This is a genomic window from Limnobacter parvus (assembly GCF_024623725.1).
Classification (GTDB): Bacteria; Pseudomonadota; Gammaproteobacteria; order Burkholderiales; family Burkholderiaceae_B; genus Limnobacter; species Limnobacter parvus.
Genome location: NZ_JANKHG010000017.1, coordinates 1 through 115343, shown reverse-complemented (window position 1 = coordinate 115343; position 115343 = coordinate 1). Strand labels below are relative to the sequence as shown.

At 51.7% G+C, this 115343-nt stretch carries 102 protein-coding genes and 1 tRNA gene (1 of these 103 running past the window's edge); 45 read left to right on the top strand and 58 right to left on the bottom strand.

Annotated elements, in window-relative coordinates:
• On the top strand, nucleotides 1-164 hold the end of the coding sequence (locus NSP04_RS07640; RefSeq protein ID WP_257511751.1) for an FKBP-type peptidyl-prolyl cis-trans isomerase. Its footprint begins 253 nt before the window's first position; only the last 164 of its 417 coding nucleotides appear in the window; the start codon falls outside the window, past its left edge; it ends in the stop codon at nucleotides 162-164.
• Nucleotides 165-264: 100 nt separating this feature from the next.
• Here NSP04_RS07640 and NSP04_RS07635 read toward each other — a convergent pair.
• Together NSP04_RS07635 and NSP04_RS07630 are read right to left on the bottom strand one after the other, a co-directional pair.
• Nucleotides 265-340, bottom strand: a tRNA-Asn gene (locus tag NSP04_RS07635).
• A 121-nt stretch (nucleotides 341-461) separates the two neighbouring features.
• Nucleotides 462-1649, bottom strand: coding sequence for a pyridoxal phosphate-dependent aminotransferase (locus NSP04_RS07630; protein WP_257511750.1), 1188 nt, complete (start codon nucleotides 1647-1649; stop codon nucleotides 462-464).
• A 235-nt stretch (nucleotides 1650-1884) separates the two neighbouring features.
• Here NSP04_RS07630 and uvrB point away from each other — a divergent pair, with 235 nt between their 5' ends.
• The gene (uvrB, locus tag NSP04_RS07625; RefSeq protein ID WP_257511749.1) at nucleotides 1885-3948 is read left to right on the top strand and encodes an excinuclease ABC subunit UvrB; all 2064 of its coding nucleotides are present in this window, start codon (nucleotides 1885-1887) and stop codon (nucleotides 3946-3948) included.
• Between the two features lie 72 nt (nucleotides 3949-4020).
• Entirely contained in the window at nucleotides 4021-4512 is a 492-nt protein-coding gene (locus NSP04_RS07620) for a low molecular weight protein-tyrosine-phosphatase (protein WP_257511748.1), read from the top strand.
• Between the two features lie 83 nt (nucleotides 4513-4595).
• Here NSP04_RS07620 and fliB read toward each other — a convergent pair whose 3' ends face one another.
• Entirely contained in the window at nucleotides 4596-5813 is a 1218-nt protein-coding gene (fliB, locus tag NSP04_RS07615) for a flagellin lysine-N-methylase (RefSeq protein WP_257512264.1), read from the bottom strand.
• A 214-nt stretch (nucleotides 5814-6027) separates the two neighbouring features.
• On the opposite strand from fliB, the gene iscR reads away from it, so the two are divergent.
• The 8 genes from iscR to iscX are packed head-to-tail and all read left to right on the top strand — an operon-like array spanning nucleotide 6028 to nucleotide 11520.
• Nucleotides 6028-6516, top strand: coding sequence for a Fe-S cluster assembly transcriptional regulator IscR (gene iscR / locus NSP04_RS07610; RefSeq protein ID WP_257511747.1), 489 nt, complete (start codon nucleotides 6028-6030; stop codon nucleotides 6514-6516).
• A gap of 27 nt (nucleotides 6517-6543) precedes the next feature.
• Nucleotides 6544-7755, top strand: a complete 1212-nt coding sequence (locus NSP04_RS07605; RefSeq protein WP_257511746.1) for an IscS subfamily cysteine desulfurase — start codon at nucleotides 6544-6546, stop codon at nucleotides 7753-7755.
• A gap of 27 nt (nucleotides 7756-7782) precedes the next feature.
• A complete protein-coding gene (iscU, locus tag NSP04_RS07600; RefSeq protein ID WP_257511745.1) occupies nucleotides 7783-8163 on the top strand; it encodes a Fe-S cluster assembly scaffold IscU in 381 nt (126 codons plus the stop codon).
• A gap of 16 nt (nucleotides 8164-8179) precedes the next feature.
• Nucleotides 8180-8503 carry an iron-sulfur cluster assembly protein IscA gene (iscA, locus tag NSP04_RS07595; protein WP_257511744.1) on the top strand — a complete coding sequence of 108 codons (324 nt, stop codon included), beginning with the start codon at nucleotides 8180-8182 and terminating at the stop codon, nucleotides 8501-8503.
• Nucleotides 8503-9051 carry a Fe-S protein assembly co-chaperone HscB gene (hscB, locus tag NSP04_RS07590; RefSeq protein WP_257511743.1) on the top strand — a complete coding sequence of 183 codons (549 nt, stop codon included), beginning with the start codon at nucleotides 8503-8505 and terminating at the stop codon, nucleotides 9049-9051. Before iscA ends, hscB begins: the two co-directional genes overlap by 1 nt.
• On the top strand, nucleotides 9051-10937 hold the full coding sequence (gene hscA / locus NSP04_RS07585) for a Fe-S protein assembly chaperone HscA (protein WP_257511742.1): 1887 nt from the start codon (nucleotides 9051-9053) through the stop codon (nucleotides 10935-10937). Before hscB ends, hscA begins: the two co-directional genes overlap by 1 nt.
• A gap of 32 nt (nucleotides 10938-10969) precedes the next feature.
• Nucleotides 10970-11308, top strand: a complete 339-nt coding sequence (gene fdx / locus NSP04_RS07580) for an ISC system 2Fe-2S type ferredoxin (RefSeq protein WP_257511741.1) — start codon at nucleotides 10970-10972, stop codon at nucleotides 11306-11308.
• Nucleotides 11309-11325: 17 nt separating this feature from the next.
• Complete coding sequence (gene iscX, locus NSP04_RS07575; protein ID WP_257511740.1) at nucleotides 11326-11520, top strand: Fe-S cluster assembly protein IscX; 195 nt, start codon at nucleotides 11326-11328, stop codon at nucleotides 11518-11520.
• A gap of 19 nt (nucleotides 11521-11539) precedes the next feature.
• Here iscX and NSP04_RS07570 read toward each other — a convergent pair whose 3' ends face one another.
• From NSP04_RS07570 to NSP04_RS07555, 4 genes are all read right to left on the bottom strand, one after another.
• Nucleotides 11540-13090, bottom strand: a complete 1551-nt coding sequence (locus NSP04_RS07570) for a phospholipase D family protein (RefSeq protein WP_257511739.1) — start codon at nucleotides 13088-13090, stop codon at nucleotides 11540-11542.
• Between the two features lie 41 nt (nucleotides 13091-13131).
• Complete coding sequence (locus NSP04_RS07565) at nucleotides 13132-13527, bottom strand: hypothetical protein (RefSeq protein ID WP_257511738.1); 396 nt, start codon at nucleotides 13525-13527, stop codon at nucleotides 13132-13134.
• Nucleotides 13528-13541: 14 nt separating this feature from the next.
• Complete coding sequence (gene yghU / locus NSP04_RS07560; RefSeq protein WP_257511737.1) at nucleotides 13542-14393, bottom strand: glutathione-dependent disulfide-bond oxidoreductase; 852 nt, start codon at nucleotides 14391-14393, stop codon at nucleotides 13542-13544.
• 249 nt (nucleotides 14394-14642) lie between these two features.
• Nucleotides 14643-15188, bottom strand: a complete 546-nt coding sequence (locus NSP04_RS07555; protein WP_257511736.1) for a pyridoxamine 5'-phosphate oxidase family protein — start codon at nucleotides 15186-15188, stop codon at nucleotides 14643-14645.
• A gap of 59 nt (nucleotides 15189-15247) precedes the next feature.
• Between NSP04_RS07555 and NSP04_RS07550 the strand changes: the two genes are divergently transcribed.
• Genes NSP04_RS07550 through NSP04_RS07540 form a run of 3 tightly spaced genes read left to right on the top strand, consistent with a single transcriptional unit; the run spans nucleotide 15248 to nucleotide 22050 of the window.
• Entirely contained in the window at nucleotides 15248-18523 is a 3276-nt protein-coding gene (locus tag NSP04_RS07550; RefSeq protein ID WP_257511735.1) for a transglutaminase family protein, read from the top strand.
• 40 nt (nucleotides 18524-18563) lie between these two features.
• On the top strand, nucleotides 18564-21128 hold the full coding sequence (locus tag NSP04_RS07545) for a circularly permuted type 2 ATP-grasp protein (RefSeq protein ID WP_257511734.1): 2565 nt from the start codon (nucleotides 18564-18566) through the stop codon (nucleotides 21126-21128).
• A gap of 28 nt (nucleotides 21129-21156) precedes the next feature.
• Entirely contained in the window at nucleotides 21157-22050 is an 894-nt protein-coding gene (locus tag NSP04_RS07540; RefSeq protein ID WP_257511733.1) for a transglutaminase family protein, read from the top strand.
• Between the two features lie 86 nt (nucleotides 22051-22136).
• Here NSP04_RS07540 and NSP04_RS07535 read toward each other — a convergent pair whose 3' ends face one another.
• The 6 genes from NSP04_RS07535 to NSP04_RS07510 form a co-directional block, all read right to left on the bottom strand.
• Nucleotides 22137-22565, bottom strand: a complete 429-nt coding sequence (locus tag NSP04_RS07535; protein WP_257511732.1) for a hypothetical protein — start codon at nucleotides 22563-22565, stop codon at nucleotides 22137-22139.
• Nucleotides 22566-22722: 157 nt separating this feature from the next.
• Nucleotides 22723-23013 carry a hypothetical protein gene (locus NSP04_RS07530; protein WP_257511731.1) on the bottom strand — a complete coding sequence of 97 codons (291 nt, stop codon included), beginning with the start codon at nucleotides 23011-23013 and terminating at the stop codon, nucleotides 22723-22725.
• Between the two features lie 310 nt (nucleotides 23014-23323).
• Nucleotides 23324-24856: a lysine--tRNA ligase gene (gene lysS, locus NSP04_RS07525; RefSeq protein ID WP_257511730.1), complete on the bottom strand. Its 1533-nt coding sequence runs from the start codon at nucleotides 24854-24856 to the stop codon at nucleotides 23324-23326.
• 3 nt (nucleotides 24857-24859) lie between these two features.
• Nucleotides 24860-25964, bottom strand: a protein-coding gene (prfB, locus tag NSP04_RS07520; protein WP_257511729.1) for a peptide chain release factor 2 whose coding sequence is annotated in 2 segments (ribosomal slippage) — nucleotides 24860-25882 and nucleotides 25884-25964 — 1104 coding nt in all. Because the reading frame shifts where the segments join, the coding sequence is not laid out codon by codon here.
• A gap of 52 nt (nucleotides 25965-26016) precedes the next feature.
• Nucleotides 26017-27765 (bottom strand): single-stranded-DNA-specific exonuclease RecJ, encoded by a 1749-nt coding sequence (recJ, locus tag NSP04_RS07515; RefSeq protein ID WP_371825007.1) that lies wholly within the window; start codon nucleotides 27763-27765, stop codon nucleotides 26017-26019.
• A complete protein-coding gene (locus NSP04_RS07510) occupies nucleotides 27765-28946 on the bottom strand; it encodes a hypothetical protein (protein WP_257511728.1) in 1182 nt (393 codons plus the stop codon). The genes recJ and NSP04_RS07510 overlap by 1 nt, the downstream gene beginning before the upstream one ends.
• A gap of 74 nt (nucleotides 28947-29020) precedes the next feature.
• On the opposite strand from NSP04_RS07510, the gene NSP04_RS07505 reads away from it, so the two are divergent.
• Together NSP04_RS07505 and NSP04_RS07500 are read left to right on the top strand one after the other, a co-directional pair.
• Complete coding sequence (locus NSP04_RS07505; protein ID WP_257512262.1) at nucleotides 29021-30274, top strand: lipoprotein-releasing ABC transporter permease subunit; 1254 nt, start codon at nucleotides 29021-29023, stop codon at nucleotides 30272-30274.
• Nucleotides 30267-30956, top strand: coding sequence for an ABC transporter ATP-binding protein (locus tag NSP04_RS07500; protein WP_257511727.1), 690 nt, complete (start codon nucleotides 30267-30269; stop codon nucleotides 30954-30956). Before NSP04_RS07505 ends, NSP04_RS07500 begins: the two co-directional genes overlap by 8 nt.
• Before the next feature lie 8 nt (nucleotides 30957-30964).
• On the opposite strand, the gene NSP04_RS07495 is transcribed toward NSP04_RS07500, so the two are convergent.
• On the bottom strand, nucleotides 30965-31522 hold the full coding sequence (locus NSP04_RS07495) for a DUF2062 domain-containing protein (protein WP_257511726.1): 558 nt from the start codon (nucleotides 31520-31522) through the stop codon (nucleotides 30965-30967).
• A gap of 15 nt (nucleotides 31523-31537) precedes the next feature.
• On the opposite strand from NSP04_RS07495, the gene NSP04_RS07490 reads away from it, so the two are divergent.
• The 5 genes from NSP04_RS07490 to NSP04_RS07470 all read left to right on the top strand — a co-directional run bounded on the left by NSP04_RS07490 (nucleotide 31538) and on the right by NSP04_RS07470 (nucleotide 38153).
• Entirely contained in the window at nucleotides 31538-32332 is a 795-nt protein-coding gene (locus tag NSP04_RS07490; protein WP_257511725.1) for a TatD family hydrolase, read from the top strand.
• Between the two features lie 270 nt (nucleotides 32333-32602).
• Nucleotides 32603-34867: a DNA internalization-related competence protein ComEC/Rec2 gene (locus NSP04_RS07485; protein WP_257511724.1), complete on the top strand. Its 2265-nt coding sequence runs from the start codon at nucleotides 32603-32605 to the stop codon at nucleotides 34865-34867.
• A gap of 99 nt (nucleotides 34868-34966) precedes the next feature.
• The gene (locus NSP04_RS07480) at nucleotides 34967-36382 is read left to right on the top strand and encodes a circularly permuted type 2 ATP-grasp protein (RefSeq protein ID WP_257511723.1); all 1416 of its coding nucleotides are present in this window, start codon (nucleotides 34967-34969) and stop codon (nucleotides 36380-36382) included.
• An 11-nt stretch (nucleotides 36383-36393) separates the two neighbouring features.
• Entirely contained in the window at nucleotides 36394-37353 is a 960-nt protein-coding gene (locus NSP04_RS07475; protein ID WP_257511722.1) for an alpha-E domain-containing protein, read from the top strand.
• Entirely contained in the window at nucleotides 37350-38153 is an 804-nt protein-coding gene (locus tag NSP04_RS07470; RefSeq protein WP_257511721.1) for a transglutaminase family protein, read from the top strand. Before NSP04_RS07475 ends, NSP04_RS07470 begins: the two co-directional genes overlap by 4 nt.
• Nucleotides 38154-38525: 372 nt before the next feature.
• Here NSP04_RS07470 and NSP04_RS07465 read toward each other — a convergent pair whose 3' ends face one another.
• Nucleotides 38526-39293: a 3-hydroxybutyrate dehydrogenase gene (locus NSP04_RS07465; protein WP_257511720.1), complete on the bottom strand. Its 768-nt coding sequence runs from the start codon at nucleotides 39291-39293 to the stop codon at nucleotides 38526-38528.
• A gap of 86 nt (nucleotides 39294-39379) precedes the next feature.
• Here NSP04_RS07465 and NSP04_RS07460 point away from each other — a divergent pair, with 86 nt between their 5' ends.
• Nucleotides 39380-40240 carry an alpha/beta fold hydrolase gene (locus tag NSP04_RS07460; RefSeq protein WP_257511719.1) on the top strand — a complete coding sequence of 287 codons (861 nt, stop codon included), beginning with the start codon at nucleotides 39380-39382 and terminating at the stop codon, nucleotides 40238-40240.
• A 30-nt stretch (nucleotides 40241-40270) separates the two neighbouring features.
• Nucleotides 40271-42565 (top strand): RelA/SpoT family protein, encoded by a 2295-nt coding sequence (locus NSP04_RS07455; protein ID WP_257511718.1) that lies wholly within the window; start codon nucleotides 40271-40273, stop codon nucleotides 42563-42565.
• A gap of 39 nt (nucleotides 42566-42604) precedes the next feature.
• On the opposite strand, the gene ppk1 is transcribed toward NSP04_RS07455, so the two are convergent.
• The gene (gene ppk1, locus NSP04_RS07450; protein ID WP_257511717.1) at nucleotides 42605-44752 is read right to left on the bottom strand and encodes a polyphosphate kinase 1; all 2148 of its coding nucleotides are present in this window, start codon (nucleotides 44750-44752) and stop codon (nucleotides 42605-42607) included.
• Nucleotides 44753-44896: 144 nt separating this feature from the next.
• Between ppk1 and ppx the strand changes: the two genes are divergently transcribed.
• Nucleotides 44897-46396, top strand: coding sequence for an exopolyphosphatase (gene ppx / locus NSP04_RS07445; RefSeq protein ID WP_257511716.1), 1500 nt, complete (start codon nucleotides 44897-44899; stop codon nucleotides 46394-46396).
• Between the two features lie 172 nt (nucleotides 46397-46568).
• Here ppx and NSP04_RS07440 read toward each other — a convergent pair whose 3' ends face one another.
• On the bottom strand, nucleotides 46569-47357 hold the full coding sequence (locus tag NSP04_RS07440) for a GNAT family N-acetyltransferase (RefSeq protein WP_257511715.1): 789 nt from the start codon (nucleotides 47355-47357) through the stop codon (nucleotides 46569-46571).
• 267 nt (nucleotides 47358-47624) lie between these two features.
• Between NSP04_RS07440 and NSP04_RS07435 the strand changes: the two genes are divergently transcribed.
• Complete coding sequence (locus NSP04_RS07435; RefSeq protein ID WP_008251850.1) at nucleotides 47625-47834, top strand: cold-shock protein; 210 nt, start codon at nucleotides 47625-47627, stop codon at nucleotides 47832-47834.
• Between the two features lie 70 nt (nucleotides 47835-47904).
• On the opposite strand, the gene NSP04_RS07430 is transcribed toward NSP04_RS07435, so the two are convergent.
• Nucleotides 47905-49827 (bottom strand): hypothetical protein, encoded by a 1923-nt coding sequence (locus tag NSP04_RS07430; protein WP_257511714.1) that lies wholly within the window; start codon nucleotides 49825-49827, stop codon nucleotides 47905-47907.
• 215 nt (nucleotides 49828-50042) lie between these two features.
• Between NSP04_RS07430 and NSP04_RS07425 the strand changes: the two genes are divergently transcribed.
• The 3 genes from NSP04_RS07425 to NSP04_RS07415 all read left to right on the top strand — a co-directional run bounded on the left by NSP04_RS07425 (nucleotide 50043) and on the right by NSP04_RS07415 (nucleotide 56198).
• Entirely contained in the window at nucleotides 50043-50942 is a 900-nt protein-coding gene (locus NSP04_RS07425) for a LysR family transcriptional regulator (protein WP_257511713.1), read from the top strand.
• A 136-nt stretch (nucleotides 50943-51078) separates the two neighbouring features.
• Complete coding sequence (locus tag NSP04_RS07420) at nucleotides 51079-54411, top strand: PAS domain S-box protein (protein ID WP_257511712.1); 3333 nt, start codon at nucleotides 51079-51081, stop codon at nucleotides 54409-54411.
• A gap of 107 nt (nucleotides 54412-54518) precedes the next feature.
• Complete coding sequence (locus NSP04_RS07415; protein ID WP_257511711.1) at nucleotides 54519-56198, top strand: cation:proton antiporter domain-containing protein; 1680 nt, start codon at nucleotides 54519-54521, stop codon at nucleotides 56196-56198.
• Nucleotides 56199-56408: 210 nt separating this feature from the next.
• Here NSP04_RS07415 and aceA read toward each other — a convergent pair whose 3' ends face one another.
• The 3 genes from aceA to NSP04_RS07400 form a co-directional block, all read right to left on the bottom strand.
• Nucleotides 56409-57725: an isocitrate lyase gene (gene aceA, locus NSP04_RS07410; RefSeq protein ID WP_212746500.1), complete on the bottom strand. Its 1317-nt coding sequence runs from the start codon at nucleotides 57723-57725 to the stop codon at nucleotides 56409-56411.
• A 360-nt stretch (nucleotides 57726-58085) separates the two neighbouring features.
• A complete protein-coding gene (rraA, locus tag NSP04_RS07405) occupies nucleotides 58086-58580 on the bottom strand; it encodes a ribonuclease E activity regulator RraA (protein ID WP_257511710.1) in 495 nt (164 codons plus the stop codon).
• 77 nt (nucleotides 58581-58657) lie between these two features.
• Nucleotides 58658-59719 (bottom strand): AraC family transcriptional regulator, encoded by a 1062-nt coding sequence (locus NSP04_RS07400; protein ID WP_257511709.1) that lies wholly within the window; start codon nucleotides 59717-59719, stop codon nucleotides 58658-58660.
• A gap of 67 nt (nucleotides 59720-59786) precedes the next feature.
• Between NSP04_RS07400 and NSP04_RS07395 the strand changes: the two genes are divergently transcribed.
• Both NSP04_RS07395 and NSP04_RS07390 read left to right on the top strand, forming a co-directional pair.
• Nucleotides 59787-60665: a metal-dependent hydrolase gene (locus NSP04_RS07395; protein ID WP_257511708.1), complete on the top strand. Its 879-nt coding sequence runs from the start codon at nucleotides 59787-59789 to the stop codon at nucleotides 60663-60665.
• Between the two features lie 285 nt (nucleotides 60666-60950).
• Nucleotides 60951-61256, top strand: coding sequence for a hypothetical protein (locus NSP04_RS07390; RefSeq protein WP_257511707.1), 306 nt, complete (start codon nucleotides 60951-60953; stop codon nucleotides 61254-61256).
• A 50-nt stretch (nucleotides 61257-61306) separates the two neighbouring features.
• Here NSP04_RS07390 and clpB read toward each other — a convergent pair whose 3' ends face one another.
• Entirely contained in the window at nucleotides 61307-63895 is a 2589-nt protein-coding gene (gene clpB / locus NSP04_RS07385) for an ATP-dependent chaperone ClpB (protein ID WP_257511706.1), read from the bottom strand.
• Between the two features lie 122 nt (nucleotides 63896-64017).
• On the opposite strand from clpB, the gene NSP04_RS07380 reads away from it, so the two are divergent.
• Nucleotides 64018-64542: a hypothetical protein gene (locus tag NSP04_RS07380; RefSeq protein ID WP_257511705.1), complete on the top strand. Its 525-nt coding sequence runs from the start codon at nucleotides 64018-64020 to the stop codon at nucleotides 64540-64542.
• Nucleotides 64543-65516: 974 nt separating this feature from the next.
• Here the strand turns inward: NSP04_RS07380 and hemW are convergent.
• The 4 genes from hemW to dinB are packed head-to-tail and all read right to left on the bottom strand — an operon-like array spanning nucleotide 65517 to nucleotide 69501.
• Complete coding sequence (hemW, locus tag NSP04_RS07375; protein ID WP_371825012.1) at nucleotides 65517-66806, bottom strand: radical SAM family heme chaperone HemW; 1290 nt, start codon at nucleotides 66804-66806, stop codon at nucleotides 65517-65519.
• A 33-nt stretch (nucleotides 66807-66839) separates the two neighbouring features.
• Nucleotides 66840-67469: an RdgB/HAM1 family non-canonical purine NTP pyrophosphatase gene (rdgB, locus tag NSP04_RS07370; RefSeq protein WP_257511703.1), complete on the bottom strand. Its 630-nt coding sequence runs from the start codon at nucleotides 67467-67469 to the stop codon at nucleotides 66840-66842.
• A 24-nt stretch (nucleotides 67470-67493) separates the two neighbouring features.
• Nucleotides 67494-68237, bottom strand: a complete 744-nt coding sequence (rph, locus tag NSP04_RS07365; RefSeq protein WP_257511702.1) for a ribonuclease PH — start codon at nucleotides 68235-68237, stop codon at nucleotides 67494-67496.
• A gap of 40 nt (nucleotides 68238-68277) precedes the next feature.
• Nucleotides 68278-69501: a DNA polymerase IV gene (dinB, locus tag NSP04_RS07360; RefSeq protein WP_257511701.1), complete on the bottom strand. Its 1224-nt coding sequence runs from the start codon at nucleotides 69499-69501 to the stop codon at nucleotides 68278-68280.
• Between the two features lie 56 nt (nucleotides 69502-69557).
• On the opposite strand from dinB, the gene NSP04_RS07355 reads away from it, so the two are divergent.
• Nucleotides 69558-70487, top strand: coding sequence for a YicC/YloC family endoribonuclease (locus NSP04_RS07355; RefSeq protein ID WP_257511700.1), 930 nt, complete (start codon nucleotides 69558-69560; stop codon nucleotides 70485-70487).
• 7 nt (nucleotides 70488-70494) lie between these two features.
• Here NSP04_RS07355 and NSP04_RS07350 read toward each other — a convergent pair whose 3' ends face one another.
• Nucleotides 70495-71286 carry a hypothetical protein gene (locus tag NSP04_RS07350; protein ID WP_257511699.1) on the bottom strand — a complete coding sequence of 264 codons (792 nt, stop codon included), beginning with the start codon at nucleotides 71284-71286 and terminating at the stop codon, nucleotides 70495-70497.
• 166 nt (nucleotides 71287-71452) lie between these two features.
• Here NSP04_RS07350 and gmk point away from each other — a divergent pair, with 166 nt between their 5' ends.
• From gmk to NSP04_RS07320, 6 genes are all read left to right on the top strand, one after another.
• Complete coding sequence (gmk, locus tag NSP04_RS07345; RefSeq protein ID WP_257511698.1) at nucleotides 71453-72100, top strand: guanylate kinase; 648 nt, start codon at nucleotides 71453-71455, stop codon at nucleotides 72098-72100.
• A gap of 9 nt (nucleotides 72101-72109) precedes the next feature.
• Nucleotides 72110-72316: a DNA-directed RNA polymerase subunit omega gene (gene rpoZ, locus NSP04_RS07340; RefSeq protein WP_008251793.1), complete on the top strand. Its 207-nt coding sequence runs from the start codon at nucleotides 72110-72112 to the stop codon at nucleotides 72314-72316.
• Between the two features lie 101 nt (nucleotides 72317-72417).
• Nucleotides 72418-73248 (top strand): septum site-determining protein MinC, encoded by an 831-nt coding sequence (gene minC, locus NSP04_RS07335; RefSeq protein WP_257511697.1) that lies wholly within the window; start codon nucleotides 72418-72420, stop codon nucleotides 73246-73248.
• A 10-nt stretch (nucleotides 73249-73258) separates the two neighbouring features.
• Complete coding sequence (minD, locus tag NSP04_RS07330) at nucleotides 73259-74071, top strand: septum site-determining protein MinD (protein WP_257511696.1); 813 nt, start codon at nucleotides 73259-73261, stop codon at nucleotides 74069-74071.
• Between the two features lie 4 nt (nucleotides 74072-74075).
• Complete coding sequence (gene minE / locus NSP04_RS07325) at nucleotides 74076-74330, top strand: cell division topological specificity factor MinE (RefSeq protein WP_159571646.1); 255 nt, start codon at nucleotides 74076-74078, stop codon at nucleotides 74328-74330.
• A 59-nt stretch (nucleotides 74331-74389) separates the two neighbouring features.
• Nucleotides 74390-76618, top strand: a complete 2229-nt coding sequence (locus tag NSP04_RS07320) for a RelA/SpoT family protein (RefSeq protein ID WP_257511695.1) — start codon at nucleotides 74390-74392, stop codon at nucleotides 76616-76618.
• A gap of 91 nt (nucleotides 76619-76709) precedes the next feature.
• On the opposite strand, the gene greB is transcribed toward NSP04_RS07320, so the two are convergent.
• The gene (gene greB / locus NSP04_RS07315) at nucleotides 76710-77267 is read right to left on the bottom strand and encodes a transcription elongation factor GreB (protein ID WP_257511694.1); all 558 of its coding nucleotides are present in this window, start codon (nucleotides 77265-77267) and stop codon (nucleotides 76710-76712) included.
• Between the two features lie 102 nt (nucleotides 77268-77369).
• Between greB and NSP04_RS07310 the strand changes: the two genes are divergently transcribed.
• On the top strand, nucleotides 77370-79109 hold the full coding sequence (locus tag NSP04_RS07310) for a GGDEF/EAL-containing response regulator (RefSeq protein ID WP_257511693.1): 1740 nt from the start codon (nucleotides 77370-77372) through the stop codon (nucleotides 79107-79109).
• Here NSP04_RS07310 and NSP04_RS07305 read toward each other — a convergent pair.
• The 3 genes from NSP04_RS07305 to NSP04_RS07295 are packed head-to-tail and all read right to left on the bottom strand — an operon-like array spanning nucleotide 79106 to nucleotide 81850.
• Nucleotides 79106-80251 (bottom strand): protein-glutamate methylesterase/protein-glutamine glutaminase, encoded by a 1146-nt coding sequence (locus NSP04_RS07305; protein ID WP_257511692.1) that lies wholly within the window; start codon nucleotides 80249-80251, stop codon nucleotides 79106-79108. The two genes, NSP04_RS07310 and NSP04_RS07305, sit on opposite strands and share 4 nt — an antisense overlap.
• Before the next feature lie 10 nt (nucleotides 80252-80261).
• Nucleotides 80262-80861, bottom strand: a complete 600-nt coding sequence (locus NSP04_RS07300) for a chemoreceptor glutamine deamidase CheD (RefSeq protein ID WP_257511691.1) — start codon at nucleotides 80859-80861, stop codon at nucleotides 80262-80264.
• Nucleotides 80858-81850, bottom strand: coding sequence for a CheR family methyltransferase (locus NSP04_RS07295; protein WP_257511690.1), 993 nt, complete (start codon nucleotides 81848-81850; stop codon nucleotides 80858-80860). Before NSP04_RS07295 ends, NSP04_RS07300 begins: the two co-directional genes overlap by 4 nt.
• A gap of 181 nt (nucleotides 81851-82031) precedes the next feature.
• Here NSP04_RS07295 and NSP04_RS07290 point away from each other — a divergent pair, with 181 nt between their 5' ends.
• Nucleotides 82032-83570, top strand: coding sequence for a hybrid sensor histidine kinase/response regulator (locus NSP04_RS07290; RefSeq protein ID WP_257511689.1), 1539 nt, complete (start codon nucleotides 82032-82034; stop codon nucleotides 83568-83570).
• The gene (locus NSP04_RS07285; protein ID WP_257511688.1) at nucleotides 83563-84192 is read left to right on the top strand and encodes a response regulator; all 630 of its coding nucleotides are present in this window, start codon (nucleotides 83563-83565) and stop codon (nucleotides 84190-84192) included. The genes NSP04_RS07290 and NSP04_RS07285 overlap by 8 nt, the downstream gene beginning before the upstream one ends.
• Nucleotides 84193-84768: 576 nt before the next feature.
• Here the strand turns inward: NSP04_RS07285 and flgL are convergent.
• The 11 genes from flgL to flgB are packed head-to-tail and all read right to left on the bottom strand — an operon-like array spanning nucleotide 84769 to nucleotide 94305.
• On the bottom strand, nucleotides 84769-85746 hold the full coding sequence (gene flgL, locus NSP04_RS07280) for a flagellar hook-associated protein FlgL (RefSeq protein ID WP_257511687.1): 978 nt from the start codon (nucleotides 85744-85746) through the stop codon (nucleotides 84769-84771).
• A gap of 20 nt (nucleotides 85747-85766) precedes the next feature.
• On the bottom strand, nucleotides 85767-87500 hold the full coding sequence (flgK, locus tag NSP04_RS07275) for a flagellar hook-associated protein FlgK (protein ID WP_257511686.1): 1734 nt from the start codon (nucleotides 87498-87500) through the stop codon (nucleotides 85767-85769).
• 30 nt (nucleotides 87501-87530) lie between these two features.
• Nucleotides 87531-87944, bottom strand: a complete 414-nt coding sequence (locus NSP04_RS07270; RefSeq protein WP_257511685.1) for a rod-binding protein — start codon at nucleotides 87942-87944, stop codon at nucleotides 87531-87533.
• A 2-nt stretch (nucleotides 87945-87946) separates the two neighbouring features.
• The gene (locus NSP04_RS07265) at nucleotides 87947-89092 is read right to left on the bottom strand and encodes a flagellar basal body P-ring protein FlgI (protein WP_257511684.1); all 1146 of its coding nucleotides are present in this window, start codon (nucleotides 89090-89092) and stop codon (nucleotides 87947-87949) included.
• Nucleotides 89093-89104: 12 nt separating this feature from the next.
• Nucleotides 89105-89794 (bottom strand): flagellar basal body L-ring protein FlgH, encoded by a 690-nt coding sequence (locus NSP04_RS07260; RefSeq protein WP_257511683.1) that lies wholly within the window; start codon nucleotides 89792-89794, stop codon nucleotides 89105-89107.
• Nucleotides 89795-89842: 48 nt separating this feature from the next.
• Nucleotides 89843-90625 (bottom strand): flagellar basal-body rod protein FlgG, encoded by a 783-nt coding sequence (gene flgG / locus NSP04_RS07255; RefSeq protein ID WP_257511682.1) that lies wholly within the window; start codon nucleotides 90623-90625, stop codon nucleotides 89843-89845.
• A 14-nt stretch (nucleotides 90626-90639) separates the two neighbouring features.
• Entirely contained in the window at nucleotides 90640-91377 is a 738-nt protein-coding gene (gene flgF / locus NSP04_RS07250) for a flagellar basal-body rod protein FlgF (RefSeq protein WP_257511681.1), read from the bottom strand.
• Between the two features lie 11 nt (nucleotides 91378-91388).
• Nucleotides 91389-92702 carry a flagellar hook protein FlgE gene (flgE, locus tag NSP04_RS07245; RefSeq protein WP_257511680.1) on the bottom strand — a complete coding sequence of 438 codons (1314 nt, stop codon included), beginning with the start codon at nucleotides 92700-92702 and terminating at the stop codon, nucleotides 91389-91391.
• A 26-nt stretch (nucleotides 92703-92728) separates the two neighbouring features.
• Nucleotides 92729-93400 (bottom strand): flagellar hook assembly protein FlgD, encoded by a 672-nt coding sequence (locus NSP04_RS07240; RefSeq protein WP_257511679.1) that lies wholly within the window; start codon nucleotides 93398-93400, stop codon nucleotides 92729-92731.
• Between the two features lie 13 nt (nucleotides 93401-93413).
• Entirely contained in the window at nucleotides 93414-93836 is a 423-nt protein-coding gene (gene flgC / locus NSP04_RS07235) for a flagellar basal body rod protein FlgC (protein WP_257511678.1), read from the bottom strand.
• Nucleotides 93837-93852: 16 nt separating this feature from the next.
• Complete coding sequence (flgB, locus tag NSP04_RS07230; RefSeq protein ID WP_257511677.1) at nucleotides 93853-94305, bottom strand: flagellar basal body rod protein FlgB; 453 nt, start codon at nucleotides 94303-94305, stop codon at nucleotides 93853-93855.
• A gap of 193 nt (nucleotides 94306-94498) precedes the next feature.
• On the opposite strand from flgB, the gene flgA reads away from it, so the two are divergent.
• From flgA to flgN, 3 genes are all read left to right on the top strand, one after another.
• The gene (gene flgA, locus NSP04_RS07225) at nucleotides 94499-95227 is read left to right on the top strand and encodes a flagellar basal body P-ring formation chaperone FlgA (protein WP_257511676.1); all 729 of its coding nucleotides are present in this window, start codon (nucleotides 94499-94501) and stop codon (nucleotides 95225-95227) included.
• A gap of 114 nt (nucleotides 95228-95341) precedes the next feature.
• Entirely contained in the window at nucleotides 95342-95632 is a 291-nt protein-coding gene (flgM, locus tag NSP04_RS07220; protein WP_257511675.1) for a flagellar biosynthesis anti-sigma factor FlgM, read from the top strand.
• Nucleotides 95633-95673: 41 nt separating this feature from the next.
• Complete coding sequence (gene flgN, locus NSP04_RS07215) at nucleotides 95674-96189, top strand: flagellar protein FlgN (RefSeq protein ID WP_257511674.1); 516 nt, start codon at nucleotides 95674-95676, stop codon at nucleotides 96187-96189.
• Here the strand turns inward: flgN and NSP04_RS07210 are convergent.
• The 7 genes from NSP04_RS07210 to flhB form a co-directional block, all read right to left on the bottom strand.
• On the bottom strand, nucleotides 96164-96604 hold the full coding sequence (locus NSP04_RS07210; RefSeq protein ID WP_257511673.1) for a response regulator: 441 nt from the start codon (nucleotides 96602-96604) through the stop codon (nucleotides 96164-96166). The two genes, flgN and NSP04_RS07210, sit on opposite strands and share 26 nt — an antisense overlap.
• A 12-nt stretch (nucleotides 96605-96616) precedes the next feature.
• Nucleotides 96617-98515: a PAS domain-containing sensor histidine kinase gene (locus NSP04_RS07205; protein WP_257511672.1), complete on the bottom strand. Its 1899-nt coding sequence runs from the start codon at nucleotides 98513-98515 to the stop codon at nucleotides 96617-96619.
• 6 nt (nucleotides 98516-98521) lie between these two features.
• Nucleotides 98522-99238 carry an RNA polymerase sigma factor FliA gene (locus tag NSP04_RS07200; RefSeq protein ID WP_257511671.1) on the bottom strand — a complete coding sequence of 239 codons (717 nt, stop codon included), beginning with the start codon at nucleotides 99236-99238 and terminating at the stop codon, nucleotides 98522-98524.
• A gap of 25 nt (nucleotides 99239-99263) precedes the next feature.
• The gene (locus NSP04_RS07195; RefSeq protein ID WP_257511670.1) at nucleotides 99264-100022 is read right to left on the bottom strand and encodes a P-loop NTPase family protein; all 759 of its coding nucleotides are present in this window, start codon (nucleotides 100020-100022) and stop codon (nucleotides 99264-99266) included.
• A 23-nt stretch (nucleotides 100023-100045) separates the two neighbouring features.
• Nucleotides 100046-101401 carry a flagellar biosynthesis GTPase FlhF gene (gene flhF, locus NSP04_RS07190; protein ID WP_257511669.1) on the bottom strand — a complete coding sequence of 452 codons (1356 nt, stop codon included), beginning with the start codon at nucleotides 101399-101401 and terminating at the stop codon, nucleotides 100046-100048.
• Nucleotides 101398-103506, bottom strand: a complete 2109-nt coding sequence (flhA, locus tag NSP04_RS07185) for a flagellar biosynthesis protein FlhA (protein WP_371825006.1) — start codon at nucleotides 103504-103506, stop codon at nucleotides 101398-101400. The genes flhF and flhA overlap by 4 nt, the downstream gene beginning before the upstream one ends.
• Before the next feature lie 468 nt (nucleotides 103507-103974).
• Nucleotides 103975-105105: a flagellar biosynthesis protein FlhB gene (flhB, locus tag NSP04_RS07180; protein WP_257511668.1), complete on the bottom strand. Its 1131-nt coding sequence runs from the start codon at nucleotides 105103-105105 to the stop codon at nucleotides 103975-103977.
• Nucleotides 105106-105212: 107 nt separating this feature from the next.
• Here flhB and NSP04_RS07175 point away from each other — a divergent pair, with 107 nt between their 5' ends.
• Nucleotides 105213-105563 carry an Hpt domain-containing protein gene (locus tag NSP04_RS07175; RefSeq protein WP_257511667.1) on the top strand — a complete coding sequence of 117 codons (351 nt, stop codon included), beginning with the start codon at nucleotides 105213-105215 and terminating at the stop codon, nucleotides 105561-105563.
• Nucleotides 105564-105628: 65 nt separating this feature from the next.
• Here NSP04_RS07175 and NSP04_RS07170 read toward each other — a convergent pair whose 3' ends face one another.
• From NSP04_RS07170 to flhD, 9 genes are all read right to left on the bottom strand, one after another.
• Nucleotides 105629-107374: a methyl-accepting chemotaxis protein gene (locus tag NSP04_RS07170; RefSeq protein WP_257511666.1), complete on the bottom strand. Its 1746-nt coding sequence runs from the start codon at nucleotides 107372-107374 to the stop codon at nucleotides 105629-105631.
• A 201-nt stretch (nucleotides 107375-107575) separates the two neighbouring features.
• Nucleotides 107576-109432, bottom strand: a complete 1857-nt coding sequence (locus NSP04_RS07165; RefSeq protein ID WP_257511665.1) for a chemotaxis protein CheA — start codon at nucleotides 109430-109432, stop codon at nucleotides 107576-107578.
• A 36-nt stretch (nucleotides 109433-109468) separates the two neighbouring features.
• Nucleotides 109469-110242 carry a protein phosphatase CheZ gene (locus tag NSP04_RS07160; protein ID WP_257511664.1) on the bottom strand — a complete coding sequence of 258 codons (774 nt, stop codon included), beginning with the start codon at nucleotides 110240-110242 and terminating at the stop codon, nucleotides 109469-109471.
• A gap of 33 nt (nucleotides 110243-110275) precedes the next feature.
• On the bottom strand, nucleotides 110276-110665 hold the full coding sequence (gene cheY / locus NSP04_RS07155) for a chemotaxis response regulator CheY (protein ID WP_257511663.1): 390 nt from the start codon (nucleotides 110663-110665) through the stop codon (nucleotides 110276-110278).
• A gap of 9 nt (nucleotides 110666-110674) precedes the next feature.
• The gene (locus NSP04_RS07150; protein WP_257511662.1) at nucleotides 110675-111604 is read right to left on the bottom strand and encodes a chemotaxis protein; all 930 of its coding nucleotides are present in this window, start codon (nucleotides 111602-111604) and stop codon (nucleotides 110675-110677) included.
• Nucleotides 111605-111635: 31 nt separating this feature from the next.
• The gene (gene motB, locus NSP04_RS07145; protein ID WP_257511661.1) at nucleotides 111636-112604 is read right to left on the bottom strand and encodes a flagellar motor protein MotB; all 969 of its coding nucleotides are present in this window, start codon (nucleotides 112602-112604) and stop codon (nucleotides 111636-111638) included.
• A 15-nt stretch (nucleotides 112605-112619) separates the two neighbouring features.
• Nucleotides 112620-113483 (bottom strand): flagellar motor stator protein MotA, encoded by an 864-nt coding sequence (motA, locus tag NSP04_RS07140; protein ID WP_257511660.1) that lies wholly within the window; start codon nucleotides 113481-113483, stop codon nucleotides 112620-112622.
• Between the two features lie 336 nt (nucleotides 113484-113819).
• On the bottom strand, nucleotides 113820-114383 hold the full coding sequence (flhC, locus tag NSP04_RS07135) for a flagellar transcriptional regulator FlhC (protein WP_257511659.1): 564 nt from the start codon (nucleotides 114381-114383) through the stop codon (nucleotides 113820-113822).
• Nucleotides 114384-114461: 78 nt separating this feature from the next.
• A complete protein-coding gene (gene flhD / locus NSP04_RS07130) occupies nucleotides 114462-114773 on the bottom strand; it encodes a flagellar transcriptional regulator FlhD (protein ID WP_257512260.1) in 312 nt (103 codons plus the stop codon).
• Nucleotides 114774-115343 lie beyond the last annotated feature (570 nt).

Sequence of the window (115343 nt, the reverse complement as noted above, 5' to 3'; positions counted from 1 at the left end):
TAATACCGTGCTGGACGCAAGGCGTAAGCAAGATGTCTGTGGGTGACAAAGCAACGCTGACTTGTCCAGCCGATACGGCTTACGGCGCACGGGGTATAGCTGGCGTCATTCCTCCCAACTCAGTGTTGAAGTTCAAGGTGGAGCTGCTGGAGATTAAACGTTGAACGACCAGGGCCATTTGTGGCGAATCATTAATTGCGGAACTATTCGGGTTTTGCGGAACTAAAAGCAAAAGGCCCACATTGCTGTGGGCCTTCTGGTATTTGGCTCCCCGACCTGGACTCGAACCAGGGACCTGCGGATTAACAGTCCGTCGCTCTACCGACTGAGCTATCGGGGAAAGAGCCGAGATTATAGCAGCGAAAATTTTTTGCGCAACCCTTATTGACCCAATTAACACCCAATTGGGCAAATGAATGACAAAAACGTTTCCGCCTGCTTAATCCTTAGGCAACTTGTGTTCAACCCAGCGATTTCGCAATGCGCTCGCATGCTTTTTCAAGGTTGCCCATGCTGGTCGCGAATGAAATGCGGAAGTAACCTTCAGCGCCAAAAGCAGAACCAGGCACCACCGCAACGCCCGCTTCCAGCAGGTAAGCAGTCAATTCCAAATCATTGGCCGCCTTGATCTTGCCTTCAGCCGCCAGCTTTTCAATCGCTTTGCGTGCATCAACAAATGCGTAAAAAGCACCTTCGGCTTTCAAGCACTGAATGGTGGGCACGGCATTCAAGGCTTTGGTCACAAACTCGTTGCGCTCACGAAACGCTGCCACCATAGGCTTCAAGCAATCTTGGTCGCCATTCAGGGCAGCTTCCGCGGCCACTTGTGAAATCGAAGTGGGGTTGGAAGTGGACTGGCTTTGCAAGTTAGTCATCACATCAATCAGCTTGGCTGGGCCTGCTGCAAAACCAATTCGCCAGCCGGTCATGCTGTAGGCCTTGGAAACACCGTTCAACACAATGGTGCGATCTTTCAAAGCGGGGCAGGCGTTCACAATGTTCACAAACGGTGTACCGGTCAGGTTGATGTGTTCGTACATGTCATCGGTGGCCACCAAAATATTGGGGTGCTTCAACAGCACTTCGCCCAATGCAGCCAGTTCAGCCTTGGTGTAAACAGCGCCAGTGGGGTTGCTGGGGCTGTTGATCATGAACATTTTTGTTTTGGGGGTAATGGCCGCTTCCAGTTGGGCAGCGGTCATCTTGAAGCCCTGCTCAATGCCAGCAAACACCAGCTTGGGCACACCACCGGCAATTTCAACAATGTCGGCGTAGCTCACCCAGTAAGGTGCAGGAATAACCACCTCGTCACCATCGTTGATGGTCGCCAAAATCATGTTGAAAATACATTGCTTACCACCCACACCCACCACCACTTCGTTGGCCTTGTACTCCAGGCCGTTGTCGCGCTTCAGTTTGGCGATTACGGCGTTTTTCAGGCCAACGGTACCGCCCACGGCGGTGTATTTGGTAAAACCGGCATCAATTGCCTTTTTGGCGGCTTCTTTGATGTGGTCGGGAGTATCGAAGTCGGGTTCACCAGCGCCCAAGCCGATAATGTCTTTACCCTCGGCTTTCAGTTGGGCCGCCTTGGCTGTCACGGCAAGTGTAGGGGAAGGTTTGATCGTAAGTGCGCGATTTGAAAGCATGATTCCGTTTTGTGGGAGTGAAAAAAGAAAAAGTCAAGTCTGGAAATAAAACCAATTTCCAACGATAATGCAAGATTGGCTTAACACAAAACGCTGCGAAGTTTCTGCAGCCATCAGCCCAATGATGCAATCCGTAATTCTACGGCATTGGCCAGAAGGTTCAACCCGTTAGGGTGATCATCGGCCAAAACCACCGTGCTTTGTGGTTGCATTGCATCACGACTTGCAGTTTAACATGGCCCCAGGATTCATCAGTTACCCCAACAGTCCGTTCGAGTTGTACCAGCCCTACTCACCGGCAGGCGACCAACCGACCGCGATTGAAAAACTGGTTGAGGGCGTGAACGACGGCGAAGTGTTTCAAACTCTGCTAGGTGTCACTGGTTCAGGTAAAACCTTCACCATGGCGAATGTGATCGCACAAACCGGGCGCCCTGCCCTTGTGCTTGCCCCCAACAAAACCCTGGCTGCGCAGTTGTATGCAGAAATGCGCGAATTTTTCCCCAAAAATGCGGTGGAATACTTCGTGAGCTACTACGACTACTACCAGCCTGAAGCCTATGTACCCAGCCGCGACCTGTTCATTGAGAAAGACAGCTCAATCAACGAGCACATTGAGCAAATGCGGCTTTCTGCCACAAAAAGCCTGCTGGAACGGCGCGACACTATCATTGTAGGCACGGTCAGCTGTATTTACGGCATTGGCGATCCATCCGATTACCACGCCATGATTCTCAGCATTCGCCATGGCGACAAGCTCAGCCAACGCGACATTCTGAAGCGCTTGATCGCCATGCAGTACAAGCGAAACGACCTGGATTTCACTCGCGGTACATTCCGGGTTCGGGGCGACACCATCGATGTGTACCCCGCCGAGCATTCTGAATTGGCCGTGCGCATTGACCTGTTCGACGATGAAATAGATGGTATTCAGCTGTTCGACCCCCTAACGGGCAAAATTCGCCAAAAGCTGCCGCGGTTCACGATTTACCCCAGCAGCCACTATGTAACACCCCGCGCCACCGTGCTGCGCGCCATCGAAACCATTAAAGATGAATTGCGGCAACAGCTTGATTTCTTTGTGAAAACCGGGAAACTGGTTGAGGCGCAGCGGCTGGAACAGCGCACCCGATTCGATCTGGAAATGCTGGCCGAGCTCGGTTTTTGTAAGGGTATTGAAAACTACAGCCGCCACATGTCGGGCGCAGCGCCAGGCGAGCCGCCACCCACACTGATCGACTACCTGCCCAAAGACGGCTTGATGATTATTGACGAAAGCCACGTCACCATTGGGCAACTGGGTGGTATGTACCGCGGAGACCGTTCCCGCAAGGAAACTTTGGTTAACTTCGGCTTTCGCCTGCCATCTGCCATGGACAATCGCCCCTTGCGTTTCGAGGAATTCGAGTCCAAAATGCGGCAAACAGTGTTTGTTTCAGCCACGCCTTCGCATTACGAGAAAGAACATTCTGGCCAAGTGGTTGAACAAGTGGTGCGCCCCACAGGTCTTATCGACCCCGTGATTGAGGTGCGCCCTGCCACCACCCAGGTCGATGACCTGCTCAGCGAGATTCACGAAAGAACTCGCGCTGGCGATCGAGTATTGGTTACAACGTTAACCAAGCGCATGGCAGAAGACCTCACTGACTACCTCAGCGACAACGGTGTTCGGGTGCGCTATTTGCACTCCGACATCGACACAGTAGAACGCGTTGAAATTATCCGCGACCTGCGTTTGGGCGAATTTGATGTGTTGGTGGGAATTAATTTATTGCGCGAGGGCTTGGATATTCCGGAAGTGTCCCTAGTTGCAATATTGGACGCCGACAAAGAAGGCTTTTTGCGCAGTGAACGCAGTTTAATTCAAACCATTGGCCGCGCTGCCCGAAATTTGAACGGCAAAGCCATTTTGTATGCAGACCGTGTCACCAATTCCATGGAATTGGCGATTGGCGAAACCAGCCGCCGCAGAAACAAGCAAATCGAGTTCAACACAGAAAACGGCATTACCCCGCGAGGCGTGAACAAGCAGATCAAGGAACTTATTGATGGCGTGTTCGATCCAAACGCTTCCAAGCAACGAAAGGCCGACAAGGCCATGGAAGTTGCCCCGCTGGGTGAAAAGCAGTTGGCAAAAGAAATCAAGCGGCTCGAAAAAGCCATGCTGGACCACGCGAAGAACCTGGAGTTTGAAAAAGCCGCCCAGGCACGCGACCAGTTGGGCTTGTTGAAAGAACAGTTGTTTGGCAGCAAAGGCGATTCGAATGTGACATCGCTTGACGCCAAACGAAGCGCCTAGGTAATGTATTGCCGGGCGGCACAGATTTTAAGCGTTTTTACTTTAATGGGTTCAGGACAATAGGAAGCCAATATGAAAAGCAAAGTTTTGTTTGTGTGCATGGGAAACATCTGCCGCTCACCAACAGCGGAAGGCGTTTTCAGGCAGATGGTAAGCGAAGCAGGCCTTGACCATGAAATTTCCGTTGAGTCAGCCGGTACGCACGCCTACCACCTTGACAAAACACCCGACCCCCGCGCTGTGGCTGCTGCTGGCAAGCGTGGCTACGACATTTCTGCCCTGATTTCTCGCCAGGTTTCTGCCGATGATTTCCGCGACAGTGACATGATTCTGGCCATGGACTGGGACAACATGAGCCTGTTGCAACAGCAGTGCCCACGCCAGTATGCGCACAAAATTCAGTTGATGATGCGTTATGCCACTGAACATGACGAAGCCACCGTGCCCGACCCCTACTACGGCGGCCCCGACGGCTTTGACACGGTATTGAACTACATTGAAGACAGCTGCACCGGCTTGTTGGAAGTGTTGCGCAAGCGCGTGTTCCAGTTCGCTGCTGCTTAAACAGAATTAACCCGCTTCTTTTGCGGGTATTGAATACAAAAACCGCTGGTGATTGATCAAAATCGCCGGCGGTTTTGTCATTATCAGGCTTTTAATATCGGGATTGCCTTGTCGAGTGTAGACCACCCTGCCTTGCTCAGCGATTCATGCAGGGCATTGGCAAAGGCCGGGTTGTGCCGAAACTTGCGGTAAAACTGCTGGGCTGACTGCACCAGGTCGTCCAGGGTCGCCTTGTCACCCAACTCAAAACACACATTGGCCAATATCCAGCGCAAAAACCCAAACCGCGTGACCAATTTCAGGAAGTTGTGCATGGGCTCTGCACCGCTGAATGGAAACAGGTCTTGAAGCATGTCGTTCAGCACAGCATGTTCAAGCAAAGGGTGGCTGTTTTCCAGCACAGCATCCAAGGCTTTTAACCCGGCAATGTAATGGTGGGTATGTGCTTCGGTATTCGCAGCGCGATCAACCGTGTTTTGTAAGGCGAGCTGATAGGCATTTGCATGCGGATTGCGCCCCAGCAGCCACAGCGACCTGAAAAAGTCAGCCTGAATTCCATGCGCCGCTTCAAATGGCTGGGTTAGCTCGCTGACCTGGCCACTGCAAATCAGCTCCTCAATGCCCACAAGAACGGAATCGACCCCATCGAAGTTGTTCGCTTTGAAATAGCCTCCCAGGTTTTCACAAAGCAAGCCCAGGCACACCAGCCTTTCCCACAATTTAAGATCGGTGGTTCGCACCACCTGCAATGCAAAGGTGTGAATAGACTGCATTTGCTCAACGCTTAAGGCCCATGGGCTGACGACTTCGTGAATATCCTGCTGACGAATGTGCAAAACAGGGGCCTGAAAATCAAATGCATCCCGGTCTGTCAAAGCCAAGCGGGCCGCTTCAGGGCAAGACAATGACATCGATTGAAACTGGGTGTCGCCCAACCTCACGTTCAGCCTGGGGAAGCTTGAGCAAGTGTTGCTAAGCCAGTCTTCTCCCAAGGTGCTTTGTATGCTGCACCAGCCATCGCTTAAGAAATGACAATCCCCGGTGGTTTCGTCCCGAGTAATTGTGGATGCTGCGCGTTCTGTTGGCGCCGTGTGAACCTGAATGTATTTTTTTAATTTCGGTGACAAATCAGTGTGATCGCATTGCACATAAGCATCGTGCGTGGCGCGGTCCACAGCAACATTCCACCCCGAACAACAAGTGTCGGGGCACGCAGCGCCAGTGCATTGAAATCGCGTGACATATTTGGGCACCAAAACGGGTTCATTACTGTGTGGGTGTAACAGTTTGTTCTGCGTCATCATCAATGCCAACTCGGTTCATACCAGTTTATTGTGCCGTGAAACTCTAGTATAAAACTCCCCCGCATCAATCAGCCCACCCCGCTCGTTTTAGCTGGCAAACCAAGGTTTTCCCTATCGCCGCCATTGGTTTGAATACTTGAGTAAAACAGTCAACTTTGCTATACTTGAGTGAATTAGTAGGAATTAACCTGAAGGTTGAAAAGGGAGTGCCATGCGCTTAACCACGAAAGGCCGATTTGCAGTAACCGCCATGATTGATCTTGCCTTGCAGCAAGACACTGGGCCGGTGTCACTTGCCGGTATTAGCCAGCGCCAAAGCATTTCCTTGTCGTACCTGGAACAATTATTTTCCAAATTGCGACGCCATGAATTGGTAGAAAGTGTCCGTGGCCCCGGCGGCGGTTATCATATCGCCCGATCCCTCAAAGAAGTGAGTGTGGCCGACGTCATTTTGGCGGTTGACGAACCTTTGGACGCCACGCAGTGCGGCGGCAAGGAAAACTGCACCGAGGAAGGCCAGTGCATGACGCACGACCTGTGGAGCAGCCTGAACACAAAAATGCTTGAGTATTTGGGGTCCGTAACCCTTCAATGTCTGGTTGAAAAACACAAGCAGAAAGAAAAAGACGCGGAACGAACCATTCAGTTTCGTGACAGGCCAACGGCTACAAAAGCCGTGGCTACACAACACACACATTAATTTGCAGTTGATTGGAGCACACACATTATGAAGATGCCGATTTATCTCGATTACAGCGCCACCACCCCAGTGGACCCGCGCGTAGCCGACGCCATGATCCCTTTCCTGCGCGAAAGCTTTGGCAACCCGGCATCGCGTAGCCACGCCTACGGCTGGACTGCTGAAGAAGCTGTTGAAAAAGCCCGTGAAGATGTCGCGGCCTTGGTCAACGCCGATCCACGTGAAATCGTGTGGACTTCTGGTGCCACTGAATCAAACAACCTGGCCATCAAAGGCGCAGCGCTGTTCTATGGCGAAACCAAAGGCAAGCACATCATTACCGTGAAAACTGAGCACAAGGCAGTGCTGGACACTTTCCGTGACCTTGAACGCCATGGCTTCGAAGCCACTTACCTGGACGTTCAGGAAAACGGCCTGGTGAGCATGGACGCGCTGAAAGCGGCCATTCGCCCAGACACCGTGCTGATTTCAATCATGTACGTGAACAATGAAATTGGTGTGATTCAAGACATTCCCGCCATTGGCGAGATGTGCCGCGAAAAAGGCATCATTTTTCATGTGGATGCAGCCCAGGCCACTGGCAAGGTTGAAATTGACCTGCAAAAACTGAAAGTGGATTTGATGAGCTTTTGTGCACACAAAACCTACGGCCCCAAGGGTGTTGGTGCCCTGTACGTGCGCCGCAAGCCCCGTATTCGCATTGATGCCCAAATTCACGGTGGCGGCCACGAACGCGGCATGCGTTCTGGCACTTTGGCCACGCATCAAATTGTGGGCATGGGCGAATCATTCCGCATTGCCAAAGAAGAAATGGCCAGCGAATTGCCCCGCATGCGCGCACTGCGTGACCGTCTGCTGAATGGTTTGAAAGCCATCGACGAAATTTATGTGAACGGCGATTTAGAGCAGCGCATTCCACACAACTTGAACGTGAGTTTCAACTTTGTGGAAGGCGAGTCATTGATCATGGCGGTAAAAGACATTGCGGTGTCATCGGGCTCGGCCTGTACATCCGCCTCGCTGGAACCATCGTACGTGCTACGCGCTCTGGGTCGTAGCGATGAACTGGCCCACAGCTCGATTCGTTTTTCAATCGGCCGCTTCACCACCGAGGCCGATGTTGATTTCACGATTGAATTGATGAAAGAAAAAGTTGCGAAGTTGCGCGAATTGTCGCCACTTTGGGAAATGCACCTGGACGGCGTCGACCTAAGCACCGTGCAGTGGGCAGAGCACTAAACCAATTAAAGATTGAGGAGAAGTACCATGGCATACAGCGAAAAAGTTCTAGACCATTATGAAAACCCCCGCAACGTTGGCTCGTTTGAAAAGGGCGACGACGAAGTGGGCACAGGCATGGTGGGGGCACCTGCTTGCGGCGACGTCATGAAGCTGCAAATCAAGGTCGGGGCCGATGGCTTGATCACCGACGCGAAATTCAAAACCTACGGTTGTGGTTCAGCCATTGCATCGTCTTCATTGGTAACTGAGTGGGTCAAGGGCAAAACCCTGGACCAGGCTTTGGAAATCAAGAACACCGCGATTGCCGAAGAACTGGCACTGCCACCTGTAAAAGTTCACTGCTCCATTTTGGCCGAAGACGCCATCAAGGCCGCAGTGGAAGATTACAAAAAGAAGCACGCTTAAAAAGGAAGTTGACACCATGGCGATTACATTGACAGAACGCGCCGCCGACCACATTAGCAAGTTCCTGACCAAACGTGGCAAGGGAATTGGCCTGCGCATTGGCGTGCGCACAACCGGGTGTTCCGGCATGGCGTACAAGCTCGAGTTTGTTGATGCGGTGACCGATGAAGACAATGTGTTCGAAGCCCATGGCGTGAAGCTGTTCGTAGACCCGAAAAGCATGCCCTACCTAGAAGGAATCGAGCTTGATTTCGCTCGAGAGGGTTTGAACGAAGGCTTCAAATTCAACAACCCCAACGAAAAGGCGCGCTGCGGCTGTGGTGAAAGCTTCACTGTGTAATGGCTAATTCAGCAACTAAGTTAGCAATTAAGTTAAGCGACAGTGATTTCGACATATTTGGGTTGCCCTGCCAGTTTGAACTGGACAGTGCAGCCCTTTCTGCTTCTTATTTGCGGCTTCAAAGCCAAACCCACCCCGACCGGTTCGCGAATTCTAGCGCGCAGGAAAAGCGGCTGGCCGTGCAATGGGCCACGCGTGTGAACGAGGCCTACAAACGCTTGCAAAACCCGATGGAACGCGCCATTTACTGGTGTGAACTGAACGGTGAAAGCCCGCGTGGGCAACAAAGCAATTTGCCCCCCGCCCTGTTAATGCAGCAAATGGAATGGCGTGAAGCACTTGAAGAAATTGAAGGTGTGGAGGCGGTCGAAGACTTGCTGGATGAAGTGGGCGCTGAGAAAAAACGGTGCTTAACGCTGATCGCACAACAAATTGACGGTGAGAAGAATGCGCAGGCGGCCAACGGCACCGCGCAGGCCTTGCTGTTTATCGACAAATTCATGATTGAGTTGACCAAGAAATTGGAGCAACTGGAGGACGCCAGCTAATGGCTTTGTTACAAATTGCCGAACCCGGCATGTCGACTGCGCCCCACGAGCATAGGCTTGCTGTGGGCATCGACTTGGGCACCACGCATTCGCTGGTGGCCAGCGTGCGCAGTGGCAGTGCTGAATGTTTGCCCGATGCATCGGGCCGGGTTATTTTGCCCAGCGTGGTGCGCTACGGTGAAAACGGTGTAAAAAACATGGGTGAAGATGCCTTGGCGTGTGCCGACACTGACCCCTTCAACACCGTGTTCTCGGTGAAGCGCCTGATGGGCCGTGGCTATGCAGACGTGCAGGGTTTGAACCTGCCCTACACCGTCAAAGATTCTGGCGGCATGGTTGAAATTGAGACCGATTACGGCACCAAAAGCCCTGTTGAAGTATCTGCCGATATTTTACGTGCCTTGCGCAAACGTGCTGAAGCCACCTTGGGCGGCGAACTGGTGGGTGCGGTCATTACCGTACCAGCTTATTTTGACGACGCACAGCGCCAGGCCACCAAAGATGCAGCCCAACTTGCGGGCTTGAATGTGCTGCGCTTGATTAACGAGCCCACCGCCGCTGCAGTGGCGTACGGTCTTGATCAAAAAGCCCAAGGCCAGTTTGTTGTGTTCGATTTGGGTGGTGGCACATTCGATGTGTCCATCCTTCGCTTGCAAGCAGGCGTATTCGAAGTGTTGGCCACTGGCGGTGATTCTGCTTTGGGTGGCGACGACTTCGACCGTGCCATGGCCGATCACTTCATTGGCAACCACGGCTTTGAAGAATTGAACCCGCAACAACGTTCACGCCTGGTGATGGCGTGCCGTCGTGTGAAAGAACAAATTTCCCACGAGCACACTGCCTTTCTAAGTGTTGAATTCAAAAGCGGTGAAACCATTGCTGAAACAGTAACCGCCGAACAGTTTGAAACCATCGTAGAACCTTTGGTCAAGCGCACCATTCAAGCCGCCCGCAAAACATTGCGAGATGCCGGCTTAACTATTGATGACATTGATGGCGTGGTGATGGTGGGTGGCTCTACCCGCATGCCAGTGATCCGCAAGGCGGTAAAAGCCTTTTTTGGCAAAGACCCTTTGGTGAACTTGAACCCCGATGAAGTGGTGGCGATTGGCGCATCCATCCAGGCGGATACACTCGCTGGCAACCGGAACGACGATGAATTGCTTTTGCTGGATGTTATACCGCTAAGCTTGGGCCTGGAAACCATGGGCGGGCTGACTGAACGCGTTATCAACCGCAACAGCACCATTCCGGTGGCGCGTGCGCAAGAATTCACCACATTCAAAGACGGCCAAACCGCCATGGCCATTCATGTGCTGCAAGGCGAGCGCGAGCTGGTTTCAGAAAACCGTTCGCTGGCCCGATTCGAGCTGCGCGGTATTCCACCCATGGTGGCTGGTGCTGCACGCATTCGCGTGACTTTCCAGGTGGATGCGGATGGCTTGCTCGCAGTGAATGCCATGGAAACCGGATCAGGCGTTTCTGCCAACATCACGGTGAAGCCTTCCTACGGACTGGACGACGATCAAATTGCCGGCATGCTGAAAAACAGCTTTGAGTTTGCTGAATCAGACATGAATGCGCGCCAGCTGCGCGAGCAGCAAGTGGAAGCACTGCGTTTGGTGGAATCGGTTGAAGCAGCCATCGCCAAAGACAGTGAATTGCTGACAAGCGATGAACGTTCCGGTATTGAAAGCAGCATTGAAGCCCTGCGTGCCCTGGCGGAAAGCAGCGAACTGCGCGCCATTGAAAAAGGTATTGAAGACCTAAGCCACCTTACCGAAGACTTTGCTGCGCGCCGCATGGATGCGGGTATTCGCAAAGCATTGACCGGAAAGACCATCGACACCGTCAGCACCACGCTGGGCGGTGCTTCTTCAAAATAGAAGCAAATTAACTGAATACGAGAGATTGTTACATGCCCATTATTAAAATTTTGCCCCATGAAAGCTTGTGCCCGGAAGGCAAAACCATTGAAGCACCAACGGGTGCACAACTGTGTGAAACCATTTTGGCCAATGGAATTGCTTTGGAACATGCCTGTGAAATGAGTTGCGCCTGCACCACTTGCCACGTGGTAATTAAAGAAGGTTTCAACAGCCTGACCGAAAGTGACGACGACGAAGATGACTTGCTGGACATGGCCTGGGGCTTGACCCCGCAAAGCCGTTTGTCGTGCCAGGTGAAACTGGCCGACAAGGATTTGGTGGTTGAACTGCCCAAATACACCATCAACCACGCCCGCGAAAACCATTAATAGTAGGAACTTGCACCATGAAATGGACTGACACGCTGGACATTGCGCTTGAACTGATCGACGCCCACCCGGATGTAGACCCTCAGTACATTCGCTTCACTGATTTGCACAGTTGGGTTTGCGCCCTGCCCGGCTTTGAAGACGACCCGGAAAAATCAAATGAAAAAATTCTGGAAGCCATCCAGATGACGTGGATTGAAGAACAAGACTAAGCCTTGAATATTCCTGCTGCTACAACAAATCATTGATGGGCAGCAGGGAATAAAAAAACACCACTGCTTTACGCCACATGGTGGCCTTGGGCTCCAGGTTGTGCACAACCTCCTTCCCTCCCTGTCTTTCTATCCACACCAGCGACTCATTTTCATCCAGCCGAACTTCATACGCTGTGGCGGGCAATGCCTGAAAGCCCAGATCTATTTGGGTGGCCAAACCTGGACTATCAATCAGAAATCCCATTTCAGTGTTCAAATTCACTGAGCGTGGGTCGAAATTAAACGACCCCACAAACACCCGTGTGCCGTCGACCGAGAATGTTTTGGTGTGCAAGCTAGAACCGGAGTTGCCCAACATCAAGTTTCGCTTGGCGCGACTGGGTGCCGACACGCCAGGAGTACTTTTCAACTCGAACAGTTTCACACCAGCCTTCAACAATTCCTGTCGGGTCTTGGCATAGCCGGAATGTACCGCTGCCACATCGGTGGCCTCCAGTGAATTGGTAAGAACCTGAACATTTACACCGGCCTTGGCCAACCTTGAAAAAAATTCAATGCCTTTTTCTGAAGGAACAAAATAAGGAGACACCACACTCAAACTGAACTTGGGCTCTCCGATGAAATCACGCAATTCAGCCACCAGGTAGTCTTCGCGGCTGGCTTCGTCCAAACCTTTCGCCGGGTCATCGCTGACCATGCGCACAGAAGTCCACTGAAAAGGCAAAATACCATTCAGGAAATCTCGAAGAAACACAGAATCTTGTACCTTAAGTGTGTACTTCGCGGCTCGGTCTGCATCAAAGGCACCCAACTCTTCTGAATCGAGTTTGTCAAGAAGGTCTGGGTCTGACGGGATCAGGATCTTGTTCGATGGGTAGGAAGAATCACTGTGCCAGTAAGCATCAAAATCGCGAGAAACCACCCGAACTACGTTGCCTACACACAATACATCGAGGTCGTTGAACAAGGCCACATTGGTAGCTCCGAAATATTCGTCGCCGATGTTGCGCCCACCTGAAATGGTCACCACGTTGTCCACGGTGAACGACTTGTTGTGCATGCGACGATTCACCCGCGGAAAATCAGTGATGTAACCCAACCACTTTGGGTTGCGGATCACAAAAGGATTAAATAAACGGACCTCGGCGTTGGGGTGCCGATCAAGCGCATTGAGCTTGTTGTCAAGCCCTGTCATGCCGTGGTCGTCCAGAAGCAGACGGACTCGCACGCCTCGATCTGCGGCGCGCCGAAGCTCGTTCAACAACAAGGTACCGGTGGTGTCATCGCGCCAAATGTAGGATTGAATGTCGATGGTGCGTTCGGCCGTTCTGGCAAGGGCAACTCGGCTGGCCAATGCCTCTGTCGGATCCTGAATTGGGTAAATTCCATCCTTGCCTTTGTTGTTGTGCTCTCGCGGAGCCAAAGCCTGCCCCAAGCGGGTTTCTCTGGCAAGTTGTTCACCCAGGGCAGCTGATGTAGTTCTTTCGTTGAGATGTGGCAGGGCGCACCCCTGCAACAGCCCCAACAGCAACGCCGCCACTGAAAGCGATTTGAAATGATTAATCATCTTTGTCCTGCTGACCCACACTTGGTCAAAAACGCATGCAATTATCGAATTAGTGAATCTTTGTTCACGCGTTGCTGCACTTCGCTTTCGCTCAATGTGCTTGAATCACACTGGGCATAGCCTGTTCGTTCGGTCACCATGTAGCGCACCCCTGTGCTTGTTTGCAGGCCGGTGTCGCGCTCACTTTCGTTGATTGCCAACTCATCGTACGCACCCGAGCCACAGGCTTTTTCAGCACCATTGCGCCAGGTAACACGTGCTGCTTCATAGTTGGCCCATGGCGCATGATTTGAACGAGCATAAATCGAAAAGAGACCTGGACCCAATTCTTCTTGTTTGTAGCCACCACCCAGCATATTGGAACCACTGGATAAATCGTGACTGGAAGCGCAACCGGCCAAGCCTGCCAGCAAGCCAATACAAATAACTTTGTGCAATTCAATTACTCCGGTTAAACGGCTTTGCCGTCAAAGTCGCTGACACTGTGCCGTTCGGGTACTTGCTCGTTGGCGTCGCCCCAGCCACGATTCACCATGCGACCGCGAACCACCGCAGGGCGTGCAGCAATTTCATGCGTCCAGCGCAAAACATGGGTGTAGGTATTCGCTTCCAAAAATTCGGCAGCTTCATAGACTTTGTTGGTGACCAAAGCCCCGTACCAAGGCCAAATGGCCATGTCGGCAATGGTGTACTCATTGCCTGAAATGAACTGGTTCTTGGCCAGTTGACGATCAAGAACATCAAGTTGACGCTTTACTTCCATGGCATACCGGTTAATCGGGTATTCATACTTTTCAGGGGCATAGGCATAGAAATGGCCAAAGCCGCCACCCAGCATGGGCGCGCTGCCCATTTGCCAGAATAACCAAGACAAGGCTTCAGTACGCTTTGATGCATCGGTGGGCAGGAATGCCTTGAATTTTTCAGCAAGGTACAAAAGAATGGCACCGGACTCGAATACGCGAGTAGCTGGCGTGGTGCTGCGATCTAGCAAAGCGGGAATTTTACTGTTGGGGTTTACTTCAACAAAACCGCTGCTGAACTGATCGCCATTGGAGATGTTGATCAGCCATGCATCGTATTCAGCGCCTGAATGACCTAGCGCCAATAATTCTTCAAGCATTACTGTTACTTTCACACCGTTGGGTGTGGCCAGCGAATACAACTGCAAGGGATGCTCGCCAACAGGTAGTTCTTTGTCATGCGTCGGCCCGGCGATTGGGCGATTGATGTTTGCAAACTTACCACCATTTTCTTTGTCCCAGACCCAAACTTTGGGTGGTGTGTATTGGTCATTGCTCACTGGAATTTCCCTTCATTTCACGGTTACTGACATGCCCTTTGGTAAGGATAGCAAACCGGACTGGGAATTTAGTAAGGCTTCAACCCACTTGGTACACAAAGCTCTCTATCAGGGCAATTGCAGCATCGCTGCCTAGCTACAACCCGAAACCGGTTCGATCGACATACTGCCTTCCAATGAATGGAATGCAGGTGCATACCTGCACCTGCTATTCATTGCGTAGACGAAGAAATAGATTGGTTCAATTTTTTAGGGAATCAGTTCCGTCTGAATCCATTCATTCATCTCATTCAACGCAAATGCAATTCGTACATGGCCATCTCGGTCAAGGCGCAACATTTCCATGTATTCCACCATCACATTCAGAACCACAAAATTTTCCCTGGCATTTTCAAGTGCTATGCCCGATGGGGATGTTTCAATTACAGAACCCGGCGCACTTAAGGTGGCGTAGTCCTTGCGCGCGTAGTCGGGAATACGCAACCAAAGACTATTCACAATCAATTCACTGGCCTGCTGCCCAGCTATGCCACATACTCGCAGTTGGGTATTGTTTCTGGCATTCCAGAACAACAATGCCACGCGCGGGTCGTTTTCTATGTCGCTGATTTTCTGGCTGCGCTTGTCGGTGTAAAACACCAACTGGCGTTCTTCTGGATTGGCGCCACGCAAAATAACGGAACGCACCTGCGGGCCATGCTGGCCTGCTGTGCCAAAGCCCACCACGCGCCAGGGGTGCTTTTTGTCAACAGTGGCGCGCACCAAAGTTTTCCATATTTCTTCGGCATGGTTCATGCTTGCCTCCACGCCGTAAACTGGTTTTGTTTGTTCGGCTTCATTTTTGGGATTACAAAGTGTCTATTCACGTTGCTCTGCGCCATATTACACGCTACCGCTACGACCGCCTTATCAACCTTGGCCCCCAAGTGGTGCGTCTACGCCCTGCCCCCCACTGCCGTACGCGCATTTTAAGCTACAGCATGAAGGTGCTGCCGCAGACCCACTTCATTAACTGGCAACAAGACCCACAAAGCAATTACCTAGGGCGCCTGACATTCCCGGAACGCACCCAAACGCTGGAAATCGCGATCGACTTGGTTGCGGAAATGTCAGTGTTGAATCCTTTTGATTTCTTTCTGGAAGAATCCGCAGAGTATTTCCCCTTCAAATACGATGAAGCACTAGACCAGGAGTTGGCCCCCTACCTGGTTGCCTGCCACACCGGCAAGGCATTCAATGCCTACATGGCCGAAATGAACTTAAGCCGGGTGAAAACCATTGATTTTTTGGTTGCCCTGAATCAGGACCTGGCCAATCGAATCAAGTACTTGATCCGCATGGAACCAGGTGTTCAAACCCCGGATGAAACCCTGAACAATGGCTCGGGCTCTTGCCGCGACACTGCCTGGCTGATGGTGCAGATATTCCGACGACTGGGCATGGCTGCGCGATTCGCTTCAGGTTACCTGATCCAACTCACCAGCGACGTAAAAGCCATAGACGGCCCGGATGGTCCTGAAAAAGACTTCACTGACCTGCATGCTTGGTGCGAGGTTTATTTGCCTGGTGCTGGCTGGATTGGGCTAGACCCCACTTCCGGCTTGCTGGCTGGCGAAGGCCACATTCCTTTGGCATGTACGCCTGAACCCGGCAGTGCCGCGCCTATCACTGGCGCACTTGATGAGTGTGAAGTTGAGTTTGAACATGAAATGAGTGTGCAGCGGGTCTACGAGTCGCCTCGCACTAGCAAACCCTACACTGAGGAACAATGGAAAGGCATTGAGGCACTTGGGTTTGAAGTGGACAAAGCGCTGGAGGCATTGGATGTGCGCCTGACCATGGGTGGAGAGCCCACCTTCGTGGCCAATACTGATCGCGGTGCTGCCGAGTGGAATATTGATGCCTTGGGGCCTACCAAACGCGATTACGGCATCAAAATGCTGAATAAGCTGGCGAAGTACTATGGCAAAGGTGGTTTCTATCATTTCGGGCAAGGCAAGTGGTACCCAGGTGAACAACTGCCGCGTTGGGCACTTTCGCTGTACTGGCTGAAAAGTGGGGAAGCGATCTGGAAAAATCCGGCACTGCTAAGCCACGAACCAAAAGGTGGTAAAGCCACCAATGCCAGCGCCAAGGCATTCATGGAAGGCCTGTGCGGCCGTTTGGGTTTGCACACCCGCTATGTGATGGCAGGGTTTGAAGATGCCTGGTACTACATGTGGCGCGAACGCAAATTGCCGGTGAATGTGGATCCGTTCGATTCCCGCCTGGATGACCCACTGGAACGAAAGCGCCTAAACAAGGTGTTTACCCAAGGTTTGACGGAAGAAGTCGGCTATTGCGTGCCCATTCAAGCCAAAAACGGTCAGTGGCGCAGCGGTCAATGGTTTCTTCGCGATGAACGCATGTACCTGGTGCCCGGTGATTCACCCATGGGTTACCGCCTGCCACTTGATTCCCAACCCTGGGTGGCTAAAAAAGATTACCCGTACACCATTCCTGCAGACCCATTCGCGCCCAAACCAATTGCGCGCAATGCCCTGCAAAAGCCTGTGGCCAAATCAGTAGAAGCCGACGACACACAGCCTGCCAACAAGGAATCGGCCACGCACATTGTGCGAACTGCCATGTGCGTGCAGGTGCGCGACGGACAGTTGTATGTATTCATGCCACCGCTTGAAGAATTGGACGACTACCTGGACCTGGTTTCACGAATTGAAGACACCGCGCAGGCCTTGAACCAGCCCGTGGTGATGGAGGGTTATGGCCCACCACGCGACAAACGCATGACCATGTTGCAGGTAACCCCCGACCCCGGCGTGCTCGAGGTGAATGTACAGCCCAGCAAAACCTGGGGGGAGTTGCTGCACCTGACCACCAATCTGTATGAAGAAGCCAGGCTGATTGGCCTTTCAAGCGAAAAATTCATGCTGGATGGGCGACACAGCGGCACAGGTGGCGGCAATCATTTCGTGATGGGCGGTGAAAGCCCAGAGCACAGCCCATTCCTGCGACGCCCGGATTTGCTGGGTAGCCTGCTGCGTTACTGGCACAACCACCCCGGGTTGTCATACCTGTTTTCAGGTCTTTTTGTGGGCCCAACCTGCCAGGCACCACGCGTGGATGAAGCACGCACCGACCAAGTTCATGAACTGGAATTGGCGTTGAATGAGCTGAATAATCAAATGCAGAAATATGGTGGGTCGCCCCCGCCATGGATCATTGACCGCTTACTGCGCAATATTTTGATTGATGCCACCGGCAACACTCACCGCAGTGAGTTTTGTATCGACAAACTTTACAGCCCCGACACTTCGACGGGCCGCCTTGGCCTGCTGGAACTGCGCGCTTTCGAAATGCCACCGAACGCGCAAATGAGCCTGGCCCAACAACTGCTGCTGCGCTCACTGATTGCAAAGTTCTGGAAAACACCCTACACCGCACGATTGGTCAAGTGGGGTACAAGGCTTCATGACCAGTTCATGCTGTCTACTTTTGTTAAAAACGACATTGCCGATGTAGTGGCCGACTTGCAGGCGGCAGGATTCCCATTTCAGCTCGACTGGTTCGACCCGCACTTCGCCTTCCGATTTCCAAAAATGGGGGATTTCTCCAGCCGTGGTGTGGAAGTGGAAATTTTCAGTGCGCTGGAACCTTGGCATGTACTGGGCGAAGAAGGTGCGCCGGGCGGCACGGTGCGATATGTTGATTCCTCACTGGAACGCGTTGAAGTAAAAGTGAAGAATTTTGTGGATGAGCGGTATGTTTTAACCTGCAACGGCACCATTGTGCCGATGCACAGCACAGGCACCGAAGGTGAATATGTGGCCGGTGTACGTTACCGAGCATGGCAGGCACCGAATGCGCTACACCCCACCATTGGTGTGCACGCCCCTTTGGTATTCGATTTGATTGACACTTGGAACAACCGCAGCGTGGGGGGTTGCCAATACCATGTGGCCCACCCAGGCGGCCGAAATTATGACATTTTCCCTGTAAATGCCTTCGAAGCGGAAAGCCGCCGACTAACCCGCTTCTTCCGCATGGGCCATACGCAAGGCACTGTTAGTACAAAAAGCCCAAGTGGAAGGCCCGAGTTCCCCATGACTCTCGACCTAAGGTGGTGTTAGACAATTACAATAGGGCACCGAATCTTAGGCAGTGACCGCTTTGAGCGCGAACCCGAACACCACCCTTGCGAACGTTGAGGTGCCTTGGCAACAAAGCATTCTCCAAGGCACCAGCGCCTATTACAGCGAATTGGCGGCTGATGGGGTGCTGCGCCCGGCTTGGGCTGATTTTGTTAACCGCTTGCCCTCAACCGGTTTAAGCGAACACCTGGACGGCAAGCTGAACGCGCTGGCCAAACAAATTCGCGACAACGGCATCACCTACAATGTGTATGCAGACCACGCCCAAGGCGCTTCGCGCCCTTGGTCGCTTGACCTACTGCCATTCATCATCGACCAAGCCGACTGGGCCGTGCTGCAAGCAGGCGTGGCACAACGCGCACGGCTTCTAAATGCAATGATGTGCGATGTATATGGCAAGCGGGAATTGCTGACCAAAGGGCTTCTACCCGCCGACCTGGTGTATGGGCATTCCGGTTACCTGCCACAGATGCAAGACATTGAGCCGGTGAACAAGGTATGGCTGCACATGGTGGCCTTTGACTTGGGCCGCAGCCCTGACGGCAAGTGGTGGGTTATTACTCACCGCATTCAGGCGCCCTCGGGTCTTGGCTATGCTCTTGAAAATCGATTAAGCATTTCACGCAGCTTCACGCGTGGATTTCGCGAAATGCAAATTCAGCATTTGGCTGGTTTTTACCGCGACTACATTGACTGCATTCGCAAGCTTTCACCCAAAGGCGACAATGCGCGCATCGCGCTGATGACGCCCGGCCCCTACAATGAAACGTATTTCGAGCACACCTACTTGGCGCGCTACTTGGGCATTTCATTGGTTGAAGGCAGCGACCTGACGGTACGGAACAACAACGTGTTTCTGAAAACAGTCAATGGTCTGGAGCCGATTGATGGCCTGATCCGCCGAACCGATGATCCATGGCTGGACCCACTCGAGCTGCGGGAAGAGTCGCAACTTGGCGTACCTGGTTTGCTGCAAGCAATTCGTACTGGCGGCGTAGTAGTGGCCAATATGCCCGGCGCTGGTTGGCTGGAAAGCCCTGCCATTCATGGCTTCATGCCCGGCTTGGGCCAACATTATCTGAACGAAGACCTGTTGTTACCCAGCGTACCCAGCTGGTGGTGTGGCGAATCGCCCGCATGGGCCAAGGCCAGTGAGCGCTTGAATAATTTGGTGATTAAATCCACTGGACCCAACCGCCGTGGTCGAACCATGGACTCAATCATGGGATCGGAACTGGATGAAATTGAAAAACGGGCCTGGTTATCGAAAATCAGCCAGAGGCCATCGCAATACACATTGCAAGAATTGATTCCACTGTCTCGTGTGCCAATCTGGACTGGTTCTGGCGGCATTGAAGAACGTGCCATGATGCTTCGGCTGTTTGCGGTAACTGATGGGCAAGGCAACTACACCGTGATGCCTGGCGGCCTGACCCGCGTTGCTGGCGATCAGCACGGTATCGTCAGCATGCAGAAAGGTGGCACCAGCCTGGACACTTGGGTGCGCAGTGGAGAACCCGTTGAACGCAGCACCAATCTAAAAGAAAAGCTGCAGGCCAAAGACCTGCAAGCATTGCGCCGCCCGGTTTCCAGCCGCGCGGCAGAGCATCTTTTCTGGTTGGGACGTTACACCGAGCGCGCAAGCTTTTCATTGCGGTTGTTGATGCGCGCGCAACTGTTGCTGAATGAAGAAGAAGTATTGGACCGAACCACACTGGGCTTGCTACATGAACTTTGCGGCAAACAGGGTTTGAGCGAAGAATTGGACCCCGCAGAACCCAAAACGCAAGACGAACTGGAAGCCAATATTCTTGAACGCCTGTGGTACAAAACCGGCTTTGACGAGCCCCCAGCCGAGGGCTTGGCTGGGCAACTCAACGGCTTGGCCCACGTAGCGGGTCAGTTGCGCGAAAGATTGAGCAGCGGGCACTGGCGCCTGCTGAACGATTGTGCAAAGGTCCTGATCGAACCCGATGCGGCCCGATTTCAACGTGTTCTGCCCACAGCCTCGCTAGAGCAAGTACAGTTGTACCTATTGGCAATGCATGGTGAACAAAGCGACCACATGACACGCGACAACGGCTGGCGTTTTTTGCAGCTTGGTCGCCAGCTTGAACGGCTGTGTGGTGCTTGTGATTGTTTGTTGTCGCTGACCAGCATGCCTGGGCGCGCTGGGGAACACGGTCTGGCTTTGGCGATTGCCTTGGCAGATAGCACAATTACTTACAGATCGCGCTACCAGCACCGGTTTGAATGGTTGCCAACGCTTGATTTGCTAATTTTCGATGAAGATGCGCCGTACGCTATTCGACGAATTCTTTACAAGCTGGACATTGTAATTGACCGTCTGCCAGGTGATACCAGCCAGATCAGGCAACTGTTCGACAGCGTTTATCGCAAAGGCAACATGCCTGCGGGTCTCAATCTGGAAGGACTTCAACCTCCCTTTCCAGCAGAAACAGGGCGCAAGTTACGCGCCTGGTTGCAGGAATTACTCGACACCGCCTACAAGGTTTCAGATCTTGTGGGTGCCCAATATTTCAGACTGGCAGAGTTACCCGACCAAGTTATTCAGGGAAGATAATTTAATGAGCTTCTCGGAAAGAAGAAAAGTGACGCATGTCACCGACTACGATTACCAACAACCTGCGGAATGTTCGCAGCAAATCTGTATTTTGCAGCCCCAGGAAGGCACCTGGATGGAAGCGGGACCGTTGCGCAAAGGCCAAAAGCTGATTTCACACACGTTAAAAATACGGCCCAACCCTTCGTCGGTACAAAGCAACAGGGATGCGTTTGGCAATGTGGTGCACCATTTCGAAATGAACTACCCACACGATCACCTTGAAGTGGTTAGCGAAAGCGAAGTCGAGGTAAGCGGCTTTTTACACACTGGGCCGATCGATGATTTGATCAGCCCAAACTGGAATGATTTGGCGGAGCAATTGCGCTACCAATCTGGCCAAGAAATTTCCTACGATTATCAGTTCAGGTTTGAATCCAAGCACGTGCCAGTGCTTGATTCGCTGCGCGACTATGGCAGCCTTGATTTCTGGCCTGGCCGCCAGGTGGTGCATGCAGGGCAAGCCCTGATGCAACGAATTTTTCGGGAGTTCAACTACCAAAGTGGATCGACCACCATTCACACCACCGTGGAAGAAGTAATGCAAAGCCGCGAAGGCGTTTGCCAAGACTTCGCCCATGTAATGCTGGCGGTGTTACGTTCACTGGGGCTTTCTGCCCGCTATGTGAGTGGTTACATGCTCACAGAACCGCCGCCGGGACAACCCAAGTTATTGGGTGCAGATGCAAGCCACGCCTGGGTTTCATTGTGGTGTGGCCCTGATGTGGGCTGGGTTGATTTCGACCCGACAAATAATCAGTTGCCAGACATGCGGTACGTTACCGTTGCTGTTGGTCGCGATTATGCAGACGTACCCCCAATGCGGGGCGTTGTGCATGGCGGTGGGGAACATGTGTTGAATGTGGCGGTGACGGTTTTTTAGATATCGCCGATTTCTTGATGCCACTGCGCATGTTACTTCATCCCACCTTGGCGGGATAAATGCAACAGAGCGCAAGACATTTAATCTCAGGATGCGATGTCGTTTGACGACTGCTTGAACACGTTTGGTTGCCCAGATGCGCCTACTTCAAAGCTGTACTCACCTTCCGTCATATTGATTCGATACGAGAAGCGCCCGCGCACCCCGGCTTCGTCTGTACTCAGTTCATAGAAACATTCATCTGCACTGGCACAACCTTCCTGAAACAGAAAACGACTGGTCTTTTCGTCTATCCAGTCGGATCTGATTTCCTGATCATCCGTCTTGATCAAAACTGGTTTCTGTTCGGTATCACAGAAATTTTCTACCACCGAAAAATTATCAGCCTTGAAGACCAGCTCACACTCGTTTTTTGAATGTAGTACTAGATGGATCAACTCGGAATCCTCAGATTCTGAACACGCCACCAATACTTGTAAAAATATAAAAGAAAGCAGAAGTTTCACGACTTGCATGATTCTTCCTTTTTCAAAAAGCGCGAGGGATCAATCTGAGTGCCTTTGAGGGTAATCTCAAAGTGAATGTGGTTTGTGATCCCAGGATACTTTATTGTCAAATCTTGAGCTGTTCCAATTACCTCACCCTGCTTGACAGTTTTTCCCACAATTTCTTTCATCGGATCAAGATAAAAAGTTTAGCTGAATAACCTGCATATCGTCCCACTCCCTCGATCACCAACTCCCTAAATCTGTCATCGGACTTATAGGGAACTGCAACACGAACGATTTTTCCAAAGATGGGCGAATAAACGTCGCCACCAGCTTCGACATTGAAATCAACCCCGTTATGAAGCCTTAATCCGCGTGGGCCAGCAAATCGTCCCTGACCAAACGAATCACTACCGCGCATGGCATTTGAGCCGGTCGGTGAACAAAATAAAGTACTTTCACTAGTTGGCATCATTGAATCTCCGGAGATAAAAATGAAGTTTAGTGAAGCCTTTTACGGCAACAAAATGACTACCCCGTTCTGTATCACTTGGGTTGGGTTCACCGCGCGATGTTGCAACCGTTCCGCCGATTTCAGGTGGGCTTCCTGCTTGATTCGCAGCGAGGGGCGATTGCGTTAGCAATCGATGCGAATACGCCATTGCGTTTCGCATGACCCGAGCCAGCAATCAAGAAGGGATTAAAGCCCGCTAAGGCGGGATGGTGCGACACGTGCGGTGAACTCAAATACGCTCTGATCAACGCACGTGTGTATTGAATCTGGCTTAGTCTTCGCGCCTCAAATGCGGAAACAGAATTACATCCCGAATATTCGGGCTGTCCGTAATCAGCATCATCAAACGGTCGATACCAATGCCGCAACCACCGGTGGGTGGCATGCCATATTCAAGTGCACGAATGAAGTCCGCATCAAAGAACATGGCTTCATCATCGCCCGCTTCTTTTGCTTCAACCTGCTTTTTGAATCGGTCGGCTTGGTCTTCCGGGTCATTCAACTCGGAAAAACCATTGGCAATTTCACGGCCGGTGATGAACAACTCAAAACGCTCGGTGATCTGTGAATTCGCATCGGATGCACGCGCCAAAGGCGACACTTCAACCGGGTAGTCCACGATGAAAGTGGGCTCCCACAGCAGGCTTTCGGACGTTTCTTCAAATAAAGCCAATTGCAAGGCACCAATGCCCGCATTTTTCAGCGCTGGCTCTTTGTCCACATGCACACCTTTTTTGGCCAAGGCCTTTTTCAGGTAATCCATGTTTTGCAAATCTTCCGTGGCATATTCCGGGAAGTATTTCTGAATCGCTTCAACAATGGTCAACCGTGCAAAGGGCTTGGACAAATCCAATTCACGGCCTTGGTAAGTCAGCTTGGCACTGCCAGTTGCTGTGGTTGCAGCGTGCTGAATAACCTGTTCGGTGAAATCCATCAAGTCGCGGTAATTCCAGTACGCCGCATAGAATTCCATCATCGTGAATTCAGGGTTGTGGCGTGGACTTACCCCTTCATTACGGAAGTTGCGGTTGATCTCGAAAACACGCTCAAAACCGCCCACAATCAGGCGCTTCAAATAGAGTTCAGGTGCTATACGCAGGTACATTTCCATGTCCAGCGCATTGTGGTGCGTAATGAAAGGCTTGGCCGATGCGCCGCCAGGAATGGGGTGCAGCATGGGCGTTTCCACTTCCAGAAAGCCGTGGTCACTCATAAAATTGCGAACAGACGACATGGCCTTGGAACGCGCCACAAACGTATCTCGGGTTTGCTCGGAAACAATCAAATCCACATAACGCTGGCGGTACTTAATTTCTTGGTCAGCCAGGCCGTGAAATTTGTCAGGCAGCGGGCGCAGGCTTTTTGCCAACAAATGAATTTCCGTGCAATGCACACTCAATTCACCTTTGTTGGTTTTGAATAGCTTGCCTTTGGCCGCAATGATATCGCCCAAATCCCAGTGTTTGAATTCGCCGTGAACGCCCTCGCCCACGCCTTCGTTGTTGACGTAGAACTGAACGCGACCAGTGCCGTCTTGCACAGTGGCAAAACTGGCTTTGCCCATCACGCGCTTCAGCATCATGCGGCCAGAAACAGACACCTCAATGCCTTGCGGATCCAAGGTTTCTTTGTCTAATAAGCCGTAGTGTGCGTGAAGGTCGGCGGCGCGGTGTTCGGGTTTGAAGCTGTTGGGGAAAGGCTGGCCTTTCTCGCGCAGTTTGGCCAGCTTGCCACGGCGCTCGGCAATAATCTGATTTTCATCGACTGGCAATTCGTCGCCAGCGGCTTGTGTTTTGTCGTTCATGGTTTAAATACCTTGCTTCAAGCTGGCTTCAATGAATGGGTCGAGATCGCCGTCGAGTACGCGCTGGGTGTTGGAAATTTCAACACCGGTGCGCAGGTCTTTGATGCGACTGTTGTCCAGCACATAACTGCGAATCTGGTGGCCCCATCCCACGTCGGTTTTGGTGTCTTCCAAAGCCTGTTGCTCGACCATGCGTTTGCGCATTTCGAATTCATACAGTTTGGCCTTTAACATGCCCCAAGCTTCGTCGCGGTTGCGGTGCTGGGAACGGTCGTTTTGACACTGCACCACAATGCCGGTGGGAACGTGGGTTAAACGGACGGCAGAATCGGTTTTGTTAATGTGCTGACCACCCGCACCGCTGGCGCGATAGGTGTCGGTGCGTACATCGGCCGGGTTGATGTCGATTTCGAAAGAATCATCCACTTCCGGGTAAACAAACAAGGATGCAAACGAGGTGTGGCGACCACCGGAAGAATCGAACGGTGACTTGCGCACCAGGCGGTGCACGCCGGTTTCTGTGCGCAGGTAACCGAACGCGTATTCGCCTTCAACCTTGATGGTGGCGGATTTCACACCCGCTACTTCACCATCCGATTGTTCCATTACCTCAACCTTGAAGCCTTTGCGTTCGCAGTAGCGCAGGTATTGACGCAACAAAATGCTGGCCCAATCTTGAGCCTCGGTGCCACCGGCACCTGCTGTAATGTCGATGAAGCAATTGGCTGGGTCAGCAGGGTTGCTGAACATGCGGCGGAATTCAAGATCCGCAATCACTTTTTCATACTCAGCCACTTCACTTTCAATGGCTTCCAGCGTGTCGAAGTCGCCTTCGGCCTGCGCCATTTCAACCAATTCTTTGGAATCGCTGATGTTGGACTGAACGGTGTTCATGGTCACCACCACGCCATCCAGCATCTTTTTTTCTTTGCCCAGTTCTTGCGCGTGTTTGGGATCATTCCAAACGTTGGGGTCTTCCAGTTCGGCGTCAACTACCGTGAGTCGTTCGGCCTTGCGGTCGACGTCAAAGATACCTCCGCAACTGGCCTGCTCGGTCGGCGAGGTCAGTCAGGGCGTTGATGATGGCATTAAGGCGTTCGGCTTCCATGTTTCTCTAATCAATTCAATGTGCGTAACCCGATATTGTAGCGCAAGGCGCCCTACAACACATGCTCCACAATGATTTGCACCGCATCGCCGCCCGTGAAAGTGTCACGTTCAAAGCGGTAAGCTAGTTTCACTTTGGCCGGCAGTGCCTCCACGGCGCGCCAGCGAAGGGCCACGAAGGTTTTACCATCGCGCCGCAGGGTGAACTTGCTGTGTGCATTTTTCACCAAGCGATGTTCAAGTACTTCAAATTCATCGCAGAACAAAGGTGCCGGGAAGCCCTGCCCCCACACCTGCGTTTCCAGCAAATCTGCTGCACTGGCGGCAATGTAGTCGGCCGGAATGGAGCCATCGGTTTCAACCACCTGCGTTAAGGCGCTGGGATCACTTAAATCAAGAATAGCCTTGGCAAATTCAACTTTGAATTGCTCAATCGCGCCCTCGGCAATCGTTAAGCCTGCCGCCATGGCATGGCCGCCGAACTTGGGAATGCTGCCTTCAGGCAAGCGTTTGCACACCAAATCAAGCACATCGCGCAAGTGCACACCTTGAACGGAACGGCCACTGCCTTTCCAAAACCCATCATCGCCAGGTGCCAGCGCAATGGTTGGGCGGTACAGGCGTTCTTTGATGCGGGAAGCCAAAATACCAATGACGCCTTGGTGCCAAGTGCTGTGTGCCACCACAATGCCCGCTGCGGGTTCTTCTTGACTGATGAATTTTTCAATATCTTCCAGCGCATCGCGTTTCATGTCCGCTTCAATGCGCTTGCGCTCTTCATTCATTTTGCCCAGCTGGGCAGCCAAGGCACTGGCTTCGACTGCGTCGTCGGCCAACAGGGTGCGAATGCCAATAGCCATGTCGGCCAAACGACCAGCAGCATTCAAGCGAGGGCCAAGCGCAAAACCCATGTCAGCGGCTGTGGCCTTGCGCGGGTCGCGACCGGCTTCATGAAACAAGGCCAGCATACCGGGCTGAGCGCGGCCTGCGCGAATGCGCTGCAAACCATGGGCCACCAAGCGGCGGTTGTTGGTATCCAGCTTCACCACATCGGCCACGGTGCCCAGCGCCACCAAATCAAGCAGTGCATCAATGCGCGGTTGGCTGGCGGCGTCGAACACACCACGTTCGCGCAACACGGCGCGGGTGGCCAGCAACACATAAAACATCACGCCCACCCCGGCAATCGACTTGCTGGGGAAATTACAGCCTAGCTGGTTGGGGTTCACAATGGCCAAAGCTTCCGGCAATTGGTCGCCGGGCAAATGGTGATCGGTCACGATCACGCCTATGCCCAGTTCATTGGCTTCCTGCACACCTTCCACGCTGGCAATGCCATTGTCCACAGTCACCAGCAAGTCTGGCTCAAACTGTTGTGCGGCCAACTGAACAATTTCAGGGCTTAGGCCATAGCCATAGTCAAACCGGTTGGGCACCAAAAAATCAATGTGGTACTTGGCCGCTTCTTCATCAGCACCGAGGCTTTGCAGCAGCATGCGCAAACCGCGAACGCCCACTGCCGTGGCAGTTGCACCATCGCAATCGTAATCGCCCACCACCACAATGCGTGCGCCGGCTTCCAGCGCATCCGCTAAAATTTCTGCTGCCTGGTCAATGCCTTTTAATTCAGAAGGCGGAATTAAATCGGCCAGCTTGGTTTCCGCTTCAGCCTGGGATTCCACACCGCGCGCAGCCATAAGGCGCGCCATCAGGGGGTGCATGCCTTGGCTGCGAAGCACTGCTTCAACTTGTGGGCGGGGGGTTCGAACCTTGTGTTCCACGGTATTCATCAATGTACTCATTACCGCCCCTCCCATTCAGCCTGAATGCTGTCTTGGTCGCGCTGGCCCTGTTGCCAGGCGGCTTGCAAGTCTTCTTCCGAAGGGCCATCTTGAATTTCAGGTTCGCCCAGCACGGCCCAATTGGGTTTGTTTTGCCAAAATTTGAATCGGTTCATCCAGTTGCTTTTTAAGGTTTTCCAGCCGTTGTTGCCTAGCAGAACCCAGTTAAAGGCCAAGCCTGCAAGGCGCATGGGCTGCAGCACCTCGCCTTCAAGCAGTTTGAATACGGCAATGTTGCCGCCCCAGCCTTGAAAATTCACACAGTACACATTGTCTGGTTTCGGACCAGATTCGGCGACAGACCCCTGTAGCGGTTTTAACAATTGGGTCCAGAACACAAAGCGGTTCACAGCTTCATCGGCATCGTCGGTCATTTTCACGGCATCAAACACGCCGTCTTCTGAAACTGATTTAATGCGCGGCAGCGGCACATCTGTTTGCCAGGCTTCACCGCCGCCCCAAAACCACAGGGCATTCAAGGGCTTCAAACCTTTGGCTTCCCGGGCCTGGTTAAATTCAGCGTTGTGCAATTCCACCTGCATGTTCAGCCACATGCGCCGCCAGTCGCTGCACTCGTGGGTCATGGGCAAGTAATCGGTCAAGCGAATGCCTTGTACAGACCAAGGAGAGGCTTGCTCCATGGGCACAGGAGTCGGGTTGCTCAACAGGCTGTGAAAACCAGCCGGGGTGTTTGACGCCCAGCCGTGTTTCGCCAGCAAAGGCTGAACCACTGCCCAAAAGGCTTGCAAATCAGACTCATTGGCCTGCAATACCTCGGGCGGCGTGAAACGCACGCCATCGCGCTCAATTTCCAAGCAACCCACTGTGCCCCAAAAACGGGTGAAAGGCATTGGTTCGTCATCAGCCGCGACGTTCTGCATCATGGCCCAAGCTGGGTACTGTTCGAACTTTGCGCTGGCTTGTGAATCCAAGTAGCACAACAACCACGCTTCAATGCGGTCTAGGCCGTCGGCATTTTGGTATTCCGGCTCAGCATTTCTGGCCATGGTCTGCAGCAAACCAGCGGGCAAGCCTGCAAAAGATTGAGTCTGCGCGCCGGCAGACAGGCGTTCAAGTGCTGTTTCAGGCACAAGAATGTTGGGGATGAACACCCACAAAGGCGCATTGCTTGGTTTGGACACGGTTTTATTCACACTACAATGAGAGCGCTTTTGAAACTTCAAAAGCACATTTGAACAATTCGGGACAATTTGTGATTAGTTTACCCTTTGATGTTGAAATTGCACTGCGCTATGTGCGCGGTGGCGGCCACAGAAGCCGCGACAAATTCATTTCCTTTATTTCCGGATTGTCCATGGCCGGCATTGGGCTTGGTGTTGCGGCGCTGATCGTGGTGCTGTCGGTGATGAACGGCTTTCAAAAGGAAGTACGCGATCGCATGCTGTCGGTGATTGCACACATCGAGGTACTGGCCCCGCAGGAAGGGTTCGAAAACCCCGAGGCGCTGGTTGACGCAATCAAATCAGCCAATCCCAAGGTAATTGGTGCGGCGCCTTATGTGGCGGGTGAAAGCATGCTGGCGCATGGAGACTTGCTGCGCCCTGCAATTGTTCGCGGCATTGACCCGACTCAAGAACAGGAAGTGTCTGATTTTCAGGAAGTGATTTCAGGCAGCCTGAGCAATTTACAGGCAGGTGAATTCCGGGTGGTGCTGGGCATTGAATTGGCCAAGCAAATTGGCGTCAGTGTGGGTGATCGCGTTACGCTGATTGCCCCTTCGGGCCAAATGACACCTGCAGGCATGATTCCGCGCCTGAAAGCCTTCGAAATTACAGCATTGGTAAGCACTGGTCATTATGAATACGACAGCGGCTTGGTGTTGATGAACATTGACGACGCCGCTCGCTTTTACCGCAGCCTGGGCCCCACCGGTATTCGCGTGAAGCTTAACGATATGGACGCTGCGCCACTTGTGGCCCGAGACATTGAACGCCAGTTGCCACCCACGGTTTGGGTTCGCGATTGGTCGGTACAGAACCGCACCTGGTTTGCCGCTGTGCAAACCGAGAAACGCATGATGTTCATCATCCTGACACTGATTATTGCAGTGGCCGCATTCAACCTTGTTTCCATGCTGGTGATGACCGTGAAAGACAAACGCGGTGAAATCGCAATTCTGCGCACCCTCGGTGCCAGCCCGTTTGCCATCCAACGAATTTTTATGCTGCAGGGTGCACTGGTGGGCTGGATAGGCACCTTTCTAGGTGTAACAGCAGGCTGGTTGCTGGCCATTAATTTGGGCGTAATTGTGCCTGCCATTGAGCGTGCGTTGAGCATGGAATTTTTGCCAAAGTCGATTTATTTCATCAGCCAGTTGCCTTCCGACCCACGTGCAAGTGACGTGGTCACCATTGTGACTGTGGCCTTGGTGCTTAGCGTGCTCAGCACCATATACCCAAGCTGGCGTGCCTCGCGCGCCGAACCTGCGGAGGCCCTGCGCTATGAGTAATGTTGTTCTGGAAACCAAAAATCTGAGCAAGGCGTTCAAGGGCATAACCGCCAACGACAAGGCCACACAAGTGATCAAACACCTGAACTTTCAGGTGTTGGCTGGCGAAACGGTGGCCATTGTGGGTGCTTCAGGCGCGGGCAAAAGCACGCTGCTGCATGTGCTGGGCGGTCTTGAGAAAGCCGATGAGGGATCAGTGCTGTGGGCGGGCCAGGCCATCGAGCCCTGGTCGGTGCGCAAACTGGGCATGGAACGCAACAAAACCCTGGGCTTTATCTACCAGTTTCACCACCTGCTGCCAGAATTCCATGCGCTAGACAACGTGGCCATGGCTTTGCGCATTGGCGGCGAGAACAAACAAGTGGCGCGTGAAAAAAGCGCTGTACTGCTTAAGCAATTTGGGCTTGAGCACCGGCTTAACCACCGCCCAGCGGAATTGTCGGGCGGCGAACGCCAACGCGTTGCGATTGCGCGCGCCATGGTGACCAACCCGAAAGCTATTTTGGCCGACGAACCCACTGGCAATCTGGACCAAGACACCGCCGACCAAGTATTTGAAAGCCTGATTCACAGCAAAGCTGCCAACAAATCAGCCTTGATCATCGTGACCCATTCCATGGAACTGGCCCGCAAGTGCAGCAAAGTGTTGCGGCTTGAGAAAGGTGAATTAAAGGCAGAGTAAAAGTTGTTTTAGTCTGCGGTTTTAAGGTCTCGTCTGCGCTTGCGCAACACCGCCATTCGCACCCCGATGTTCCAGGCCACCCTTACGCTGAAGTAGCCCAGTATCGACAAGGTCACCATTAGCGCGGGCAAACCCACGGCCAGCGAGGGGCCCATGGACAACATCCAGTCCAGCATGGCGCTGGTTGAATCGCTCCATGCCGACCAGTTCCAGTCTGGGACGGCCTGAATTTCTGCTTCGCCCATCTCGCCCAACAAGAACTGCCCATAAGCCACCGCCAGCAAATAAAGAGGCACGATGGTGACAGGGTTGGTGTACAGGGTCACGGCGAATGCCACTGGCAAATTCACTTTGGCGACCAGCACCCAAATCAGCGAGCCAAAAATTTGAAATGGCCCAGGAATCAATCCACAAAATAAACCCGCAGCCACGCCGCCCGCAATGCTTTTCCGGTTCAAAGCCCAAATGTTAGGATGCCCCAGAAAACGCTTGAATGGCCGCGCCCACACTATCCGATCGAAATGATCAACCGTGGGCAGGTACTTGCGAATTTTCCGACGAAACATGGCAAACTTTAAAGAATGTGGACCGACACGCACCTTCATCTTGATGCTTCTGAGTACGACCGCGACCTCCTTGCGGTGGTTCAGCGTGCGCGTGAACTGCATGTTACTCGCTTTGTGTTACCCGCCGTGGGTGCGTTCAATTTTGACACCGTAAAAGAACTGGCCCACCGCACACGGGGGGCTGTGTATTGCCTCGGCATTCACCCCATGTTTGTGGACAACGCAAAAGAAGAAGACCTGTTGACCCTGCAAAGAAAAATCAAAGATTCGATTGATGACCCAAAATTTGCCGGGCTGGGTGAAATCGGCTTGGACGGGTTTGTGCCAGGCTTGAACTGGGAAAAGCAAGTGCGTTTTTTTTATGCGCAATTGAAAATGGCTCGCGATTTCGACGTACCCGTGGTGATGCATGTGCGCAAGGCACTCGACCCAGTTTTGAAAGGCTTGCGCATTTACAAGCCGCGCAGCGGAATTGCCCATGCGTTCAATGGCAGCTTTCAGCAGGCTGATCATTTCCTGAACCTGAACATGTGCCTGGGATTTGGCGGTGCTTGTACTTTCACGCGAGCACTACAGCTTCGCCGCTTGGCGGCCCAACTCCCCGACCATGCAATTGTGTTGGAAACCGATGGGCCCGACATCGCCCCTGAATGGATTAACAAGCAACGCAATGCACCCGAACACTTGCCCCGAATAGCCCAAACCATTGCGGACCTGCGTGGCACATCGGTTGACCTGTTGTCGGCACTTAGTCAAGCCAACGCCACACGCGCCCTTCCTGCCTTGTCGACACAGGCACTTCCCTCCTGAAGCATCACCCGGCGTTGTCACCACCGCACCGTCATCATTGGTGAAATTTTCTGACCTGATGCACCCTGCTGGCAACAACACGCCACATGCACCTGTACCTTGCCCACCCTGTCGCTTTTTACACTGGCCTATTTGCTCAGTCTTGTGCTGTTCCATTCCCAGGCCAATCTGCCTTGGGTGTGGCAGCTACTGGACCAACAGTTCGGTAGTCAAACTATCGTTTTGCTCTCGTGGGCGGTTCTCTGCTGGCTGCTGGGAAAACAAGGGGGAATGTGCAAATCCCAATTCGCGCTTGCGCTTTGGCTGTTTGCGGGCTTTGGCGCCGCACAGTTGAATGCAGGTGTTCAAGCGGCTGCCCACAAAAACATGCAAGTACCACTTGCCTGCAACAAACAACAAGTTCAATCGGAATTTAAATTGTTGGAAAAAGCGTTTCGAGATGATGGCGCGCAAACCTGGCTGATCATGCACAAAGCTAGGCAATCAAACACCCCTGAACAGTGCCTGAAAAACGGTGCAAAAATTCAGATGTTTGTGGAGTCGGCCAACAGGTTTGAATCATTAAAACCAGGCCAGGCTTTCCAGGCGACCCTGCGCTTGAAACCGCCCAAAGGCACACTTCAACTGGAAGGATTCGACGTTCACCGACACTGGTTTGCCAATCAAATCGCAGGCACTGCACAGTTAAAAAGCGACCTTGTAATTCTGCCTGACCACTTCAACTTCAACCCACTGGTCTGGTTGGAAAGGGCGCGACTACACACCGCCGAATGGATTGTTTCAAGCTTGCAAAACCACCCAGAGCAAGCCTTGGTCTTGGCCATGGTGGTGGGAGATCAAGGTTTGATCAGTGCAGAAGATCGCGAACTTTTCAACTCCACAGGCATAGCTCACCTTGTGGCGATTTCGGGTTTGCACATTACCTTGTTCGCGATGATCGCAGGCAAGGGCATGGGGCTGCTATGGCGCAGGTCGCAACGCCTTTGTTTAAGCATTCCCGCACCCTTGGCGGGCAGCGCATTCGGGCTACTGTTCGCAGTACTTTATGGGCTTGTCGCGGGCTGGGGGGTACCCGCCCAGCGAACAGTATTTATGCTGTTCGCGCTATTTGTTGGGCAGTTACGCGGTGGAACCCAAAACAGTTGGGACACATTTTTCCTGGCGCTGTTTCTAACACTAGCCTTCGACAGTTGGGCTGTGCTCGATGCTGGTTTTCTGCTGTCTTTCGGTGCCGTTGGCACCTTGATATTTGTAACCCAAGGTCACTACCACTTCATTAAACCCCAACAGGAATTCATCGCCAACGCGGTAAAGGCACAGTACACAGTCACTGTTGGCTTGATATTGCCTTGCGCCATGCTGTTCAATCAACAATCGCTAATCAGCCCAGTGGCCAATGCGCTGTCCATTCCCTGGATGAGTTTTGTCAGTACGCCGCTGGCGCTGTTGGGTGGCTTGCTACAACAAAACTGGGCGCTGGTTCTGGCTGCAAACAGCCTTGCTTTGCAACGTGAATGGCTTGTTACATTCAACGAGCTGAGTTGGGCCACATTGCCGCTTCAAAATCAACCCTTCTGGATCAATTTACTGGTGGCGCTGGGTTGCATCATTTTGATCATGCCGCAGGGCATAGTGAGTCGCTGGTTTGGACTTGCACTGGTGGCACTGCTTGCCTGGCCAGCACCGCGGCCTGCTGAACAAGATTTCTGGCTGACCTTGATGGATGTGGCCCAAGGCACCGCGATTGCAGTGCAAACCAAGAATCATCTGTTGATTTACGATGCGGGGCCCGCTTTCAATGACCGCTCCAATTCAGCGCGCCGCGTGTTGTTACCTTGGATGGCCGCGCATGGATACAACCGAGCGGATTTGTTCATGCTTTCACATGACGATGCCGATCACTCCGGAGGCGCGCCACTGTTGATTGAGAAAGCACCGCCCAGGCAGTTCGCATCTTCAATGGTCGAGTCGCATCCACTGAACCAATTGGCCACACAAAAACAAAGTGAAATCAAGCCATGCCACAGCATGGAAAAATGGACTTGGAACGGCGTTGCATTTCAGCCAATCGGCCTTCATACACCTACCCGTGCCCACAACAATTTGTGGACCAAAAACAACCAAAGCTGTGTGTTGAAGATCAGCAATTCATCACACAGTGTGCTATTGACCGGGGACATCGAAGCAATTGCTGAGATGCATTTGCTTGCCCAGCATGGGGCAGATCATTTAAAAGCCAGGGTGATCGTGGTACCCCACCACGGATCGAAAACCTCATCCACCCTGCCTTTTTTACAAGCTGTGCGTCCTGAAATCGCTTTGATTCAATCCGGGTGGCAAAACCAGTTTGGGCACCCCCATAGCCAAGTGATTGAACGATACGAGTCCATGAACGTCAAAGTGCACAATACCGCCCAAAATGGTGCAATGAAGTGGGTTTTCCCAAACTCGAAAATCGATCCCTTCGCAACAAAAGCCAGTGAAATTCGTCAGACTTACTGGCATGCGCACGAAAGCGGTGCAAAAGCGCCATAACACTGTTAACTTTATGGCTGTACGCGAGACACTCAGCCTGCATGCGCTTGGCATGCTTCTTGTTACTCCAAAAATACATAAAACAGGAACAATTTACTTATGTCAGCAACACCATTCGATGAAATGCACATGCCCAACGGCGAAGTGCGTACCCACTACAATGATTTTTCGCGTTGGCTTGACATGCAGGCGCCGGAAAAACTTCAGAACAAGCGTGCAGAAGCTGATCTTATTTTCAGGCGTGTGGGCATTACTTTCGCGGTGTATGGCGAAGAATCAGGAACCGAGCGTTTGATTCCATTCGACATTGTGCCGCGAGTAATCAAGGCGGCCGAATGGAAAATTCTGGAGTCGGGTTTGCGTCAACGCGTTCTGGCGCTGAACATGTTCCTGAAAGACATCTACAACGAACAAAAGATTTTGGCCACAGGCCTTATTCCGCCTGAACAAATTTTTAACAATGAACAGTACCGCCCCGAAATGCAGGGTGTGAAGGTGGCGGGCGATATTTACGCCCACATTGCTGGCGTTGATGTGGTGCGCGCTGGCGAAGGTGAGTTCTACGTGCTGGAGGACAACTTGCGCGTGCCTTCCGGTGTCAGCTATATGCTTGAAAACCGAAAAATGATGATGCGCCTGTTCCCGGAGCTGTTTGCCCGCAATCGCGTGGCACCGGTTGAACACTACCCTGACAACCTGCTGGAAAACCTGCGCTCGGTCTCGCCACAAAACAGCACCGACCCGACTGTGGTGTTGTTAACACCCGGCATGTACAACTCGGCTTATTTCGAGCATGCATTCCTGGCCCAGCAAATGGGCATCGAACTGGTGGAAGGCAAAGACATGTTTGTGGACGATGAAGTGCTGTTCATGCGCACAACACAAGGGCCAAAACGCGTGGATGTAATTTATCGTCGCCTGGACGACGACTTCCTCGACCCACTGGCATTCAGGGAAGATTCTCAGCTGGGTGTGCCTGGCTTGTTGTCGGTGTACCGAGCAGGCAACGTTACTTTGGCCAATGCAATCGGAACCGGCGTGGCCGATGACAAATCAATTTACCCGTACGTGCCCGACCTGATCCGATTTTATTTGAGTGAAGAGCCGATCATTCAAAACGTGCCCACCTGGCAGTGCCGCAAGCCCGACCACCTGAAGGAAGTGCTGGCAAAATTGCCCGAACTGGTGGTGAAAGAAGTGCACGGTGCTGGCGGTTACGGCATGTTGGTGGGCCCGGCCTCTACCAAAGAACAAATTGAAGATTTCCGCAAAAAAATAATTGATGATCCTGCAAAATTCATTGCCCAGCCTACGTTGGCTTTGTCCACCTGCCCCACGTTTGTGGAATCTGGTTTGGCACCACGCCACATCGACCTGCGGCCTTTCATTTTGTCTGGCAGCAAAGTCAGCCTGATTCCTGGTGGTTTAAGTCGAGTGGCCTTGCGCGAAGGTTCGCTGGTGGTAAACAGCAGCCAGGGCGGCGGTACGAAAGACACCTGGGTACTGGAACGATAAGGAGCACACACATGTTAAGTAGAACTGCTGACCACTTGTTCTGGATGGCCCGTTACATTGAACGCGCTGAGAACACCGCGCGCATGCTGGACGTGAACGTACAAACCGCCCTGCTTCCGCAAGATCCGGAGAATGCCGAGCAAGGCTGGCGCGCCATGCTGTCGATTTGCGAATTAACAGAATCGTTTGCTGAACGGCACGATGAAGTCAGCGCTGAAGCCGTGATTGATTTTATGGTGAAAGACCCCAACAACCCTTCGAGCATTTACTGCTGCCTACAGGGCGCCCGTGAAAATGCGCGGGCTGTTCGCGGCGCATTAACCACCGAAGTTTGGGAAACCAACAACACCACATGGCTTGAATTAAAAAAGGTGCTGGCCGATGGCACAGTGGAACGTGACCCATCTGAATTTTTCGAGTGGGTAAAATTTCGCAGCCATTTGTCTCGCGGCGTAACCATCGGCACCATGCTGAAAGACGACGCCTTTCGCTTCATTCGCCTGGGTACTTTTTTGGAGCGTGCAGACAACACGGCCCGCCTGCTGGATGTGAAATTTCACAGCATGCCATTCAGTGTGCTGGCCAACTCAGGCACTGCTGATCCCCATGCAGACTATTACCACTGGGCAGCGATTTTGCGTTCTGTATCGGCGTTTGAGACTTACCGAAAAGTGTATCGCGATGTAATTACACCGGACCGCGTTGCTGAATTGCTGATACTGCGCGATGACATGCCACGCTCGCTTCTGGCGTCGTTGAACGAGGTATGTAGCAATCTAGAAATGATACGCAACGACTTTTCCGCCAGCACTGAACGACGCGCAGGAAAACTGCGTGCAGAACTTTTGTACAGCCAAATTGATGACATTTTACAAATGGGCCTGCATGCCTACCTGACCAACTTCCTGGAACGTGTGAACGACTTGGGCAACCGGATTAGTAAAGACTTCCTGGTACCGCTTGAGGCATGAAGCTGCGCATTCAACACCACACCACTTATCGCTATACCTGGCCCGTGTTGTACAGCATTCAGCACGTGCGCCTTACCCCACAGCAGCAAGCCAACCAACGCATAGTCGACTGGAAAGTCAGGACCCCAGCCAAGCAAAGCACGGCTGTTGACCACCATGGCAACACCGTATTGACATTTTCTGTGAATCAACAACATCGGGATTTAACGGTTCAATCGTTTGGGCATGTGGAAATAGACCCACTGCATGATGGTTATTTACCACCCGAAACAAATGCACTAAACCCGCTGGTGTACACACCCACTACACCACTGACGCAATTCAACAATGAAATGCTTGAGTTTTCCAGCTTCGTGGCTGACACGAATATTCCATTCGCGCACCGCATGCTAGCCCTTGCCAATGCGATTGCCGACAGAGTGGAATACACCAAAGGCAGCACCACCGTTGCAGACTCGGCGATGCAGGCCTTTGACAATGGGCAGGGGGTTTGCCAAGACCATTCACATGTGATGCTGGCTTGTTTGCGTGCACACAATATTCCGGCGCGGTATGTCAGCGGTTATTTCTTCAACCCGAATGTTGAGCAGCATGACAGCCATGCGTGGGTAGAAGTATTTGATGAAAACCGGCAGCAATGGCTGGGAGTGGATGCAACGCACAAAGCTTTGGTCGACGGAAATCATTGCAGGCTAGCGGTGGCAAAAGACTTTATTGGCGCGTCGCCGGTGCGGGGCATACGCACAGGGGGTGGCAAGGAAAGTCTGGAAGTTCAAGTTACTATTCAACGGATGGATTGAGTTTTCCATCGACGCGAGTCGTGATTAATCGCTCATGGGTTAATTGCCCGAATCGGCGCGAGTCCCAACGCTTCGCCTGAAAACCTGTATTTCCCTTTTTGAAGGCGAAACCATTGGAACATCGCTGCTGATTGGGCTACAACCTAGGCCAGCAAAGAAGCCAGTATTGATCACGCACGCGCGATTTGGCGGGTGGCTCAGAACTGAACTTGCAAGTTGTCGCACGCTGACCGGTCAGAAAACTTGCCGGCTTTGAGTGCAGGGCCAAACGGTCGCGATCAGCGAAAGCCAAGACCCGACCGTCAGTTTTGGAGGGCTTGGCTTAGTGCGGAACAGGCAACCCACGACGAGTTGGCGATAAACCCGCGCCAATTACTGCGCTACCCACCCGCCGTCCATATTCCACGCCACACCCCTTACTTCCTGGGCATCGTCCGAACACAAAAATGCAACCAAGCCGCCCAACTGCTCAGGCGTTACAAATTCTTGGGAAGGCTGCTTTTCACTCAACAAGCCTACTTTTGCCTGCTCCACAGAAACACCTTCTTTCTGCGCACGCGCATCCACCTGCGCTTGCACCAAGGGGGTTAACACCCAGCCTGGGCAAACTGCGTTGCAGGTCACACCAGTTTTCGCATTTTCCAAAGCCACTACCTTGGTCAGGCCCACTACACCGTGCTTGGCCGCCACATAAGCAGATTTATTGGCTGAAGCCACCAAACCGTGGGCAGAAGCAATGTTCACAATACGACCCCAGTTTCGAGCTTGCATGCCCGGTAAAGCAAGGCGTGTGGTATGAAATACAGCAGTCAGATTAATGGCAATTACCGCATCCCATTTGGCTGGATCGAAGCTCTCAACAGGCGCCACATGCTGAATACCCGCATTGTTCACCAATACATCAACCTGTCCAAACAAGGCCTCGGTACTCTTCATCAAATCTTCAATTTCATCGGGCTTGCTCAGATCTGCGCCGTGGTAACCAACTTTCACACCGAGCGATTCAACGCTTTGCTTGGCCGCATCAATTTGCTGTGGTGTACCAAAGCCATTCAGCATGACATTCATGCCTTTGCTTGCCAAACGCTGGGCAATACCCAGACCAATTCCGCTGGTAGAACCTGTGACCAGGGCATTCATGTTCTTAAAATCCACCGATGAACCTCTTTGAATGAATAAACTCTGAAATACTAAAGACAAATATATAAGCCAAGGGGTATTCAACAATGCTGACAGCGCGCTTGCACACCGTGCAATGGTTAAGCCCACAAGGCTTACACAAACTAGCCTATCGCGAATGGGGTGAACCCGACAACCCACATGTGTTGTTGTGTGTGCATGGGTTAACACGCATCAGCGCCGATTTTGAAGCAATGGCCCAAAACCTGGGCAAGGACGTGCGCGTGGTAGCGGCCGACATGCCCGGGCGTGGTCAATCTGACTGGCTGCCCGATCCCGCACTTTACGCGGTTCCCACCTATGTAAATGCTTGCGTGGCCTTGGTGGCGCGTTTAAACGCAAAAACGCTGGATTGGTTAGGTACATCCATGGGCGGGCTGATCGGCATGGGTTACGCAAGCTTGCCAAACAATCCAATCCGCAAGTTAATTTTGAACGATGTAGGCCCTACCTTGAATTTTACAGCCCTGCAACGCATTGGCGAGTATGTGGGCAAACCTGTCAAATTTCAGGCACTTGATGAAGCACGCAAATACATTCGAACAATTTCCCAACCATTTGGTCCACACACTGAATCGCAATGGAATGATTTAACCGATTCCGTCTTGGTGCAAAAAAATGGTGAATGGTTACCCCATTACGACCCAGCCATTGGGCAGGCTTTTCAAAATCTGTCCGAATCCACCAACCGGCTTCACGAGGCTGCACTTTGGGCCGCCTACGACAACATCAAAGCAAATACACTCCTCGTTCGCGGCGAACATTCAGACCTGTTAAGCCCACACACTGCGGAAACGATGAGTCAACGAGGCCCAAAACCACGCGTTATCGAAGTAAAAGGTGTGGGGCACGCCCCAACCTTTATGCAGAACGATCAAATTAATATTGTTCGCGACTTTTTGTTTTAAACTGTTTTCATCGATTTCACGCAAGCACACATGGTTTCTGTTTCTTCAACACTGGGTACTGAAAAAAGCGGCAGCGCATCAGCTCCGGCCTTGGTGTTGCTGAACAAATTTGACGCAGCACGCGTGGAAGAAGCGCTTAATTACGCACGTACTCACGCTGCCGACCACTTGTTGGACACTCAGGAATCAGCAATTGCCCACATGCTTGCCGTGGCTGACCTGCTTGCTGAACTTCGAGCCGATGCGAACACCCGCATTGCGGGCGCTTTGGGACCTTTGGTGTTTTTTGACAAGCACCTCGAAAGCCACATGGAGAAAAAGTTTGGTGAAGAGGTGGGTCGAATGCTCGCCAGCTTGCGCAAACTTTTCAAAATGCGGTCCATGGTGGGGCCCAGCGCCACTCGCACGACAATAGAAACACTGCGTTGGGCAGATCAAATTGAAACGCTGAGAAAAATGCTGCTCGCGATGTCGACCGACATTCGCGTCATCATGATCCGCCTGTGTTCCCGCTTACAAACCTTGCGGCACTTCACCAGCCACGAAGACATCAAAAACGAAAAGGGGCCGCTGTGGCCCTATGCGGTCTCTCATGCGCAGGAAACACTTGATCTGTACGCGCCCCTAGCCAACCGCCTGGGTTTGTGGCAGCTGAAATGGGAACTGGAAGATTTATCTTTCCGCATTTTGCAGCCTGTGACGTACAAGAACGTGGCCAAGATGCTGGATGAAAAGCGCATTGAACGCGAAGCATTTATAGAATCAGCGATGACCAGCATCAAGGAAAACCTGCTGCTCGCTGGCATTCATTGCGAGATCACAGGCCGCCCGAAACACATTTACAGCATTTGGAACAAAATGCGTGGCAAGGGTTTAAGTTTCGACAAACTCTACGATGTTCGCGCGTGCCGCGTCATCGTAGACACCGTAGACGATTGCTACACGGCGTTGGGCATTGTGCACAATCTCTGGACCCCGATTGCTGAGGAATTTGACGACTACATCAGCAAACCCAAACCCAACGGTTATCAAAGCCTGCACACCGTGGTTCAAGATGAAACCGGCAAAACTCTGGAAGTGCAAATTCGCACCGAGGCCATGCACCAGTTTGCCGAATACGGCGTGGCTGCTCACTGGCGCTACAAGGAATCGGGCAAAGACGGTTACACCGGTGAAAGTCGAGCTGAAGGTCAGTTCGAGGAAAGAATAGCGCTTCTGCGCCAACTTCTAGCTTGGCAAAAAGACGTCACTGACACCATGGGCGAAGCCAGTGACTGGGCCCAGGAAATGAAGACCAGCGCGCTAAATGATCGCGTTTATGTGTTCACGCCCCAGGCTAAAGTGGTCGAATTGCCCACAGGCAGTACCCCACTCGATTTTGCTTACCACGTCCACACCGAGCTTGGCCACCGGTGCCGGGGTGCCAAGGTGAACGGCCAAATGGTGCAACTGAACACGGCACTGGACAACGGTCAAACTGTCGAAATTGTCAGCGCAAGGGGTGATGCAGCAAACGGTCCATCACGTGACTGGCTGAACCCCACTCAAAAATACCTGATCAGCCACCGCGCACGTCAAAAAGTAAAGCAGTGGTTTGCTCAACAGGAACGCAAGGAAACGCTTGAACGCGGGCGCGCAGTTGCTGAGCGAGAGCTTCAACGGATCGGGCGAACTTCCCAAAACCAGGAATTGCTGGCGCAAATTCTGGGCTATGAAAAGCCAGAGGACCTGTATGTCGCCTTGGCACGGGAAGAAATCCGCCCGCGCGCCATTGAAAACGCCCTGCGCAGCGACCTGCACCCTTCGGGACCTTTGTCAGACGATGAGCACGTTGAACTGCTGAACAAACGCAAACCTGGTTCATTGGGTAACTCTGCTGGCAAAGATTCAGGTGTATTGGTAGTTGGGGTGAGCACACTGATGACCAACCTAGCGCGTTGCTGCCGCCCGGCGCCTCCTGACCCGATTATTGGCTTTGTGACCCGTGGCAAGGGCGTTTCAATTCATCGATTGGGCTGCTCAAATTTGGCAGAGGTCATGCGTCGCCAGCCCGAGCGACTCATTGAAACAACATGGGGAGAAGACGAAGGCCTTCATTACCCTGTCGACATCGCGGTGACTGCAAACGACAGGCAAAGCCTGCTGCGGGACATTACGGAAGTGTTCTCCAAAGACAAAATCAATGTTATCGGAGTGCAAACTGAAACACAGCGTGGCGTCGCGAAAATGCAGTTCACAGCAGAGGTCAGCAGTGGTGAACAGCTACGCGCTGCACTTACCCATCTGCTAGAAGTGAACGGGGTTTTTGAGGTCAGGCGGCGTTGAACAGTGCGTTCCAATACACCACCTGACTAGCAGCAACGGCTAGGCCAATTCAGGATTGTCGGACACCGATGTCTCGTTTTGCTCGACAAAAGATGCTGCAAGGGTTCTCAAAATTTGGTTCTGAGAATTGATTCGTCGCGCTCCTGAAGGCTTTCTGCGCGTGTACTTTCCCTGCGCATCCATGGTCCAAGCCAAAATATTGTCGGCCAGCAACATTTTCAAACCTTCGTCGATCACGCGTTTTTTCAACTTCTTGTCGGTGATAGGCACCGCCAACTCAACCCGGCGGAAGAAGTTGCGGTCCATCCAGTCAGCACTGGAAATGTACACCTCGTCCTCGCCATCATTGCTGAAATAAAACACACGGCTGTGTTCAAGCAAACGACCAATCACCGATCTGACCGTGATGTTCTCGCTTAGACCCGCCACACCCGGTCGCAAGGCACATACGCCACGCACAATCAAATCAATCTTCACACCAGCTTGAGAAGCAGCGTAAAGCTCATTGATCAAATGTGGCTCTAGCAGCGCATTCATGCGAGCAATGATGCGGCTTTTCTTGCCAGCCTTTGCAAGTTCAGCTTCCTTGCGCACAGCGATTACCACATTGCTGTGCAGGTTGAATGGAGAATTCCAGATCTTGCTGAGCTTGCGTGCTCGGCCCAAGCCTGTAAGGTGATTGAACACCTCATGAACATCGTGGCCCAACGACTCATCACACGAAAACAAACCAAAATCAGTGTACAAACGAGCAGTTTTCGGATGGTAATTACCCGTACCCAAATGCACATACCGTCGCAACATCAGTTTGCCGGTTTCATTTTTCTCGCGACGCACCACCATCAACATTTTGGCGTGGGTTTTTTGCCCCACAACCCCGTACACCACGTGCGCCCCCACCCGCTCCAGTTTGGAGGCCCAGTTGATATTGGCCTCTTCATCAAAGCGTGCCATCAATTCAAGAACAACAGTCACTTCTTTGCCACTGCGCGCAGCAGCCAGCAAGCTTTCCATCAAAACAGATTCTGTGCCTGTTCTATAAATCGTTTGCTTGATCGCCACAACATCTGGGTCGGTCGCCGCTTTTTTGATGAATTCCAGAACAGGACTAAAACTTTGATAGGGATGGTGCAGCAACACATCGCCTTTTTGAATCGCTTTGAAAATATCCGGCTGCTTGACCAAGGCCTCAGGCCTTCCTGGGGTAAACGGAATAAATTTCAGGTCTGGGCGGTCAACCCAATCAGGCAATTGCATCAGCCGCACCAAGTTCACGGGGCCATTTACCCGATAAAGCGCCTGTTCAGGCAAACCGAATTCTTTCAAAAGCCGGGCTGTCATGTCGGGGGTTGTCTGGTCCGACACCTCCAAGCGTACAGCATCTCCAAAATGACGTTGCGAGAGCTCGCCCTGCAATGCAACACGCAAATTGGTAATTTCTTCCTCGTCCACATACAAGTCGCTGTTGCGCGTTACACGGAATTGATACACACCGTGTACTTCCATGCCCGGAAATAACTCAGGAATGAAGGCCTGTAAAATCGAGGTCAGCATCACAAACCCGTGCTCGTAACCCGACAGGTTGGAGGGCATGCGTACCAGCCGTGGCAGTGCTCGCGGCGCTTGAACAATTGCCACATTCGAGGCCCTGCCAAATGCATCGTGCCCAGTCAACTCTACAGCGAAGTTCAGTGACTTGTTCAACACACGCGGAAAAGGATGGGCCGGGTCAAGGCCAATTGGAGTCAGCACCGGCAACACCTCATGGCGAAAGTACTGGCGAGCCCAATGAGCCTGTTCTTCATTCCAAGTGGCCAGTGTCATTAGGGCAATGCCCTCTTCCCGCAAAGCAGGCAACACGGAATCATTGAGCAGGCGATACTGCTGCTCAACAATTTCCTGAGAAAAAACCGACACTCGGTGCAGAGTTTCCAAGGCACTCAGTCCGTCTTTGTCCTTGAACTCCGGGTTTTGACGAATTTGTTCCTGAAGGCCTGAAACACGAATTTCGAAAAACTCATCCATATTGCTTGAAACAATGCAAAGGTACTTCAACCTCTCAAGCAAAGGCACGCTCTCGTCTTCAGCCATGGCCAAAACCCGGCGGTTAAAGGCCAAAACACCCAATTCGCGATTCAAATACAAATCTTTATTTGGTGCTACATCTGACACAGCAGCTACTTTCAAGCAATACTCCAAGAATGGATGAAATACCCTGAATGGTATTTCAAAAATATGACAAACATTTGAAAGTCGCCATTTGGCCACAAACAAAGCCAGGGCGTCGCATTTGTGGCATTCTAGCGCCTCATCTGAACCACTGCATAAAAAATGTCCAAGCCACGCCAGTTGATTGCCGCCGTAGACATGGGTTCCAGCAGCTTTCGCATGATTGTTGCGCGAGTCGAAGAACTCAACGGTCAATCCCAGATTTACATCATCGACACACTGCGTGAACCCGTCCGCTTGGGTGCGGGCCTTGACGCTCAAAAATGTCTGGACGCCCCCTCCCAAGAACGAGCCATCAGCGCGCTTGGTCGGTTCGGCGAACGTTTGCGTTCATTCAAACCCAGCGAGGTCCGTGTCGTGGCCACCAATGCAGTGCGTGTGGCCCGCAACTCAACTGAATTCATCGCCAAGGCGGAGGCCGCTTTGGGCTTTCCAGTCGATGTAATTTCCGGTGTAGAAGAAGCTCGCCTAGTGTATTGCGGTGTGGCACACCAGCTACCTGTCGGCCAAGGCCGGCGACTTGTGGTCGACATTGGTGGTGGTTCAACAGAATTCATCATTGGTGAAGACTACGAGCCCGAGGCCATGGAAAGCCTTTACATCGGCTGCGTAAGTACCGCACAACAATACTTTGCAGATGGCAGCATCAGCCCAAGAAGCATGAAGAATGCCATCATGGCCGCGCGCAAAGAAGTGGCTGTGTTGCGCCGACAAATGCTGGACATGGGTTGGACCCATGCAATTGGGTCATCGGGAACCGCCAGGGCATTGGCTGAACTGTGCGTTGCAAACGGCTTTACACAACATGGCCTGTCAGCCGAGGGGCTTCGCTTGATTCGGGAACATGTCACTGCCGCTGGCCACCTGGATAGCATCACATTGAATGGCCTGAAAGTGGACCGACTGCCAATGATGCCAGGCGGACTTGCAGTGATGAGTGCCGTGTTCGAAGAACTTGAAATTGAGCACATGGACGTCACAGACGGTGCACTGCGCCAAGGCGTGCTTTACGACATGTTGGGCCGTCAGCACAACGAGGACATGCGAGAAATTACGGTAGCGCAGTTTCTTCACCGATATAAAATTGACAGCAAGCATGCAGGCAAGGTCAAGGTACTTTCCGAGCTGCTGTTCAATCAACTGATCAAACAGCATCCCGCCCTAAAAGAACAGTTGCCCATGTTGCGCTGGGCCGCCCAACTCCATGAAATTGGCTTGTCTATCGGCCACAACGGCCATCACAAGCACGCCGCGTACATTCTGGGCAATGCAGACATGCCGGGCTTCTCCAAGCGGGAGCAAGCCCTTTTGGCTACATGGGTACTGGCGCACAACGGCAAGCTAGGCAAGGTCAGCGACATTGCCAATACCGCTCTACAGTGGGCTGCACCCTTGTGTTTGCGCTTGGCTGCGCTGTTTTTGAGAAGGCGAGAAATCGAAGCGCTACCCGAAATCAGAGTTAGACTGCTCGAGCAAGGCATCCAAATGAGCGTGCCTAAAAACTGGCTACTGACCCACCCCTTGACGCAGTACAACTTGGAAACCGAGGTGGAGCAGTGGCAAAGAATCGGACTTCAACTTGAGTTACTGACGCGAAGGTAGCAGTGCTGCCTATCGGCGCGAGACGTTTTATTCGCCGGTTCAAGCAACTCGGCAGTGGTTATGCTTGTTCCGCTGCGCCTAACATCAAAAAGGGATCTAGCGATTTTCAGTGCGGGACAGGCATCCACGACGAGCCGCGTAGATGCCACAATAATTTGACAATCAAGCGCTCTTAAATGAACCCGAAGTGCCTCGCATACCGCGGGCTCATCCTGTCAATCGACAACAACATCATGAAATCAGCCGTATTGAAATCTGGGTCCCAGGCGGGCTCGCCACACACCACTGCACCGAGTCGCAGGTAGCCTCTTACCAAAGGGGGCGGCTCAATCTCAACATCGCAGCGCAGACGCTCCACTGGCAGTCTATTTTTCGGGAATACCTGGCAACTTGCCTCGGCCATATGTGGCTCAAGCTGTTTGTACAAACTGGCCGCCTGGTGACCACCGTCGCGCAGGCTGACGCTTGCGCAGCCGATCAGGTGCTTGTACCCACCCAGCTTCATGTATTGAGCAATGCCGCTCCAAAGCAACATGATGGCGGCGCCACTTCGATAGTCTGGGTGAACACAAGACCGCCCCACCTCAACCGTTGTTTTCCTCAAACGCTCAATTCGGTTCATGAAAAACTCGGTTTCTGAGTACCAGCATTTCAAACGCGCTGCGTTTTCGGGCGCAAGTATGCGGTAAGTACCCACTACCTCGCCGGTTTGGCTGTTTCTTACAAGTAGGTGATCACAGTAGGCATCAAACACATCATGATCAATCCCGTTACTACCCAGATCTGCACCATATTCTTCTGAAAAAATATTGAAACGTAGTTTTTGAGCCTCTAGAACTTCCGCTGCGTTTTTAGCCAAACACACCTCCAGCGAGGGCGCTTGGGCACGGGCTGGGGCGCTCAGGTACAAAGCGTTGCGAAGTGCATCTTGCTTGGTCACATCTTGTTTGATCGCTTCCATCCAAAGGGTCCATTTGTCATTTCGATGACACGAAATGTACGGATTGCATGTGACAGATCGATAAAAGAAATATGAAGAAAAGGTGACCAGATTGAAAATGTTACTTGACAAGCTTCAGGAAAAGCCTAAACTGAACTCAGCAAAAAAAATTTGGCGCTACTTCAGGTCAGTTCAATTCAGGCAAACCGCTTAAGCAATAGTTCTGTTTCTCGAATTTCACCCAGTTTTTTAGCTATTTTGTTCAATTCAGAAATCCAGGATATTGCTATGTCTGATACCGTAACCGGTCAAGTTAAATTTTTCAACGAATCCAAAGGCTTTGGCTTCATTTCCCGTGAAAACGGTCCTGACGTGTTCGTACACTTCAGCGCCATTCAGGGCAACGGCTTCAAAACCTTGGCTGAAGGCCAGAAAGTGTCTTTCACTGTGACTCAAGGTCAGAAAGGCCCACAAGCTGAAAACGTAACAGCGCTGTAATTTTAGCGTTTGTGAAAAAGCCGCCTTCGGGCGGCTTTTTTTATGTTTATCCAATTTATGCCTGTTCAGTTTAAGTCCACCTGAATGTTTCCCTCGACTTACCACTTGTGCTCACTTCCGAACGCACAATATTCCCCTTCCACCCCTCCAAGTTAACGGCACCCTTTGCCGCCCACATCAAAATTGCTGCGGGCACAGCGACCAATGTCATCTGAGCCGCAGTGCTGATGATAGCAATCGGCAGAGTGAACAGGCCCATTGGCACTTGCAATGGAAACGTCAGTTTCGTACCGTAGTCTGGGCCTGTAAACGCAAATCCTTGACCCGCTGCCAAGCTCAACAAAACGAATGCATCAACCACCGCCCAAATGCTACTGGCCATTAAACGACCAATACTGAAACTGGTTACTCTAGAATTGGGAATATCAAAGACACGCTCGGTAATGCGACCCGCCAAATGTGCAAATGGACGTGTAAGTTGGTAGTTGAGCGACAACAAAATACCATGATTCACGACCCTCAAACCTTCTGACATATTGGACAAGGCACGCGTCAAAGGGCCGTACTGATGGGGATTATTCAAAATATTGTCTGCGCAAAAGCGCATTGCGGAGGCCTTTTCAGGGTTCTTTATATCGCGGTCGCGCTGATTCAAGAATTCCGGCGAATTCCATTTTTTCATCGACTCGGCCGCCCGAGCAAAGCCTAGCAGGCCCACAAAGTTTGCACTAAGATTCACCGCCCCAGGTCTTAACTTGTTTTCGACTCCTGCATCACACCGAGTTCGAATGTCATTGAAATTGTGGCTTGGGTCTTTCTGAAGTTTGACGTGCTCAATCAGGTTGGTGAATGCAACAACATGATTTTCTCGTTTCAACAACTCAGCTTTGTTTGCGGTTTCATCAAGAAAGTCATTGGGCGTGTCACCAGCCGGGCTATTTTCCGTCAAATAAGAGCCCATGGTTTTTTGCATGGCCTGTTTGGCCTGAAACTGCCCGGGAGAATTTCGAACATCATCAATCAAACGACTCAACAAAATGGGCTGCCCAGCCTCATTACAAAACTGTACAGGAATCTTGCGTTTCAAAGCCACTGTCAATATATGTGCGGCATTGGGTTTGTCTTTCACATCGTTCACCAACAGATAAAGCCGATGCAAGTGTTTGTCCTGATTCGCTTGCAAACGCATCATCAAGGCTGGGCTTAGGGTGGCGCATTTTGTCATCATGCAACTGGCAGCACCGGCAGTTAACGATCCGAGGGCGCCTAGCGCAGCGATCGCGCTAAAACTGGCAACCAATTTATGGATATCTTCACTAATTCCCGATGCGATCAGCTTTGTTCCTGGTTTTAGCATTGCGGAGATTCCTGTCGACATACCTGCAACTGCAGCACACACCAGGGCCAAAGCACCACACACGCGCACCTGACTACCCAGCGACTTTTCGTCGCGTTTTGGCATGCTCAAGAGCTTGCTGAATTTAAGCAACATGCCGGTGGGTGCAGCACCCAATTCTGTGACGCCATTGAAGTAATGCGCCCAGCGCGAGCACTTCACTGCACGTTGATTGCGTTCAGACAAACCATATTGAGGGTTTTCGAATTCGCGATTAAACCGAAGATTGTCTTGACGATAAAACCTAGCTTTCACCAAAGCGTCGTCTGACAAGTCCATTTGCTGACCATAGGGCACATTGGTGGACGCTCGGTGACGAGACGCCCACAAAGCGGTACTGATCCGCTGACTGCTTTCATACGCCGCGCGGTGGTACCGTTCGTTGGCTGTGTTTCCCTCAATCCGCGCACGCGACCGGCTTCTATACCCTTTCGGGACAAATAAACCGTTACCCAAAGACTTGAAGCGCCCCTTGCGCGCAATATGCAGCGCGCAGTCGCTTACCTTGAAGTCATCGGATCCAGGGGAATAACTCGCGTTGTGCACAGCGATTGACCCAGTTCTGGGATGTCTACTTGGGTCTCCCCAAATTGGCATGTATTTTCCTTTTCTTGAAACCAAGCTAAGGATCGACAGTATGTTTTTTTATTAAAGGTGCCATGAACAAGAGGAATGCGCAAAAAAGGCAGCAAACCATCCCCACTTATAGGTACTCAGTAGGTCTGGGTGAAATTAAACCCCCACTGGCTTGTTGTATCAAATGGCAGTACTCTTTCAACAAATCGAGTCAATTGTTACCTTTTTCGCAAAGCATGAACCATTTCAAACAAATTTCTACTTTTGTCGCCGTTTCTACCAAAGGAAGTTTGTCCGCAGCGGCGCGCGAGGAAGGCGTTGCCCCGGCAGTGATTAGCAGGAGGTTGGACGCACTAGAAGAGCGACTCGGCGTGAAGCTGCTGCTTAGAACCACACGCAGTCTTAATTTGACCCATGAGGGCTCCGCCTTCCTTGAAGACTGCCAAAGAATTCTTAACGACTTATCGAATGCTGAAGCCAGCGTTAGCTTGGGTGGGATCAAAGCCAGTGGTCACTTGCGGGTTTCTGCACCCGGCGGTTTTGGGCGGGCGCATGTGGCTCCCTTAATACATGATTTTGTTCGGGAACACCCCGAAGTCAGCGTGTCGCTGGACCTGTCTGACAGGGTGGTCGATTTGCTAAACGAGGGCATCGACTGCGCAGTGCGAATTGGTGTGCTGGCTGATTCAAGCTTGGTCGGCGTAAAACTAGCGGACAACCAGCGGCTTGTTGTAGCCACCCCCAGATATCTGGAACGTCATGGAACCCCCCACCATCCGGATGATCTACTTAAGCACAATTGTTTGAACCTGGCGAGTTCAGGCGCACCGAGCGGCTGGCTTTTCACACAAAATGGCCTGGCCGTGCCGATTCGGGTTAGCGGAAACCTGGCCTGCAATGATGGGTCTTCCATTCTGGATTGGGTTCTAAATGACGCGGGCCTCGCGTGGCGAAGCCGCTGGGAAGTTCAGCAACATCTACGGAGCGGCAAGTTAGTCACCGTACTCGATCAATTTGTGGCGCCGCCCAATGCAATTTATGCAGTCTTCCCCCAAAGAAAATATCTACCCCTGCGCGTCAGATTGTGGATTGATTTTTTGAAACACCGCTACAGCACAAGCGCTTACTGGAATTAAGAAACCTGGAACGCAATAAAACCCCGAAAGCCCCCTTTACTCGTTGAATTGATGCATTGCCATGTGGAACAAAATAGCTGTGGGGTTATATGCCCGAAATTCCAGTTGATTTTAAATTTGCCACAGGTCGAACCCGTTGACTATTACCAAAAGCCGTTATCAGTGGATCCTTGCAAGCGCCTTGTTGTTTGTACTGGGGCTTGCCACGTTCGCCATGGTGACCGCCGATTTACGAAAAATCAACGAGACTGCAGCGCAAAACACAAAAACTCAACTTCGGCTGTTGCATGACATTCTGCATGACGAATTCAGCGCAGGAATTCATTCGTTTGACGAAGCAACATTGCAACTGGCTGATCAAATTGAGTTAAGTGATAGTCCCTATCTGATCAAGCGGATCGAACTGCTAAAAACAGCCCTGCCCGCCATGGAGAACATCGTGCTGCGCAATGCGTCAGGTGAAATTCTTGGTGCGACAGCCAACGACGTAGATCTGTTCAACACCCAGGCTTTTTTTACACCCAGCCCTCAGTTTTCTCACAATGAAAGGCTAGTGTCGTTCGCTCGCTCATTCAATGCCGCAGGCAAATTGGTTTTGGTCATCAATTACCAAGTTAAAAGCCAGCACGGTGAAATGCTTGGATTGATTCAAGGGAAAATCGACACCGACTATCTTCGGCGCAAATTCGCCTCCCTCAAACTGGGTGAGCACATGCGAAGTGGCTTGGCATTTGAAGACGGCACAGTATTACTGCTCGAACCGGATTTCAAAAATGCGATTGACCAAAAGCTACCCTATTTTGAGAAACTGAAGCCTGACCCTCTGCTCAGCGACTCGGAAGCCCGACTGATTGAACATGGCCTGTTTGAAAAACATTATTTCTCCAGCCTGCCACTGGCTTCACCCGGTGCGCTCAATATGCAGATTCCATTGCATTTGGTGAGTTGGGCCGACACAGGCCCTGCCAAAGATGCATGGCGCGAACACACGGTCAGTCTTTTTCTGGGGTATGTGGCATTTTGTATTCTTGCCGCGTTAATGATACGCGCCAGCATTGCCTATCAAGCCCAACAACTTCTTGCAAAAGAAAAGGCCAAAGCTGAACAACAATTCAATGACGAGCGCTTTCAGTTGGCCACCGAAAGCGCTGGCATCGGCGTGTGGGAATACAACATCAGGGATCAAATGGTTCGCTGGGACAAGGCGATGCGGGTGATTTACGGTGTTCAACACGATCAAGAGCTCATCACACAACAGGAATGGCTTTCCTACGTTGTGCCCGAGGATGTGCAAAAGCTCGGAAAAATATTGCTCGAAAGCTCTAGAAACCAAGACACCTTTCATCTTTATTTTGACATTAAGCGGGCAAGTGACGGGCGAATCCGGCATATTCAGGCGCGCGCCAAAACGCATCGGGATTGCAACGGCGTGCCATACCGATTGATCGGTGTGAACATGGATGTCACAGTACAGCGCCAATTTGAAGATGCATTGCGGGAGGCTGAAGCGCGTTTCCGCTCTTCATTTGAGTGGGCGGCAATCGGCATGGCGATGCTTGATTTTAAGGGCAAGTTTTTGCAGGTCAACAAAGCCCTCTCCAACATTCTGGGGTACACGCAAGAAGAATTGCTGGGATTTGGCTTCGATGCCATTACCCATCCGCAAGACACCATGCAGCACACGCACTTGGTAAGGGATGTGTTAAAAGGCCGGCGGCACAATTACCAACTTGAAAAGCGATACATCCACAAAGACGGCCATGTGGTGTGGGTGTCTTTGTCGGTCTCCGCAGTGCGAAATGACAAAGGCCGGGTGATCTACTTTATTTCCCAAATTCTGGACATTACCGAGCGCAAACGCAACGAGGCCACGCTGATAGAACGTGAACACTTCTTGCGCACCCTTTCAGAATGCCTGCCAGGCTTGGTGTCTTATTGGAGCACCGACCTTCGTTGTCATTTTGCCAACAAAAACCATGAAAAATGGTCGAGTGTTTCCGCGGACAAAATGCGTGGGCAACACATGCGCAAGGTTCTGGGCGAAGATCTTTTCCAACACGACCACAAATATGTGCTTGGTGTACTTGAAGGGAACAAGCAGCGGTTTGAACGAAGGAAACCCCTGCCCTCGGGCGGACATGCCGACATGTTGGTCCACCTGATCCCTGATGTGTTGTATGGAAAGGTTGAGGGATTCTTCTCAATTTCCACCAACATCACCGATTTCAAGGCTCAGCAGCGAGAATTGGAACGCATCAACGATGTGTTAACAGACCGCACCCAACAAGCCGAGGCAGCAAGCAAAGCGAAAGGCGCATTTCTTGCCAATATGAGCCATGAGATTCGCACACCGATGAATGCAATCATGGGTTTGCTTCAATTGCTCGAAGACACTGAATTGCAGGCCAAACAACGTGATTATCTGAGCAAAATTGGCTCGGCAGCGGATATCTTGCTGAATGTGTTGAACGACATTCTGGACATATCCCGGGTTGAAGCCAACAAGCTGGAACTGAGTACAAGCCGCTTTTTGCTTGACCAAGTACTCAGCAAAACCACCGATCTGTTCGGCTACAGGGCTGAAGAAAAGGCAATTCAACTTTACTGCACCAAAGACACAAACTGCCCGGTCAGCCTCAAAGGCGATCGACTTCGCCTTGCACAAATTTTGAACAATCTGCTTTCAAATGCTTTGAAATTTACGGACAAAGGCCATATTCACCTTCAAGTTCAAACTGTTCACAATGGTGCGCAACTGCAATTCAGCGTAAAAGACAGTGGCATTGGGATGAATGCCGAGCAATGTGCCAACTTGTTTAAGCCATTTAGCCAAGTCGATGAAAGCTCATCGAGAAGATACGGTGGTGCAGGCCTTGGCCTGTCGATCTGCAAAAACTTGGTTGAATTGATGGGTGGTACCATCTGGGTAGAAAGCATCCCCAAGCAAGGCACTACCTTCCATTTCACAGTGGATTGTATCGACCCGGAATTCACCATACGCCCGGAAGACAAATCCATTCTCAAACTTCAGGCAGCAACACCGGTTGTTGATGCAGGACCCTCCATACCACCCATGTTGAACAAACGTGTACTGGTGGTGGACGACCATCGTTTGAACCGCATGGTGGCCTCCGAAATGCTGAAGAAATGGGGTGCAAAAGTGAACCTTGCCGAAAACGGCAAGGAAGCCGTTGATGCTTGCCTTTCAGAACGATTTGATTTGGTGTTGATGGACCTGCAAATGCCGGAAATGGATGGATTCGAGGCCACAGCAAAAATTATTCAAGAACTGGGCAATAACGCCCCCCCCATCATTGCTGTCACAGCGTCGGCCAGCGAACAGGACCGCATGGATATCTTGAGAGCGGGGATGTGTGAGCATGTGATCAAACCGTTCAAAAAAGAAACCCTGATGCGCATCATGCTTGAGATCCAGGGTCAACAAAAAGCTGAACAGAAATCAGTTTAAAACAACGAGCCAAAGAAACTTCTGTGCCTGGGGTCGGTCTTTGAGACGAGTACATTGATAGGTACTTGTTATCATAAGAACAAATTTCCCCAGGACAATTTTCATCCATGCCCCATGACGTTTCCCTGATCGCCACGCTGGCCTTTGGCTTTGGCCTAGCACTCATCTTTGGTTTCATTGCAGAAAAACTCAAGGCACCGGCCCTGTTGGGTTACTTGGTCGCGGGCTTTCTGATTGGACCAGCCACACCTGGCTTTGTGGCGGACCCAACCCTGACCAATCAATTGGCTGAAGTCGGGGTCATGTTGTTGATGTTTGGCGTGGGCATGCACTTTTCGCTCAAAGATTTGCTGGCCGTAAAAAAGATCGCTGTGCCGGGTGCGATTGTTCAGATGACAGTTGCCACATTGCTGGGGATGGGTGTGGCGTATTTCTGGGACTGGCCCATGGGTCAAAGCCTTGTATTCGGCTTGGCTTTGTCAGTGGCCAGTACGGTGGTGCTACTCAAGGCCTTGGAATCACGGGGCATGCTGACTAGCGCCAACGGGCAAATTGCAGTGGGTTGGCTGGTGGTTGAAGACCTGGCCATGGTTTTGATTTTGGTATTGCTGCCGCCCTTGGCTGGATTGCTCAAAGGCGGCGATCTGAGTCCGGAGACCAACCTGGTCTTCGAAATCGGCTTGACACTTGTGAAGGTCGCGCTTTTTGTGGGGCTCATGCTGGTGGTCGGAAAACGCGTCATCCCGTGGATGCTGTGGCACATCGCCAAAACCGGGTCACGTGAGTTATTCACCTTATCAGTGGTTGCCCTGGCAATTAGCCTGGCATTCGTTGCGGCCGGCTTGTTTGACGTGTCTTTCGCACTGGGCGCTTTTTTTGCAGGCATGGTGATGCGTGAATCGGAACTCAGCCACCGAGCAGCGGAAGAATCACTTCCCCTTCGAGATGCTTTCGCTGTGCTGTTCTTTGTGTCTGTCGGCATGTTGTTCCAGGTCGACATCTTGTTTGAATATCCGCTGCGGGTGTTGGCTGTCGTAGCCATCATTGTATTGGGCAAGTCATTGGCTGCTGCCGCCTTGGTACTGCTATTCAAATACCCTTTGAAAAGCGCATTGGTGATTGCCGCCAGTCTGGCTCAAATTGGCGAATTCTCATTCATTCTAATTGGCTTGGGTTTGTACCTGGAATTGGTGGATCTTCAGGTTCAAAGCTTGGTGGTATCTGGCGCAATTTTGTCCATCGCGTTGAACCCTGTCATCTTCTCTTTAATCCCGAAGCTAAACGATCACATGGTGGCGCGCTATCAATGGGTTCGTAATTTGAACGCGCGTAGCCATTTGATGGAGGAATTGCCTCAGCAAACGGATGGAAAATATTTGGGGGGGCATGTGGTGCTGGTGGGGCACACGGGTTTAAGCAAACGGCTTTCAAAATCTTTCAAAAAGCGTGATATTTCACACGTTATCGTAGACACCAGCCGAGAGGTGGTGGCAAAACTTAGAAAGAATGGCCAAGCCGCAGTTTCTGGAGAATATGCCGATCCAGTTACGTTGGTTCAAGCCCACACCACGAATGCCGATTGCTTGGTGATCGCCACAGGCGACACTCCGGGCTTAATCCAAATGATTGAAAACGCAAAAATGCTGAACCCCACCATTCGGGTATTCGTACAGGCGTATTCAAGGGAAGAGAAAGACTTGCTTGGCGCCATGCCAGATGTGAACGTGTATCGCTGGGAAGACACCTTGAGTGACGCAATTGTGCACGACATCACGAAAAATCAATAAGTAGGGGCAAATAAAAAGCCCGGTAAGTTTCTCACCGGGCTTCAGCACTCGCTGTTGGGCTTTTTGTAAAAGCCCAGCAAGGGGAAAAATACTCTTGGTTTGATTTTTTGAGCTTGTCTCCTCTCCCCCCCAAGTCGAACAATCTATCCACCCCTCCTGGGGTGGGAGACTACCAAGATTGCCGACAAATTCAGTCCAAACCAGCAAAGATCAGTGGAACTGTTCTTCTTCTGTAGAGCCTTTCAGGGCTGTTACCGAAGATGCGCCACCTTGGATCACCGTAGTTACATCATCAAAGTAACCGGCTCCTACCTCTTGCTGGTGAGATACGAAAGTATAACCTTGTTCGCGAGCTGCGAACTCAGGTTCTTGAACCATATTGACATAATGTTTCATGCCTTCGCCCTGCGCATAGGCATTGGCGAACTTGAAGGTGTTGTACCAGTTCACGTGGATACCAGCCAAAGTAATGAACTGGTACTTGTAACCCAAGGCGGACAGGTCTTCCTGGAAGGAAGCGATCTGGCTGTCGTTCAAGTTTTTCTTCCAGTTAAATGATGGTGAGCAGTTGTAGCTCAACAGCTTGCCTGGGTTCTTCTCCAGCACAGCTTGCGCGAATTCACGTGCAAAGCCAATGTCGGGGGTGCCTGTTTCACACCACACCAAATCAGCATAAGGCGCGTAAGCGATACCACGGCTGATGGCTTGTTCCAGACCGTTTTTCACGCGGTAGAACCCTTCAGGTGTGCGCTCGCCGGTCAGGAATGGCTTGTCGTTTTCGTCGAAGTCAGAAGTCAACAGGTTGGCTGCTTCAGCGTCTGTACGGGCCAGAACGATCGAAGGAACACCCATTACGTCGGCTGCCAAACGTGCAGAAATCAGCTTTTGAATGGCTTCAGCAGTTGGAACCAGTACCTTACCGCCCATGTGACCGCATTTCTTCACAGCGGCCAATTGATCTTCGAAGTGAACGCCAGCAGCACCAGCTGCGATCATGTTCTTCATCAGTTCATAGGCGTTCAACACACCACCGAAACCAGCTTCGCCATCAGCAACGATGGGCAAGAAGTAATCGATTGCGTCTTCAGACTTCATCTTGCCGTCGCAAATGTTCTTCCACTGAATTTCGTCAGCGCGCTGGAACGTGTTGTTGATACGACGAACCATTTTCGGCACTGAGTCGTAAGCGTACAAAGACTGGTCTGGGTACATTGTTTCAGAGCTGTTGCCGTCAGCAGCAACCTGCCATCCTGAAAGATAAACTGCTTCCAAACCAGCTTTGGCTTGCTGCATGGCCTGGCCAGCAGTGATCGCGCCAAAAGCATTCACATAGCCCTTCTTGGCTGTGCCGTTTACTTTTTCCCACAGCTTTTCCGCACCGCGCTTGGCCAGTGTGTACTCGGGCTGCAGTGAACCACGCAGGCGCACTACGTCTTCGGCTTTGTAGCCGCGCTTTACAAGCTTCCAGCGGGGGTTGGTTTCCCAGTCTTTGTTGAGTTCTTGAACCTGTTGGTCAAAAGATTTCATAGTGATGTCCTCAGAGGCGATAGAAGAAAAAAGAAAACGGTTCGCTTGATGGCCTACTTGCGGCACCCAACGGGTTTGTTCGCGGGTGTCACTTGGGCAAGTGGTGTCGATCAGGTGATGAAACGTATCTTACAGATCATTTCGCGAGGCAACAAGTGTTATATCTTATACAAGACTTTTTTTCGTATTGTTTTAAATCAAACACTTACGATCAATTAATCACGATATGAAATACATTTTCTTAAAATGAAAAAGAGGGATCACTCTAATTCTGCAATGCAGCATATCGAACAAGCCCCCTTTTATCAATTGATTCAACGCAACCATCCAATGCCCTATGGCTATGCATGCCTTTGAAGATCAAACGCTTAGGGGTTCGTCTGAAACAAGAACACCATCTTCATCCACATAAATCCAGTTACCCGGGCGAACGGTTGTAACACTCAAGGCCACATCCACGTTCTCGTGACCGGTGCCGCGCTTTTGGCTTTTCATGGGGTGCGTGCCCAAAGCACGAATACCCACGTCACATTCATCAAGTTCCAATGTATCGCGCACGCAGCCGTACACCACAATCCCAGCCCAATTGTTATTCTGAGCCAGCATACCGAGGTTGCCACCCACCAGGGCACAGCGCATGCTGCCGCCGCCATCGACAACCAGTACTTTGCCTTGACCATCTTTTTCAAGCGCGCTGCGAACCAGTGAATTGTCTTCAAACACTTTCAAGGTGTGCGCCTGCCCCATGAACTGGGCTTTCATGCCCCAGCTTTGAAACATGGGTTCCACAACACGCAAGGTGCCAGCGGCAATTTTGTCTTCATGTGCATCACAAATGTCGGTGGTGGGTGTCATTTAAGGCTCCGTCAAATTGAAATCGTTGGGCAAAATTTAAACATGAAATTCGAGGTGCATTGGCATGGCCCGCCGAGTCATTGTTGATTTCTGTACTCGCGAGGCGAGATTCCCTGCCAGGTGACAAAAGCACTGGTAAAGCTTCTGCGATCCGAATATCCGAGGTTGGCGGCAATCGTTTCAATGTCCATGACTGAACCTTTCAGCATTTCACACGCCAGTTCATGCCGCACTTCGCCGACCAGCGCAGCATATGAAGTGCCTTCCACCTTCAACTTGCGCTGCAAGGTTCTGGGATGAAGTTTCAAAGACTGGCTGACCGATTCCATGGGCTCGCTAAGCAAGCTGAGTCGCGACTTCAACATGCGCCGAATTTGCTTGCTCAAGGTTTGTTCTTCGACATCAGGCAGCAATCGATTCAAAATTACAGCCTGGGCCTTCAAATGTGCAGAAGGAATTCCACCCGGAAGTGGCAAGTCAAGCGCAGAAGAATCAACCACCAAACGGTTAGAAGCCTGTTCAAACAGCACCTCTGTTTTAAGTACATCGCAATAATCTGATTTCGCAGTCAATGGCGCATGGCGAAATTCAATTCGCTTGATCAAGTGTGAACCCGGGCTAAGAAGATGAATGAATTTCAACACGGCCGACATGGAGGCCTCGACGAATCCAGGCAAGTCGTTGTAAAGACCTTCTGGATCAAACACCTTCACTTCAAGCGCCACCTCGTTACCCAGATTAAAAATCTGAAAATGAAGATTGGGATGCAGCAGCTTGGGGGACCAATCTAAAACCCGCATGGCTTCCTGCGGGGTGGAAGCGCTGGTCACAAAAGTGGCTAATTCAGGCAAACCATCGAAATTAAAAGAATCGCCAAAAATCAATGGAAAGTGCCGACTTGGTTTGCGGGCATTTACCGACTTGAATAATGAATCGAAACAAGCCAGCGACATGCGCTTGCGAGGATCTCCACTCATGTCGATTTCAAGTTTCAGTTCTTGCATCACATTGTTCAAATCAATGTCGCAGCGCCGCGCCGCATTGGCCAAGCTTGCAAGCATTTGAAAGTTGATGGTTTCCACTCCATCCCCGGTTTTTGAATAAATGGCCACTGTCGTAAATTCTTCCTTTTTTGTCATCTCAAATCATATCGTGCTCTCGCTCGATTCGGTAGTCTTAATTCATACACCGCAGCTGGAGGCAGCAATGACAACTACATCGTTCAAAGAAGACATCGTGGTTCGCAAAGATCTGGATTTTGGAATTACAGACCATGACATTCCGCGCTACTGGATGGACGGCGACGCATTCAAGACGCGCGTGATTGACGGCGTTCAAATGAGCTTTCCGGATGGCGAACGCTATTTCATTTCAAGCGTGCGCAATTTCAAAGACAAGATCACTGACCCCGAATTGCTGCAAGCGGTGAAGGACTTCTCTTTTCAGGAAGGCCAGCACGGCAAAGTCCACACTGACTACAACAAACGCCTGAAAGAACAGGGTGTGCCAGTGGACAAAATGCTGCACGTGATCACCAAGATCATGAACCGCCGCCTGAAAGTGCTTTCACCCGAATACAACCTGGCCATGACCGCTGCGCTGGAACATTTCACAGCCATGATGGCGGAGATGTTTTTTGCGCGCAAAGAAGTCATGGCTGGTGCTGACCACCGAGTTCGCGCCATGCTGGCTTGGCATGCTGTGGAAGAAATGGAACACAAGGCAGTTGCATTTGACGTGATGCAGAAGGTGGCCAAGGTGGGCTACTTTAAGCGCAGTTTGGCCATGGCTCACGCCATGTTCAATTTCACCTTGCACACCTTGGTGTTTACTTGGGTTATTTTGGGCACGGATGGATTCAAGGGATGGACGCGTTTCAAAATGTACGCAAAAGGACTGGTTTGGTTGCTAGGCCCCAAGGGCTTGTACAGCAGCCTGTTGCCCAAGTTGTTGAATTATTTCAAGCCTGGGTTTCATCCGTGGCAAGACCCCACAGTCCACAACTATGGCGTGTGGCTTGAGGTGTTCAACAAAACCGGAAACCCGGTTGAGGCTGGCGAGGCGATGTACGCAGCGGCGCATTGAGAAGGGATATTTTGCGCCGCCAAGCTAACGCACCCTTTATTGCCAAAGGGGCGATGACACTGAGCTAACCCAAAATTCAAATCTTGCAACTGAACTTGCATGCTCCCTGTGAACACATATGACTGTGAGCGATCAAATCGAGATAGCTTAAAATCTTTTTGAGGACATCAAAATGCAAGTAAGTCCAGCTGTAAGCGCTATGGCAGACCGCATGTTAGAGACTTTGCGCTGGCCCAGACAAAACCGGGCCAATCGGAATCACCACAAACAAACACTGTAGGTGATGTGGCAACCCAATTTGGGACAGAAAGTGGGCGAGAATTTCTAGATTCCGTAAATGCATTACCCGGACAAGTCTCGCCAAATGATACTTTTATTCCTACAGATTATTCAGATCCCCACAGGGTGGAGCTGGAGCGTGAAGTCTTCTTGGCAGAAAAGAAGTTTGAGGCGAACCCATCCAAGGAGAACGAACAAGCGTTGAGCAACGCTAATTTAGCGCTGACGGAGCATGAAGAATATATAGTTATAATGAATTCGACAGATGAATTTACAGACAGTGTTCGGTCAGATGGTTCTGGTTACCGGTGACTCTTAAACAATTCGCTCCGACAGCTTATTGTCGGAGCGAACACCCACATTCAATGAACAACCCGCTCAAAGGTAAACGCCCCATCCTTGAAGTCAACCGGCACCACGTCATTCGGACCAAACTTGCCTTCCAGAATCATTTTCGAAACAGGGTTCTCAATGATTTGCTGAATGGCACGCTTCAAAGGTCGCGCACCGTATAAGGGATCAAAGCCAGCTTTCACAATTTCGAGCAGTGCTGTTTCGCTGACCTCCAAACGCATGTCACGGCTGGCCAAACGCTGCTGCAAACGTTGCAATTGGATGCGAGCAATGTTCGCAATGTGAGCATTGTCCAAAGCATGGAACACCACCAGCTCGTCTACCCGGTTAATAAATTCAGGGCGGAAGTGCATTTTCACTTCTTCCATCACTGCCGCTTTGATCACCTCGCCATCTTGCCCGGCCAGGCGTTGAATTTCATGCGAACCCAGGTTTGATGTCATCACAATCACGGTGTTTTTGAAGTCCACTGTGCGGCCTTGCCCGTCCGTCAATCGGCCATCGTCGAGTACTTGGAGCAACACGTTAAACACATCGGGGTGTGCCTTCTCTACCTCATCCAGCAAAATCACGCTGTAGGGTTTGCGGCGAACGGCCTCGGTCAAATAGCCGCCTTCGTCGTAGCCCACGTAGCCCGGAGGTGCCCCCACCAGGCGACTCACTGTGTGCTTCTCCATGAATTCACTCATGTCGATGCGAATCAAGTGATCCTCTGAATCGAACAAAAACCCAGCCAATGCCTTGCACAGTTCAGTTTTACCCACGCCAGTGGGGCCGAGGAACAAGAAGGAACCCAATGGCTTGTTGGGGTCAGAAAGACCAGCGCGAGAACGGCGAATGGCATCAGACACCAAAGTAACCGCTTCGTCTTGCCCCACCACACGCATGTGCAGTGCCGCTTCCATTTGCAACAATTTGTCGCGTTCGCCCTGCAGCATTTTGCTAACTGGGATTCCGGTGGCACGACTAACAACCTCGGCAATTTCTTCAGTGCCAACCTGGGTGCGCAACAACCTGTTGGGCTTCTTCTCGCCACCTTCGTTGTCTTTCACATCGTTCAACTTTTTCTCCAGATCAGGCAATTTGCCGTACTGAAGCTCAGACACTTTCTGCCAATCGCCCTTGCGTTTCCACTGCTCAATTTCTGCACGAATGCGGTCAATTTCTTCCTTGATGGCAGCACTGCCCTGCACTGCTGCTTTTTCAGATTTCCAGATTTCATCCAGATCAGCGTACTCTCGCTCCAAACGAACGATTTCCTCTTCGATCAAGGCCAATCGCTTTTTGGACGCATCGTCCTGCTCGCGCTTCACGGCTTCGCGCTCAATTTTCAGCTGAATGATTCGGCGATCCAGCTTGTCCATCTCTTCAGGCTTGGAATCAATTTCCATCTTGATTCGGGCGGCAGCCTCATCGATCAGGTCAATCGCTTTGTCCGGCAGGAAACGGTCGGTGATGTAACGGTGAGAAAGCTCGGCCGCAGCCACGATGGCGGGGTCGGTAATGTCCACGCCGTGGTGCAGCTCATAGCGTTCTTGCAGGCCACGCAAAATGGCAATGGTGCTTTCAACACTGGGTTCGCCCACCAGCACTTTTTGGAAGCGGCGTTCTAGCGCTGCGTCTTTTTCAATGTACTTTCGGTATTCGTCCAGCGTGGTGGCGCCAATGCAATGCAATTCACCGCGGGCCAATGCTGGCTTCAACATATTGCCCGCATCAATTGCACCCTCGGCTTTGCCCGCACCCACCATGGTGTGAATTTCATCGATGAACACAATGGTTTGGCCTTCATCAGCCGCGACATCTTTCAGCACAGCTTTCAAGCGTTCCTCAAACTCACCCCTGTACTTGGCGCCCGCCAACAACAAGGCCATGTCGAGCACCAGTACACGTTTGTTCTTCAGCGTATCCGGCACCTCGCCATTCACAATACGCTGTGCCAAACCTTCCACAATCGCCGTTTTTCCCACACCGGGCTCGCCAATCAAGACAGGGTTGTTCTTGGTTCTGCGCTGCAAAATCTGAATGGCCCGGCGAATTTCATCATCGCGCCCGATCACCGGGTCAAGCTTGCCCATGCGAGCACGCTCTGTTAAATCAATGGTGTATTTTTTCAAAGCCTCGCGCTGACTTTCGCCATCCGCGCTGTCGACAGCAGCACCGCCTCGCACCTGTTCAATGGCAGTGTTCAGCGACTGGGCGTTAAGCCCAGCATCTTTCATCACTTTGGCCAAGCCAGTGCTTTCTTGTAGGCAAGCCAAAAGAAACAATTCACTGGCAATAAACTGATCACCTCGCTTCTGGGCTTCCTTGTCGGTCAGGTTCAGGGCGGCCTGTAACTTGCTACCGATTTGAATTTGCCCGGCATTGTTGGCCACCTGGGGCAGGTTGTTCACTTCGGCTTCGACGCCTTTGATCAACACCTGTGGGTTACCGCCCGCCTTGTTAATTACCCCGCGCACCGACCCTTCGCCCTGCTTGAGCATGGCCAACAGCACATGTGCAGGTTCAACTGTAGGGTTGTCTTTCCCAACGGCAAGGCTTTGGGCATCGGCCAAAGCTTCCTGAAACTTGGTGGTGAGTCGATCTAAACGCATGTGTGCAAACCCTTTTCAACAATTTTGAGTCACAATACCTACGAACCCTATGTGTGGGCGAGCGTGTAGTTTTCAAGACAACGCCCGCACAAATGATGTGCACTACTTTTAAGCACGTGAACATGCAAATCAAACAACTCCAAGTGGCGTATGCCCCAGAACATGACCGTATCCTGATGCGAATCAATTCGGCAGAGAACCAGGAAGTGCGCGTGTGGCTGACGCGCCGCATGGTACGCATGCTGATTCCCAGCCTGGATGAGATGATGCAAAAGCTGCTGGCCAGCGACCGCCCACTCAATGACGCAGGTCGTAAAGCCTTGCTGGAAATGAGCCGGGAAGTGTCACTTTATTCGGCCGACTTCAAAAGCCCATTCCAAGATAAAAATACCACCACCCCGTTGGGTGTTGACCCCTTGCTAATTACGCAAATTGAACTGCGCCCAAATGGCGACGCTCACAACTCGGATCTGGTTCTGAAATTGGTGGCTGGCAGTGGCAAGGGGTTCGAGATGCGGATGGCCGAGCAGTTACAACACGGATTTGCCGACTTATTGATTAAAACCTGCGGGCAGGCCGACTGGGGGCTTCAGTTCAAGAGCTCCTCCAGCATTATTGAGCGGCCAGAGACCCGTCACCTGAACTAGTTGGAAATAAATCGAACTAAACGAATCTTTTCCCCCACTTAAATTTTTGAACGAAAATGAGGGGATAGTCATGGGTAGTCCAGTCAGTAACAGTTCAGCCGTTTCTCGAGTTGATTTTGCCGAAACACGGGCAACAACTCAGCCCAAAAAACAAAGTGCATTCAGCAAAGGGGTTTCTAAAATCGCAGAGTTTTACCCCGTAAAACAGGGTCTGGATTTTGTGAATAAAAACCGTATATCGTTGAGCGCTGGCGTTCTTAGCGCTCTTGTCTTGGGGCCTCTAGCTACTCTAGCTGTGGTTGGTGTAATCGCCGTTGCCAGGCATTTGATCGACAAATCCCGAGCTCCCAATCAAACACCCACTCTCGAAGCGCCGCCCAAACAATCTACTCAACAAACAACCCAACAGCCTGCTGGTCAAGCACGGGCAAACTGATCCAACAAATACTGGGGCGTGTTGCGCAAAGTTTCACGCACCCTCCTGTATTCAACAGCACATGGTGTATTCAAAGCTGGGCAATATTCATCGCAAATCCATTGAAATAGTTGTTTGGCTGTTGAACTCATCTAATTTCAAAAGCACTTAAATGGATATCAACAACTAAGCTCAAACCATGAACAATCCAATCAGTTCAAATCAACAGACCCTAACAACAAGTTCATCGATACCCCGTAATCCAAGCTTGTTGAACAAAGCCAGCAGCTTCAATACCAAGGTTTATGGGATCGCAGGTGATTTTCACCGTCGGCAAGCCAATCGATGGTCAGAACAAAACGGCCTCGTGAAATTTGTTTCATCACCTCTCATGTTGGCATCTGGATCTCCCGCAGCATTCGCCGCAATCGGTTTGTATCAGCTTGGCAAATCGGCTGTGAATGCAATCAAAAAGTCTGGTGAACAATCGTCTGCGAGCAATACCAATTCACCTGCTGCAATTAGAGTCACGGAACGAACTCACCTACTGAGAAACAATTCAGCCGACTAAAAACAATTGCTGCACATCATTTAAAAATCGAAAACCCAGTTCGGTGGGCTTGAACAAACCTGGCTGGGCTTCAATCAAGCCTTTGCTTAAAGCCGCATTCAAGGGCTTTTGCAGGTCGCTTAATGGCCTGCCGCAGCGCTCAACAAACCAGCTTTCCGGTGCACCATCCACCAGTCGAAGCGCATTCAGCATGAATTCAAATGGAAGTTCTTTCACCGCCAAGGTTCGCACCTCCAGAGGTTGTGCCGCGCCTTCCATTTCTTCCATGTAGGCCATGGGGTTGCGGTGACGATTTTCACGTTCAATGCGGTTGGAGTAGCTGATTTTGGCGTGCGCGCCAGCGCCTACGCCCAAGTAATCGCCAAACCCCCAATAGTTCAGATTGTGCTGGCTACGATGCCCCGGTTTGGAGAATGCCGAAATTTCATAATGCTCGAATCCTGATTGCTTTGCAGCTTTGTGCACAGCCTCTTCAATATCGACCAAAGTGTCATCGTCAGGCAAAGGCGGCGGCTTGGCGGCAAATAGCGTGTTCGGTTCCATGGTGAGCTGGTACAGGCTTAAATGCGTGCTGTTCAATGCCACCGCCTGGGCCACATCTGCCAAGGCCTGTTCCACATTCTGATGCGGCAAGGCATACATCAAATCAATGTTTACCTCGTCGAACAAGGCCACCGCACTGCGCACGGCAGCAATGGCCTGTTCGCTGTTGTGCACTCTGCCCAAAGCTTTCAAATGCGAATCAGAAAAACTTTGAACGCCGATCGACAATCGATTCACGCCAGCCTTGCGAAACCCTTCAAACCGGGCTTGCTCAAAAGTACCTGGGTTCGCCTCCATGGTAATTTCGCCGGTTTGTGGCATGCCGAAACGTGCGCGAACTGCTGCCAGAAGCTCGTCAATCAGCTCCGGGGCAAACAGGGAAGGCGTGCCACCGCCAATAAAAATGGAATACAGTTTTCGACCCCAGATTTTTGGCAATTGCTGATCAAGGTCGGCGACAAGGGCATTCAGGTAACGGCGTTGCAGCTCAATGGGCAGGGAGTCTGCGAAGCCGTGCTCGCTTTGCACGGCTTTGGGTTCAAGCTGAATCGCCACTTCACGCAACTGGCTTTGGGGTGCCAAATGGCTGTTGAAATCGCAGTAAGGGCACTTGCGAACGCACCAAGGCAAGTGAATATAGAGCGCCAAAGGTGGCATGGCAGCAAAGCGCAATTCACTGGGCATGAATACCCTGCCCGCCAAATTGCTGGTGGATGTCGCACCTGAATTTGACATGAATGCGGGCTTGTCGCTGCCGTTTTGTTCCACTTAACTTCCTGTTTTAGTCAAACCCAAACGCTGTTGCAACTCAAGCAACAAAGCTTGCGTGGCCTGCGCCCGGTGGCTGAATTGATTCTTCTGTTCTTTGGGCATTTGAGCCGCCGTGCACTGGTGTTCAGGAAGCCAAAAATGAGGGTCGTAGCCAAAGCCATGTTCACCTTGAGCGGAATCGATCACTTCTCCCCACCACATTTTTTGGGCGATGGTTGGCGTGGGGTCGTCAGCGTGAGCCACCCAGACCATGGCACACACAAAGTAAGCGCGGCGATCATCAACACTTTTCAGTTTTTCAACCAAGCATGCATTGTTGTTCGCGTCGCTTTTATCCTGTCCAAACAAGGTGGCATACCGGGCCGACAACACACCGGGCGCGTCCCCAATTGCAGGTACGCAAAGGCCGGAATCATCGGCCAAGGCCGGGCGGCCTGTAAGGCGGCTGGCGTACCGGGCTTTCGTTAGCGCATTTTCCACAAAGGTGTGAAAGGGCTCCTCCGCGTCGGGCACACCCAACTCACCTTGGGCCACCCAATTCACACCCCAAGGCGAGAACAAATCCTGAAATTCGCGCAGCTTGCCTTTGTTGCCGCTGGCCAGTACCCATTCGTTGCTCAATGCCATTGCCTTATTTTCCAACTCTTTTCCTTATGCTTGCAGCGCAGTTTTCTGCAAGCGAACCAGTTCGCCAATACCGGCTGCTGCGGAATCCAGCATGCCATTCAATTCATCGCGGCTAAAGGCTTCGCCTTCGGCTGTGCCCTGCACTTCTACAAACCCGCCTTTCTCGGTCATCACCACATTCAAGTCAGTTTCACAGGTGGAGTCTTCGTCATAATTCAAGTCAAGCACAACCTGACCATTCACCACACCCACGGACACGGCAGCCACAAACTGCTTGATCGGACTTTCGGCCAAGGCACCGCTGGCCACCAATTTGCCAATTGCGTCGGCAACGGCCACCATGGCCCCTGTGATGGAAGCAGTGCGCGTACCGCCATCGGCCTGAATCACATCACAATCAATTTTCAGGGTGCGTTCACCCAACTTATTCAAATCGACGGCAGCGCGCAATGCACGACCAATTAGCCGCTGAATTTCCTGTGTGCGCCCGCTTTGCTTGCCACGCGCGGCTTCACGGTCCATGCGGGAATGTGTGGAACGGGGCAACATGCCATATTCAGCGGTCAACCAACCTTGGTTCTGGCCCTTCAGAAAGCCAGGTACCTTGTCTTCCACACTGCAAGTGCACAGCACATGAGTGTCGCCAAACCGAACCATGACTGACCCTTCCGCATGTTTGGTGTAATTGCGTTCAAGGCTGATTTTTCGTAAGGCTTTGGGGTTGCGGCCATCGGGTCGTGCGCCTGCTGTGTTGGGGGTATTGCTCATGTAAAAACTCTCCAGTGCATATCGATTTGTGTTGCGGGCATTATGGCGCATCTTCCAGGTCGAGAAACAACTGCGCCTGCCCTTTGGCATTGCGGGTTTCACGGGCAGCCTGTTCGATTGCTGCGTCGGCGGGTGTAATCAAATGGCTGGCTTTGATGCCCAACAAGCGAATGGTTGAATGAACCCCCTTTTCGTCAAAAGCCACTTTTTTAAGGCAGGCACGGGCAGCCTGCACAATCTCATCTGCATTGGCGACGAATTCGCCAGGGGTAGTATCGCGGGTTAGCGATTTGAAATCTGAAAAACGAACTTTCACACCTATTGTTTTGGCCAGACGCTGCTTTCGGGCCAAGTCTTGCGACAGCTTGTCGGCCAACTGCAAAAGCACTTGGGTTAAATTGTCGCGGTGCCGACGCACATGCATGTCGTGCTCAAAAGTGGTTTCCCGGCTGATGCTTTTGGGTTCGGAATACAAGGTCACTTCACGCCGGTCAATGCCATGGGCACTTTCATGCATCCACAACCCGTAGCTTTCGCCAAATCTTTCACGCAGCAAATCAACCGGTTGCGCAGCCAGCTCAGCAATGGTTTGAACGCCCATCAACTTCAGTTTTTCCTGTGCCTTGGGCCCTACTCCATTAATTTTTCCGACCCTCAAAGGCCAAATGATTTCCTGAAACTGTGCGGGCCGCACCACGCTAAGGCCATTGGGCTTTTGCAGGTCTGACGCTATTTTTGAAGTCAGCTTGTTTTCCGACAAACCCACGGAACACGTCATGCCGCCAGTGGCGTGCGTAACGGCAGCTTTCATGCGCCTGGCCAGATCAATGGCAGCTTCAAAATCACCGTCAGTTTCTTCTGTCAAATCGATGTAAATTTCATCAATACCGCGGTCTTCTACATTGGGTGCCAATTCCCCAACAGCAGCCTTGAATTGGCGCGAGAGGGTTTTGTACCACTCAAAGTCAGCAGGCAGCAAAATGGCATTCGGGGCCAGTTTGGCAGCTTTCATGGTGGGCATGGCGGAATGAAGACCCAGTGCGCGGGCTTCGTAGTTTGCGGTGGTGAGTACCCCGCGGCCCTGATACTGGGCAAGGGTTGGGAATTGCTGGCCGGGCAATGGCTGCACACCACGGCGGCCGCCCACCGCCACCGGCAAACCTTTCAACGCTGGGTTGCGCACCAGTTCCGCGTTGGCGTAAAAGGCGTCCATGTCCAAGTGCGCAATGATTCGACCCGCCAAAAACGCCCCCACAGAAAACATGCAACAGCACAGAGTTTACAATCCATGCACGATCGACACACACGCACAGGCCGCAAATGAGCAAGGACAGTAAAAACACCGCTGCAGTACACAGCATGACAGGCTTTGCCAACGCCCAAAGCAACACCCGGGCGGGCAACTTGAGCATGGAACTGCGCAGCGTGAATTCCCGCTTTCTGGACCTGAACTTTCGCATGGCCGATGACCTGCGCACAGTTGAACCCCTGATCCGCGAAAAGCTGATGAATGCCCTTAGCCGAGGCAAGGTGGAATGCCGTATTTCCTGGGGCCGTGCAGAAGGCGAAAAACGCATACCGAAAGTAGACCTTGAACAGGTCAAGCAACTGGCCGCGCTGGAAGCCAGTATTCAAAGCGCTTTGCCCAAAGCCAATGGCTTTCGAATTACCGAGGTGCTGAACTGGCCCGGCGTGGTGGAAGACAACAGCCTGAGCGGTGAAGAGCTTCAGGAAATAATTTCAAACCTTTGCGACCAGGCCATTGACACAATGAAGCAAAGCCGCGAGCGCGAGGGTTCGGGATTGGCCGCCGTGCTGCTTGAGAAAGTGGATGGAATGGAAGCGATTGTGAACAGCCTGCTGCCCATGTTGCCGCAATTTCTGGCGCACTATGAAAGCAAAATTCGTGAGCGAATGACCGAAGCGTTTGACAAAATAATTGCCGACAAAGCCAGCCACCTTACCGTTGACGATCTTGAAGAACGTATCAAGCATGAGGTGGCCTTGCACAGCGTTCGCATTGACGTGAAAGAAGAAGTGGAGCGCTTGCAAACTCACTTTACTGAGGTGCGCCGCATTCTGAAAAAAGGCGGCGTAATCGGCAAGCGCCTGGACTTTGTAACCCAGGAACTGAACCGGGAAGCCAATACACTGGGCAGCAAAGCCCACGCGATTGCTCAAACCCAGGCCAGTATCGATTTGAAAGTGCTCGTGGAACAATTCCGCGAGCAAGTGCAGAATATTGAATAAATCGACCCTATTCAGTCAACAAGACCGGTTTGGCCTCTTGCAATTTGGTGATTAGATCGGCTGACAAATGGGCGCATTCTTCAGCATCCAGATACCCTCGAATGCCCGCGCGCTCATATTCGTTGAGTTGAGTAACCAGGGGCTTTACGATATCCGGGTTGGCCTGAAGGCGCCGTGGACTGGCCGACAGCAATACCAGTCGTGCACGATGTGCCAGTTGATCAGACCCGCCAAGCCTGGCTTCAACGCCCTGGTTAGCCTCGTGATCCCGCAGGAAACCCCTCGACACCTCTCTGACGCCCTGCATGAATGCAGTGATTTTTTCGACCTTTTTTGTGTGCGTGTCCGTGCCATTCAACAGCGCCTTGCCCAAGCCGTAGCCTTTGAATCCGCCTGGCGTACCAATCAGCGTTTGTGATCGAGGGTCTTGGTGGTCAAACTGTATTTCAGATTTGATGTTGTAACCTGCACCAATCAATTGCATGGCCAATAAACGTGCGAGGGTGCGTTGTGAAAACTCAGTTGCCCGATCGCAATTTGCATCTGCAAGTGCCGTGCGCGGGTCAATGCGCGCGAATTTTGGGCCAGGCCTGAAAAAAGAGTGGACCATGAAGTAACGCATGTCGGCCATTTTGCTGCAGCGCCCGCCGATTGTTCGAACTGAGCCATGCTCATTCACGTTACTCATCAGCGGTAACACAGACTCTATGCAGTCTCGCTCCAGCTCGTACGACGTACTTTCTCCAGCTTCTATTGCGCGTACATAATCCACCTGCATACCCCAAAGGCCAGTTTGCATAACGTTCACCGCTCTCTATTGAATCAAGGGACCACTGAGTAATGCGGCAATCCGAGAAGTTCCAAGTGGTCCCGTTCTGCGGGAATACCCAACAACGCAATTCAGGTATGGAACTGCTGGGCTTTTGCCTTAAAATCAGACATTCGAGACAAACCACACCAGTTGCATGAGCAAACCAGACCAACCCCAGCATTCCCCCAGTTACTCGGGCAGTCTTTTTATTGTCAGTGCCCCCTCGGGTGCCGGGAAATCGTCGCTGGTGAAGGCCTTGCTGGCCGAAGTGCAAGGCGTGGGGCTGTCCATTTCAAACACCACCCGCAAAGCGCGACCCGGTGAGGTAGACGGCAAAGATTACAACTTCATTTCCCAGCCGGAATTTGAGGCTTTGCGCGACCAGGACGGCTTTCTGGAATGGGCCCACGTGCATGGCAATTATTACGGTACATCCAAAGCTTGGGTGGAAGGCCAAATGGCCATAGACCGCGACGTGTTACTGGAAATTGACTGGCAAGGTGCCGAGCAAGTGGTTCGAAAAGTCAAAAACGTGGTGTCTATCTTTATTTTGCCGCCCAGCATGGAAGAACTGGAAAAAAGACTGCGCGGTCGGGGCACGGACACTGAAGAGGTGATTTTGAAGCGAATGGGTGCCGCTCAGCTTGAGATTGAGCAAGCAAGACGCTTTGATTATGTTATCCTTAACGATGATTTCACACAGGCTCTTCTTGAGCTGAAATCGATCGTCTTCGCTTCCCGTTGCCGTTTCAACCAGCAAATGGCTCGACACGGGGCGCAACTCAAAAGTATTGGACTTTAAGGACACCAGATGGCCCGCATCACCGTTGAAGATTGCTTGAAAAAGATCCCTAACCGTTTCGACATGGCCCTGTGCGCAACTTATCGCGCACGCATGCTGGCTCAAGGCCACACACCAAAAGTAAAGTCCGACAAAGACAAGCCCACTGTAACCGCCCTGCGTGAAATTGCAGCTGGTGAAATCGGCATCGAAATGCTGAAGCGCGTGCCCATTTAAATCGGGCTGCATTGCATTCAAAAAAGCCCGAGACCGGCACACGGCTCGGGCTTTGTTCGTAAAACTGACTGATTCTTCAGAGACCCCGGACTACGATTACCTTGAACAGACCCACCACTGCACCGTTAGACATCAAATTTGCCAAAATCAAAGCTGTGACATTTGCGCTGCGTCCCTGTCCGCTTCAAGAAAGTCTTGGGGCCTTGAAAAAGCGTCTCGGCCCGTCGCCTGGCGTTTACTCTGCCGAGCCTGCAGTGCTTGATTTTTCGGCTTGGGAAGAGACCGAACTAGTGGAACATTCCATCAGCTTAAGCGCCTATCTCGATGTGCTAAAAGCAGCCGGTGTTCATTTGGTTGAAATTCGCGCCCACAGCGCAGGGCTTGAAAGCCAGGCTGAAGAACTTGGTCTGCGTTTTGAAACTGGCGGCGATGAAACAGAGTCAACCACAGAATCCAAAACAGTACCTGTTGCCGACACAATCATTGAACCAATTATCGAGCAAGGTACGGCGCCCTTGTTTGAAACAGAATCCACACCTGATGTAGCCCAACACCCTGCCGTGCCCGAATTCGACAATGTCCGCCGAAGCATGGTGATTGAGCAATCTGTGCGCAGCGGCCAAAAAATTTACGCCCAAGGCGCAGATTTGATCGTGATGGGTCAGGTGTCCGCAGGCGCTGAAGTCATCGCCGACGGCAATGTACACGTTTACGGAGTATTGCGCGGTCGTGCATTGGCAGGTGCTGCAGGTGACACACAAGCCAGAATCCTGTCCACCTGTTTTGAAGCAGAACTGGTGGCGGTGGCTGGTTACTATTTAACTTTCGAGGGTGGTTTTCCCGAAGAAAATCGCTCCAAACCCACTTTAATTCATCTTGACCATGGCACCGAGCCGGCAGTATTGCGACTCAAAGCCATCAACATCCGCTAGGAGACTATTTGTGAGTCGAGTCATTGTTGTTACATCCGGTAAGGGTGGCGTTGGTAAAACAACCACCAGCGCAAGTTTTTCCGCGGGCTTGGCCCTGCGTGGTTTCAAAACAGTGGTCATCGACTTTGATGTGGGCTTGCGAAACCTTGACCTGATCATGGGTTGTGAGCGCCGCGTGGTGTACGACCTGGTTAATGTAATCAACGGCGAGGCCAACCTGCAACAAACCCTGATCAAAGACAAACACTGCCCCATGTTGTCGATTCTGCCTGCCTCGCAAACCCGCGACAAAGACGCATTGACCGAAGAAGGCGTGGAAAAGGTTATCAAAGACCTGATCGAAATGGGTTTCGAGTACATTGTTTGCGACAGCCCCGCGGGCATAGAACGCGGCGCCGTAATGGCTCTGACCTTTGCCGATGAAGCCATCGTGGTGACAAACCCGGAAGTGTCGTCGGTTCGCGATTCCGACCGAATCATTGGTATTTTGCAAGCAAAAAGCAAACGCGCCAAAGACGGTGGCGAGCCCGTTAAGGAACACTTGCTGATTACACGTTATTCTGCCAAACGTGCAGCCGACGGCGAAATGCTCAGCTACACCGACGTTGCTGACTTGTTGCGTGTACCACTTTTGGGCGTAATTCCTGAATCTGAAACCGTATTGCAAGCATCTAACCAAGGCATGCCAGTAATTCATGCTGAAGAAAACGACGCCGCCCTGGCTTATCAGGACTGTATTTCACGTTTTCTGGGCGAAACCAAACCGCTGCGTTTTGTAGACTATGAAAAGCCAAGTCTGCTGAAGCGCTTGTTTGGAGGTTAAGGCCATGTCACTACTTAGCATGCTGTTTGGCGAAAAGAAAAAATCCGCCAATGTTGCAAAAGAACGACTGTCTTTGATTATTGCGCGCGAGCGCGTGGATCAGGACGGACCCGACTTTTTGCCCCAAATGCGGGACGAATTGATGCAAGTGATTGCCAAATACGTCAAAATTGATCAAGAAGACGTCAAGTTTAACCTTCAAAAACAAGGCAATATGGAGATGCTGGAGGTCAATATCGTCTTGCCGGACCAGAAGTAAGCCTGCACAATAGAAATTCGTAGTCAAAGTTGTAACAGTTGTACAAAATGCGGGGGGCAATGCAAGTCAGAGAACTACAAACTGAGCCAAACCGACCCGATGTGGTCTCTATCGCACAGCTAATTGGACTTGCCTCGACTTATTTGCCCGAGGCTGAGATCCGGCGTGTTCGCGAGGCTTACAAGTTTTCTGACGTTGCACACCTTGGGCAATTTCGTGCCACGGGTGAGCCTTACGTAACGCATCCGATTGCTGTGGCTGAACTTTGCGCCAGCTGGCGTCTGGACAGCCAAGCCATCCAAGCCGCCCTGCTCCACGATGTGATGGAAGATTCGGGCACCACCAAAGAAGACTTGATCGAACGTTTTGGCGGTTCGGTTGCTGATTTGGTGGATGGGCTTTCCAAGCTCGACAAAATGGAGTTTTCTTCGAGGGAAGAAGCCCAAGCCGAGAACTTCAGAAAAATGTTGCTGGCCATGGCACGCGACCTTCGGGTCATTCTGGTGAAACTGGCTGATCGTTTGCACAATATGCGAACGCTCGACATTATGAGCCCCGCCAAGAAACGCCGAATTGCACTAGAAACCCTCGAAATTTATGCCCCAATTGCACACCGACTGGGCTTAAATGAAATTTTCCGTGAACTGCAAGAGTTGAGTTTTCAGCATGCTTACCCGATGCGCCACGATGTGCTGAAGAAAGCAGTTTTGGCGGCACGGGGAAACCGCCGCGAAGTGGTTGGCAAAATTCTGGAAGCGGTTGAAAAATGCCTGAGCGACGCCAACATTGAATGCCAAGTGTACGGCCGTGAAAAAGCTTTGTACGGCATTTACCGCAAAATGATAGAAAAGCGCTTGAGCTTTTCTCAAGTGCTGGATGTGTATGGTTTTCGGGTGGTGGTGAAAGACATGCCCGGGTGCTACATGGCCATGGGTATGTTGCATCAGCTGTTCAAGCCCGTCCCTGGCAAATTCAAGGATTACATCGCCATCCCGAAGCTGAACGGCTATCAAAGCCTGCACACCACCTTGCTTGGCCCCTACGGCACGCCCGTGGAATTTCAGATTCGTACTGAAGAAATGCACCAAGTGGCTGAGAAAGGTGTTGCCTCGCATTGGTTGTACAAAGGCGAAGGCGAGGCACTGAATAACATTCAAACCCAAACCCATCGCTTGTTGCAAAGTTTGCTTGATATTCAACACCAAACCGGTGATTCCGCCGAGTTCCTTGAGCACATCAAGGTGGACCTTTTCCCTGATGCAGTGTACGTTTTCACGCCCAACGGGAAGATCATGAGTCTGCCCCGCGGTGCCACTGTGGTTGATTTCGCCTATGCCGTACACACCGACGTGGGCAACCACTGCGTGGCCGCTCGTGTGAATCAGGTGATTGAACCGCTGCGCACCATTTTGAAGAGCGGTGATGTGGTTGAAATTATTACTGCGCCCCATTCAAGACCCAACCCGGTGTGGCTGGGATTTGTGCGTTCTGGCAAGGCCCGTTCAGAAATTCGGCATTATTTGAAGTCGATGAATCTGGAAGAAACAGTGCGCCTGGGCAGCAGGCTGCTTGAGCAGGCGCTAGAAGCAGACCAGATTAAGCTGGAACACCTAAGCAATGAGGTATGGGATCGCCTGCTGAAAGATTCGCAAGTGAGTACACGAGACGAACTGCTCGCTGACATTGGTGCAGGTAGGCGCGTGGCCCCAGTAGTTGCCCGCCGTGTTCTGATTGCCATGGGGCGGGCGGATGCGAGGGTAGACTCGCCTTCTGGTACCACTGGTGAAGTTCGCGCACCCATCATGATTCATGGTGGCGAAGGCATGTCGGTTCAACGCGCACCTTGCTGCTTGCCCATTCCCGGCGACAATATTATTGGCTATGTGCGAAAGGGCTCTGGCCTGATTATTCACACCGATGAATGTGAAACCGCTCGAAAGCAAATTCGCAAAGAACCCGAACGATGGACAGACGTTCAATGGTCTCCAGAAATTACCCGCCCCTTCGATGTAAACGTTGATTTGCAAGCCGTGAATGAGAAAGGCGCATTGGCAACCATTGCCGCCACCTTGTCGGATGCGGGTGCAAATATCACGAACCTGACCATGAGCGACGAAACGGCTTATCGCAAGTTGTTGCATTTCACCATTCAAGTGACTGACCGTGTGCATTTGGCGCGTATTTTGATGGCGTTGCGCAGGCTGGAATATGTGGAGCGTGTAACACGAGTGAAAGGCCGGGCGTTTGCCAAAGTGCGCTTGCCGGTGGCGGACACCACGACGCACTGATCTGCGAGTTTTAAGTCCCCGCCGGTTAAACACCCAATCGGCGCGAATCCCGGCTTTTGACTCAAAGCTGAACTTTCAAGTTGGCGATAACTCAATCCGCCACGTACTTCACTTCAACAATTTCCAACTCGTCCCGCCCGGCAGGCGTCATCAACTGCACCACATCGCCCTCTTTCGCCTTCAGCAAAGCACGGGCCACTGGTGAAATCCAACTGATGTGCCCTTTTGATGTATCTACTTCATCAACACCAACTATTTTCACAGTGAGCTCTTCGCCTTTGCCATTGATGTAGCTGACTGTGGCACCAAAAAAAATATTGACCAGTTCTTGTTGTGTGCTGGGGTCAACGATCTCGGCAATTTCAGTGCGTTTGGTCAAAAAACGAATTCGGCGATCTATTTCCCGCAAGCGCTTTTTGCCGTACAGATAATCACCGTTTTCTGAGCGATCTCCGTTTGATGCCGCCCATGAAACCACTGCCACCACTTCGGGTCGCTCTGTTTTGACGAGGTGAGTTAACTCATCGCGCAGTCGTCGATACCCCTGCGGTGTGATGTAATTTTTCAGCCCCTGAGGTAAGGCAGTTTGAGCATCAGCGCCATCGTCCTCGAATTCTGAATCATTTTCTTTGGTGAATGCCTTGTTCATGACCTTTCTCGTGAATTGCCCGACTAGACAGCCTGCGCAGAAGTGTGCAGGATACAGGAAGTTGGTCATTACCCAGCCTACAACAACACCAGACAACCCTCAATGACGACAGACCACGAAGCACCAAGAATTATCGTGATTGACGACAGCGACGATGATTTTCTGCTGATCAAGCGTCAAATTATCAAGACTTGGCAGAGTGCTGTGGTTCGCCATGCGCACAGCGAAGAAACTCTGAAACAGACCCTTGAAGACATTGAACCGGATTTGGTAATCTGTGATTATTCTATGCCCCAACTGACGCACGAGAAAGCCATTGGCTTGGTTCAGGTCATGCGCCCGGATACACCCATGATTTTGCTCTCTGGACTGGCCAGCGATGCACTGGGCATTCAAGCCATGCATGAGGGCGTCCGCGACTATGTTGAAAAATCCAAACCCGAGCGTTTGATTCCTGCTGTTCGCCGCGAAATTCATACGCACCGCTTACATCGAGAAAAACTTCAACTGGAGCAAGCTCACCGACGCGCCGTCTACTTCGATACGGCGACTGGATTTTTAAATCGGCAGGGCTTGGTCAAAACACTGTCCGGTCTTCGCGCCAAATCCAGCAATCAACATGACCTTTGCCTGCTCAGCGTGAATGTGTCGAGGAATCAGGCTCGGCGCCCAGAGGTCGACCCTCGAATTCGCCGCAACATGCTCGAGAAAATTGTGGATCGAGTCAGGGAAACCTTCAAGCAGGACATTCTGTGTCGTTGGTCTGACAATGTTCTGGTCGTGTTGACCAATAAGCTTGACTGGTCTGCCGACCGTGCCTCACTTGCAGATACGCTATGTAATTTCGAAGCCGAGCTAAACCGTGTGTTTATGGTGGACAACATTGCGGTGCGCCCAAACATGCGATTGGGTTTGGCACGACCCGGCCTGCACGGGCAACATGCTGCGGAACTGGTTACGCACGCTCAATCGGTGGCGCATGTCATCGACTCACAAAGTCTTGAACTGCTCAATGTTTTGGATGCAGAAATTCATGAGTTGGCCAAACGGCGCAAAACAATTGAATTGGGACTGGCCAAGGGCATTGAAAGCAATGAACTGGTTCTCGACTTTCAGCCCGTAGAGGACCTGAAAACTGGCCTTGTGTGTGGTTTGGAAGCGCTAGTTAGATGGACACATCCCGAACTGGGTAGGATCATGCCCTGCGAGTTTATCGGTGTTGCTGAGGATTCTGGGTTGATTGATGCCCTGGGTGACTGGGTAATTGAGTCGACCAGCCGCGCCATTCTTGAGCTGCACCAGCAAGGCTTCCCCCTGTGGTGTGCAGTAAATTGTTCTGCTGGGCAATTGCTTAATCCCGATTTTCCAAACAAGGCCCAAAAGGCACTTCAGGAAGCGGGCCTGGACCCTCGTTGGATTGAGTTTGAAGTCACCGAATCGGCCGCGATTGACGACATGACTCGAACAGTGGAGGCACTGAAAAAGCTGAAACTTCAGGGCTCACAAATCGCGATGGATGACTTTGGTACGGGCTACGCTTCGCTGAATTATTTGCGCCAACTGCCCGTCGACGTGTTAAAAATTGACAAAAGTTTTGTGATGGATTTGCTGGAAGACAAAAACAGCCACATGATTGTGAAGGCGGTAATTGATTTGGCCCATGCATTGGGCATGGTGGTACACGCAGAGGGCATTGAAACAGCCGAACAACGTGCAAGCCTTATTCAGATGGGATGCGATCGATTACAAGGCTATTGGTTTTCCAGACCGATGGACCTTGCGGCCTTGCAAATATGGCTGAGTCAACACACAGCCACTGCAGCACCCAATTTGAACCACTAAATTCGAACTGCTGAACGCCCGCCAATTTTTGACAAATAATCAAGCAAGCGTTTGGCAATTTGGTTCAAGGCAACCACTTCATCGGCGGCGCCCAGTGCAATCGCCTCACGGGGCATGCCAAACACCACTGAACTGGCCTCGTCCTGACAAATATTGTAAGAACCCGCCTTTTTCATATCTGCCATTGCTTGAGCACCGTCTTTTCCCATCCCAGTGAGCATGATGCCTACGATGTTGCGTGGCGACACGTCTTGTCCACTTTTGAAAAGTACTTCGACTGAAGGGCGGTGCCTGTTCACTGGTTCTGAGTCCGACAACTGACAGATGTAATTCGCGCCACTTCGCCCCAGCAACAAGTGTTTGTCACCTGGTGCGATGTAAGCGTGTCCCGGAAGTATCCGCTCGCCATTTTCAGCTTCTTTTACGGTGATGTTGCACACCTGATTCAAGCGGTCAGCGAAACTTTTTGTAAAGCCGGCGGGCATGTGTTGCGTAATCAGAATTGCGGGGCTGTCTTTGGGCAACTGCTCAAGAATGACGCGAATAGCCTCCGTACCACCAGTGGACGAACCAATCAAAACCAGTTTTTCCGTGGCCGCGAAACGATTGCCCAATGCGTTGTTGGTGGGCAAGGATTTGACAGCTTGTGCGGGCACTACCATGCCGGTAACAGGATCGGTTTGTGAAGCGGGCGCGGGCGCCGGTGAAGCAGGCTTGGCTGGCAAGCGATTCAAACGAAATCGGGCCGCATACGCAGCACGTATTTTGTCGGTAATTTCATTGGCGTAATTAATCATGCCTTGGCTTATGTCCAGTTTGGGCTTGGTCACGAAATCTACAGCTCCCAGTTCAAGGGCTCGAAAGGTTACATCGGTTCCGCGCTCGGTCAGCGTGGACACCATCACCACGGGTGTGGGGCGCAGGCGCATGATTTTTTCAAGAAACTCAAGACCATCCATCTTGGGCATTTCAATGTCCAGGGTAATGACATCGGGATTAAATTTCTTGATTTGGTCTCGCGCAATAAAAGGATCTGGGGCAGTGGCGATGGTTTCCATGTCCCGCTGTGAATTGATGATCTTGCTCATCAGGTTCCGGATCAATGCGGAATCATCCACTACCAGTACTTTAATTTTGTTCATTCACTGGCCCCTAGAAAAATACAATGTCGCCATTGACCGGATCTTTGTTGATTTTCTCGCTGTAGCGCTTTTCTTGCTGCAGGGCGGCTGAATTGGCGCTTGCCACCCGCTCCAGGCGAACAGCGCTGGTTTGGGTGTTGAAACGAATGCGACGGCTGTGCGGCCCACCCAAATCCGAGGCAACAACCTTGATTTTGTCTTTGAGCAAAAAATCGATAACAAACTCGGCGTTTCGGCGACCAATGTGCTGCGAATTCAACGAACCACTGATATTGGCACCACCAAAAACCTTTGCACCTAGATGTTCTCGTTTGGCACCCATGGCCAGCAGGTCGTTGACCAGCACCTCCATGGCGTAGAGCCCATATCGCAGCGATTTTGTTTTGTCTGCGAGAGTGTTCGCCTCGCATGGTGAATCGGGCAACATGAAATGGTTCAGACCACCTATTTTCCGGTGACTGTCCCACAGACATGCCGCCACGCATGAGCCAAGCAACGTTGTAATTTCTGCTGGTGCCCACGAAACAAAATACTCGCCAGGCATGATCATCTTCTTAACCAGAGACTCTGTGGCTGGGGGGGCTGCGCGATTAAGCAATATGGCGCTCATGCAAGAACCTGTTGGGCCTTGCTTTCACCGCCCGCGCCTGTTTTTGCCGCCTTGTCCGTGTTGACTGTGTACACAGTCTTACCGCGCAAGGTGAAATAATCGCGCGCCATTGCGAAGTTCTCCGAATGACCAGCGTACAAAAGGCCATTGGGGTTCATCAAGGGTGCGAAGCGCTTGAGAATTTGTAGTTGCACGTCTTTTTCGAAATAGATCATCACATTCCTGCAAAAAACCGCATCAAAGCCGGGCCGCAGTGACCACACATTGTCCATCAGGTTGAGCTTGCGGAATGTCAACAATGCTTGCACCTCGGGGCGCACGCGGATCAGGCCTTCACTTTCACCTTTGCCTTTCAGGAAATACTTTCGAAGAATGTCATCCGGAATTTTGTCGACCTGGTCCATGCGATACACACCTTTCTTGGCGTGGTCGATAACTTTGGTGTCGATGTCAGTGGCCAGAATTCGGACTGGCGGATTCATGCTGTTAAATGCCTCCATGGCGGTAATTGCCATGGTGTAAGGTTCTTCTCCAGTGGACGCTGCGCTGCACCATAATTCAATTCGGGAGTTGCGTGACAGCGATTGCAACTGCTTTTTCAGAATATCGAAATGGTGCGCTTCGCGATAAAACGAAGTGAGATTGGTGGTTAGCGAATTGGTGAAATGTTCCCACTCCGGGTTGCTGGCATTTGCTTCCAATGCATCGAGATAGCAGGAAAACCGGTTGTGGTTGCATGCACGCAATCTGCGAGCCAACCGGCTGTAGACCATGCTTTGTTTGCTGGGAGCCAATGAAATACCAGCAATTTTCAAGATCAAGGCCCGCACGCGTGCAAAATCTTTGTCATTGAACTCGAATTCGCGTTCCGCGTTGTCGTCGGTAAGCAGGCTTTTATTGACCGCCGCTGCTGCGTGTTTTGCGCCAGCAACAGGATCATTGGCATATTGCGCTTTGGAAAATTCAAATTTTGCAGGTGGTCGGTTCATTCAGGGCCTTTGAAGCGGGGTTCACACAATTTGGGTGGTGCCCCAACACACGTGAGTTCTATACCCTGTTATGTTCCGATAAGATTAAAAAAAATCATGCGAGGATTAAAACCTTGAAAAGGTGTTATCTCTCAGTTTGATCCTGTGCACACGAAAAAGGCCAACAACAAGTGAACAAACGATGAGTGATTCCAAAGGATTGCCGCCGTCCTTGTTAGACATCAGCAACTTCTCAGATGGCGGGCTGAAAGTGCTGGTGGTTGAAGACAACGACTCGGATTTCGAATTGATGTGCTACCGCTTGAAGCAAGGTGGCTTGAACTACACGGCCACGCGAGTGGACCGCATTGAAGACCTGCGCAAGTGCCTTGAGCATGAAGAGTGGCAGGTCGTGATTTCGGACCACAACTTGCCCGGCTTCGGCTCGGAAGAGGCACTTCGCGTGGTGCGCGATTCCGGGCTGGACATTCCCTTCATTATTGTTTCTGGCAGCATTGGTGAACATGTGGCCGTTGAGGCCATGCGTGCCGGAGCAGATGACTACCTGATGAAAGACAAAATGGCGAGGCTTGTCCCTGCCATTGAGAGATCGCTGAGGGCCGCCAATGAACGGCGCAATCTGGTATCGGCTGAACAGGCCCAGAGGGAGTCGGAACGACGCTTCGCAGCAATCGCAGAGAACATTCCCGGCATCATTTTTCAAATGCATTCAGGGCCAGCCATGACAAAGCCCACCGTGCCTTTTGTCAGTGAGGGCGTTGTGCGCTTGTTTGGTGTGCCCAGCAGACTTTTTCTTGAGAACCCCCACTATTTTTTTGAACAATTTGAAGCTGAAGATGCAGCGAATCTTTATGAACTTTTGACGGAACCACAACGCCCGGGTGTACCGGTCAGCTGGGAAGGTCGGATTAAAAACTACGGTAAGAAGGAGTCGCGCTGGGTGTACATGAATGCCGTGGCAAAACCACGTGGCAATGTGTTCGTGTGGGATGGGGTGTTGCTGGATATTTCTGATCGCAAGGAAGCTGAGGATCGATTGCAACGCACAAAAACCGAGCTTCGCCTTGTAACGACAGAGTTCGAGAAGCGGCGTGAACAGGAACGCGGTGCAATTGCCCGTGAAATTCACGACGACATGGGTGGTTCATTGACGAAACTGAAAGCCGATGTGGCATGGCTGAACAAGAATTTGCCGCAAGACATTGCCGTCCAGGAAAAACTGGATGACATGCTGGAATTAATCGAACACCTGTTGGCCAGCAGCCAGAGAATCGCCAAAGACCTGCGCCCAGGGATTCTGGATTACGGCTTGATTCCAGCATTGGAATGGCAAATGAATGATTTTCAGAAACGCACCCAAATCGAGGGCATGTTTCAGTGCAATGCAGAGGAACTGGATTTGAACCCAGAGCAAAGCACGGCTTTGTTCCGAATTTTGCAGGAAGCATTAACAAACATCGTGAAGCACGCCCATGCAACACGGGTTGATGTCGAGTTGTTTATCACTGAAAATGAATTATCCTTAGAGATCCGCGACAATGGTCGCGGGATAGAGAATACTGATAAATTAAAAGAAACATCATTCGGCCTGAGGGGCATGCAAGAACGAGTTGCTGCATTCGACGGTTGGGTTGATGTCAGTGGATCACTGGGATCTGGAACAACGGTAATGGTGTCCATCCCAAGATGTACTCAGACAGGTGAGGCTGGAGATGATTAAGGTTCTGCTGGCAGATGACCACGCATTACTTCGGGGCAGCCTGAAGCAGTTGCTGGACGACACAGGGTTTGTGCAAGTGGTGGCGCAGGCTGGTGAGTATTCTGAAATCATGAAAGCCATGACGGCGAACACGGTTGATTTGGCAATTCTGGATATTTCCATGCCGGGTAAAAACGGGGTGGATGTGGTCAAAATTTTGAAAGACAAATACCCGGCGCTGAAAATCCTGATGCTGTCGATGCACCCTGAAGACCAGTATGCTGTGCGGTGCCTGAAAGCTGGCGCATCAGGTTACTTGACCAAAAACACTGCCCCGGAAAAACTGGTGGACGCCATCCAGGTTATTGCTGCCGGGCGCAAGTACATTACGCCAGAACTAGCAGAATCATTGGCCAGCCATCTGACTGAAGACTCCGACAAACCATTGCATTCAATGTTGAGCGATCGAGAATTCCAAACGATTCGCATGATTGCATCTGGTAAAAAACTCAGCGAAATTGCGGATGAACTTTCATTGAGCCCCAAAACAGTGAGCGTTTATCGCGCACGAATTCTCGAGAAAATGCGCATGAAAACCAATGGGGAATTGACGCGGTATGCATTGGAAAATGGGCTGATCTGATTCCGGCCCCACGCGTGGTTCATTGCCTGAATCGGCGCGAGTCGTGATGAATCGCTCGCCTGGTTGATTGTCCGAATCGGCGCGAGTCCCAACGCTTCGCCTGAAAACCTGCACTTCCCTTTTTGATCTCATCGCACTACTCACCGAACTCGGCAAAAGTAACAGCCGAGCTTCGGTGTTGCCCTTCGGGCAAACGCAGCGCGCTGAGTCAAACGGGCAGGTTTTCTTGAAGGCGAAGCGGTTGGAATCCCGCTGCCGATTGGGCGGTAACCAGGCCGGAGACTCATCACGTACGCATGCAATTGGTACTGCAGTGGCGAGTAATCACAACGCTGGTGAGGATTTGCAGATGCTGGTTCAGCCAACTCGGCAGTGGGTTTGCTTATTCCGCACTTCAAGAAAACCGCCCTGTTTGGATTCATTCGCTGCGTTTGGCGATTAGCCAACACCGAGACTCGGCCGTGTGTTTTGCCGAGCGAGGTGAGCAAGAATGAATTCAAAAAGGGATCAAGCGGTTTTCAGTGCGGAATAGGCAACCCACGCCGGGTTGGCAATTAACCCACGCTGAATTGACAATCAACCGATAAAGTTGAACAGCGTCAGCTTCGACGTGCTGGCAAAGCTCTGCTGTGCGGCTTGAAGCTGCAACTGGCCCTGCGAGAGCTCGCTGATGGCCTTGGCATAGTCCAGCCCCACCGCTTCACCAGCAACGCGCTCAAGCTCCAACTGAGCAGCCTGGTTGATCTGCTGAAGCGTTTCCACTTCACGCAAACGCACACCCACTTTGGTGCGTGAAATTTGCACCTGGTCAAAAATGCTGTCCAGCTGTGCGCCTTTGTCGTTAAAGGCTTTCAAAAAGGTATCTTGCGGTGTAGCGCCTTCCTGACCATTCGGATAAGCGGGGTTGCGTAACAAAGCCACCGCGTCGCGCAATATGGCAAACGCATCTTCATTGGTATTTGGGTCGACAAACGCATCTTGCCCGGTAATGCTCAAATTCACAAAGCGCCCACTGGCGACCTGAATTTCACGACCAATGACCGCATCACCAGCCGCTGCAGTGGCAGTTTCGAGAAAAGTACCTGTAACGCCTGCACCAGGTGTCTGGAAGGGCTCCTGGTCTTGAAAGGTGCCTGAAAACATGTAAAAGCCATTGGCATCCGTGCGGTTGGCGATGCCACGCAATTCTTCCATTCGGCCTTCAATGTCTTGCGCAATAATTTCTCGATCGGCCGGGCTAAGCACCGCATTACCAGCCTGCAAGAACGCTTCTTTGATGGACACCATGACATCGGATGACGACTGCAAAGCCACGTCCATCTGACCAAGCTGGTTGTTCATGAACGTAATATTGCTTTGGTAACTGTCAATGGTCTTAACGCCAGCTTTTGCCCCCAAGGCAACCGACATTGCCAGCGGGTCATCTGATGGTTTCAACACACGCTGGCCTGTGGCCAACTGACCTTGAATCTTGACCAGTTCGCCCTGTTGCTTGCTCATGCGTTCAGTGCTTAGCTTGTAAAACTGATTTGTACTGATTCTGCCGATTGCCATAATTTTTCCTTGAAACCCGATCAGAACATGCTGAGGATTTGGTCAAACAATTCTTTGGACAATGAAATAACTCGCCCCGAGGCCTGATAAGCCTGTTGAAATTTGATCAGGTTTGCGGCTTCTTCATCCATGTTCACGCCTTGCAACGCGTCACGCGACTCAGCCACCTGATTCAATACCGTTTCACGAGACTCTGCAGCCACATTGAATTCACGGGTCTTGTTACCCACACGGCTTACCAACTGATTAAAACCGTCGGAAATCGATACGCCTGCGGAGTTGTTCGACTGAGACAAAGTGCGCGCATTCTGCAATGCAGCCACCGCCAAAATATTTTCGTTGTTACCAATGCTTGGGTTGATCGCCGACGATGCAGCCACTTCCGAAGGCCGGTCAATTGCCACGCGCATGTTTAGCGCAGCCTCGCGCACCGGCATCAGTACGAAACGGTCCCCTTCCTGCGGCGTCGCGTTGTTTAGCTGAAAGCTGAGCAAGGGTGCGCCCGCCGGATCGCGAATTTCAAAGTAATCACCACCGGGGTCAGTCACCAGGCTGGCAGGAATGAAGGGGCCATCTGAGCCCATTTCACGGTAACGAGGCTGACTGCCGACGATTTGTACTTCATATTCGGCTGAACTCAGCTTCGACAAATCAAGCCCACGAATCGTGATTGCAGATGGATTAGCAGTGCTGTTGTTGATGTTGGGAACAACGCGGGAAATGTCATCAATGAAATTGCCGCTGCTGCCGAAACTGAACAGTGCGTTGCCCGGATTGTTGTCCAGATCCACGCCTGCCGTTTGAATGTCATTTACCGCCTGGCCAATTCGTGCCGCCAACAGGCTGATCGTATTTTGGTATTCAGTCAGTTCGTTTTCACGAAAGCTCAGGAAACCCGACAAAGCGCCATTGCCCAAACTGTCTGCGTCAAATGCCAACAACCGTGGCTGACCGTTCACATTGGTGGTCATACCCACCAAAAGGTTTTGCGGGTCTTGTGGGTCGACCTGTGTTTCTACTTTGAACTGGGTAGTGCCCACCACCAGCGACTGACCATTGGCCAGGAACAGATTGCTCGATCCGTCTGCCATGTCCACACGCGTGGTTTGCACTTGCTCGGACAACTGCAAAATCAGCTTGTCGCGGCGATCCATCAAATCGTTGGGCGGACCACCGTTGGATGTTTGGTTCAATGCAGTCACAATTTGATTGTTCAAAGCTGCAATTTGCGATGTGGCGTTGTTCAACTGCTCCACTGTGTCACGAACCTTCAGGTTTGTTGCTCCGCGCAACTCGTCCATCACTGTGTTCAAACCATTGAAACGGGTGGCCAGGGTTTCTGAAGAAGACAAATAGTTTTGCCGCGCCGCCAAATCGGCCGGGTTGGTTGAGAGTGTTTGAGCCGCGGCAAAGAAAATACTCAGTGCGCTGGACAAACCGGAGACATCGTCAGCCACCATAGCATCCACACGCGCAATTTGCTGTGCCTTGGCGCTGAAGAAAGCGGCATCCGAGGTGGCTTTTTGTTCTTGCGAGTTGATGAAATCCGAGTACACGCGCTGCACCGAGGCAATATCAACGCCTTGACCAATAAAGCCAATGTCGCTGCCCGTGGAGGGGCGCGACTGTTGAATCACTTGTTGGCGGTTAAAGCCAACGGTGTTGCTGTTCGCAATGTTGTGCGATGTGGTGGATAGCCCTGCCCGGGCCGCATTAAGGCCGCTGAGCGCAATTCCGTAGACCGAGTTAGACATAATTCTGGATCCTTTGGTGTCTTGATCGAATTAACGGTCGGTTTTCGGGAAAGTTAAGGGCAGGTCTTTTTTAATCTGACCTGGAGGGAATATGGTTTGCTCTCCACCCACGCCTGAGCCGGCCTTTAACTGCCGTGCAATTTCGCTGGCCAAACCCAATCCCTTGCCTGAAAGTTTCTGAACCAATTCCTGGTCATACATACCTTGGTAGGTTTTTGTGCTTGAATCAGTGAACAGACCACCCTCGGGTGTCGCATCACGCATGCTTTTCAAGGCCATCTGCAAAAAAATCGATTCAAACTGAACTGCCACCTTGTCGATTGCAGCATTGAATTCGTCGCTGCCGCGTTCTGAACGCGCGCCACGCTTCAAGCCTTCCAGGCTGCGTGAATCGATCGACAGCATCTGCTGCATATCGGCTGGTTTGGCGGACAAGGGTGCCATGTTTAAATCACCTCCAACTCAGCTTTTAAACTGCCAGCGGTTTGCATGGCTTGCAGGATTGAAATCAAATCGCTGGGTGTTGCGCCCAAGGCGTTGAGCGCCTTGACCACATCCGACAACTGGGCTGCCCCTTTGATTTCAATCAATTCACCACCGGATTCTGAAATTTGAATGTCGGATTGCTGCGTCACCACAGTTTCACCCTGCGAGAATGGAGCGGGTTGGGAAATGACAGGGGTCGATGTAATTTTTACTGTCAAATTGCCATGCGCAACCGCGCAGCTTTCAAGCATCACGGCCTGGTTCATCACCACCGAACCCGTGCGTGCATTCACAATCACCTTGGCACTGCCCATGGATTTGTTAATGTTCAATTCTTGAACCCGCGACAAAAATGCCACGCGGTCGTTGGGGTTGGAAGGTGCGCGCACTCTGATGGTACGGCCGTCCAACGCTTGGGCCACATTGGGTCCCATGTTGTTGTTGATGGCCTCGGCCACGCGAATGGCGTTTGAAAAGTCGGTGCTGGTCAGTTCAAGCTGCAGGGTTTCACCCAACAGGAATGGAGATGCAACTTCGCGCTCCACCAAGGCACCTGCAGGAATTCGACCTGCTGACAAATGGTTGATCACTGTTTTGGATCCACCGGCAGACGCTCCCGCTCCGCCCACAATCAACTGGCCTTGGGCCAAGGCGTACACCTGGCCGTCTGCGCCTTTCAAGGGGGTCATCAGCAACATGCCGCCACGCAGGCTTTTGGCATTGCCAATTGAAGACACTGTGACATCAAGGGACTGGCCGGGTTGCGCAAATGCAGGCAGGCTGGCAGTGACCATGACTGAAGCCACATTCTTCAATTGCAGATTTGCACCCGGTGGCAAAGTAATGCCTGACTGCTGTAACAGGGAAACAATGCTTTGACTGGTGAAAGGGGTTTGGGTGGTTTGATCACCCGTGCCATCCAGACCAATCACAATGCCGTAGCCATACACCGGGTTGGCGCGCACGCCTGACACAGTCACCAGATCACGAATTCGGGTCTGTGCATCCGCGGGAGAAACCACCACACTGACTCCCACAATCACCAGAGCAAGCACAGTGATTTTGAACGTTTTGTGCGTAAGTTCCGAAATCAATTCTTTCAACATGGAGCGCTCTCTTTAAAAGGGCAGAACAGTCAGGAAAAAGCGGCTCAACCAGCCCATTGCGGTCGCGGAATCAAGTGCACCCTTTCCACGGTATTCAATTCGGGCATCTGCCACTTTGTTGCTGGGCACTACGTTGCCAGGCAGAATAGTGATGGGGTTTACAACCCCGCTGAATTTCAAATATTCAACCTCGCGGTTGGTGCCAATCTGCTTTTCACCCACCACTTGCAAGTTGCCATTCGGCAGCACGCTTGCCACTGTGACAGTTACGGTGCCCGTCAATGTATTTGCTGCACGGCTCGAGCCTTCGCCAGAGAAATCTTTGTCGCTGCTGGCGCTCCCATTGATGGCGCGCAAATCGCGTCCACCGAAAAAACCCTGAATCAGAGGAACATCAATGCTGGCCGAGTCACTGCGGGAGGCACTCATGGAATTGGTTTGGGCAGCGTTAATTTGTTCCACAATCTGAATGGTCAGCGTGTCGCCAAGAAAACGGGCGCGCTGGTCTTCAAACAGTGGGCGGTACGTGGCGGCGCTGTACAGACTGCCTGTTGGCGCGGCCATGGCCAGCTGAGCTGGCTGCGGTATCGGTTGCTGCACGGTGGTTTGTGCAGGCATGTCGACTTTCGGTGCGAAAGTTGAACAAGCCCCTAAAGTTATCGAGAACGCTGCCGTTAAACCGATTAGTACTAATCTTTTCATGCCATACACTCCACTAGAACCACTCCAGTGTGCCCAAAGTTTTACAAATCAAAGCTGAGATAAGCGCTGTAACATCTGGTCAGATGTCGAGATGGCCTTGGAGTTGATTTCGTAAGCGCGCTGAGCCTGGATCAAACCAACCAACTCTTCCACCACGTTCACGTTTGATGTCTCAACAAAACCCTGAGAAACAAAACCAACACCATTGGTGCCTGCCACTGCCTGTGTGGGTGCGCCTGAAGCGGCTGTTTCCGAATACAGATTTTGACCCATGCTGAACAGGCCAGCCGGATTCACGAAACTTGCCAACTGGATTTGACCCAATTCCTGTGGCTGAACTTGACCTTGCACCACGGCGGACACAACACCGTCTTGGGAAATTGAAATTTCCTGAATACCTTGCGGAATGGTCACAGGGCCAAGAATTGGGTAGCCATTTGACGTGACCAGCGTGCCGTTAGCATCAATCTGAATGCTGCCATCGCGGGTGTAGCTCGTGGTGCCATCGGGCATTTGGACCTGGAAAAAACCCTGTCCATTGATGGCCACGTCCAGTGTATTGCCTGTTTGCTGCAAGTTGCCCTGCGAGAAATTACGCACTGTGGAAACAGGCTTTACACCAGTACCAATCTGTAAACCGGAAGGCACTTGTGTTTGCTCGGTGGTTTGAGCACCAGGCTGGCGAAGGGTTTGATACAACAGATCCTCGAACACCGCACGCGAGCGCTTAAAGCCGTTGGTGGCCGTGTTCGCCAGGTTGTTGGAAATCACATCCAACTGGGTTTGCTGGGCATCCAGACCTGTTTTGGCAATCCACAAAGAACGCATCATGATGGGTAATCTCCTTAATTCATGCCAAACAGGCTGTTGGCGGCTTGGCCATTTTCTTTGGCCGTGCTGATCATTTTCATTTGGGTTTCATACTGGCGAGCTGCGGTGATCATTTGCACCATCATGTCCACTGCATTCACATTGCTGGATTCAATGAATCCACCAGCCACGCGAACATTCAAATCGGCTTCGGCGGGGTCACCATTGGCTGCGCGAAACAGGCCATCGTCACCCCGATTGATTTCACCGTCAGGGATGTTCACCAGCTTTAAACGGCCCAGTTGAACCACATTGGTGTCACCGCCCAAAGGAATGGCAGACACTGAACCATCGCCTTCAAAAGACAAACGATGATCTGGCGGCACATTGATTGGACCATTTGAGCCAATGACGGAATAACCTTCCTGCGTCACCAAATTGCCTTGACCATCAAGCTGGAAAGAGCCGTTGCGGGTATAGGCTTCATTGCCCTTGGCATCGTTGACCGAGAACCAGCCCTCGCCCTGAATGGCCACATCCATTTCCCGGCCTGTGGACTGAATTTGCCCTGGCGTGGTGTCGAAACCAATGCTGGTTTCCACAGCAAAGCTTCTGGAACCACTGCCCTCGCCTGTTACAGGTGCGCTTTGAAACGCCATGAGTTGTTGCCGAAACCCGGGTGTATTCACGTTGGCCAGGTTGTTGGCAATGTTCTCTTGGCGAGACATTGTCCCTTTGGCGGCTTGGGCTGCCAGGAAAATCAATTTGTCCATGTCGGTTCACATTAACGAAGGTTGGTGATGGTCTGGAAAATTGAATCTTGTGTTTTGATGGTTTGCGAGTTGGCCTGATACACACGCTGTGCAGAAATCATGGCAACCAGTTCAGCCGTCAAATCAATGTTCGATTCTTCCAGTGCACCCGACTGGATGATGCCGAACGCAGTGTCTTCACTCAGCGAGACCAGCTCAGGGCCTGAAGAGTTTGTCGCCAACCAACCATTGGAGCCCACTGGTTGCAAACCTTCGGGATTCGGAAAGCGATACAAACCAATTTGCGCGTGGTTCACCAACTGACCATTGGCGTAGCTGATTGTCAACATGCCGTCTGCACCCACATCAAAGCCGGCGAATGGAGAAGACTCATAGCCATCTTGGCCCAGGTTCTGCACCACGAACGAACTGCCGTACTGGGTGGTGTTGCTCATGTCGAAAGTAAACTGATTTGGGGCTGTGCCTGTGGAAGAAAATGGAACGCCACTGGCGGTGACAAAGCGCGACATATCCACTGTCAGGTTACCGCTGTTGGGAGTGGTCAACAGACCATCGACACCGTACTGCAAATTTGCAGCTGTGGATTGCGCAGGCGCGGCTGTTGCAGCCACCGGTGCAGTACCAATGTCCACTTGTGTGCCATCTACCGTGGCGAATACAGACCAGTCGTTCGATGCTTCTTTGCGCATGTACACGGCCATAATATGAGCGCCGCCCAATTCGTCGTACACCGTCAATGATGTTGAATTGTTGAATGTGTTCAGGTTTGCGGGGTCGAACACCAAAGCTGGGTCGATCGCCTCTGCACGGGCGTCCAGATTGAACTCTAGATTGCCTGCACGAGTGGCGGCCGGAGGAATACTCCCACGGGGCACCAAAATATCTTGTGCCACGTCAGAAGGTCGGCCTGTGGCAGCGTCCACCGGGAAACCCTGTAGCTTGTCGCCGCGGGAGTTCACGATTAGGCCTTCGTTGTTCAGACCAAACTGACCGTTGCGTGTGTAAATGTTGTCGCCGTTACCTGCTTGTACCTTAAAGAAACCTGTGCCGCTGATGGCGAGGTCCAAGGGGTTGCCGGTCACATTGATGTTGCCCTGCTTGAAGTTCTGCGTCACAGCGGCCAGGCTTGTACCCAAGCCGATGCCATTGGTGGAGCGCGCGCCATTGAATGCGCGGGCAAACACGTCAGAGAACTCTGCTTCAGAACCCTTGAAGCCCACCACACTGGCGTTGGACACGTTGTTTGCAATGACTTCCAAACCGCGCTGCGCTGCGTTCAGACCACTCAAACCTTGCTGGAAACTACCACCTGCTGAAAAAGCCATGCTTGACTCCTTGAAAAATCTTTAAATTAGAAAACCTGCTTGATGTCGGCGAATGTAATTTCGCCACCGTTGCTGGTTAACAGTTTGGTGCCGTCTGCGCCTGCATTGCGAACGCCCTGAACCACCGAAAGGGTCAGTGGTGTAACGCTGGCGTCTTTGCCTGCTGCTTTGGCTTCAATTTCGAACTTGTAGTTACCCGCTGGCAAAGTGCTGCCATCGCTGCTTTTTCCGTCCCACTCAAATTCATGTGTGCCTTTGGCCTGGGCACCCAAATCGATGGTTCGAACCACGTTGGCACCTGCATCCAGCACATTCACGCGAAGAATGTCTGCACTCTGGTTCAATTCCATCGAGCCCAGAGCTTTGCCGTCTGCCAGTTTCAGGTCATTGCCTTCAGTCAGCACCGCACGGCCCAACATGCTGGTGGCTTGAACAGTTTGGTTGGCGTTGATCGATGCGGCCACGCCTTGCATAGTGGCGTTCAAAGTGTTGATGCCGGTCACCGTGTTCAATTGCGCCATTTGGCTGGTGACCTGCGCATTGTCCATCGGGGCCAACGGATCCTGATTCTTCAGTTGTGCCACCAACAAAGACATGAAACGCTCCTGAATCGCTTCAGGGCTGTTTTCATCTGATTTTTTCTTGGCTGCGTTGGTGCCTGCATTGGCGCCCAGTGCGGAAGTTACATCAATCGTCATTTTTCAAGTCTCCTTACTGGTTGCCCATGTTCAGGGTTTTCAGCATCAGCTGTTTGGCGGTGTTCATTACTTCGGCATTGGTTTGGTAACTGCGTGAGGCGGCCAGCATGTCGACCATTTCCTCCACTGCATTCACGTTGGGCATGTACACATATCCTTCTTCATCGGCCATGGGGTGCTTGGGGTCAAACATCTTCTTGGCCTCAGACTTGTCTTCCACAATATTTTTGACCTGGACGTTTTCCGCCAAGGCGGCTTTGCCCGGCGCAGCTTTCTGAAGTACAGCTTCGAACACAACCTTGCGAGCTTGATATACCTCATTGGGGTTGGCTGCTGCGGTGTCGACGTTGGCCAGATTGCTTGCCACGGTATTCAGGCGCGTGGTTTGCGCCTGCATCGCGCCACCGGCCAGTTTGAAAGAGTTAAATAGCGACATGTGTGCTCCCTATGCCTTACTGGTTGCCCGAGCCCATGGCCTGCTTCAGGGTCGAAATTCGACCGTTGATTGCACGCAAGGCGGCTTCGTACTTCACTGTGTTTTCTGCGAATGCGGCGCGTTCGCGTTCAATGTCAACCGAGTTGCCATCGATGGCGGCGTTGTTGCCACGGCGAAACTGCAACATGTCCGCTGTGCTCATGCCAGCGTTTCCCTTGCCGGTAATGTGACCTTGATGGGTGACTGCCAAAGCACCTGCGCCATTGCCCAAACCAGGAGCAGCTGGGGCACCCATGGAGCCCTTCTCGCCTGTGGCCGCGTTCAGCGCGCTTTTGAAATCGAAATCAATTGCTTTGTAATTGGGGGTATCAACGTTTGAAATGTTGGAGGTCAATACCTCTTGACGACGCGCTCTGAGCTTCAGGGCTTCGGCAGAGAACTGCATTGAATCTGTGAGTTTGTCCAACATTGTCTGGATCCTTCATACACGGACGGATGAGAAGATTATTCAATTGTTGGTATCAGATCAAAGTGAGGAGAAGGGGCAGAAAGGGGGTTCTTTTTCGGCTTAGGGTGCGGCGAACTCCCGCCTAGGATGTTGACATCGAGCCGGGAAATTTCTCTTTACGCTCTGTTTTACGGCACCAGCACCAAAAACTTGAATGAAATTTTACAAATTTTTTAATTTAGAGTTCACCCGCACCTACAGCGCCATGCTGGGTGCAATGCTGTGTGCCTTGACCTTGATGAACAACACCGCGCAAGCAGATGGGTCGCGCTGGGTCACCGAGCAGCAACTGGGTGAACTGGTTGACTCGGCCGCCTTGCCCACAGGCGCTAATGTCCAAGTCAGCTTTGTGAAAGCAGACGAGCGGATTGGTGGCGCACAATGCCCTGCTGCTTTGTTCGCCAACAGCGCGGGCAACAAAATGTGGGGGCGTACCTATGTGCGGGTTCAATGTGTGGGCTCAGACACCCCTCCTTTTTTTCTGGGCGTCGACGTTAAAGTATGGGCACCTGTGCTCGTGGTCAAAGGTACCGTTCAAAGCGGCCAGGCAGTGGGTGTGGGTGATGTTGAATTCAGAACCATGGACATCAGCCAGCTCAACAACGGCTGGATTACTGACCTTGCTCATTTGGGCAACAAAACAGCAGCCCGTCAATTGTGGCCAGGGACACTACTAAAACACGACCACCTGAAAGGCCAAGCCATGGTGAAGAATGGCGACACAGTCAAGGTCATGATGAAAGGTCCTGGCTTTGCAATCGGTGGTACAGCTGTGGCCATGGGTGAAGCGGAGCTGGGCGAGGTTGTAAAAATCAAGACTGCGCAGGGCAAAATTTTGCACGGCGTGGCGCGGGATTCGCTCCTGGTAGAGGTGAGTTTGTAGGGACTCCCCCCCAAAAGTAGGAATTCTTTTGAGAATTAGTTAAAGTTAGGTGGAATCGAGCCGTTAAGAAAACATACGAAACCCACTTAGGCTCTGCCCAACGCGGAGGAAATTATGAGTATCAATAGAATCAACCCGGGAAGTAACCCGATCGACAAGCTGACCAAGCCACAAGGTGGTGGTAAATCAGCAACGGTTGGCGCTACAGACAAAACCAGTTCGGAAGGTGCTGTAGCAAAGCTTTCCGGACAGTCGAGTGAACTGAGCGCCGCAGGTGCACCGTTCAACGCTGAGAAAGTGGCCGAGATCAAAGAGGCGATCAGCAATGGTGAATTTAAGGTCAATGCTGGCGCAGTAGCAGCCAAAGTCATTGAAAGTGCTCGCGAGTTGCTGGGTCAGAAATAATTTCGACCAGCACCTCGGGGATAAATCTGAGGATTATGGATATGTCGCACGCTGATGCAGCTAAAAACTTGTACCGCAACCTGGCTTATGAATGTGACATGGCCATGGCGCTGGTGGACATTCTGCTAGAGGAACAGGCGTGTTTGGTCAAACTTCACACTGACGAACTTGGTGGCTTGGCACTTCGCAAGGAAGCCATGATGCTTGAGTTGGAAAAGCGTTACCTGGGTAACGTTCAGTTAGCAAAAGCTGAGGGGTTCGAGCCCAACATGGAAGGCATCGCCTTGTGGGTCGACGTATTGGCTGCTTATGAGCCGCGCCTGTTGGGAACATATTCAACACTTCGTACCACATTAAGCCACGCCCAACGCCTGAACAAAACCAACGGTGACATCGTGACGGAGCAACTTGCTGGATTGCAAGAGCGAATTTCAATTCTGACCGCAGCAGCAGTGGCCGATCAGACCCCCACGGCCAGCGACACGTACGGCCCCAAAGGCGGCATGAGCCAATCTGCCCTGGTGGGTGGCGCTATGCCCCGCGCGGTAATTCGTTAATCGTTAGCCAATAGGAAACCAGTGCTGAAATTCGGGTCAGGTATTGATCGAATTGCACTGGCTTTACCGCAAAGCTATTGACACCCAGTTCATACGAACGCTTCACATCACTGATTTCCCGCGACGAAGAAAGCACCACAATCGGCATGGTTTTGAACACGTCGTGCGAACGCAAAAACTTCAAGACTTCAAGACCATCCAATTTGGGTAACTTTAAATCCAGCAGGACCAATTTGGGCAGGTCCAGCACTGCACTGTCTTTGGGGTGATCGGCCATCAATTGCTTGAAATACTCAATCGCCCTTTCGCCGTCTTCCAGCAAAATTGTGGTCGAGCTCGACGATGTTTTTCGAACTACGCGCAAGGCAAGGTCCGCGTCGTTGGAATTGTCATCAACCAGTACTACATCAGCCATGAAAATTTCCTTTTATTCGAACAAGTCGACTTGATCCGGCAAGGTGAAGACAAAACAGGCCCCCTGGCCCAATTCACCAGTGGCACTGATTTCTCCGCCGTGCCGCTCAATAATACGCTTCACGATGGCCAAGCCCACGCCGGTGCCATCGAAATCTTTTTTGTGGTGAAGGCGCTCAAACACATTGAACAGTTTGTCGGCGTACTTCATGTCGAAACCCGCGCCGTTATCCCGAATGCTAAAGCGGTAAAAACGACCCACTTTTTGACACTCGACAAGCACCTTGGGTTGATCTGCTTTGCTGCTGAATTTCAATGCATTGTCGATCAGGTTCATCCATACCTGCTTCAACAACACAGGGTCAGCATACACGGGCGGCAGATCACACAACTCGACGATGTTTTTTCTTTTCGCGTCAAGCTGATCAAGAATTTGATCCAGCAACTGTTTCTGATCCACCTTGACCCGGGCCACATCCGTTCGCAACAGTCTTGAGAAATCCAGCAGGCCATCGATAAGGCCTCCCATTTGACGGGCATTGTTGCTGATGCGGTCGAGCAAACCACGCGCTTCATCGGGCAGCGTGTCCGCAAAGTCTTCTTTTAAAATACTGGAAAATCCATCAATTGCACGCAAAGGTGCACGTAGGTCATGTGACACCGTGTAGGTGAAGGCCTCCAGCTCTGAATTGCTGCGTGTAAGGGCTGCGGTGCGGTCGTTGATTCGTTGTTCGAGCGTGCCATTCAGGCCTTGCAAATCATCTTCAAATACACGGCGCTCGACGCACAGGCCCAACAAACGAATGGCCGTTAGCACGCGCAATACATCATCATGACATGCGGTTTCGACCCCCTGCTGAGCCACCATGATCCAGTATTCAGGCTGGTTGGGTTCAATGGCCTTGCGCCTTGCCAGCCATATTGACGAAAAACCAAAGTTGTTTTTCCAGGACTCATCGAAATAATGCTCAGGCTTCATTTTGCCCAACCACACCAAGCCATGCTGATCATGACCATCCAGTGGGTCGCAGTATTCCTCTGCGTTGTCCCAAAAAGCCTGTCCTTTGCCCAATGGCATGCGCAGTTCTGGATTGGTGCCACGCACTCTCCAGTGGTTATCCGCTGATTTGTCGCGATAACCCAAAACCACCTCTGCATGCACAGTCAAACAATTTTTCAATCCCCTGGCGTAAGAGGCTGCCAGTTCAGGAATGGGAGCGGACAACAACACGCCTTGCAACAGCGAACGTTGCAACGACAACAGCTGCTCGTTAAGCCGCTTTTGGGTCATGTCCGATGAGACTCCCATGTAACCCAGAAATTCGCCTTTGAGGCCATAATGCGGGCGCCCTGTTGACTCAAAAATAAGTCGCTCGGCCTGAGCTGGCCAATACTCGAAAGCGACGCGATCGAATGGCTGATGACTGTCCAATAAAGCCTTGAAGCTATCCCAGTTGTACCGGGAGTCAATGCACTTCAAACCCTCCACATCCCAACGGGCAAGTCCATCAAAGGGTAGATGGTGTCCCTGCCGTCGCGCGCCATTTTGATCTTTTCCGCGGTAGATGATTCGAACAATCGTGTGGTCGGGATCCTGTTGCCAGTACCAGTCGCCTGACAATTCCATCAATCGGCGAAGCTGATTTTCAGATTGCACAGATGATTTGATGACATTAAGCAGACCAGACAACAATTTGTTGCCCATGAACCAGGCACCCAGAACACCCAAAAATACGGTGAGCAAAACGGTGAGTTTCCAGTTGGCAGAGTCGGTGGTGGCATCGGCCATGTACAGACCAGCAAGGGCCAATGGCCCAATTCCTGTCAGGATGACCAAGATCAAGGAACGGTTGACCCGTGTTCGCGACTGTTCGAAGGTTTTCGGTTTTCCCTGGGCTTTGGGATCAGCCATTGTGTTTTAGTGTTCGCGAAGCTTGGTCTTCAAGCGGCTTACGGCCTGAGTGTGCAACTGGCATACCCTGGATTCGGTCACGCCTAAAACGGCTGCGATTTCACGGAAGTTTAACTCTTGCTCATAATACAGGCCCATCAGCATTTTTTCACGCTCGGGCAACTCTTCAATGGCCTGAATCAGGGTTTCCCTGAATCGATGGTCACCCAGCATTTCAAGTGGATTGGCTTCTTCATCGCCACCCATTTGACGGTCGAGATAACCTTCGCCATCGCCGTCGTCTGCGTAATCATCGTAAAACACAAGTTGAGCGCCACGCGACTCAAACAACATGTTCTGATATTCCTCTAGGCTTACGCCCATTACCTCAGCGATTTCCTGCTCGTTCGCGGAACGACCCAGTTTTTGTTCAGCCTTCATGGTGGCTGTTTCAATTTTACGCTGGCCCTGGCGAACGCCACGTGGCATCCAGTCGGCAGCGCGCAGCTCGTCGAGCATGGAACCGCGAATACGCTGACTGGCATAGGTTTCAAACTGGGCGCCCTGCCCTTCTTCAAACCGGGTAATCGCATCCATCAAACCGATCAAACCCGCTTGAATCAAATCATCGATCTGTACAGAGGCCGGCAATTTTGCGATTAAATGATGGGCAAGCCTGCGAACCAGCGGTATGTACTGGTCAATCTGCTTGGACTTGTCTAGTGTGCCCTGGGCTGTGTACATGGAGTCTGTGCGTCCTGTCTTGTTATTACGCCAGTGCGTGTTCATCGAAAGAACAAATGGCTCTTGCGATTCGACGCCCTGCCGCAATCATCTCCCGACCAACCTGATTCAATGCCTTGCCGGAATGCAACGCTGGCAAATGACCTGCGTACTGCAGGGGGTTGGCCACATACTTCGTTGTGCTTTCCAGCAAATTCGCGAACACATGGTCGGCTTCATCTGCGTCTTTTACACCTGCAACAATAACACGGTGGCGAATATTTTCGTCTAACCCTTTAGAAGAACGAATGGCCTGAAAGGCGCGCGTAACTGATCTTGCAGTGGGTTGAATTACCCACACCCAGTCATCCATGGGGCAGAATGCTTTGGCCAGGGTTACCGCCTCGTAAGGCAATGTGGCGTAATGGCGATCACAACTCGCGGGCATGCGGTGCAGCTTGTCCAGAAGGGCGGATGATTGAGCTGGCTTTTCAGCCAGGGCTTGCAAGCCGTAGCTGGCGGCCACCAAATATTGCCCTTCAGCCAGTTGAACCGCTTGATCTTCCAGATTGTATTTGCGACTGAAGAAATCAATCAGGTCCTTGCGAGATCCCTCTGGCAATAGCTCTTGCAAACCTGAATTTGAACCGTCGAACAATGCCGCGACCCGGCCTTGACGCGCTTGCTGCTCAAGCACAAATCGCCCCAGGCAAGCAGCATAGTCAGCGCCCATGTCACCCAGTATTGGGTTAATGGTGGCGCGTTTTTGTCCCAGCAAGTGTCGCAGTGTGTCAGCTTGATCCATAAATTTCAGTTAACCATGAAAAGTTAAAGACCAGTCGTTGAGACTTGGGCCATTTTCCATTTCAATTCTTCGCTCGAGGTTTGGAAAGCCTGGCTGCTGCGCGAACGAAGTGCACGATGAACCAACACTCGAGGGTCTGCAGGAAACAGATCTTCCGGCACGCGCTGGCCAGTTGCAATGTAATGAAGCGCCAATTTGTGGCGCATGACCACGTCCAGCACACCGCCTATTTTGATCGCCTCATCCAGTTTGGACAGAATGGCGCCACTTAAGCCGGTGCTCTTGTAATGACGAACCACATCGTCCAGCGTTTCGGGCTGGCTTGTGGCGTTGAGCAACAGCACGCGTTTTACGTGACTGTCTGTCAAAATTTTGGTCTGCTCAGCCACGCGCGAGTCGCGTTGTCCCATGCCCACAGTGTCGATCAAAATCAAACGCTTGCGCTGCATGCTGCTGCGAAGCTGGGCCAAATCGGCATGCGTTTGTGCCGTGTAAACCTGTACACCCAGGATTTTGCCGTAGATTCGCAGTTGGTCTTGCGCGCCAATTCTGTAGCTGTCGGTGGTGATCAAGCCCAGGGAATCCGCACCATATTTCACCACGCAACGTGCAGCAAGTTTTGCTGTCGTGGTGGTTTTACCAACACCCGTTGGGCCAACCAGCGCAAAGGTGCCACCGGTTTCAACAATGTCTCTCTCGGCAGGTACTACATTCAGATTTTTCTTGATCACGGTCATGGCCCAGTCTTGCATCTGGGTCTCAGTCAAGCCCACGGGCAACTTGTCGACCAAAGTTCGCGCAAACAGGGGTGAGAAACCAGACTGGGTCAACAGGTTCCACAATTCGCCACGCTGAGGATTTTTCTCTAGCGAATCTCGCCAAGTCATGATGGCCATTTGGTCTTTCAGCAATTGGCGCATTTGCTTGATTTCTTCAAGCACTGCGGTTTGCTCACTGACCATGGATTCGCTGGCGGCTTGAGACCGACGCTTGGCAACTTCAGAGATCATGTCATCGGGCGCAAACTCTCTCGGTGCGCCTGCTGGCAATGCATGCTGCACCGCAGGGGCTTTTTTAATTAGCACATCGCGTTGCGCTGCCACTTGCTGCGCTACTTTTTCTGCTGCTGTTGGCTGACGAGGCGACTCTTGGGGGGCCAATTGTGCGCGGTCTGCCCTAGTCCACGAGGCAGGTGCCACTGAAGCGGCAGTTGCCGGTTTTTCAGTAACCACATCCAGGTCTTGAGAAGACGCTGCAAGCACCTCAGTGCCCGCAGCCGTTTGTTTGGTGGACAAGATAATTGCATCTTCGCCCAATTCAGCTCGCAGCTTTTGCAATGCCTCTCGAGTGGTGGGGGCTGTGAATTTTTTCAGCTTCATGCTTTTGCTCCTACGACTTGCGCAACTCGAATAGTTCTATTTTCAGGAATTTCACTGTGTGACAACACCCGCAAATTCGGGGCTGCACGCTTTAGTAAACGGGCCATGGACAAACGCAACACATCGGGCACCAATAACACAGGGCTCTGACCCAACTGTTCTTGGCGACCGGCAGCATCTGCGGTTTGGCGTGCCAGTGTTTCAGCCAGGTTGGGATCAATACCGACCTGATCTTGCCCAGCGGCGGAATGTGCGTGGGTAATCATTTGTTCAAGCTTGGGTTCCATCACCAACACATTCAGGTCGTCAGTGGTTCCGGCCAATGCTTGCACGATGGCGCGGCCCAGTGCGATTCGAACCGCAGCGGTCAATTCAAGCGGATTCTTGGTGCGCATTCCGTTTTCAAGCAATGTTTCAAATATGGTGCGCAAATCGCGAATGTGTACACTTTCGTCCAACAGATTTTGCAACACCTTCTGAATGACTGACACTTCCAACATTTTGGGGGTCAGGTCTTCAACCACTTTGGGCGAAGACTTTGCGCAGTGGTCCAGCAACTGCTGGGTTTCTGTGCGGCCCAGCAACTGCGCTGCCGAGGTTTGCAAAATATGCGACAAGTGGGTAGCCACCACAGTGGATGCATCCACCACGGTGTAACCGGCTGCGTTGGCTTTTTCTTTTTGATCGTCACCAATCCACACAGCGGGCAAACCAAATGCAGGGTCGGTGGTCTGCGGGCCAGGCAACTGCATGGTCACGCGACCGGGGTTGATGGCCAAATGCTGAGTTGGGAATACTTCGCCTTCGCCCATGCACACGCCTTTGAGCAGAATTCGGTACACCGAGGGGCGCAGCTCGAGGTTGTCGCGCAAATGCACAGCAGGTGGCAGAAACCCAATTTCCTGTGCAAATTTTTTGCGGATTGCCTTGATTCGTTTCAGCAGGTCGCCGTCTTGTTTGTTATCGACCAGTGCAATCAAACGGTAACCCACTTCCAAAGCGATTGTGTCTATCGGCACAAGGTCGTCCCAAGTGGCTTCTTGCGCTTCAGTGGTGGCCGCCTTGATTTTGGCTTGGTCGTCGGTGGAGGCAACTACTTTGGGAACTGTCCCTTTCTGGGCCAGGTGGTAAGAGAGATAACCGAAACCTGCTGCCAGCAACAGGAAAGCAAAGCTTGGCATGCCAGGGATAATACCCAGCAAAGCCATGATACCGGCTGTTATGCCAACAGCCTGTGGCGATTTGAGCAACTGGCTTGCCAGTTGGGTGCCGATGTCCTGACCCTGGCCCACACGCGCCACCACCAAACCGGCAGCAATCGAGATAACCAAGGCGGGCACCTGAGCCACCAGACCGTCACCAATTGCCAACAGCACGTAGTTGGTGCCTGCATCGGCAAAGGTCATGTCGTGTTGCATCACACCCACCGCAAAGCCGCCGATGATGTTGATGATCAAAATCATGATACCGGCCATGGCATCGCCACGAACGAATTTGCTGGCACCGTCCATGGAACCGAAGAACTCGGCTTCCTGGCTCACTTCAGCGCGGCGCTTGCGGGCTTCGTCTTCAGCAATCAAGCCTGCATTCAGATCAGCATCAATGGCCATTTGTTTGCCGGGCATCGCATCCAGGGTAAAGCGCGCAGACACTTCAGCAATTCGGCCTGCACCCTTGGTGATCACCACGAAGTTGATCAACATCAAAATGACAAACACGACAATACCGACAGCCAGGTTGCCACCCACAAGAAAGTGGCCGAAGGCTTCAATTACTTTACCGGCTGCGTCTGGCCCCTCATGGCCGTTCATTAGCACCACACGGGTCGAAGCCACGTTCAAGCTGAGGCGCAAGAGGGTGGTAACCAACAGAATGGTTGGAAAAGCTGCAAAATCAAGCGGACGGGTGGTGTACAGCGCGGCAACCAACACCATCAGGCTAAGTGCAATGTTGAACGTAAAAAACAGATCAAGCGCGAAAGGCGGTACAGGCAAAATCATCATGACCAAAATCAGGATGATGAAGATCGGCGCGCCCAAGGTTTTGACCTTGTCGCCGGACAAGCCTGCTTTTATGAAGTCAAGTGAGAATGCGGTGGAGGCCACAATTCCGCCCATCAAGTTGTTAACGGTTCAATTATGGAAAACTTTAGCTTTTTTCAATCAGGGAATTGAGGCGGATTTATAGCCTTATTGTGGATTGGCTACCTGAGCTGGGTTAGCTGCCACTGGCGTGGATTGATGACCGACTCGTCGAGGTTGCCATTTTGTGAAGCCAACTCGTCGGGGTTGCCAGATTCCTCACTGAAAACCGCCTGATCCCTTTTTGAATTGATTCTTGCTCACCGAATTCGGCAAAACAGACGGCCGAATTCGGTGCCGGCTTACAGCCGAGCGCGACGAATAAATTCAAACGGGGCGGTTTTCTTTAAGTTCGGAACAGGCAAACCCACTGACGAATGAGTCAGTGTGAATTTCAAAAAGGGATCAACAGGTTTTCAGGCGAGCGGTTGGGACTTGCGCTGGTTGGACATTAATCAAGCCTGCGAATGATCACGCACGCGCGCCGATTCATCACGCCGCCGGTCCAGGGTCCATGCCTTTGGGAATGTCCGCATCACCCGGCACTTCAACCAAATGCGCCCTTCCCTCTGCCAAGGCATACACATAAGCCAACAGCTTGGCCACCGCAGTGTACAAGGCCCCCGGAATTTCCTGTTCTAATTCAACATTGGAATACAGCGCACGAGCCAACGGTGGTGCTTCAACCATGGGCACTTTGTTCTCTTTGGCCACTTCCCTGATTTTCAAAGCCAATGGACCAATGCCTTTGGCCACAACACGGGGTGCCCCCTTACCGTCTTTGTCGTATTTCAGCGCCACAGAGTAGTGAGTTGGGTTGGTCACGATGACATCTGCATTGGGCACAGATGCCATCATGCGACGGCGCGCGGCCTCGCGTTGCATGCTCTTGATTTTGCCTTTCAGGTGTGGATCTCCATCCGATTCTTTGGATTCACGCTTCAGTTCTTCCAGATTCATGCGCAAACCTTTGTAGTACCGCCACAACTGATAAGGCACGTCGATCGACACAATCAAAAGAAATGAAACCGCAAGAATCAAAGCATCTTTGATGGTAATTCGCGCAGTTTCAGCCATGCCATGTTCCAAAGGCATTGCCGAAAGTTGAGTAAACTCACCAAGGTCTTGCATCAGTAACAAGTAACCCACACCGCCCAACACAATTGTTTTCAAAATTGCTTTGACCAGCTCGGCAAGTCCATTGACCGAGAAGATATTTTTCAAACCTTTGATGGGGTTCAGTTTTGAAAACTTAGGCTCAAGCGGTTTGGTGGACCAATTGAAACCGCCAACGGCCACATTGGCCACAATCGCTGCCACCACCACTACCAAAAACAAGGGCACCAGAATCACCAGGCTTTCCTGCAACAGCGAAACCCATTGCAACCCCATGTACTTGGTGTCAAAGGCTTGGGCACGCTCCAAGGTAAGCCCCTGGCGCATCAGCTTTTCGCTTTGACCCACCAACTCGCCACCCATCGTATACAACAAAGCGACACCGGCAAGCAGCACAACGCCCCCAGCCAATTCTTTGGAACGGGGAAGGTTGCCTTCCTCTCGCGATTTACGGATCTTTTGCTCCGACGCGGGTAAGTCCTTTTCCTGATCGGTTTCTTCTGCCAAAGCAGCACCTGCGGTATTTGAATGTTCTTATTATGAAAAACATTGAGGCAATTCAAAACCTCAATTTGAGCAGGTAACATGGGGCTCTTTTGAAACAAAGGTATTTCATGAAATACGATCCGAGCAATGCACTCGCCAGAATAGACAACGACAAGGGCCTGCTGGTCATGTTGATCGGTGTATTCATCAAGGAATGCCCGAAATACATTGAAAAACTTCAGACGGCATGCGACGACCAGAATATGAGTGCTTTGGGTGACGCTGCACACAATGTGAAAGGTGCCAGTGCCGCCATTGGGTTTGATGCCTGCACGAAGCTTGCTGAATCACTTGAAGTGTCTTGCAGACAATCTGGGGTTAAAAGTATTTCAAGCTTTCAGGACAGCACCGACAATTTGATCAATGTACTGAACGGTGGTAGCGCACTGTTGACAGAATGGGTTGATGCCAATCAGTAGGCGAAAAAAAGCCGCGTCAATGCGCGGCGTAAAACGGACCCCAGTCCGCAATTCTGCAGACCCTGTTAATCCTTAATCAGCAACTCCGGACTAAAGCCCAAACGAATTCCACCCCAGTGACGTCCGTTGATTTCAATGGGCAAGGAAAGATCGTTCAACACTTCCCCTGTGTCGCGCCTGTAGGTTTGCAACAACCAGGGGGTCAAGTTTTGTGCAGCCCTTAAGCCCACAGGGTCACTGAACATGCGCTTGTCGCGGCTTTCCACCAAATCAGTTTTCAAGTCACCTGTTGGCGGACGAGAATATTTGCTGTTGTGTGTGGGTGCATAGCCTTTTCGATCTACACACAAAGAAAAAACTGAGCCAGGCACATTGGCGACTAATTGATCGTAGGAACCTTGCAATTGGCGCTCAACCGCCTTGTCGTAACGCGTGCTGTATTTTTGTGGATTGGAATTCGGAACAGGTTTGTAAGCCTCATCGAAAATATCATGGCCATTGTTCATGGCTTCAATCAAGATCTTTTTGCACTGCTCGCGCGCCAAAACAGCCTGCTCGACAATCTGCTCATAGGCACCCTGGCCAATTTTGAAGCGTGCTACCAGCTCTTTGATTCGATCCGTTGCGGTGGCCAGTTCTGCGCTCGATTTTTCCGACTCTGTGGTCTGCGCAATCACTGACTGCGCGGTGCTGCGAATTTCAGCGGCCTTGCCTGACACATCTTTGTTGATCTGTTTCACGGACTGCACCTGTGCGGTTACGTCATTGATCTGATTGCTCATCTCTTCAAAACTGTGCACCATGCCAGAAAACTTGGTTGACGAAGCGCTAACAGTTTGTTGGCCCTTCAATATGCTTTTGTTGATTTCACGCGTCTCTTGCTGCGTTTCACCCACCAAAGTCAACATTGAAGAAATATTGCCCCGAATTTCACCCGTTGCAGCTTTGACACGTTCGGCCAAACCACGCACTTCATCAGCCACCACTGCAAAGCCCCTGCCTTGCTCACCGGCACGTGCAGCTTCAATCGCAGCGTTCAAAGCGAGCAAATTGGTTTGATCTGAAATGTCGTTGATTAACTTCACAATGCTTTCAATGCCCTTGCCAGTTTGCGCTAGTTTCTCCACAGTGTGACCAAAACTGCTTAAGCTGCCCGAGGCCACATTCATTTCATCGGCCACGGTCAACAATTCACGATAGGAAGAGTTCACTGTTTCAAGGTGCTCGGCGGTTGCAGTTGACAAATAACTGGCACTGCTAGCCACGTTTTCCATAGCGCTGGAAGCTGTGTCTGCTGCCTGGAAAATTTCCGTGGTGATGTTGCCTTGCTTATCAGCGGTGCGACTGGCATCTTTCAAACTACCAGATACACGCACTGATTCCATGGAAACCTGTGCGGTCATTCTGCGAATTTCATGGATCAAGTCGCGCAAGCGCACCATAAATGCATTGTAGTTTTCAGCCAAATCCCGCAATTCATCTTGAGTCACAGTGGGCAGATTCACCGACAAATCGCCCTCACCGCTGGCCAATTGATCCATTCTCTCGCTGAGCAAATGAACCGGGCGCACAATCAAGTGGCGCAAATAGAGAAATGAAGCTGCACAAGCGAACAAGACCATCCCGAGAGACACACTGAGAATTATCCGGAATTCCCCAATTTGGACCGGGTCCAACCGTCCCATGGCCCAGCTGTAAACAACCAGATAAGCAATTAAAACAACCCCTGCGATGCCCGCAATGTTGCCAAACAACTTTCTACTGAGTGTGAAAAAAAAGCTTTGTTCGATTGAACGGTATAGAGAATTCATCAGGTCAACTCCTAGCCCCCGGCTTTTTGCGCCGGGTGTATTCATTTAATTGGCGTCCAGCGCCGATGAATCCATTATCGAGGGGTAACCGGTTAACCAATTTCTTTAGGAAGAGCAGAAAAACGCCTTTGTTCTGCCTGCTTGGGGGAGGTTTTTGAAACAAATGCGCAAGCTCGCAGTGCGAACTTGCGCAAGGTAAGTTTAAAGTTTGCCTTCGATCAATTCCCGCAGTTCAAGCACCAGCACCAACAGACCTTCACCAGACAATGTCGCGCCCGCAACACCCTTGGGCTTCACGCCATCCAGTGGCTTGATCATCACTTCATCTTGCCCCACCAGGGAATCAACAGCCAGTATGCAGGCCTTGTCACCACTTAGGGTCAGCACACCCACTTTTGTATTCTGTGCGCTTTCGCGACCAATCAAAGTGGCGAGGTCCAACAAAGGAATCACTTCACCGCGAACCACCATCGTGGGCCTGCCGCCAACGTACTGCACTTTGTCTTCTTCAATCGGAATTATTTCGCGAACGCATGACAACGGCAGGGAATAAATCTGTTCTTCAAGCTTCAGCATCAACACTGGCAAGATAGCCAGGGTTAGCGGCAAGGAAATCGTGATGGTCGAACCATGGCCGGGCTCGGACTGAATGTCGATGCGACCGTTCAAACGTTGAATATTGGTTTTAACCACATCCATGCCCACACCGCGACCGGAAATATCGGAAATTTGGTCTTTGGTCGAAAAGCCGGGCAAGAAGATAAGCTGCAGGCTTTCCTGCACGCTCAGCTGCCCTGCTTCTTCAGCAGAGATCAATCCTTTCTCCACTGCTTTGTCCCGAATCACCTCGGGACGCATGCCACGGCCATCGTCCTGAATTTCAATCACGATGTGATCGCCAGTTTGTCTGGCTGACAGGTTAACAATGCCCTTGGGATTTTTCCCGCAGGCTGTTCGGTCAACAATGGTTTCAATGCCGTGGTCAACAGCGTTGCGAACCAAGTGAATCAATGGATCGTTCAGCTCTTCAAGAATTGACTTGTCAACCTCGGTTTCTGCCCCTTCGATAACCAGCTCTACGTCTTTGCCCAATTGGCGAGAAACGTCGCGCGCAAGGCGGCTGTATTTCTGGAACACTCGACCCACGGGTTGCATGCGCGCTTTCATTACGGCCGACTGCAAGTCGGAAACCAACATGTCCAGTTGCCCCACCACCGTGTCGAGCGATTTGATCAAGTCGTCATTGATTGCGCCAGATGCAATGGTTTGAAACAGGCAGCTCAAGCGGTTTTTGGTCAAACCGATTTCACCGCTCAAGTTCAGGATTTGATCGAAACGCGCAGTGTCCACGCGAATGCTGTTTTCTTTTGGTGTGGCGGCGGCTGGGCTTGGTGCCTTGACCTTGGGTGGTGCTGCTTTCGGGCGCACTGCGGCAGCGGCCTGGCGTGAAATCGCTTCCGTGGCCAATTCGGTGCTGATGGCGGCCTGAGCTAGTTCGCGCGGTGGGACACCCACCGCAGCCTCATACAAACCAGCCCAATCGAGGTCATCTTCAGCACCGTGGGGAGCCGTGTTTGAAAGCAGACTGCTTGGATCGACAACCGGGGCGCTGGAATGGGCATTGGTTTGCTCCATGATTTCGGGCTCAACAGCCGCTTTTGCAACGGTTTTGCCTTCAATGGCTGCATCAAGCGCGTCCAGCAATTCTGTGGGCGCGGCGCCTGGCTGATGACCATTGCGCATCTCACCAAACATGCGGTGTACTTCTCCTGTTGCAGCCATAATGGAGTCCATCATTTCAGCATCCAGAATCAGTTTTTTTGAGCGCAGCTTGTCGAACAGATTTTCTGTTTTGTGGCACAACTCAACAAGGTGTGTGGCTTCAAGAAAACCAGCCCCACCCTTGATGGTGTGGAACCCGCGAAAAACAGTGGCGAGCAATTCGGCGTCTTCGGGGCTTTGTTCAAGCTCCACCAATTTGCTGTCTACGTCTTCCAACAGGTCGCCTGCTTCGGTCAAGAAGTCTTGTAGCAGTTCGACATCACTGAATGCACTCATCTGTACTCTCCCACTTCGGGCTGGTTATTTGTGTTGTTAGAAGCCGAGGCTTTCCAGCAAATCATCTACTTGACTTTGGTTATTACACACATCCGTGCGCCCTTGCGCATTAATCGTAGGGCCATTCAGGAATGTTTCTTCGACCTGCTTACGCTGATCTGGTGGTGTCGTGTCTAGCAGCAGTTGCACCAGCTGTTCTTCCAGTCCTTGGGCCATGTTGCCAATCCGGTTTACAACCTGGCCAGTCAGGTCATGGAAGTCTTGAGCCATCATGATGTCGGTCAAATGGCCGCCCATCTTGCTGCTGTTCTGATTAATTTCTTTGGCAAATGCGCGACTGTCTTGAGCGTGCACCTTGAATTCTTCCAGGCTCATTTCATTGTTGTACAAGCGATCCCACTGCGCATCCAGGTGGGCGGCACGTTCTGCCATTCTGTCGTTCAACTTTTGCGATTCTTCCACTGCAGAAAGTACTTTCTCAGCGGCCTTGCCGGTCAAGTCAGCAATGTAGTTCAGTCGAGCTCGCGCATCGGGCAAAGCGTTCACTGCCTGCTCTACGCTCTTGTCGTAACCCAATTCACGCAACGCATCGTGAAGTTTTCGGGTCAGAGAACCGACTCGACGAAACACATCATGTGGCTCCTCAACAACGCTCGCTGAAGTTTCCACAGCGGCAGGTGCAGTAAATGACTGCGTTGCAGGTGGCGATACCTCTTCGGGCGTGTCGTCCCAAACGCGTTGCTCTGCGATTTCATCAAACAGCGCTTCTAAATCGTCGTTGTCACCGCTTTTCAAATTATCTGGGTTCATCGTTACGACCTCTCTTCTTACTTGTGAGTTTATTTATGCGGACATCTTGGCGACGATCTTGCCCAGCTTTTCTTCCAGGGTGGCCTTGGTGAATGGCTTGACGATGTAACCGTTTGCGCCCATTTGCGCAGCGGTCACAATGTCTTCCTTTTTCGCTTCAGCGGTTACCAGAAGCACCGGCAGGTGTTTCAGGTCGGCGTCTGCGCGAATGTTGCTCAGCAACTCGAAACCATTCATATTGGGCATATTCAGGTCGCTGACAACGAAGTTGAAATTGCCAGCCTTCAGCTTGGCCAGTGCAACAGCACCGTCTTCGGCTTCATCGGCATTGTTGTAGCCAATTTCCTTCAACAGGTTGCGAACGATCCGACGCATGGTCGAAAAATCGTCAACAATCAAAATTCTTAATTCTTCGGGATTCATGCTTGCTCCTTACGCTGGGTGAAGCATTGAGGTAACCATCTGCGCCAGCTCTTCAGGATGGAATTTGCCAACATAGGCGTCCACCCCAACCTGCTGACCCAGTTTCTTGTTTGCCACTGACGACAGTGATGAGTGCATCACCACAGGGATACCGTTGAATCGGGCGTCTTCCTTGATGTGACGTGTCAACACATAACCGTCCATTTCAGGCATTTCTGCATCGACCAGAATCAGTGCAATGACTTCTTTCAGATTCTTGTTTTCCTGTTCGGCGCGGCCGGCAATGTTGCGCAGCTTTTCCCAAGCCTCGCGTCCATTAATGGCGCTTTGATATGGCAGGTGCAACTTCTCCAGCACTTCGGTGATTTTCTTGCGGGCAATGTTCGAATCGTCCGCAAAGAAAACGGGGTACGGATGATCTGGGCGCAGGCTGTCCATGTTGGGTACATCATCTTCACCCATCACTTCACCAAGAATTTGCTCCACATCAAGGATGGACACCAACTTGCCATCGGGCAGTTCTGTCAAAGCGGTGATCATGGCGCTTTGCGACTGACCAATGCTTTGAGGCGATTTCACTTGTTCCCAATCCACGCGAACAATTCGGTCCACGTCTTGCACCAGGAATGCCTGGGTGTGAGAAGAAAATTCGGTGATTATTAACTTGGTGCGGGCTTCGCCGTTGCCCATGCGCAAGCATTGCGCAAGGTCGATCACCGGCAAGATGCTGCCACGCAAGGAGATGATGCCTTCAACACCTGCTGGCATGTTGGGGGTGCGTGTGATCGGCAAAGTTTCGCACACCTCCCGCACCTTGAACACGTTGATTCCGAAAACTTCGGTGGAACCCAAGGAAAACAGGAGTAATTCCATTTTATTGGAGCCTGCAAGTCTTGCCTTCTCATCAATCATGTTCATCAAGCGATAATCGTTTTGCATTGTGTTGCTCCTGACAAATAGTCTGTTTCTTTCAATTCATGCCCGTGCCGTTTGCGGGAAACGGCAACCCTTCAATCTTGGGTACTGGCGGCAGCTCAATCAAACTTGGGTCTGTACCCTCATCCAGATTGGCCAACGCGCGCACTGCTTCTTCTGCGCGCTTGTTCATGACAACAATCGCGATTCTTCTATTCACTGCTGCGTAAGGGTCTTTCTCATCCAGCGAAACTGAAGAGGCCAGGCCCACCACCCGAAGCACTTTGTTGTCTGTCATGCCCACCTGGGTCATTTCACGTCGACTGGCATTGGCACGGTCGGCTGAAAGTTCCCAGTTGCTGTAGCCCTTGTTGCCCGCCGCATAAGGCGTTGCATCGGTGTGTCCCGACAAAGTCAGTTTGTTGGGGACCTGGTTCAGCAATTTCGTTAAACTTCTCAAAATGTCTTTCATGTAATCTTTCAGCACTGCACTACCGGAATCAAACATGGGGCGATTTCGCTCATCCACAATTTGAATTCGTAAACCTTCGGGTGTAATGTCGAGCATGATTTGATTTTTAAACTGTTTCATCAAATCCGATGCGTCGATTAGGCCCTCTATTTCCCCCTTTAATTCAAGCAAGCGCTTGGACTCTGCGCGCTCGAGTGCCTCGGCCGTTGCATTTGATGTACTGTTGTTCGAGGGCTTGTCAGTACTTCCGCTTTTTATCTGCCCCACTGAACGTGATAAATCAGTTCCCCCAGCATCTATTACACTGGTTGCAGTGCCTGATCCGGGACCCCCAATCAGCGCCACCTTCAAGGGTGAATTGAAGTAATCCGAAATGCCTTTCAAATCGCCTTCTGACGTCGAACCCAACAACCACATCAACAAGAAAAAAGCCATCATCGCAGTCACGAAGTCGGCATACGCAATTTTCCATGCGCCGCCATGGTGTCCATGGGCCGCCTTCTTGATCTTTTTAATTACGATAATTGGACGTTCTTCGTCAGACTTCGCCATATTGCTTATTTGCCTTTATTTACCTTTGGTGCTCTTCACATGTTCTTCCAACTCAATAAAGCTTGGCCGTTCGGTGGAGTACAGAACCTTCCGACCAAACTCCACTGCCAACGCTGGTGAATAGCCATTAAGGCTGGCCAACAGCGTGGTTTTCACACATTCAAAGGGCTTGGAAGATTCTGAAATTTTGTGATTGATAATGCTGGCCAGTGGGCCCACAAAACCATATGCCAGCAAAATACCCAGGAAGGTCCCCACTAGCGCAGCGGCAATCATGACGCCCAATTCAGCGTTGCTGACCTGCCCCACCGAGCCCATCACGTGGACCACGCCCATTACCGCAGCCACAATACCGAAGGCAGGAAGGCCATCGGCCATTTGTTGTACCGCCGCCTGCGGGGTGTGCGCTTCCTGGTGGTGGGTTTCCAATTCCCCATCCATGAGGTTTTCTATTTCCATGGGGTTTAAATTGCCGCTGACCATCAAGCGCAGGTAATCGGTTAAAAATTCAACGATGTGGTGGTCTGAAAGCACCTCGGGATATTTTTGAAACAAGGGGCTTTGCTCGGGCTCTTCCACATCGCCTTCAATCGACATCAAACCTTCCTTGCGCACCTTGGTCAGAATCTCGTACATCAAGGCCATCAAGGACATGTAAAACGCTTTGGTGATTGCACTGGGTTTGAAAGCACCACCCAAGGCCTTGCCGGTCGCTTTTAAGATTGTTGGGGTGTTGCTGACGATCATTGCGCCAATTGCACCGCCACCAATGATCAGCACTTCCACTGGCTGCCAAAGGGTTAGCAAGTGCCCGCCCATGAAGGCGAAACCGCCAAGCACTGAGAAGGTTACGATCACGAATCCGATTGCTACTAACATGGGCTATGGTTCTCTGTCGAAGAATGATTTTTCTGTATAGGTATTGTCGGCAGAATTTGTAAAATCTTTTGTCTGAATAAAGTGGCTTTTCTAGGCGATTTCAAGGCATGGCAAGTGCAATACGGAATTTCACAATCCTTATTTTTAGCCACTTTGGAGGAGAAAAAACAAAAATGGCCAGCAACATTGGCTGACCATCTGTTAAATGAGAAACCCCCACTGCAGACCCGGAAGAGACAGAGGGTGGGAGGATGCAACCGGATCTTTTGTTGCAGCGGGGGTAAACTTGAAAGCCCTTCTCCCGCGGGCTTTGACTACAGGCTCTGGATCTGGACTTCAGGCCTCTACGCTGGCTTCTTCGTTAAAAAAACGATCCGCCGCAGATTGTCTGGTTTTACCAGCGCGCGATGGCATATGGCACAAGCCGCACACATAGTCGTTAACCAGTTCGTAGGTGTGAACCACAAATCGGCCTTCACAGTCTTTGCACTCTGTGGTGGTCAACATGCCTGCATCAAAAAATTTAACCAAGCGCCATGCACGGGTCAATGACAGCACTTCAGGCAAGCCCAACTGGGTAATTTGCTCAAGGTACATTCTGTAGGCTTTGATGATGGCTTCAATGTCTTCAATGTCGGTGCTTTTAATCAATGTTTGGTAAATATTCACAAACAGTGAGGAATGAATATTGGGCTGCCAAGTCATGAACCAGTCGGTTGAAAAAGGCAACATGCCCTTGGGAGGTGACTTGTGCTTCAGCTCTTTGTAAAGCTTAAGCAAGCGCTCACGCGACAACTGCGTTTCCGATTCAAGAACCTGCAAACGCGCATCCAGGCGGATCAATTCAGTGGCCAACTGGATTTGTGCTGCTTCATCAATGATTGATTTTACTTTTGCCATGATTCTTTGACCCCTGTCAGTTGTTGTTATTGGGTGCTTTTGATTTTTGTTGTTGCACCCGATTTTTACGAATAAAGCTTAAGCGTTTACAGCTTTGCCAGACATGATGATGGCGGCGTGCATTCCTGAAACGCTGCGGTCTTTGGTGTGGCTGGTCAGTAGGTTCCACACCACCTCGTCATCGAAGCGGAAGCGGCACATCAACATGTTGCTGGACGCAATCCGCAAAACTTGTGAGGTGGTCAGTTGGTCGATCAGCTCGGCAACTTCTTCAGAAACGCCAAGGCGAAAAATCGCTTCGGCGCGGTCTTCACGAATCAGTTGCTGAGCAAGCAACAAATAAGAAAGGTTGGTTTCGCGAATTTCGTCAAGCAAGCGGGTACTTTTCATTTGAAGTCTCTCCAGTTCAATCTCTGTTTTTACTGCATCCCAAATTTGTGCTGCTTTTGTCATCGCAGCGACAATTCCCTCATACGTACTATCGGCTTGTGGCCGCATAAGCTGAATCATCCAACTTCTATTCATTCAGTCATCGTCCAGGCCATACAGCTGTAGGAAGTTGCCTTACTCCCAATCAATATCGCTTGAATGCCATTTGAAAAGAATCACAGTTTGGGGGATCCCCCCATTCGCCTGAGCCCCCAACGTGTTGCCCCGTCTGGAGGGTTGGTGAACATGCTTACCAATTGTTAACTGCGTGATTTAGTTAACGGACACGTTTTCAAAAACATTAGGCGTGTGAGCAGAAAATGGGAGTCTATAAAGCTTTAGGGCGCGCGCATTACGACCAAGAGACCCTGAACTTGAGGGCGTCAGAACAATATTTTTTATTTCGATGCTCAAGGCTAAAGTTTCTTTTTCAGTACTCGATAACAGGTCATAAGGCAGCGCACAAGATGACGCAGCCAACTTGAAATCAACAAATTGCTTGGAGAATTAAAATGCTAGGAATCAACACCA

Bases quoted from the DNA above. Each gene is read 5' to 3' on its own strand.
- NSP04_RS07630 (WP_257511750.1), bottom strand. From the start codon at position 1,649: ATGCTTTCAAATCGCGCACTTACGATCAAACCTTCCCCTACACTTGCC.
- uvrB (WP_257511749.1), top strand. From the start codon at position 1,885: ATGGCCCCAGGATTCATCAGTTACCCCAACAGTCCGTTCGAGTTGTAC.
- NSP04_RS07620 (WP_257511748.1), top strand. From the start codon at position 4,021: ATGAAAAGCAAAGTTTTGTTTGTGTGCATGGGAAACATCTGCCGCTCA.
- fliB (WP_257512264.1), bottom strand. From the start codon at position 5,813: ATGACGCAGAACAAACTGTTACACCCACACAGTAATGAACCCGTTTTG.
- iscR (WP_257511747.1), top strand. From the start codon at position 6,028: ATGCGCTTAACCACGAAAGGCCGATTTGCAGTAACCGCCATGATTGAT.
- NSP04_RS07605 (WP_257511746.1), top strand. From the start codon at position 6,544: ATGAAGATGCCGATTTATCTCGATTACAGCGCCACCACCCCAGTGGAC.
- iscU (WP_257511745.1), top strand. From the start codon at position 7,783: ATGGCATACAGCGAAAAAGTTCTAGACCATTATGAAAACCCCCGCAAC.
- iscA (WP_257511744.1), top strand. From the start codon at position 8,180: ATGGCGATTACATTGACAGAACGCGCCGCCGACCACATTAGCAAGTTC.
- hscB (WP_257511743.1), top strand. From the start codon at position 8,503: ATGGCTAATTCAGCAACTAAGTTAGCAATTAAGTTAAGCGACAGTGAT.
- hscA (WP_257511742.1), top strand. From the start codon at position 9,051: ATGGCTTTGTTACAAATTGCCGAACCCGGCATGTCGACTGCGCCCCAC.
- fdx (WP_257511741.1), top strand. From the start codon at position 10,970: ATGCCCATTATTAAAATTTTGCCCCATGAAAGCTTGTGCCCGGAAGGC.
- iscX (WP_257511740.1), top strand. From the start codon at position 11,326: ATGAAATGGACTGACACGCTGGACATTGCGCTTGAACTGATCGACGCC.
- NSP04_RS07570 (WP_257511739.1), bottom strand. From the start codon at position 13,090: ATGATTAATCATTTCAAATCGCTTTCAGTGGCGGCGTTGCTGTTGGGG.
- NSP04_RS07555 (WP_257511736.1), bottom strand. From the start codon at position 15,188: ATGAACCATGCCGAAGAAATATGGAAAACTTTGGTGCGCGCCACTGTT.
- NSP04_RS07535 (WP_257511732.1), bottom strand. From the start codon at position 22,565: ATGCAAGTCGTGAAACTTCTGCTTTCTTTTATATTTTTACAAGTATTG.
- NSP04_RS07530 (WP_257511731.1), bottom strand. From the start codon at position 23,013: ATGATGCCAACTAGTGAAAGTACTTTATTTTGTTCACCGACCGGCTCA.
- lysS (WP_257511730.1), bottom strand. From the start codon at position 24,856: ATGAACGACAAAACACAAGCCGCTGGCGACGAATTGCCAGTCGATGAA.
- recJ (WP_371825007.1), bottom strand. From the start codon at position 27,765: ATGAGTACATTGATGAATACCGTGGAACACAAGGTTCGAACCCCCCGC.
- NSP04_RS07500 (WP_257511727.1), top strand. From the start codon at position 30,267: ATGAGTAATGTTGTTCTGGAAACCAAAAATCTGAGCAAGGCGTTCAAG.
- NSP04_RS07495 (WP_257511726.1), bottom strand. From the start codon at position 31,522: ATGTTTCGTCGGAAAATTCGCAAGTACCTGCCCACGGTTGATCATTTC.
- NSP04_RS07490 (WP_257511725.1), top strand. From the start codon at position 31,538: ATGTGGACCGACACGCACCTTCATCTTGATGCTTCTGAGTACGACCGC.
- NSP04_RS07485 (WP_257511724.1), top strand. From the start codon at position 32,603: ATGTGCAAATCCCAATTCGCGCTTGCGCTTTGGCTGTTTGCGGGCTTT.
- NSP04_RS07480 (WP_257511723.1), top strand. From the start codon at position 34,967: ATGTCAGCAACACCATTCGATGAAATGCACATGCCCAACGGCGAAGTG.
- NSP04_RS07475 (WP_257511722.1), top strand. From the start codon at position 36,394: ATGTTAAGTAGAACTGCTGACCACTTGTTCTGGATGGCCCGTTACATT.
- NSP04_RS07470 (WP_257511721.1), top strand. From the start codon at position 37,350: ATGAAGCTGCGCATTCAACACCACACCACTTATCGCTATACCTGGCCC.
- NSP04_RS07465 (WP_257511720.1), bottom strand. From the start codon at position 39,293: ATGAATGCCCTGGTCACAGGTTCTACCAGCGGAATTGGTCTGGGTATT.
- NSP04_RS07460 (WP_257511719.1), top strand. From the start codon at position 39,380: ATGCTGACAGCGCGCTTGCACACCGTGCAATGGTTAAGCCCACAAGGC.
- NSP04_RS07455 (WP_257511718.1), top strand. From the start codon at position 40,271: ATGGTTTCTGTTTCTTCAACACTGGGTACTGAAAAAAGCGGCAGCGCA.
- ppx (WP_257511716.1), top strand. From the start codon at position 44,897: ATGTCCAAGCCACGCCAGTTGATTGCCGCCGTAGACATGGGTTCCAGC.
- NSP04_RS07440 (WP_257511715.1), bottom strand. From the start codon at position 47,357: ATGGAAGCGATCAAACAAGATGTGACCAAGCAAGATGCACTTCGCAAC.
- NSP04_RS07435 (WP_008251850.1), top strand. From the start codon at position 47,625: ATGTCTGATACCGTAACCGGTCAAGTTAAATTTTTCAACGAATCCAAA.
- NSP04_RS07430 (WP_257511714.1), bottom strand. From the start codon at position 49,827: ATGCCAATTTGGGGAGACCCAAGTAGACATCCCAGAACTGGGTCAATC.
- NSP04_RS07425 (WP_257511713.1), top strand. From the start codon at position 50,043: ATGAACCATTTCAAACAAATTTCTACTTTTGTCGCCGTTTCTACCAAA.
- NSP04_RS07415 (WP_257511711.1), top strand. From the start codon at position 54,519: ATGCCCCATGACGTTTCCCTGATCGCCACGCTGGCCTTTGGCTTTGGC.
- aceA (WP_212746500.1), bottom strand. From the start codon at position 57,725: ATGAAATCTTTTGACCAACAGGTTCAAGAACTCAACAAAGACTGGGAA.
- rraA (WP_257511710.1), bottom strand. From the start codon at position 58,580: ATGACACCCACCACCGACATTTGTGATGCACATGAAGACAAAATTGCC.
- NSP04_RS07400 (WP_257511709.1), bottom strand. From the start codon at position 59,719: ATGACAAAAAAGGAAGAATTTACGACAGTGGCCATTTATTCAAAAACC.
- NSP04_RS07395 (WP_257511708.1), top strand. From the start codon at position 59,787: ATGACAACTACATCGTTCAAAGAAGACATCGTGGTTCGCAAAGATCTG.
- clpB (WP_257511706.1), bottom strand. From the start codon at position 63,895: ATGCGTTTAGATCGACTCACCACCAAGTTTCAGGAAGCTTTGGCCGAT.
- NSP04_RS07380 (WP_257511705.1), top strand. From the start codon at position 64,018: ATGCAAATCAAACAACTCCAAGTGGCGTATGCCCCAGAACATGACCGT.
- hemW (WP_371825012.1), bottom strand. From the start codon at position 66,806: ATGTCAAATTCAGGTGCGACATCCACCAGCAATTTGGCGGGCAGGGTA.
- rdgB (WP_257511703.1), bottom strand. From the start codon at position 67,469: ATGGCATTGAGCAACGAATGGGTACTGGCCAGCGGCAACAAAGGCAAG.
- rph (WP_257511702.1), bottom strand. From the start codon at position 68,237: ATGAGCAATACCCCCAACACAGCAGGCGCACGACCCGATGGCCGCAAC.
- dinB (WP_257511701.1), bottom strand. From the start codon at position 69,501: ATGTTTTCTGTGGGGGCGTTTTTGGCGGGTCGAATCATTGCGCACTTG.
- NSP04_RS07355 (WP_257511700.1), top strand. From the start codon at position 69,558: ATGAGCAAGGACAGTAAAAACACCGCTGCAGTACACAGCATGACAGGC.
- NSP04_RS07350 (WP_257511699.1), bottom strand. From the start codon at position 71,286: ATGCAAACTGGCCTTTGGGGTATGCAGGTGGATTATGTACGCGCAATA.
- gmk (WP_257511698.1), top strand. From the start codon at position 71,453: ATGAGCAAACCAGACCAACCCCAGCATTCCCCCAGTTACTCGGGCAGT.
- rpoZ (WP_008251793.1), top strand. From the start codon at position 72,110: ATGGCCCGCATCACCGTTGAAGATTGCTTGAAAAAGATCCCTAACCGT.
- minE (WP_159571646.1), top strand. From the start codon at position 74,076: ATGTCACTACTTAGCATGCTGTTTGGCGAAAAGAAAAAATCCGCCAAT.
- NSP04_RS07320 (WP_257511695.1), top strand. From the start codon at position 74,390: ATGCAAGTCAGAGAACTACAAACTGAGCCAAACCGACCCGATGTGGTC.
- greB (WP_257511694.1), bottom strand. From the start codon at position 77,267: ATGAACAAGGCATTCACCAAAGAAAATGATTCAGAATTCGAGGACGAT.
- NSP04_RS07310 (WP_257511693.1), top strand. From the start codon at position 77,370: ATGACGACAGACCACGAAGCACCAAGAATTATCGTGATTGACGACAGC.
- NSP04_RS07305 (WP_257511692.1), bottom strand. From the start codon at position 80,251: ATGAACAAAATTAAAGTACTGGTAGTGGATGATTCCGCATTGATCCGG.
- NSP04_RS07300 (WP_257511691.1), bottom strand. From the start codon at position 80,861: ATGAGCGCCATATTGCTTAATCGCGCAGCCCCCCCAGCCACAGAGTCT.
- NSP04_RS07295 (WP_257511690.1), bottom strand. From the start codon at position 81,850: ATGAACCGACCACCTGCAAAATTTGAATTTTCCAAAGCGCAATATGCC.
- NSP04_RS07290 (WP_257511689.1), top strand. From the start codon at position 82,032: ATGAGTGATTCCAAAGGATTGCCGCCGTCCTTGTTAGACATCAGCAAC.
- NSP04_RS07285 (WP_257511688.1), top strand. From the start codon at position 83,563: ATGATTAAGGTTCTGCTGGCAGATGACCACGCATTACTTCGGGGCAGC.
- flgL (WP_257511687.1), bottom strand. From the start codon at position 85,746: ATGGCAATCGGCAGAATCAGTACAAATCAGTTTTACAAGCTAAGCACT.
- flgK (WP_257511686.1), bottom strand. From the start codon at position 87,500: ATGTCTAACTCGGTCTACGGAATTGCGCTCAGCGGCCTTAATGCGGCC.
- NSP04_RS07270 (WP_257511685.1), bottom strand. From the start codon at position 87,944: ATGGCACCCTTGTCCGCCAAACCAGCCGATATGCAGCAGATGCTGTCG.
- NSP04_RS07265 (WP_257511684.1), bottom strand. From the start codon at position 89,092: ATGTTGAAAGAATTGATTTCGGAACTTACGCACAAAACGTTCAAAATC.
- NSP04_RS07260 (WP_257511683.1), bottom strand. From the start codon at position 89,794: ATGAAAAGATTAGTACTAATCGGTTTAACGGCAGCGTTCTCGATAACT.
- flgG (WP_257511682.1), bottom strand. From the start codon at position 90,625: ATGATGCGTTCTTTGTGGATTGCCAAAACAGGTCTGGATGCCCAGCAA.
- flgF (WP_257511681.1), bottom strand. From the start codon at position 91,377: ATGGACAAATTGATTTTCCTGGCAGCCCAAGCCGCCAAAGGGACAATG.
- flgE (WP_257511680.1), bottom strand. From the start codon at position 92,702: ATGGCTTTTTCAGCAGGTGGTAGTTTCCAGCAAGGTTTGAGTGGTCTG.
- NSP04_RS07240 (WP_257511679.1), bottom strand. From the start codon at position 93,400: ATGACGATTGATGTAACTTCCGCACTGGGCGCCAATGCAGGCACCAAC.
- flgC (WP_257511678.1), bottom strand. From the start codon at position 93,836: ATGTCGCTATTTAACTCTTTCAAACTGGCCGGTGGCGCGATGCAGGCG.
- flgB (WP_257511677.1), bottom strand. From the start codon at position 94,305: ATGTTGGACAAACTCACAGATTCAATGCAGTTCTCTGCCGAAGCCCTG.
- flgA (WP_257511676.1), top strand. From the start codon at position 94,499: ATGAAATTTTACAAATTTTTTAATTTAGAGTTCACCCGCACCTACAGC.
- flgM (WP_257511675.1), top strand. From the start codon at position 95,342: ATGAGTATCAATAGAATCAACCCGGGAAGTAACCCGATCGACAAGCTG.
- flgN (WP_257511674.1), top strand. From the start codon at position 95,674: ATGTCGCACGCTGATGCAGCTAAAAACTTGTACCGCAACCTGGCTTAT.
- NSP04_RS07210 (WP_257511673.1), bottom strand. From the start codon at position 96,604: ATGGCTGATGTAGTACTGGTTGATGACAATTCCAACGACGCGGACCTT.
- NSP04_RS07205 (WP_257511672.1), bottom strand. From the start codon at position 98,515: ATGGCTGATCCCAAAGCCCAGGGAAAACCGAAAACCTTCGAACAGTCG.
- NSP04_RS07200 (WP_257511671.1), bottom strand. From the start codon at position 99,238: ATGTACACAGCCCAGGGCACACTAGACAAGTCCAAGCAGATTGACCAG.
- NSP04_RS07195 (WP_257511670.1), bottom strand. From the start codon at position 100,022: ATGGATCAAGCTGACACACTGCGACACTTGCTGGGACAAAAACGCGCC.
- flhF (WP_257511669.1), bottom strand. From the start codon at position 101,401: ATGAAGCTGAAAAAATTCACAGCCCCCACCACTCGAGAGGCATTGCAA.
- NSP04_RS07175 (WP_257511667.1), top strand. From the start codon at position 105,213: ATGAAATACGATCCGAGCAATGCACTCGCCAGAATAGACAACGACAAG.
- NSP04_RS07170 (WP_257511666.1), bottom strand. From the start codon at position 107,374: ATGAATTCTCTATACCGTTCAATCGAACAAAGCTTTTTTTTCACACTC.
- NSP04_RS07165 (WP_257511665.1), bottom strand. From the start codon at position 109,432: ATGAGTGCATTCAGTGATGTCGAACTGCTACAAGACTTCTTGACCGAA.
- NSP04_RS07160 (WP_257511664.1), bottom strand. From the start codon at position 110,242: ATGAACCCAGATAATTTGAAAAGCGGTGACAACGACGATTTAGAAGCG.
- cheY (WP_257511663.1), bottom strand. From the start codon at position 110,665: ATGAATCCCGAAGAATTAAGAATTTTGATTGTTGACGATTTTTCGACC.
- NSP04_RS07150 (WP_257511662.1), bottom strand. From the start codon at position 111,604: ATGCAAAACGATTATCGCTTGATGAACATGATTGATGAGAAGGCAAGA.
- motB (WP_257511661.1), bottom strand. From the start codon at position 112,604: ATGGCGAAGTCTGACGAAGAACGTCCAATTATCGTAATTAAAAAGATC.
- motA (WP_257511660.1), bottom strand. From the start codon at position 113,483: ATGTTAGTAGCAATCGGATTCGTGATCGTAACCTTCTCAGTGCTTGGC.
- flhC (WP_257511659.1), bottom strand. From the start codon at position 114,383: ATGGCAAAAGTAAAATCAATCATTGATGAAGCAGCACAAATCCAGTTG.
- flhD (WP_257512260.1), bottom strand. From the start codon at position 114,773: ATGAAAAGTACCCGCTTGCTTGACGAAATTCGCGAAACCAACCTTTCT.